Annotated in this window: 123 protein-coding genes, 6 pseudogenes and 1 riboswitch (2 of these 130 only partly in view); of the genes and pseudogenes, 77 read left to right on the forward strand and 52 right to left on the reverse strand. The window is 55.7% G+C overall.

Annotated elements, in window-relative coordinates; all coding sequences use genetic code 11:
* From ACQ86N_RS38325 to ACQ86N_RS38335, 3 genes are all read right to left on the reverse strand, one after another.
* A protein-coding gene (locus ACQ86N_RS38325) for a hypothetical protein (RefSeq protein ID WP_431211621.1) crosses the window boundary here: on the reverse strand, positions 1-101 show its 5' portion. The gene continues 25 nt to the left of window position 1, outside the view; 101 of the gene's 126 nt are visible here — the first part of the coding sequence; its start codon is at positions 99-101; the stop codon falls past the left edge of the window.
* Positions 102-118: 17 nt separating this feature from the next.
* Positions 119-1,120, reverse strand: coding sequence for a Gfo/Idh/MocA family protein (locus ACQ86N_RS38330; protein WP_431217766.1), 1,002 nt, complete (start codon positions 1,118-1,120; stop codon positions 119-121).
* 274 nt (positions 1,121-1,394) lie between these two features.
* Positions 1,395-2,288, reverse strand: a complete 894-nt coding sequence (locus tag ACQ86N_RS38335) for a sugar phosphate isomerase/epimerase family protein (protein WP_431211622.1) — start codon at positions 2,286-2,288, stop codon at positions 1,395-1,397.
* 113 nt (positions 2,289-2,401) lie between these two features.
* Here ACQ86N_RS38335 and ACQ86N_RS38340 point away from each other — a divergent pair, with 113 nt between their 5' ends.
* A complete protein-coding gene (locus ACQ86N_RS38340) occupies positions 2,402-2,986 on the forward strand; it encodes a hypothetical protein (protein WP_431211623.1) in 585 nt (194 codons plus the stop codon).
* 103 nt (positions 2,987-3,089) lie between these two features.
* On the forward strand, positions 3,090-3,692 hold the full coding sequence (locus ACQ86N_RS38345) for a hypothetical protein (protein ID WP_431211624.1): 603 nt from the start codon (positions 3,090-3,092) through the stop codon (positions 3,690-3,692).
* A gap of 43 nt (positions 3,693-3,735) precedes the next feature.
* Here the strand turns inward: ACQ86N_RS38345 and ACQ86N_RS38350 are convergent, their stop codons facing one another.
* Positions 3,736-4,173, reverse strand: coding sequence for a single-stranded DNA-binding protein (locus ACQ86N_RS38350; RefSeq protein ID WP_431211625.1), 438 nt, complete (start codon positions 4,171-4,173; stop codon positions 3,736-3,738).
* Positions 4,174-4,472: 299 nt separating this feature from the next.
* Here ACQ86N_RS38350 and ACQ86N_RS38355 point away from each other — a divergent pair, with 299 nt between their 5' ends.
* Complete coding sequence (locus ACQ86N_RS38355; RefSeq protein ID WP_431211626.1) at positions 4,473-4,790, forward strand: hypothetical protein; 318 nt, start codon at positions 4,473-4,475, stop codon at positions 4,788-4,790.
* Here the strand turns inward: ACQ86N_RS38355 and ACQ86N_RS38360 are convergent.
* On the reverse strand, positions 4,742-5,260 hold the full coding sequence (locus tag ACQ86N_RS38360; RefSeq protein ID WP_431211627.1) for a hypothetical protein: 519 nt from the start codon (positions 5,258-5,260) through the stop codon (positions 4,742-4,744). The two genes, ACQ86N_RS38355 and ACQ86N_RS38360, sit on opposite strands and share 49 nt — an antisense overlap.
* A gap of 61 nt (positions 5,261-5,321) precedes the next feature.
* On the opposite strand from ACQ86N_RS38360, the gene ACQ86N_RS38365 reads away from it, so the two are divergent.
* The 8 genes from ACQ86N_RS38365 to ACQ86N_RS38400 all read left to right on the forward strand — a co-directional run bounded on the left by ACQ86N_RS38365 (position 5,322) and on the right by ACQ86N_RS38400 (position 10,245).
* The gene (locus ACQ86N_RS38365; RefSeq protein ID WP_431217767.1) at positions 5,322-6,275 is read left to right on the forward strand and encodes a histidine kinase; all 954 of its coding nucleotides are present in this window, start codon (positions 5,322-5,324) and stop codon (positions 6,273-6,275) included.
* Positions 6,275-6,592 (forward strand): sensor histidine kinase, encoded by a 318-nt coding sequence (locus ACQ86N_RS38370; RefSeq protein ID WP_431211628.1) that lies wholly within the window; start codon positions 6,275-6,277, stop codon positions 6,590-6,592. Before ACQ86N_RS38365 ends, ACQ86N_RS38370 begins: the two co-directional genes overlap by 1 nt.
* An 11-nt stretch (positions 6,593-6,603) precedes the next feature.
* The gene (locus ACQ86N_RS38375) at positions 6,604-6,984 is read left to right on the forward strand and encodes a LytR/AlgR family response regulator transcription factor (RefSeq protein WP_431211629.1); all 381 of its coding nucleotides are present in this window, start codon (positions 6,604-6,606) and stop codon (positions 6,982-6,984) included.
* A complete protein-coding gene (locus ACQ86N_RS38380) occupies positions 6,945-7,352 on the forward strand; it encodes a LytR/AlgR family response regulator transcription factor (RefSeq protein WP_431211630.1) in 408 nt (135 codons plus the stop codon). The genes ACQ86N_RS38375 and ACQ86N_RS38380 overlap by 40 nt, the downstream gene beginning before the upstream one ends.
* 122 nt (positions 7,353-7,474) lie before the next feature.
* Positions 7,475-7,966 carry a hypothetical protein gene (locus tag ACQ86N_RS38385; protein ID WP_431211631.1) on the forward strand — a complete coding sequence of 164 codons (492 nt, stop codon included), beginning with the start codon at positions 7,475-7,477 and terminating at the stop codon, positions 7,964-7,966.
* 291 nt (positions 7,967-8,257) lie between these two features.
* Positions 8,258-9,187, forward strand: a complete 930-nt coding sequence (gene mnmA, locus ACQ86N_RS38390) for a tRNA 2-thiouridine(34) synthase MnmA (RefSeq protein WP_431211632.1) — start codon at positions 8,258-8,260, stop codon at positions 9,185-9,187.
* The gene (locus tag ACQ86N_RS38395) at positions 9,184-9,366 is read left to right on the forward strand and encodes an aminomethyltransferase beta-barrel domain-containing protein (RefSeq protein WP_431211633.1); all 183 of its coding nucleotides are present in this window, start codon (positions 9,184-9,186) and stop codon (positions 9,364-9,366) included. Before mnmA ends, ACQ86N_RS38395 begins: the two co-directional genes overlap by 4 nt.
* A 93-nt stretch (positions 9,367-9,459) precedes the next feature.
* Positions 9,460-10,245, forward strand: coding sequence for a hypothetical protein (locus ACQ86N_RS38400; protein WP_431211634.1), 786 nt, complete (start codon positions 9,460-9,462; stop codon positions 10,243-10,245).
* 122 nt (positions 10,246-10,367) lie between these two features.
* Here the strand turns inward: ACQ86N_RS38400 and ACQ86N_RS38405 are convergent, their stop codons facing one another.
* Complete coding sequence (locus ACQ86N_RS38405) at positions 10,368-10,580, reverse strand: hypothetical protein (protein WP_431217768.1); 213 nt, start codon at positions 10,578-10,580, stop codon at positions 10,368-10,370.
* On the opposite strand from ACQ86N_RS38405, the gene ACQ86N_RS38410 reads away from it, so the two are divergent.
* Entirely contained in the window at positions 10,527-10,715 is a 189-nt protein-coding gene (locus ACQ86N_RS38410; protein ID WP_431211635.1) for a hypothetical protein, read from the forward strand. The two genes, ACQ86N_RS38405 and ACQ86N_RS38410, sit on opposite strands and share 54 nt — an antisense overlap.
* A gap of 4 nt (positions 10,716-10,719) precedes the next feature.
* Here ACQ86N_RS38410 and ACQ86N_RS38415 read toward each other — a convergent pair whose 3' ends face one another.
* From ACQ86N_RS38415 to ACQ86N_RS38435, 5 genes and pseudogenes are all read right to left on the reverse strand, one after another.
* Positions 10,720-11,523 carry a hypothetical protein gene (locus ACQ86N_RS38415; protein WP_431211636.1) on the reverse strand — a complete coding sequence of 268 codons (804 nt, stop codon included), beginning with the start codon at positions 11,521-11,523 and terminating at the stop codon, positions 10,720-10,722.
* On the reverse strand, positions 11,520-12,011 hold the full coding sequence (locus ACQ86N_RS38420) for a 2-oxo acid dehydrogenase subunit E2 (protein WP_431217769.1): 492 nt from the start codon (positions 12,009-12,011) through the stop codon (positions 11,520-11,522). The genes ACQ86N_RS38415 and ACQ86N_RS38420 overlap by 4 nt, the downstream gene beginning before the upstream one ends.
* On the reverse strand, positions 11,956-12,237 hold the full coding sequence (locus tag ACQ86N_RS38425) for a 2-oxo acid dehydrogenase subunit E2 (RefSeq protein ID WP_431211637.1): 282 nt from the start codon (positions 12,235-12,237) through the stop codon (positions 11,956-11,958). Before ACQ86N_RS38425 ends, ACQ86N_RS38420 begins: the two co-directional genes overlap by 56 nt.
* 121 nt (positions 12,238-12,358) lie before the next feature.
* Positions 12,359-12,799 (reverse strand): annotated as a pseudogene (locus ACQ86N_RS38430) (biotin/lipoyl-containing protein); the annotation flags it as partial.
* A 59-nt stretch (positions 12,800-12,858) separates the two neighbouring features.
* Positions 12,859-15,622: pseudogene (locus tag ACQ86N_RS38435) on the reverse strand (2-oxoglutarate dehydrogenase E1 component).
* A gap of 225 nt (positions 15,623-15,847) precedes the next feature.
* Between ACQ86N_RS38435 and rpsT the strand changes: the two are divergent.
* From rpsT to ACQ86N_RS38450, 3 genes are all read left to right on the forward strand, one after another.
* Positions 15,848-16,198, forward strand: coding sequence for a 30S ribosomal protein S20 (rpsT, locus tag ACQ86N_RS38440; protein WP_431211638.1), 351 nt, complete (start codon positions 15,848-15,850; stop codon positions 16,196-16,198).
* A 132-nt stretch (positions 16,199-16,330) separates the two neighbouring features.
* A complete protein-coding gene (locus ACQ86N_RS38445; protein WP_431211639.1) occupies positions 16,331-16,690 on the forward strand; it encodes a hypothetical protein in 360 nt (119 codons plus the stop codon).
* Positions 16,687-18,054 (forward strand): hypothetical protein, encoded by a 1,368-nt coding sequence (locus tag ACQ86N_RS38450; RefSeq protein ID WP_431211640.1) that lies wholly within the window; start codon positions 16,687-16,689, stop codon positions 18,052-18,054. The genes ACQ86N_RS38445 and ACQ86N_RS38450 overlap by 4 nt, the downstream gene beginning before the upstream one ends.
* A gap of 11 nt (positions 18,055-18,065) precedes the next feature.
* On the opposite strand, the gene ACQ86N_RS38455 is transcribed toward ACQ86N_RS38450, so the two are convergent.
* On the reverse strand, positions 18,066-18,614 hold the full coding sequence (locus tag ACQ86N_RS38455; protein ID WP_431211641.1) for an RNA recognition motif domain-containing protein: 549 nt from the start codon (positions 18,612-18,614) through the stop codon (positions 18,066-18,068).
* 316 nt (positions 18,615-18,930) lie between these two features.
* On the opposite strand from ACQ86N_RS38455, the gene ACQ86N_RS38460 reads away from it, so the two are divergent.
* Positions 18,931-19,176 (forward strand): hypothetical protein, encoded by a 246-nt coding sequence (locus tag ACQ86N_RS38460; RefSeq protein WP_431211642.1) that lies wholly within the window; start codon positions 18,931-18,933, stop codon positions 19,174-19,176.
* Positions 19,177-19,280: 104 nt separating this feature from the next.
* On the opposite strand, the gene ACQ86N_RS38465 is transcribed toward ACQ86N_RS38460, so the two are convergent.
* The 5 genes from ACQ86N_RS38465 to ACQ86N_RS38485 form a co-directional block, all read right to left on the reverse strand.
* Positions 19,281-19,760: a hypothetical protein gene (locus ACQ86N_RS38465; RefSeq protein WP_431211643.1), complete on the reverse strand. Its 480-nt coding sequence runs from the start codon at positions 19,758-19,760 to the stop codon at positions 19,281-19,283.
* 119 nt (positions 19,761-19,879) lie between these two features.
* Positions 19,880-20,368 (reverse strand): hypothetical protein, encoded by a 489-nt coding sequence (locus ACQ86N_RS38470; RefSeq protein ID WP_431211644.1) that lies wholly within the window; start codon positions 20,366-20,368, stop codon positions 19,880-19,882.
* Positions 20,278-21,498 carry a hypothetical protein gene (locus tag ACQ86N_RS38475; protein ID WP_431211645.1) on the reverse strand — a complete coding sequence of 407 codons (1,221 nt, stop codon included), beginning with the start codon at positions 21,496-21,498 and terminating at the stop codon, positions 20,278-20,280. Before ACQ86N_RS38475 ends, ACQ86N_RS38470 begins: the two co-directional genes overlap by 91 nt.
* Positions 21,489-21,914 carry an alpha-2-macroglobulin family protein gene (locus ACQ86N_RS38480; protein ID WP_431211646.1) on the reverse strand — a complete coding sequence of 142 codons (426 nt, stop codon included), beginning with the start codon at positions 21,912-21,914 and terminating at the stop codon, positions 21,489-21,491. The genes ACQ86N_RS38475 and ACQ86N_RS38480 overlap by 10 nt, the downstream gene beginning before the upstream one ends.
* Positions 21,835-25,326 carry an alpha-2-macroglobulin family protein gene (locus tag ACQ86N_RS38485; RefSeq protein ID WP_431211647.1) on the reverse strand — a complete coding sequence of 1,164 codons (3,492 nt, stop codon included), beginning with the start codon at positions 25,324-25,326 and terminating at the stop codon, positions 21,835-21,837. The genes ACQ86N_RS38480 and ACQ86N_RS38485 overlap by 80 nt, the downstream gene beginning before the upstream one ends.
* Positions 25,327-25,529: 203 nt before the next feature.
* Here ACQ86N_RS38485 and pbpC point away from each other — a divergent pair, with 203 nt between their 5' ends.
* Both pbpC and ACQ86N_RS38495 read left to right on the forward strand, forming a co-directional pair.
* A complete protein-coding gene (pbpC, locus tag ACQ86N_RS38490; protein ID WP_431211648.1) occupies positions 25,530-27,317 on the forward strand; it encodes a penicillin-binding protein 1C in 1,788 nt (595 codons plus the stop codon).
* A 30-nt stretch (positions 27,318-27,347) separates the two neighbouring features.
* Complete coding sequence (locus ACQ86N_RS38495; protein ID WP_431211649.1) at positions 27,348-27,695, forward strand: hypothetical protein; 348 nt, start codon at positions 27,348-27,350, stop codon at positions 27,693-27,695.
* Positions 27,696-27,737: 42 nt separating this feature from the next.
* Here ACQ86N_RS38495 and ACQ86N_RS38500 read toward each other — a convergent pair whose 3' ends face one another.
* Together ACQ86N_RS38500 and ACQ86N_RS38505 are read right to left on the reverse strand one after the other, a co-directional pair.
* On the reverse strand, positions 27,738-28,262 hold the full coding sequence (locus tag ACQ86N_RS38500) for a hypothetical protein (protein ID WP_431211650.1): 525 nt from the start codon (positions 28,260-28,262) through the stop codon (positions 27,738-27,740).
* Between the two features lie 54 nt (positions 28,263-28,316).
* The gene (locus ACQ86N_RS38505) at positions 28,317-29,072 is read right to left on the reverse strand and encodes a head GIN domain-containing protein (protein ID WP_431211651.1); all 756 of its coding nucleotides are present in this window, start codon (positions 29,070-29,072) and stop codon (positions 28,317-28,319) included.
* A gap of 54 nt (positions 29,073-29,126) precedes the next feature.
* Here ACQ86N_RS38505 and guaA point away from each other — a divergent pair, with 54 nt between their 5' ends.
* Genes guaA through ACQ86N_RS38545 form a run of 8 tightly spaced genes read left to right on the forward strand, consistent with a single transcriptional unit; the run spans position 29,127 to position 36,078 of the window.
* On the forward strand, positions 29,127-30,662 hold the full coding sequence (guaA, locus tag ACQ86N_RS38510; protein ID WP_431211652.1) for a glutamine-hydrolyzing GMP synthase: 1,536 nt from the start codon (positions 29,127-29,129) through the stop codon (positions 30,660-30,662).
* Between the two features lie 6 nt (positions 30,663-30,668).
* The gene (locus ACQ86N_RS38515; RefSeq protein WP_431211653.1) at positions 30,669-30,968 is read left to right on the forward strand and encodes a hypothetical protein; all 300 of its coding nucleotides are present in this window, start codon (positions 30,669-30,671) and stop codon (positions 30,966-30,968) included.
* A 2-nt stretch (positions 30,969-30,970) separates the two neighbouring features.
* Positions 30,971-31,894, forward strand: coding sequence for a hypothetical protein (locus tag ACQ86N_RS38520; RefSeq protein ID WP_431211654.1), 924 nt, complete (start codon positions 30,971-30,973; stop codon positions 31,892-31,894).
* Between the two features lie 29 nt (positions 31,895-31,923).
* Positions 31,924-32,985, forward strand: a complete 1,062-nt coding sequence (locus tag ACQ86N_RS38525; RefSeq protein WP_431211655.1) for a ligase-associated DNA damage response exonuclease — start codon at positions 31,924-31,926, stop codon at positions 32,983-32,985.
* Positions 32,986-32,988: 3 nt separating this feature from the next.
* Positions 32,989-34,263 carry a hypothetical protein gene (locus tag ACQ86N_RS38530; RefSeq protein WP_431211656.1) on the forward strand — a complete coding sequence of 425 codons (1,275 nt, stop codon included), beginning with the start codon at positions 32,989-32,991 and terminating at the stop codon, positions 34,261-34,263.
* Positions 34,220-34,678, forward strand: a complete 459-nt coding sequence (locus ACQ86N_RS38535; RefSeq protein WP_431211657.1) for a hypothetical protein — start codon at positions 34,220-34,222, stop codon at positions 34,676-34,678. The genes ACQ86N_RS38530 and ACQ86N_RS38535 overlap by 44 nt, the downstream gene beginning before the upstream one ends.
* Before the next feature lie 18 nt (positions 34,679-34,696).
* Positions 34,697-35,572 carry a hypothetical protein gene (locus ACQ86N_RS38540; protein WP_431211658.1) on the forward strand — a complete coding sequence of 292 codons (876 nt, stop codon included), beginning with the start codon at positions 34,697-34,699 and terminating at the stop codon, positions 35,570-35,572.
* Between the two features lie 5 nt (positions 35,573-35,577).
* Positions 35,578-36,078, forward strand: coding sequence for a hypothetical protein (locus ACQ86N_RS38545; protein WP_431211659.1), 501 nt, complete (start codon positions 35,578-35,580; stop codon positions 36,076-36,078).
* A 72-nt stretch (positions 36,079-36,150) separates the two neighbouring features.
* Here the strand turns inward: ACQ86N_RS38545 and ACQ86N_RS38550 are convergent, their stop codons facing one another.
* Positions 36,151-36,876 carry a hypothetical protein gene (locus ACQ86N_RS38550; protein WP_431211660.1) on the reverse strand — a complete coding sequence of 242 codons (726 nt, stop codon included), beginning with the start codon at positions 36,874-36,876 and terminating at the stop codon, positions 36,151-36,153.
* A 129-nt stretch (positions 36,877-37,005) separates the two neighbouring features.
* Between ACQ86N_RS38550 and ACQ86N_RS38555 the strand changes: the two genes are divergently transcribed.
* Genes ACQ86N_RS38555 through ACQ86N_RS38570 form a run of 4 tightly spaced genes read left to right on the forward strand, consistent with a single transcriptional unit; the run spans position 37,006 to position 39,536 of the window.
* Positions 37,006-37,572, forward strand: coding sequence for a DEAD/DEAH box helicase (locus ACQ86N_RS38555; protein ID WP_431211661.1), 567 nt, complete (start codon positions 37,006-37,008; stop codon positions 37,570-37,572).
* Positions 37,573-37,618: 46 nt separating this feature from the next.
* Entirely contained in the window at positions 37,619-38,155 is a 537-nt protein-coding gene (locus tag ACQ86N_RS38560) for a helicase-related protein (RefSeq protein ID WP_431211662.1), read from the forward strand.
* Positions 38,152-38,766: a hypothetical protein gene (locus tag ACQ86N_RS38565; RefSeq protein ID WP_431211663.1), complete on the forward strand. Its 615-nt coding sequence runs from the start codon at positions 38,152-38,154 to the stop codon at positions 38,764-38,766. The genes ACQ86N_RS38560 and ACQ86N_RS38565 overlap by 4 nt, the downstream gene beginning before the upstream one ends.
* The gene (locus ACQ86N_RS38570) at positions 38,739-39,536 is read left to right on the forward strand and encodes a hypothetical protein (RefSeq protein ID WP_431211664.1); all 798 of its coding nucleotides are present in this window, start codon (positions 38,739-38,741) and stop codon (positions 39,534-39,536) included. The genes ACQ86N_RS38565 and ACQ86N_RS38570 overlap by 28 nt, the downstream gene beginning before the upstream one ends.
* Here the strand turns inward: ACQ86N_RS38570 and ACQ86N_RS38575 are convergent.
* On the reverse strand, positions 39,528-40,034 hold the full coding sequence (locus ACQ86N_RS38575; RefSeq protein WP_431211665.1) for a hypothetical protein: 507 nt from the start codon (positions 40,032-40,034) through the stop codon (positions 39,528-39,530). The genes ACQ86N_RS38570 and ACQ86N_RS38575 overlap by 9 nt on opposite strands.
* Before the next feature lie 126 nt (positions 40,035-40,160).
* On the opposite strand from ACQ86N_RS38575, the gene pdeM reads away from it, so the two are divergent.
* Positions 40,161-41,054 (forward strand): ligase-associated DNA damage response endonuclease PdeM, encoded by an 894-nt coding sequence (gene pdeM / locus ACQ86N_RS38580; RefSeq protein ID WP_431211666.1) that lies wholly within the window; start codon positions 40,161-40,163, stop codon positions 41,052-41,054.
* Between the two features lie 37 nt (positions 41,055-41,091).
* Positions 41,092-41,889 (forward strand): histone deacetylase family protein, encoded by a 798-nt coding sequence (locus tag ACQ86N_RS38585; RefSeq protein WP_431211667.1) that lies wholly within the window; start codon positions 41,092-41,094, stop codon positions 41,887-41,889.
* 26 nt (positions 41,890-41,915) lie between these two features.
* On the opposite strand, the gene ACQ86N_RS38590 is transcribed toward ACQ86N_RS38585, so the two are convergent.
* Together ACQ86N_RS38590 and ACQ86N_RS38595 are read right to left on the reverse strand one after the other, a co-directional pair.
* Positions 41,916-42,200 carry a hypothetical protein gene (locus ACQ86N_RS38590; protein WP_431211668.1) on the reverse strand — a complete coding sequence of 95 codons (285 nt, stop codon included), beginning with the start codon at positions 42,198-42,200 and terminating at the stop codon, positions 41,916-41,918.
* Positions 42,154-42,663, reverse strand: coding sequence for a helix-turn-helix domain-containing protein (locus ACQ86N_RS38595; RefSeq protein WP_431211669.1), 510 nt, complete (start codon positions 42,661-42,663; stop codon positions 42,154-42,156). The genes ACQ86N_RS38590 and ACQ86N_RS38595 overlap by 47 nt, the downstream gene beginning before the upstream one ends.
* Before the next feature lie 429 nt (positions 42,664-43,092).
* On the opposite strand from ACQ86N_RS38595, the pseudogene secA reads away from it, so the two are divergent.
* From secA to ACQ86N_RS38615, 4 genes and pseudogenes are all read left to right on the forward strand, one after another.
* A pseudogene (gene secA / locus ACQ86N_RS38600) lies at positions 43,093-44,277 on the forward strand (preprotein translocase subunit SecA); the annotation flags it as partial.
* A 339-nt stretch (positions 44,278-44,616) separates the two neighbouring features.
* Positions 44,617-46,437, forward strand: a pseudogene (locus ACQ86N_RS38605) (hypothetical protein); the annotation flags it as partial.
* A 65-nt stretch (positions 46,438-46,502) separates the two neighbouring features.
* On the forward strand, positions 46,503-47,582 hold the full coding sequence (locus tag ACQ86N_RS38610; RefSeq protein WP_431211670.1) for an alginate lyase family protein: 1,080 nt from the start codon (positions 46,503-46,505) through the stop codon (positions 47,580-47,582).
* Between the two features lie 101 nt (positions 47,583-47,683).
* Positions 47,684-50,233 carry a zinc-dependent metalloprotease gene (locus ACQ86N_RS38615; RefSeq protein WP_431211671.1) on the forward strand — a complete coding sequence of 850 codons (2,550 nt, stop codon included), beginning with the start codon at positions 47,684-47,686 and terminating at the stop codon, positions 50,231-50,233.
* Positions 50,234-50,285: 52 nt separating this feature from the next.
* Here ACQ86N_RS38615 and ACQ86N_RS38620 read toward each other — a convergent pair whose 3' ends face one another.
* The 9 genes from ACQ86N_RS38620 to ACQ86N_RS38660 all read right to left on the reverse strand — a co-directional run bounded on the left by ACQ86N_RS38620 (position 50,286) and on the right by ACQ86N_RS38660 (position 59,402).
* A complete protein-coding gene (locus tag ACQ86N_RS38620; RefSeq protein WP_431211672.1) occupies positions 50,286-51,881 on the reverse strand; it encodes an outer membrane beta-barrel family protein in 1,596 nt (531 codons plus the stop codon).
* A 248-nt stretch (positions 51,882-52,129) separates the two neighbouring features.
* Positions 52,130-52,270 carry a hypothetical protein gene (locus ACQ86N_RS38625; RefSeq protein WP_431211673.1) on the reverse strand — a complete coding sequence of 47 codons (141 nt, stop codon included), beginning with the start codon at positions 52,268-52,270 and terminating at the stop codon, positions 52,130-52,132.
* Between the two features lie 131 nt (positions 52,271-52,401).
* A complete protein-coding gene (locus ACQ86N_RS38630; RefSeq protein WP_431211674.1) occupies positions 52,402-52,770 on the reverse strand; it encodes a carboxypeptidase-like regulatory domain-containing protein in 369 nt (122 codons plus the stop codon).
* A 115-nt stretch (positions 52,771-52,885) separates the two neighbouring features.
* Positions 52,886-53,152: a LytR/AlgR family response regulator transcription factor gene (locus ACQ86N_RS38635; protein ID WP_431211675.1), complete on the reverse strand. Its 267-nt coding sequence runs from the start codon at positions 53,150-53,152 to the stop codon at positions 52,886-52,888.
* 2 nt (positions 53,153-53,154) lie between these two features.
* Entirely contained in the window at positions 53,155-53,598 is a 444-nt protein-coding gene (locus ACQ86N_RS38640; RefSeq protein WP_431211676.1) for a LytR/AlgR family response regulator transcription factor, read from the reverse strand.
* Entirely contained in the window at positions 53,592-54,713 is a 1,122-nt protein-coding gene (locus ACQ86N_RS38645) for a sensor histidine kinase (protein ID WP_431211677.1), read from the reverse strand. The genes ACQ86N_RS38640 and ACQ86N_RS38645 overlap by 7 nt, the downstream gene beginning before the upstream one ends.
* 232 nt (positions 54,714-54,945) lie before the next feature.
* Positions 54,946-56,259: an amidohydrolase family protein gene (locus ACQ86N_RS38650; protein WP_431211678.1), complete on the reverse strand. Its 1,314-nt coding sequence runs from the start codon at positions 56,257-56,259 to the stop codon at positions 54,946-54,948.
* 12 nt (positions 56,260-56,271) lie between these two features.
* The gene (locus tag ACQ86N_RS38655; protein ID WP_431211679.1) at positions 56,272-58,440 is read right to left on the reverse strand and encodes an amidohydrolase family protein; all 2,169 of its coding nucleotides are present in this window, start codon (positions 58,438-58,440) and stop codon (positions 56,272-56,274) included.
* 2 nt (positions 58,441-58,442) lie between these two features.
* Complete coding sequence (locus tag ACQ86N_RS38660) at positions 58,443-59,402, reverse strand: hypothetical protein (RefSeq protein ID WP_431211680.1); 960 nt, start codon at positions 59,400-59,402, stop codon at positions 58,443-58,445.
* Positions 59,403-59,480: 78 nt separating this feature from the next.
* On the opposite strand from ACQ86N_RS38660, the gene deoC reads away from it, so the two are divergent.
* The 4 genes from deoC to ACQ86N_RS38680 are packed head-to-tail and all read left to right on the forward strand — an operon-like array spanning position 59,481 to position 61,943.
* Positions 59,481-60,125: a deoxyribose-phosphate aldolase gene (gene deoC, locus ACQ86N_RS38665; protein ID WP_431211681.1), complete on the forward strand. Its 645-nt coding sequence runs from the start codon at positions 59,481-59,483 to the stop codon at positions 60,123-60,125.
* Positions 60,122-60,265: a hypothetical protein gene (locus ACQ86N_RS38670; protein WP_431211682.1), complete on the forward strand. Its 144-nt coding sequence runs from the start codon at positions 60,122-60,124 to the stop codon at positions 60,263-60,265. The genes deoC and ACQ86N_RS38670 overlap by 4 nt, the downstream gene beginning before the upstream one ends.
* A gap of 11 nt (positions 60,266-60,276) precedes the next feature.
* Positions 60,277-60,711 (forward strand): SPOR domain-containing protein, encoded by a 435-nt coding sequence (locus ACQ86N_RS38675; protein ID WP_431211683.1) that lies wholly within the window; start codon positions 60,277-60,279, stop codon positions 60,709-60,711.
* Between the two features lie 44 nt (positions 60,712-60,755).
* Entirely contained in the window at positions 60,756-61,943 is a 1,188-nt protein-coding gene (locus ACQ86N_RS38680) for a M20 metallopeptidase family protein (RefSeq protein WP_431211684.1), read from the forward strand.
* A 218-nt stretch (positions 61,944-62,161) separates the two neighbouring features.
* Here ACQ86N_RS38680 and ACQ86N_RS38685 read toward each other — a convergent pair whose 3' ends face one another.
* The gene (locus tag ACQ86N_RS38685) at positions 62,162-63,247 is read right to left on the reverse strand and encodes a hypothetical protein (RefSeq protein ID WP_431211685.1); all 1,086 of its coding nucleotides are present in this window, start codon (positions 63,245-63,247) and stop codon (positions 62,162-62,164) included.
* A gap of 313 nt (positions 63,248-63,560) precedes the next feature.
* Between ACQ86N_RS38685 and ACQ86N_RS38690 the strand changes: the two genes are divergently transcribed.
* The 7 genes from ACQ86N_RS38690 (at position 63,561) to sucD (ending at position 70,153) form a co-directional block, all read left to right on the forward strand.
* Positions 63,561-65,963 carry an NADP-dependent malic enzyme gene (locus ACQ86N_RS38690; protein ID WP_431211686.1) on the forward strand — a complete coding sequence of 801 codons (2,403 nt, stop codon included), beginning with the start codon at positions 63,561-63,563 and terminating at the stop codon, positions 65,961-65,963.
* 13 nt (positions 65,964-65,976) lie between these two features.
* Positions 65,977-66,714 carry an MlaE family ABC transporter permease gene (locus ACQ86N_RS38695; RefSeq protein WP_431211687.1) on the forward strand — a complete coding sequence of 246 codons (738 nt, stop codon included), beginning with the start codon at positions 65,977-65,979 and terminating at the stop codon, positions 66,712-66,714.
* 237 nt (positions 66,715-66,951) lie between these two features.
* Entirely contained in the window at positions 66,952-67,614 is a 663-nt protein-coding gene (locus ACQ86N_RS38700; protein ID WP_431217770.1) for an ABC transporter ATP-binding protein, read from the forward strand.
* A gap of 18 nt (positions 67,615-67,632) precedes the next feature.
* Complete coding sequence (locus ACQ86N_RS38705; RefSeq protein ID WP_431211688.1) at positions 67,633-68,403, forward strand: helix-turn-helix transcriptional regulator; 771 nt, start codon at positions 67,633-67,635, stop codon at positions 68,401-68,403.
* Complete coding sequence (locus tag ACQ86N_RS38710) at positions 68,357-68,530, forward strand: helix-turn-helix domain-containing protein (protein ID WP_431211689.1); 174 nt, start codon at positions 68,357-68,359, stop codon at positions 68,528-68,530. Before ACQ86N_RS38705 ends, ACQ86N_RS38710 begins: the two co-directional genes overlap by 47 nt.
* 69 nt (positions 68,531-68,599) lie before the next feature.
* Positions 68,600-69,142 carry a YbhB/YbcL family Raf kinase inhibitor-like protein gene (locus tag ACQ86N_RS38715; protein WP_431211690.1) on the forward strand — a complete coding sequence of 181 codons (543 nt, stop codon included), beginning with the start codon at positions 68,600-68,602 and terminating at the stop codon, positions 69,140-69,142.
* Positions 69,143-69,280: 138 nt separating this feature from the next.
* Positions 69,281-70,153, forward strand: coding sequence for a succinate--CoA ligase subunit alpha (gene sucD / locus ACQ86N_RS38720; protein ID WP_431211691.1), 873 nt, complete (start codon positions 69,281-69,283; stop codon positions 70,151-70,153).
* Positions 70,154-70,238: 85 nt separating this feature from the next.
* Here the strand turns inward: sucD and ACQ86N_RS38725 are convergent, their stop codons facing one another.
* A complete protein-coding gene (locus tag ACQ86N_RS38725; protein WP_431211692.1) occupies positions 70,239-70,541 on the reverse strand; it encodes a hypothetical protein in 303 nt (100 codons plus the stop codon).
* Positions 70,542-70,706: 165 nt separating this feature from the next.
* Here ACQ86N_RS38725 and ACQ86N_RS38730 point away from each other — a divergent pair, with 165 nt between their 5' ends.
* The 4 genes and pseudogenes from ACQ86N_RS38730 to ACQ86N_RS38745 all read left to right on the forward strand — a co-directional run bounded on the left by ACQ86N_RS38730 (position 70,707) and on the right by ACQ86N_RS38745 (position 76,780).
* Entirely contained in the window at positions 70,707-74,165 is a 3,459-nt protein-coding gene (locus ACQ86N_RS38730) for an MG2 domain-containing protein (RefSeq protein ID WP_431211693.1), read from the forward strand.
* Positions 74,166-74,519: 354 nt separating this feature from the next.
* Positions 74,520-75,590, forward strand: a complete 1,071-nt coding sequence (locus tag ACQ86N_RS38735; protein WP_431211694.1) for an alpha-2-macroglobulin family protein — start codon at positions 74,520-74,522, stop codon at positions 75,588-75,590.
* The gene (locus ACQ86N_RS38740; RefSeq protein WP_431211695.1) at positions 75,541-76,215 is read left to right on the forward strand and encodes a hypothetical protein; all 675 of its coding nucleotides are present in this window, start codon (positions 75,541-75,543) and stop codon (positions 76,213-76,215) included. The genes ACQ86N_RS38735 and ACQ86N_RS38740 overlap by 50 nt, the downstream gene beginning before the upstream one ends.
* A 29-nt stretch (positions 76,216-76,244) precedes the next feature.
* A pseudogene (locus tag ACQ86N_RS38745) lies at positions 76,245-76,780 on the forward strand (hypothetical protein).
* Positions 76,781-76,816: 36 nt separating this feature from the next.
* On the opposite strand, the gene ACQ86N_RS38750 reads toward ACQ86N_RS38745, so the two are convergent.
* Positions 76,817-77,206, reverse strand: coding sequence for a hypothetical protein (locus ACQ86N_RS38750; protein ID WP_431211696.1), 390 nt, complete (start codon positions 77,204-77,206; stop codon positions 76,817-76,819).
* A gap of 176 nt (positions 77,207-77,382) precedes the next feature.
* On the opposite strand from ACQ86N_RS38750, the gene ACQ86N_RS38755 reads away from it, so the two are divergent.
* Positions 77,383-78,030, forward strand: coding sequence for a hypothetical protein (locus tag ACQ86N_RS38755; protein WP_431211697.1), 648 nt, complete (start codon positions 77,383-77,385; stop codon positions 78,028-78,030).
* A gap of 73 nt (positions 78,031-78,103) precedes the next feature.
* On the forward strand, positions 78,104-78,550 hold the full coding sequence (locus tag ACQ86N_RS38760; protein WP_431217771.1) for an FAD-dependent oxidoreductase: 447 nt from the start codon (positions 78,104-78,106) through the stop codon (positions 78,548-78,550).
* On the opposite strand, the gene ACQ86N_RS38765 is transcribed toward ACQ86N_RS38760, so the two are convergent.
* The 4 genes from ACQ86N_RS38765 to ACQ86N_RS38780 all read right to left on the reverse strand — a co-directional run bounded on the left by ACQ86N_RS38765 (position 78,528) and on the right by ACQ86N_RS38780 (position 80,574).
* Positions 78,528-78,788 (reverse strand): zinc-dependent peptidase, encoded by a 261-nt coding sequence (locus tag ACQ86N_RS38765; RefSeq protein WP_431211698.1) that lies wholly within the window; start codon positions 78,786-78,788, stop codon positions 78,528-78,530. The genes ACQ86N_RS38760 and ACQ86N_RS38765 overlap by 23 nt on opposite strands.
* Positions 78,778-79,344: a zinc-dependent peptidase gene (locus tag ACQ86N_RS38770; protein WP_431211699.1), complete on the reverse strand. Its 567-nt coding sequence runs from the start codon at positions 79,342-79,344 to the stop codon at positions 78,778-78,780. Before ACQ86N_RS38770 ends, ACQ86N_RS38765 begins: the two co-directional genes overlap by 11 nt.
* Positions 79,345-79,762: 418 nt before the next feature.
* Positions 79,763-79,966 (reverse strand): zinc-dependent peptidase, encoded by a 204-nt coding sequence (locus ACQ86N_RS38775; RefSeq protein ID WP_431211700.1) that lies wholly within the window; start codon positions 79,964-79,966, stop codon positions 79,763-79,765.
* A 23-nt stretch (positions 79,967-79,989) separates the two neighbouring features.
* Complete coding sequence (locus ACQ86N_RS38780; protein WP_431211701.1) at positions 79,990-80,574, reverse strand: zinc-dependent peptidase; 585 nt, start codon at positions 80,572-80,574, stop codon at positions 79,990-79,992.
* A 67-nt stretch (positions 80,575-80,641) separates the two neighbouring features.
* On the opposite strand from ACQ86N_RS38780, the gene aspS reads away from it, so the two are divergent.
* Both aspS and ACQ86N_RS38790 read left to right on the forward strand, forming a co-directional pair.
* Complete coding sequence (gene aspS / locus ACQ86N_RS38785; RefSeq protein ID WP_431211702.1) at positions 80,642-82,480, forward strand: aspartate--tRNA ligase; 1,839 nt, start codon at positions 80,642-80,644, stop codon at positions 82,478-82,480.
* Complete coding sequence (locus ACQ86N_RS38790; protein WP_431211703.1) at positions 82,477-83,019, forward strand: hypothetical protein; 543 nt, start codon at positions 82,477-82,479, stop codon at positions 83,017-83,019. The genes aspS and ACQ86N_RS38790 overlap by 4 nt, the downstream gene beginning before the upstream one ends.
* Before the next feature lie 45 nt (positions 83,020-83,064).
* Here ACQ86N_RS38790 and ACQ86N_RS38795 read toward each other — a convergent pair whose 3' ends face one another.
* Positions 83,065-84,438 (reverse strand): hypothetical protein, encoded by a 1,374-nt coding sequence (locus ACQ86N_RS38795; protein ID WP_431211704.1) that lies wholly within the window; start codon positions 84,436-84,438, stop codon positions 83,065-83,067.
* Positions 84,439-84,579: 141 nt separating this feature from the next.
* Here ACQ86N_RS38795 and ACQ86N_RS38800 point away from each other — a divergent pair, with 141 nt between their 5' ends.
* The 5 genes from ACQ86N_RS38800 to ACQ86N_RS38820 all read left to right on the forward strand — a co-directional run bounded on the left by ACQ86N_RS38800 (position 84,580) and on the right by ACQ86N_RS38820 (position 87,847).
* The gene (locus ACQ86N_RS38800) at positions 84,580-85,845 is read left to right on the forward strand and encodes a replication-associated recombination protein A (RefSeq protein WP_431211705.1); all 1,266 of its coding nucleotides are present in this window, start codon (positions 84,580-84,582) and stop codon (positions 85,843-85,845) included.
* A 150-nt stretch (positions 85,846-85,995) separates the two neighbouring features.
* On the forward strand, positions 85,996-86,202 hold the full coding sequence (locus ACQ86N_RS38805; protein ID WP_431217772.1) for a hypothetical protein: 207 nt from the start codon (positions 85,996-85,998) through the stop codon (positions 86,200-86,202).
* Positions 86,139-86,348, forward strand: coding sequence for a hypothetical protein (locus ACQ86N_RS38810; protein WP_431217773.1), 210 nt, complete (start codon positions 86,139-86,141; stop codon positions 86,346-86,348). The genes ACQ86N_RS38805 and ACQ86N_RS38810 overlap by 64 nt, the downstream gene beginning before the upstream one ends.
* A gap of 103 nt (positions 86,349-86,451) precedes the next feature.
* On the forward strand, positions 86,452-87,426 hold the full coding sequence (locus tag ACQ86N_RS38815; RefSeq protein ID WP_431211706.1) for a hypothetical protein: 975 nt from the start codon (positions 86,452-86,454) through the stop codon (positions 87,424-87,426).
* Between the two features lie 157 nt (positions 87,427-87,583).
* Complete coding sequence (locus ACQ86N_RS38820) at positions 87,584-87,847, forward strand: hypothetical protein (RefSeq protein ID WP_431211707.1); 264 nt, start codon at positions 87,584-87,586, stop codon at positions 87,845-87,847.
* Between the two features lie 282 nt (positions 87,848-88,129).
* Here ACQ86N_RS38820 and ACQ86N_RS38825 read toward each other — a convergent pair whose 3' ends face one another.
* From ACQ86N_RS38825 to ACQ86N_RS38835, 3 genes are all read right to left on the reverse strand, one after another.
* Positions 88,130-88,654: a 5' nucleotidase, NT5C type gene (locus ACQ86N_RS38825; RefSeq protein ID WP_431211708.1), complete on the reverse strand. Its 525-nt coding sequence runs from the start codon at positions 88,652-88,654 to the stop codon at positions 88,130-88,132.
* Between the two features lie 6 nt (positions 88,655-88,660).
* A complete protein-coding gene (gene uvrA, locus ACQ86N_RS38830; RefSeq protein WP_431211709.1) occupies positions 88,661-91,492 on the reverse strand; it encodes an excinuclease ABC subunit UvrA in 2,832 nt (943 codons plus the stop codon).
* Between the two features lie 75 nt (positions 91,493-91,567).
* A complete protein-coding gene (locus ACQ86N_RS38835) occupies positions 91,568-92,326 on the reverse strand; it encodes a DUF4382 domain-containing protein (protein WP_431211710.1) in 759 nt (252 codons plus the stop codon).
* 620 nt (positions 92,327-92,946) lie between these two features.
* A riboswitch (SAM riboswitch) is annotated at positions 92,947-93,063 on the forward strand.
* A gap of 172 nt (positions 93,064-93,235) precedes the next feature.
* Here ACQ86N_RS38835 and ACQ86N_RS38840 point away from each other — a divergent pair.
* Genes ACQ86N_RS38840 through ACQ86N_RS38850 form a run of 3 tightly spaced genes read left to right on the forward strand, consistent with a single transcriptional unit; the run spans position 93,236 to position 95,649 of the window.
* A complete protein-coding gene (locus tag ACQ86N_RS38840; RefSeq protein ID WP_431211711.1) occupies positions 93,236-94,465 on the forward strand; it encodes a trans-sulfuration enzyme family protein in 1,230 nt (409 codons plus the stop codon).
* 19 nt (positions 94,466-94,484) lie between these two features.
* Entirely contained in the window at positions 94,485-95,486 is a 1,002-nt protein-coding gene (locus tag ACQ86N_RS38845; protein WP_431211712.1) for a homoserine dehydrogenase, read from the forward strand.
* Complete coding sequence (locus ACQ86N_RS38850; protein WP_431211713.1) at positions 95,470-95,649, forward strand: hypothetical protein; 180 nt, start codon at positions 95,470-95,472, stop codon at positions 95,647-95,649. The genes ACQ86N_RS38845 and ACQ86N_RS38850 overlap by 17 nt, the downstream gene beginning before the upstream one ends.
* Before the next feature lie 113 nt (positions 95,650-95,762).
* On the opposite strand, the gene ACQ86N_RS38855 is transcribed toward ACQ86N_RS38850, so the two are convergent.
* The 4 genes and pseudogenes from ACQ86N_RS38855 to ACQ86N_RS38870 all read right to left on the reverse strand — a co-directional run bounded on the left by ACQ86N_RS38855 (position 95,763) and on the right by ACQ86N_RS38870 (position 100,074).
* Positions 95,763-97,553 carry an ABC transporter ATP-binding protein gene (locus ACQ86N_RS38855; protein WP_431211714.1) on the reverse strand — a complete coding sequence of 597 codons (1,791 nt, stop codon included), beginning with the start codon at positions 97,551-97,553 and terminating at the stop codon, positions 95,763-95,765.
* A gap of 49 nt (positions 97,554-97,602) precedes the next feature.
* Complete coding sequence (locus tag ACQ86N_RS38860) at positions 97,603-98,490, reverse strand: hypothetical protein (RefSeq protein ID WP_431211715.1); 888 nt, start codon at positions 98,488-98,490, stop codon at positions 97,603-97,605.
* On the reverse strand, positions 98,466-98,699 hold the full coding sequence (locus tag ACQ86N_RS38865) for a hypothetical protein (protein ID WP_431211716.1): 234 nt from the start codon (positions 98,697-98,699) through the stop codon (positions 98,466-98,468). Before ACQ86N_RS38865 ends, ACQ86N_RS38860 begins: the two co-directional genes overlap by 25 nt.
* A gap of 245 nt (positions 98,700-98,944) precedes the next feature.
* A pseudogene (locus tag ACQ86N_RS38870) lies at positions 98,945-100,074 on the reverse strand (sensor histidine kinase).
* A gap of 88 nt (positions 100,075-100,162) precedes the next feature.
* Between ACQ86N_RS38870 and ACQ86N_RS38875 the strand changes: the two are divergent.
* Genes ACQ86N_RS38875 through ACQ86N_RS38895 form a run of 5 tightly spaced genes read left to right on the forward strand, consistent with a single transcriptional unit; the run spans position 100,163 to position 101,990 of the window.
* Entirely contained in the window at positions 100,163-100,504 is a 342-nt protein-coding gene (locus ACQ86N_RS38875) for a PadR family transcriptional regulator (protein ID WP_431211717.1), read from the forward strand.
* Positions 100,504-100,704: a hypothetical protein gene (locus ACQ86N_RS38880; RefSeq protein ID WP_431211718.1), complete on the forward strand. Its 201-nt coding sequence runs from the start codon at positions 100,504-100,506 to the stop codon at positions 100,702-100,704. The genes ACQ86N_RS38875 and ACQ86N_RS38880 overlap by 1 nt, the downstream gene beginning before the upstream one ends.
* The gene (locus tag ACQ86N_RS38885) at positions 100,626-101,018 is read left to right on the forward strand and encodes a hypothetical protein (protein WP_431211719.1); all 393 of its coding nucleotides are present in this window, start codon (positions 100,626-100,628) and stop codon (positions 101,016-101,018) included. The genes ACQ86N_RS38880 and ACQ86N_RS38885 overlap by 79 nt, the downstream gene beginning before the upstream one ends.
* The gene (locus ACQ86N_RS38890; RefSeq protein WP_431211720.1) at positions 101,015-101,587 is read left to right on the forward strand and encodes a GlxA family transcriptional regulator; all 573 of its coding nucleotides are present in this window, start codon (positions 101,015-101,017) and stop codon (positions 101,585-101,587) included. The genes ACQ86N_RS38885 and ACQ86N_RS38890 overlap by 4 nt, the downstream gene beginning before the upstream one ends.
* Positions 101,574-101,990: a GlxA family transcriptional regulator gene (locus tag ACQ86N_RS38895; RefSeq protein ID WP_431211721.1), complete on the forward strand. Its 417-nt coding sequence runs from the start codon at positions 101,574-101,576 to the stop codon at positions 101,988-101,990. The genes ACQ86N_RS38890 and ACQ86N_RS38895 overlap by 14 nt, the downstream gene beginning before the upstream one ends.
* A 4-nt stretch (positions 101,991-101,994) precedes the next feature.
* On the opposite strand, the gene ACQ86N_RS38900 is transcribed toward ACQ86N_RS38895, so the two are convergent.
* Positions 101,995-102,351 carry a hypothetical protein gene (locus ACQ86N_RS38900; RefSeq protein WP_431211722.1) on the reverse strand — a complete coding sequence of 119 codons (357 nt, stop codon included), beginning with the start codon at positions 102,349-102,351 and terminating at the stop codon, positions 101,995-101,997.
* Between ACQ86N_RS38900 and ACQ86N_RS38905 the strand changes: the two genes are divergently transcribed.
* Entirely contained in the window at positions 102,335-102,802 is a 468-nt protein-coding gene (locus ACQ86N_RS38905; protein WP_431211723.1) for a hypothetical protein, read from the forward strand. The two genes, ACQ86N_RS38900 and ACQ86N_RS38905, sit on opposite strands and share 17 nt — an antisense overlap.
* 130 nt (positions 102,803-102,932) lie before the next feature.
* Here the strand turns inward: ACQ86N_RS38905 and ACQ86N_RS38910 are convergent, their stop codons facing one another.
* The gene (locus ACQ86N_RS38910; protein WP_431211724.1) at positions 102,933-103,172 is read right to left on the reverse strand and encodes an RDD family protein; all 240 of its coding nucleotides are present in this window, start codon (positions 103,170-103,172) and stop codon (positions 102,933-102,935) included.
* The gene (locus ACQ86N_RS38915; protein WP_431211725.1) at positions 103,163-103,441 is read right to left on the reverse strand and encodes a hypothetical protein; all 279 of its coding nucleotides are present in this window, start codon (positions 103,439-103,441) and stop codon (positions 103,163-103,165) included. Before ACQ86N_RS38915 ends, ACQ86N_RS38910 begins: the two co-directional genes overlap by 10 nt.
* 94 nt (positions 103,442-103,535) lie before the next feature.
* Between ACQ86N_RS38915 and ACQ86N_RS38920 the strand changes: the two genes are divergently transcribed.
* From ACQ86N_RS38920 to ACQ86N_RS38940, 5 genes are all read left to right on the forward strand, one after another.
* A complete protein-coding gene (locus tag ACQ86N_RS38920; RefSeq protein ID WP_431211726.1) occupies positions 103,536-103,817 on the forward strand; it encodes a DUF427 domain-containing protein in 282 nt (93 codons plus the stop codon).
* Positions 103,818-103,821: 4 nt separating this feature from the next.
* Positions 103,822-104,130 (forward strand): DUF6597 domain-containing transcriptional factor, encoded by a 309-nt coding sequence (locus ACQ86N_RS38925; protein ID WP_431211727.1) that lies wholly within the window; start codon positions 103,822-103,824, stop codon positions 104,128-104,130.
* Positions 104,127-104,636, forward strand: a complete 510-nt coding sequence (locus ACQ86N_RS38930; protein WP_431211728.1) for a helix-turn-helix domain-containing protein — start codon at positions 104,127-104,129, stop codon at positions 104,634-104,636. Before ACQ86N_RS38925 ends, ACQ86N_RS38930 begins: the two co-directional genes overlap by 4 nt.
* Positions 104,637-104,734: 98 nt before the next feature.
* Entirely contained in the window at positions 104,735-105,496 is a 762-nt protein-coding gene (locus ACQ86N_RS38935) for an isocitrate lyase/PEP mutase family protein (RefSeq protein WP_431211729.1), read from the forward strand.
* The gene (locus ACQ86N_RS38940; protein WP_431211730.1) at positions 105,493-105,873 is read left to right on the forward strand and encodes a YybH family protein; all 381 of its coding nucleotides are present in this window, start codon (positions 105,493-105,495) and stop codon (positions 105,871-105,873) included. The genes ACQ86N_RS38935 and ACQ86N_RS38940 overlap by 4 nt, the downstream gene beginning before the upstream one ends.
* 40 nt (positions 105,874-105,913) lie before the next feature.
* Here the strand turns inward: ACQ86N_RS38940 and ACQ86N_RS38945 are convergent, their stop codons facing one another.
* Together ACQ86N_RS38945 and ACQ86N_RS38950 are read right to left on the reverse strand one after the other, a co-directional pair.
* Positions 105,914-106,819, reverse strand: a complete 906-nt coding sequence (locus ACQ86N_RS38945; RefSeq protein WP_431211731.1) for a hypothetical protein — start codon at positions 106,817-106,819, stop codon at positions 105,914-105,916.
* A complete protein-coding gene (locus ACQ86N_RS38950; RefSeq protein WP_431211732.1) occupies positions 106,819-107,376 on the reverse strand; it encodes a hypothetical protein in 558 nt (185 codons plus the stop codon). The genes ACQ86N_RS38945 and ACQ86N_RS38950 overlap by 1 nt, the downstream gene beginning before the upstream one ends.
* A 79-nt stretch (positions 107,377-107,455) precedes the next feature.
* Between ACQ86N_RS38950 and ACQ86N_RS38955 the strand changes: the two genes are divergently transcribed.
* The 3 genes in view from ACQ86N_RS38955 to ACQ86N_RS38965 are tightly spaced (at most 12 nt apart) and all read left to right on the forward strand, a layout consistent with a single transcriptional unit that may run on beyond the window.
* The gene (locus ACQ86N_RS38955) at positions 107,456-107,755 is read left to right on the forward strand and encodes an ArsR/SmtB family transcription factor (protein WP_431211733.1); all 300 of its coding nucleotides are present in this window, start codon (positions 107,456-107,458) and stop codon (positions 107,753-107,755) included.
* Between the two features lie 12 nt (positions 107,756-107,767).
* Complete coding sequence (locus ACQ86N_RS38960) at positions 107,768-107,947, forward strand: hypothetical protein (RefSeq protein ID WP_431211734.1); 180 nt, start codon at positions 107,768-107,770, stop codon at positions 107,945-107,947.
* Positions 107,901-108,250: the 5' portion of an SRPBCC domain-containing protein gene (locus ACQ86N_RS38965; RefSeq protein ID WP_431211735.1), read on the forward strand. The gene runs 274 nt beyond the window's last position; only the first 350 of its 624 coding nucleotides appear in the window; it begins with the start codon at positions 107,901-107,903; the stop codon falls past the right edge of the window. The genes ACQ86N_RS38960 and ACQ86N_RS38965 overlap by 47 nt, the downstream gene beginning before the upstream one ends.

Genomic DNA, 108,250 nt, shown 5'->3' on the forward strand with positions numbered 1-108,250 from the left:
ATCCCGACCGGGTCCCAGTGGATGATCTTCTTTTCAAAATAGCTCTGGTTGGCCAGCAGGCAGGGGGCTGCCGCGCGAAATCCGAAGACGGCGTCCTCCACGACCGGACTGCCCGTCCTTACGCTGTTGAAGAAATTGGTGAGGTGTTCGAGGTGCTCGTCGTAGCCTTCCGGCAGCTTGTAAACGGTTGGCGCCGGAGTAATATAGTTGCGCTTGTCCTGCGGATATTTCTGGTCATGAGGCGCCGGTCAACTGGTCCTGCATGGCCTTCGGATAGGTGGTGAGCGCGTCCCAGCCTCCGATGCCCGGCGCCTCCGGCATTTTGTGATGGCGGATGGTAAATCCCGTTGTAGCCCATCTCCAGAACGCCCTCCGACCCGATGAACCGTACGGTGCTGGTCTCGCCCTGGGCGCTGATAAAATTGACGCGAAGCATCGGTTGAAATGCAGGGTGCTCTTTTGTCTCCGGATAGTGCATGATCGCGGTCAGGACGTCGGGTACGTCCCTCCCGTCCTTCCAGTACGCTATCTGCCCGGAAGACATGATCGTGTCGGGACCCGTGGAACCGGTGATAAAATGGATGCCCGACAGCAGGTGCACGAACAGGTCGCCCGCGACTCCGGTGCCAAAATCGCGGTAGTTGCGCCACCAGAAGAATTTTTTAGGGTCGTAGGGCTGGTGCGGCATGCCGGTGATATAACGGTCCCAGTCAACCGTGGTCGCCGAGCCGTCTGTCGGCTGGGTATATTCCCATGCGCCGAGCGCGCTCTGCCGGTCGAAGGAGGCTTCGATACAGGTGAGCTGGCCGATCTCCCCGGCCCTGTACAGGTCGCGCGCCTTTGCATATGCGATACTGCTGACGCGCTGGCTTCCGATCTGGAGGGGTTTGCGGGATTTTTCCCGGGCTTCGATGAGCGGCAGTCCTTCGCTGGTCTTGTGGACCATCGGCTTCTCGCAGTAGACGGCTTTTCCCGCCTCCAGTGCCGCGGTGACGATCCGTGCGTGCCAGCTGTCGCTGGTGGCGACGATGACGGCGTCGATGTCCTTTCTGCTCAGGATCTCGTGGTAGTCTCTGGTCGTAAAGAGGTCGTTGCCGTAGACTTCCTTTGCCCGCTGCAGGCGGCCGGTGTAGAGGTCGCATGCGGCGACGAAGCTTCACGCCGGGCACTTTGACGGCGGTTTCGGTATCGTTAAAGCCCATGATGCCCATTCCGATGCAGGCTATCTGCACGGTATCGTTGGGGGATATGCGAGGGGGTTATCGAGGATCCGTATGTCCTGGCCTTCTGAAGAAAAAGAAGGGATGCCGGCCCCGGGTAAAAGGAGCGACATCCCTCCAAGCTTCTGGATAAAGTGTCTGCGTGAGCTCATATAGCAATGGTTTGCTATAAATTTACAGCTTACTCACCTGATCGTTGAAAAATTTTACGGTATTAATGACGTCCGGTACGTTGTTCTGCCAGTTGCCTTCGCGCTCGATCGAGAACATGCCTCTGAACTGCTGACGTTTCAGCTCTTCGAAGATGGGAGCGAATTTGATGACGCCGGTTCCGACGACGAGGTCCTTCGCTTTTGTGTTGCCTGCAGAATCCACGTCTTTCAGGTGTACGCCGTAGACGTGCCCTTCCAGCCTTTTCAGGCATTCTACGGGATCGAGGCCGTTGCGGGTCCAGTGGCCGACGTCGGCGCAGGATCCGATATGGGCGTGTCCTTTGATCGCCGCCAGCACAGAATCGGGGTGCCAGTAGGCATTGGGACGGGGGTGGTCGTGTATCGCGACGTTAATGCCGTAGACACCGGCGAGGCTGTCGATGCCGTCCCACTGATTCTTCAGCGGTTCGGCAGTGATATAGCTGAGGCCGAACTCTTTTGCCAGGTCGAAATATTGCTTCCACTCGTCGAGGGTTTTGGGAGTGATGACACCCATGGCGACGATCTGGATGCCCTTCGATTGCAGCAGCTGTTTGATCTTCGCCCTGCTTTCGGGGGACATCCGTATGCCGAAGGTATCTTTCATGTCGCCGCCGAGCGGCTGACCGGGATAGGCTTCGACGAATTTCACGCCCGCGCTGTCTGTCCTGGCGATGCTGGTTACAAATGGTCCGGCCTCGTGGAATGTCCAGAGCTGAACGCCGATCTTCCAGTCCTTAGTAACAGAGGCGGCGGCGCTGTCTTTCGTTGTGGTCGTGGTGTCGCCTTTTACCTCGCCGCTGCCGTTGCCACCGCAACCAGTAAGCGCAGCAGCCGCGAAAAGGGAAAGCAGGCAGCCAAACGTTAATTTTTTCATGTCAGTGAATTTTAAAGCGTTGAAATTAAGGGATTTTCGGGTGTCAATGGGTGCTAAAATGTGGCAAAAACCGGACCCGCCCGGTTAGGAGATTTCCCTTTAATTTAGCGGTCATGAAATATTTGTTGTTTCTGTTGCTGGTGCCTGCGGCGGCCCAGGCGCAGATGAGGCGGGAAGATATCCACACCGACTTTGTGCTATACAACCGGCGGGTGGCGCTTGAAAAGGACCTCCGCGAGCGGATCATCGGCAAGCATTTCTCTCTGCCGCTGGACAGCGATTCCGAAGACGGCTATCTGTCCGGATGCTGGGCTGTGGCGCAATTCCTGTTCGACGGGCCGGAGGTCATGGACGGATTCCGGCGGCTGTTAGCCGGATATGATTCGCTGACCTACGACACGCGGAGGGCGCTGCTGGAGGCGGTGTATGCGGTCGCGCCCGACAAATTTGTGTCCGGTATCGATTCGATTATCGATCGCGAGACGGACGCGAGGCTGTTTGCGCTGTGTGCCGTATATCTTTACAGGCATGATACGAGTACCGACAATGCAAACAGATTGAAAATACGGCTTGTCGAAAAATTTCCTTCTGACACGGTGGCTGTGTTGTCGGAGTTGACGGGGTATCTCGGTGGCCGGGTGAGGGGAGGACGCCTTCGATTCGGGAGCTATTGTCGTGGCGACGGCACGACGGACTAAAAACAATTTATTCCTTTCAGCGCTGGGACAGGGACTATCCGGGACTGGCGATCGTACAGAACGCCGACGGCAGTTATGTTCGTGACGCTCAGGGAGGCTGCAGGTGTTCCAGCAGCTGGCGAGGTCCGGCCCCAGCCTACCTTATTTCCTGACCAACGGGAATACGCCGCAGGGCGTGTTTAGTATACAGGGTACCGATGTGTCGAGGACTAACTTTATCGGTCCAACGCCGAATTTGCAGCTGCTGATGCCGTTCGAAGGCCGCTGGGGGCAGTTCTTTCACGACTCGCTAGCGGAGCGGTCGGCGATAATGGTGCATGCCCCCGAGAGCAGGGATGAAGTGCAGACGGACTCGTTGGAGCTGTATCTGCGGCTGCTGCCGCCGGGATGGAGGAAGTATGCGCCGATGATGGAGGCCTGGGCGGCGGGGCGGGTAGGGCGAACGGAGATCATCGCTCATGGAACGACGATCGACCCGGAGTATTTTAAAGGGAAGCCGTTCTATCCGCTGACGCCGACGATGGGGTGTTTGTGTGCGAAGGAGTTGTGGAATCCGACGAGTGGGCATTTATTGGTCAGTGAACAGAATAATCTCGTCAATGCATTTGGCGGAAAGACGGGGTATTTGATCGTGGTCAATATCGATGATCAGCGCAGGCCGGTGAGCCGGGAGGAGGTGGAGGCGTTGGTTGCCGGAAAATATTAAAAAACCCGCCTCACGGCGGGTTGACTTTGTTGTGTTGCCTTTCCTAGAAGGGGAGGTCGTCGATCGGCTCGTTGATCTCTCCGGCTGAGGGTACTCTGGAGGGGCCGGCCTGAGCTGCATATCCGCCTTCGGATCCGCCGGAATAACCGCCTCCGCCGCCTTCACCTCTGCTGCCCAGGAGCTGTACGCTCTGAACGCGAAGGGTAAGTGAAACGCCGGTAGTGCCGTCGTTCTTGGGGTAGGTCCTGACTTCGGGAGTTCCTTCCGCATATACCTGGGTGCCTTTTTTAAGATAAGGAGCAATACCGGTACGATCGGTCCAGTAAGCGCATTCCACCCATATCGTTTTATCCTTCTGGTTTCCCTGAGCGTCGCGGAATTTCTCGGTGTGAGCCACGTTGAAATTGATCACGTTCTTGCCATTCACCGTATTGGTGACACAGTCCTTCCCCAGGTTGCCGATTACTTGAAGCTTTATCATAATGGTAAAATTTAAGACGAAAAGGGCAATTTACACCATTTTGGTATGGCCCCAGGAAGAAGTTTTCCTAAAGTTTCCCACGGTCGGCGGGGTTTCGCGCGTTGCTCCGGCGGGGGTAAAAGGGTTCACGGGTTGGAGGTACGGGGCCTGCCAGCGGCAGGGGACGGCGGGTTACGCGGCCAGAACCGTCAACTGCCCGTCGATCCCGTCAGCGGCTCAATTTGGGGACCGGCGGGGGCAGGCGACCCGCGACATTGCGTAACTTTAAGGTGCCCGCTACACATGAGGCCTTCTATTACATGCCACTACGTTCAGCCATAATATTGCTTGCCGTTTGTCTGACAGCCCAGGCTGCCCGGGCGGGGAATAGCGACCCTTTCGAGTTCGGGGTGTCCTGTCTGGGGTCGGGCCGGATCGACAGTCTGGAAAAGCTGGCGATCCGCTATCTGTATACCAACCGGGATTCGGCGTTCTTTTACAACGATAAGGCGCTGAAGGAAGCAGAGTCAGCAAATTACGCCCTGGGGATGGCTGTGGGGCTGGCTTTCAAGGCCGATCTCATCCGGAGCTATTCCGGCGATTTTCTGAAGAAGAAAGGCTTGCCCGCGAATCGCTGAAGTGGTTCGAACGGTCCACCGACAAAAGCTGTATCCGCCTGGCCTATAATCAGCTGGGTTTCTCCCTGTATGCGCAGAGCCGGTTCGCGGAATCCATCCGGTACCTTCAGAAGGACTATGACGACGCCATCAAAGCCGGGGTTTGCAAGGAGGCCATTTCCGCCCTCTCGCTGATCGGATACGCCTACCGGGAATGGGGCAACTACGAGCGGTCCTTCGACATATCGCTCAAATGCCTGCAGTACGCCGGTGAAATAAAGGACTCTGGTCTGATCCGGATGGAATATTTCTCGCTGGCCGATCTGTTCATGCTGATAAATGACTATGACGCCGCGCACAAGTACTTCTGGCTGTCCGTCAACGGGAAGAAACTGATCACCTGGGAGAAACTCAGATACGCCGAGTTGTTGATGAGACAGCGCAAGCTGGACTCGGCGGAGTTCTATCTTTCCCTTGTCGATACTTTGCATACGGAGGAAGGTGTGAAAATGGAGGAGGGTCTGAAAAAGCCTACCTGCTCTGCAAAGGAGAATACTTTGTGTTCAGGGGGAATTACGGGAAGCCCTGCCCTATTTCCTGCGGAGTCTGCACTATCAGCGCCAGCTGACGGACCGCAACCAGCTGATGCGCTGTCTGAATGGTCTGTCCCGTACCTATCGTCAGCTGGGTCAGACCGCCGAAGCTCTTCGGTACGCGCGGGAAGAGCTGGCCCTGGCCAAACAGACCGACGCCCGCCTGTACCTTCGAGAGGGCTGTCTGACGCTGTATACGCTGTTCGACAAGGAGGGTCCGACAGACAGCGCCTATTTCTACTACCGCAGGTATATTACCCTAAAGGACAGCCTGCTGAACGACCAGGTAAAAGCCAGGTTCGCCTCGTATGGCCTGGAGCAACAGATAAAATGGCTCAACCAGGAGAAGCAGCTCAACGCGGTCTGTCTCCGCGAAGAGATGATGGTAAAGAATATCCTGATCGGCGCGGTGGTGGTGCTTGCGCTGTTCAGTTTCATCTACGTCTGGATCATCCGGCTGAAAAAGAAGAACGAAGCGCACAGGAGGCAGCGGGCGGAGAACGAGCTCGAGATCCAGCGGCTCGAAGGCGAGCGGGCAAAGGCGTCGCTGCAGCAGCGAGCGAAGGAGCTCGAGATACAGGCGCTGCGGTCGCAGATGAACCCGCATTTTATTTTTAACTGTCTGAATGCGATCAACAGATTCATACTCAGTCATGAGACGGAGGCTGCCTCCGACTATCTGACGAAGTTCTCGCGTCTGATGCGGATGATCATGAACCATTCGCGTCACTCCCTGATAACCCTCGCCGAAGAAGTGGAGATACTGGAGCTCTATCTGGGCATGGAGGTGCTGCGGTTCAGGAACGCGTTCGACTACCGGATATCCATAGAGGAAGGCGTCGATACGGACGACGTACGCATTCCCCGCTGCTGCTGCAGCCTTTTGTCGAGAACGCCATCTGGCACGGCCTGATGCACAGGGAGGAACGGGGGCTCCTTTATATCGGCATGCGCGTTGAAGGAGACAAGTTGGTGTGCGTCATCCGGGACAACGGAATCGGCCGCCAGCGGGCTGCGCTATTGAAGAGCAAGTCCGTGGAGAAGCACAAGTCGATGGGTCTGCAGATCACGGCCGAGCGCATGGCGCTGCTGACGGGCGCCGGTGAAACGGGGCACTTCTTCCGGATAGAGGACCTGTATGACTCCAATGGAAATTCAACCGGAACAGAGGTCATCCTGACGATCAGGATCAACAGTCCGACCGGCGAGCCCGTAGGCGCGCCGGGCTAAAAAATCAACTTATGATCAATGCTATTATCGTAGACGACGAACCGTACTGTACAGAGGCGCTGGCCATCCTGCTGCAGCGGTACTGTCCGCAGGTGGACCTCAAAGGCAGCTATCACTCCGCCGGCGAAGCCCTGGCGGCGATACGTGCACAGCATCCGCAGCTGCTGTTCCTCGACATAGAAATGCCGCGGATGAATGGTTTCGAGCTGCTGGAGAAGATAAAGGACCTCTCCTTTGAACTGATCTTTACGACGAGCTATGACCAGTATGCCATAAAAGCCATCCGATTCAGCGCCCTCGACTATCTGCTGAAACCCATCGACCGCGAAGAGCTCGTGCGGTCGGTGCAAAAGTGGCGCAGCGCCTTCAGTCTCCGCTGCCGCAGCAGATAGACCTGCTCTTTCAAAAGCTGCAAAGCCCCGCGCAGCTGTTCTCCAAAATTGCGATCCCCACGATGGAAGGTCTGCAAATGGTATCGGTAGACAGCATCGTCCATTGCACTTCCGACAGCAACTATACCATTCTCACCCTCAAGGACCGCCAGCGCGTGATCGCGTCCCGAACGCTAAAAGAGATAGAAGAGCTGCTGGAGGATTATTCCTTCGCCCGCGTCCACCATTCCAGCGTCGTCAATCTGAATGAGATCCTCAAGTACATCAAGGGAGAAGGCGGCTATCTCGTGATGTCCGACGGCTCTTCCGTGAACGTATCGAGATCCAGAAAAGAAGGATTGTTAAAGAAATTACAACCCAACAGATGACGGGCTTCCGGGTTCTCCAACTGCTCAACCGGGAAGCACGATCCCAGCCCTGACGCACCAGTTGCTGGTTGTGGCTCGGACAGCGACAGGCGACGAGGTAATTTTAATCAAAAGTTATTACTATGAAAAGAATAATCGTCGTGCTGCTGGTAGTGGTGTTCTGCGCTGGCAGCAACTCCGCGAATGCGCAGACACAAACGCTTGACAAGGCTGTCCTGCTGAACAGCTATGCTATCCATTCAGACAATGCGGCAGTAAGGGCGACGCGGGATCTCTGGAAAAGAGTAGGAGACCAAAAAGAGGAGGCCTGGTATAAGTTGCCGAAGGGCTATCTCGCCGTGTATACGGAAGACGAGGCCCAGAACCGGTATGTCTATGACCAAAAGGGTAACTGGGTCTACGCTCTGCTGACCTACCCGGAAAAGGGGCTCCCGGATGAAGTGAGGAGGCTTGTAAAGAGTACCTACTATGACTATTCGATCGGGTGGGCGAAAGAGATCAGGCAGGCGGGAGAGACTGTATATGTGGTTCATGTCGAGAGTGACAGGGAGTGGAGGGAGGTAGCCGTCCGTGACGGGGAGATGCAGACGTTGAAGACCATTTGTAAGAGATGATCGGGGGTGGAGCCGTGACTTGCATCATGCCCCGATGTTGGGGCCACCGAAGGTGAGCAGACCCTGAAAGTGAGGCGGGGACAGGAGAGGCCGGAGGTCTCTCGTCCGATGGACAGCCATTAGCGATGGGGCCGGACGCCCCTGTCCCGCCTTTGCCTTTTGGGGGTGGATGGGGGTCGGCGGGGCAGGACTTTTTTGGGGGAACGGGGGGGGTGACAGGGATAGGTCGGCGGGCCGACATTTCCTATCTGGACATTTTAGTGTAAATTTGCGGTTCGAAATTTTTTAATTATGAGCCGTAAAGGAAAAGTCCTGGTAGCGATGAGTGGCGGTATTGACAGTACCGTTACGGCTCTCATGCTGCATGATGAAGGCTATGAAGTTGTAGGCATCACCATGAAGACATGGGACTATGCGAGCGCGGGGTCTTCGAAGAAAGAGACGGGATGTTGTAACATTGATAGTTTTAATGACGCCAGGATGGCGGCGGTGCAGCATGGGTTCCCGCATTTTGTACTGGATATCCGGGAGGAGTTCGGGGGATTTGTGATCGACAATTTTGTCGAGGAATATCTGGCCGGCCGCACTCCCAATCCTTGTGTCCTTTGTAATACCCATATCAAATGGCGGGCTCTGCTGAAAAGGGCCGATGCCATGGACTGCGAGTTCATCGCGACGGGTCACTACGGCCAGATCAGACAGCATACCAACGGCCGATACACAATAGCGAAAGGGGTTGATGAGACCAAGGACCAGAGCTATGTGTTGTGGGGTCTGCAGCAGGACCTGCTGAGCCGGACCCTCCTTCCGCTGGGCCCTTACCGCAAGACGCAGATCCGGCAGATGGCCCTCGACTATGGCTATCCCGAGCTGGCAAAAAAGGCCGAGAGCTATGAGATCTGTTTTGTCCCTGACAACGACTATCGCGGATTCCTCAAGCGCCGGGTGGAAGGGCTGGAAGAAAAGGTAATGGGCGGCAATTTTGTCGACAAGGACGGGAACGTCCTCGGACAGCATAAGGGCTACCCTTTCTATACCATCGGCCAGCGCAAGGGACTTGACATTACCTTCGGCAAGCCGGTGTATGTGACGGGGATCCGGCCGGAAACGAATACCGTTGTACTCGGGGACGAATCCGACCTCGACCAGCACGAAATGGTGGTTGGAAAGCTCAACCTGTTGAAATACGACCAAGCTCGACGCCGGGAATGGAAGCCATGACCAAGGTCCGGTACAAGGATGCCGGGACGCTGAGCAATCTGTATCCCGAACAGGATAAGGTGCGGGTGAAGTTCTATGAAAAAGCGAAGAGCATCGCCCCGGGACAGAGTGCCGTGTTCTATGAGGGGGATGAGGTCATCGGCGGGGGGATCATCCAGCGGGCGGTACCGGAGTTGTAGTGCGCGGGACTGGGGGAAGCGGAGCAATAAATAAACACGTAATACGTTTAGATCCGGGGAGTTAAGCGCTTCCCGGATTTTTATTTTAACATCATGAAGAATCGTCTGGGACTGCTGCTTGTGTTGACCCTCGGAATGGCCATAACTGGTTGTAAGAAAACGATTTCGTACAAACAGGATCCGGGTTTTGCGGGGGATCCCACGGACTATTTCCTCACGCTGCAGGCCGGCAAATACGTTACATACCGGCTGGATTCCCTCAATTTTTACTACTACGGACAGCTGGACACCATCACGAGCTATCTGGCCAAGGACTCGGTCGAGAGCTCTTTTACCGACGGCTCGAATCATCAGGCCTGGCTGGTTACCCGATACCTCAGCGATCTTTCGGGATCGTACTGGACTCCCAGCATGACGTATACGGTGTCCCCATCGCAGCAGCAGTTATGGGTGACGGAGAACAATCTCCGATTTCTGAAGCTGGCTTCCCCTATTACTGAAGGACTTACCTGGTCGGGGAACAGCGCGCTGCCCTACGCCCCTTTCGAGGACTTTTTTGACTTTAGCGACGACTCTCATCTGTCCCTCAACGACTGGACCTATACGTACCAGAAGGTGGGGCAGTCCTATACGCTCGGAACCACCAAATTCGACAGTACGGTAACCGTCCTGCAGGCCAACGATTCGATCAATGTCCCGATCACTGACCCAAGGTCATTCGGATCGAAGACGTACTGGATCGAAACCTACGCGAAACATATCGGGCTTGTTTACCGTCATACGGCGATGTGGGAGTACCAGCCGCCGACTCCCAACCAGACGCAGTCCGGGTATAAGATCGGGTTTGAGGTCACGATGACCATGGTGGGTCATAACTGATGACCCGGGACGGGAGGATGGGTGAACCGGGTGAGACGTGTGAACCGGATCGGTGGGCAGCGGGTGAACCGGGTGGATGGTGACGGGTCGCGGAGACCTTAGTGGGGAGCAGAGGCCCGCGACTAGCCTCTCCTGAACCTTGCGGCGAAGAGGGTGTCCCCGCGCAGATCGTAGCCTTTTAAATTTTCTGTTTTCTCCATCTTAAGGCCCCATCCATCGCGGATGTATGCGGCCATCTCCTCATTCTCCTTTTTGAAGACTGAACAGGTGCTGTAGACCAGATGGGCTCCGGGCGCCAGGCGGGGCGCGATGTGGCCTATGATCCGGCGCTGCAGGAGGGCGTATTCGTCGACTTTTGCCGGCTTGAAGAACCACAGGTCTTCCGGCGTTCGTCCCCGGTGCCGCTGCCGGTGCAGGGGACGTCGGCGAGGACGAGGTCGGCATTGGCCGCCGAGTCGGGCGGAAAGTGACGGGTCAGGTCGACCACAAAGGACTGGTATTTTTTATTCCCGCCTCGGCAAAACGGCGGCGCAGGTTTTGAAGAATGGTTTGGCGGATATCGCTGACGGTGATATCGAGACCGGGGTAGAGGTCGTGGGTCAGGATGGCCTTGCCGCCGGAGGCCGCGCAGGCGTCCCAGAAGAACTGCGGCGCGGGGTCCAGTTGCAAATATTCGGCGATACGCTGTGAACTGTAGTCCTGAACTACCACTTCCCGGTCGGGAGTAAATATATCTTCGACTTTTGTGCCGTTGGGCAGACGAAGTGAAAAAGGAGGGATGAAGTCGCCCTGTCCGAACTTTCCGCGGACGAGGCTTTCGTAGCCCGGACGAATACGAAGAAAGAGGTCCGGCTGGCGCAGAAACGAGAGACAAAAGGCCTCGTGGTCGATACCCTCCGACAGCTGGTCGCTCCATGGAAAGATATCGGTCACGCGGAAACCGGCGCCTGATGGCTGGGTCTGAAAGAACGCCACTTTTTCGGTCAGCGCCAGCCCTACCCTCTCATTGTATCCGGGATTGAAATATGCAAGAAGCTCGTTCGGCTGGTCGCTGGTGAAAAAGAGGCCGGCGAGACAGCGCTCGCCCGCGGAGAGATCCCGGACGGCGTGGCCGAGGCGGTAAAAGCCGTAAACGAGGGCGCTCAGTATTTTTCGGTCGCGGGACCCCATCTGCTTGTTGAGCCGAAAATAGTCCCGGAGCCAGACACTCAGGGGCATGTCCCCGCGATAGAGGTCCAGAATAGTGACTGCGTTGCGCAGCTGGTTGTCGAATTTCATGGTGCGCCTACAACTCTAAAAGCGCCTTTACGGGATCTTTTCCGAACAGCAGTTGATCGGGGTTTTCGAGCAGCTCCTTGATACGGACGAGGAAGCTGACGGATTCGCGGCCGTCGATGATCCGGTGGTCGTAGCTGACAGCCAGGGTACATCATGGGGCGAACTACGACCTGACCGCCTACGACGACGGCCCGGTCTTCGATCTTGTGCATGCCGAGAATGGCAGACTGGGGAATATTGATGATCGGCGTCGACATCAGGCTTCCGAATACGCCACCATTGGTGATGGTGAAGGTGCCGCCCTGCATCTCTTCCATGGAGAGCTTGTTGTCGCGGGCCTTCGTGGCCAGTTCGACGACCTTCTTTTCGATATCGGCCATGCTGAGGCTTTCGGCGTTGCGGATGATCGGCACCACGAGGCCTTTGGGAGCGCTAACGGCAATGGATATATCGCAGTAGTCGTGGTAGACGAGTTCGTCGCCGTCGATGTAGGCGTTGACCGCCGGCCATTCCTGGAGCGCGTAGCAGGTGGCCTTTGTGGAAGAAGCTCATAAAGCCCAGGTTGACGCCGTGCTTCTCTTTGAACTTGTCCTTGTATTTTGCGCGGAGTGCCATGACGGCGCTCATGTCCACTTCGTTGAAGGTGGTGAGCATGGCCGTGGTGTTCTTGGCCTCTACGAGGCGGCGGGACACGGTCTTGCGGAGGTTGCTCATCCGTTCGCGGCGGTCGGCGCGGGTGAACAGTTCCTTGCCCGGAGTGCGGCCGGGGTGGGCGAGGGCTTCGCAGGACGTCGTTCTTCAGGATCTTTCCACCGGTGCCGGTCGGAGTGATCGAGCCCGCGTCGATCTTCTTGTCGGATATAATAGCGGCTGCTACGGGAGTAGCCTTGATGTCATTGGGGATTGAAGTTACCGGCGCACTGGGCGGCGGGGCAGCAGTTGTTGCAGCGGCCGCGGCGGTGGTTTTGGCGGGAGCGCCGCTGCCGTTGGAGGCCTGTGCGGCGGGGGCGGCGGCGGGGGCGGCCTTGCCTTCGGGCCGGGCGGCGGTCTCGTCGATCTGCGCGACGACGTCGCCGATCTTAAGGGTGTCGCCTTCTTTGCCTACCGTCTTCAATACGCCTGCCTTTTCTGCGTTGACCTCGAATGTTGCCTTTTCACTTTCCAGCTCTGCAATTACCTCATCGCGTTCAACATACTGTCCTTCCTGTTTAAGCCATTTTACCAGCGTCACTTCGCTGATAGATTCGCCTACTGCCGGAACTTTAATATCGATCATTTAATCCTCCTTCTCCCTCTGGGGAGTTGTGTTTATTAAAAAATATCTTTGGTGATTGCTCAAATGCTGAATGCCGTTTCGATGATCTCTGCCTGCTCCTGCGCGTGTACTTTGGCATAACCGGTAGCAGTAGCCGCGCTGGGCTGACGGCTGATGACGCCATAGTTGATGCTTTTCAGGTTCATCTGCAGGAAGGAGGCAGCGCCCATGTTGAGCGGCTCTTCCTGAACCCAGAACCAGGTCGAGGCCTGACTGTATTTCTTCGCCAGCGCTTCCAGCTGCTGGACGGGCAGCGGATACAGCTGCTCGAGACGCACGATGGCGACGTCCTTCCGGTTGTCCTTCAGCTGGCGGTCAGCCAGGTCGAAATAGACTTTGCCGCTGCAGAAAAGGACTTTTTGACCTGGTTCGGATCGTCAACGAAGTTGTCGTCGATGACTTCCCTGAACCCGCCCGAAATGAACTCGTCCATCTTCGAGTAAGACCCGGGATGGCGCAGGTTGGCTTTCGGCGAGAAATTGATCAGCGGCTTGCGGAAGGGCCAGGCCTGCTGGCGGCGGAAGGCATGGAACAGGTTCGACGTGGTGGTGATATCGGTAACGACGATATTCCATTCGGCGCACATCTGTAAGAATCGTTCCATACGCGCGCTGCTGTGCTCGGGTCCCTGGCCTTCGTAGCCGTGGGGAAGCAGCAGGGTAATACCGTTCATGCGCTGCCATTTCTGTTCGGCGGCGACGATGAACTGGTCGATTACCGTCTGTGCTCCGTTGCTGAAGTCCCCGAACTGGGCCTCCCACAATACCAGGGCATTGGGATTGGCCAGCGCATATCCATATTCGAATCCCAATACTCCGTACTCGCTGAGCAGGGAGTTGTAGATCATAAACTTGCCTTTGGCGTCGGGAAGACGGCTGAGGCGGTTGTACAGTTCGTCGGTGTTCTCGTCACGCAGGACGGCATGACGGTGGGAGAAGGTTCCCCGCTGAACGTCCCGGCCACTCATGCGGACGTCTTTTCCGTCGAGCAGCAGGCTGCCGTATGCCAGCAGTTCGCCGGTGGCCCAGTCTACTTTGCCTTCCTCGTTGAACATTTTGACCTTGTCCTGAAGGAGTTTCTCCACTTTCCTCAGCGGCTTGAAATTCTCCGGCCAGGCCATAATGGCGTCGAAGATCTTTCTGAAGTCGGCCTCGGTAATAGCGGTTACGGGAGAATGGTCGAAGTCGTTGCCGGTGGCCTTGCGGAGGCTTTGCCACCACAGCTCGGGCTTCTGATATTTGTAAGGCAGGGGGTTTTGCTTGACCTCGTCGAGGCGTTCCTGGAGATCGGCCCAGAATTTCTTTTCCATTTCCTTTGCCAGCTCCTGCGCGTCGGCTTCGCCGTTCTGCGCGAGGTACTGCTGGTAGATCTCCCTCGGATTGGCGTGCTGGTCGATGAGTGCGTAGAGGTGAGGCTGGGTAAACTTGGGATCGTCTCCTTCGTTGTGCCCGTGGCGGCGGTAGCAGACCATGTCGATAAACACGTCGGAGTTGAATTCCTGACGGTACCGGGTTGCGATCTCCGCGCATTTTACGACGGCTTCCGCGTCGTCTCCGTTGACGTGCATTACGGGGCCTGGATCGTGGCCGCCAGCGAGGTGCAGTAGTCCGAACTGCGGGCGTCGTCGAAATCGGTGGTAAAGCCGATCTGGTTGTTGATGACGAAGTGCATGGTTCCACCGGTGTAGTATCCCTTCAGTTTGCTCATCTGGAGCACTTCATAGATGATACCCTGACCCGCAACCGAAGCGTCGCCGTGGATGAGGATGGGCAGTATTTTGTCGTAGTCGCTTTCGTACATGACGTCGGCCTTTGCGCGGGCAAAGCCGACCACGACGGGGTTGACGGCTTCGAGGTGGGAGGGATTCGGCATCAGCTTGAGGTGCACGGTCTGGCCTGCGGCGGTCTGGACTTCGCTGCCGTAACCCATATGATATTTTACGTCGCCGCTGCCCATGGTCTGGTCCATTTTGGCGGTGCCTTCAAACTCGCTAAAGATCTGCTCGTAGGTCTTACCCATGATATTGGCGAGTACGTTGAGGCGGCCGCGGTGGGCCATCCCGATGACGACTTCCTGAACGGTATTTTCGGAGGCGGTATTGATGATGGCGTCGAGGGCTGCGATCGTCGCTTCGCCGCCTTCGAGCGAGAATCTCTTCTGGCCGATATATTTGGTATGCAGGAATTTCTCGAACATGACGCCCTGATTGAGTTTTTCCAGGATGCGGCGCTTTTTTTCGAGGGGAAGCGGGTTCAGGAAATTCTTTTCCAGCTCGTTGGTGAGCCAGTCGACCTTTTTCTGGTCGCTGATATATTTGAATTCTATACCGACGTGGTCGGCATAGATCTTCTGCAGATGGGTGAGGATGGCCCGCAGTGTGGTGGTACCGAGTCCGATGAGATTACCTGCGAAGAAGCTCTTGTCCATATCCTCTTCGGTGAAGCCATAGAATGCGAGGTCGAGGTTGGCGCCCCTGTCTTTGCGTGGACGGATGGGGTTGGTTTTGGCGAGCAGGTGGCCCTTGTTGCGGTAGCCGAGGATGAGGCGGTAGGCGCCGAGTTCTTTCTTCCAGTCAACTCCGTCGGTAGTTATAGCCCGTGCGGCGGTGGCGGTGCCGTTGACGCTGCCGTTGGCGGAGGTTTTTCCTTGAGTGACAGCAAAATCGAAACCTTCAAAGAATTTTCTGAACTCGGGGTCCACGGCATCGGGGTTCTTCACAAAATCCTGGTAGAGTCCCTCGATATAGGCTGGATGAGAATTAGTTATAAACGAATAGTCCTTCATAGAAAGTGCTGTTGAACTAGTTTTGGGGGACGCTGAGTCCCTCATTGCCAAAAAATTGGCCTACAAATATCGCTCAAAATTAATCAAGGAACGAGAGGATTTTGATGGATTTTAGCATTTAATTGATATTTAAGGTTCTAATTATCATTTGTGGGGTGTGAGTTGGGTGCGCCCGGTGAGTCGGCGGGCGGGGGGGCGAGGACCGGAAGGTCCAATTTCAGGATTTTGGGCGGTTTTTCTGAATTTGGGCCGTTCAAATTTGGTGATTACAGCAAATGGGTCTACTTTTGCCGTCCTAAAAATGTCGAGTTCATGGCAAACCATAAGGCAACCAAAAAAGATGTAAGGCAGGCTGAAAAGCGCAGGGATCGTAACCGTTACTACGGGAAAACCACCCGTAATGCGATTCGTGACCTGAAGGCGATCAAGGGGTCAAAGGAAGCGGGAGAACAGCTGCCTGAAGTAGCCTCTATGATCGACAAGCTGGCGAAAAAAGGTGTTATTCACAAGAACAAGGCCGCTAACCTGAAGAGCAAGCTGGCTAAGAAAGTGAACGCCCTCGCTGTAGCGAAGTAATCACGCTGGTCGCGGCAACGCGCCGGAACCCCGCATTTGACAACGCGCCGGAACCTCGCCTTTAATGTATTTGTAAAATAGTTTGTTGGAAAAAGACCGTCTACGACGGTCTTTTTTTATTTTGTGGCCCTTATGAGAAAATTGATTCCCGCCATTTTCCTTGTCCTGCCGTTGTTTGGGATGGGACAATCCGTCCAAACGCCTTTCGAGGCTTCACAGGGCCGCCGCAGCGCCACCTATTTCGAGTGTATCGATTTCTATAAAAAACTGGATCTGCAGTCCCCGCAGCTGTCCATCAAGGAAATGGGGATCAGCGACGCGGGATATCCTTACCATGTCCTGCTGTTCTCCAATGACGGTGTCGCGGACCCTGTGACCTGGCACCGCAAGGGAAAGCTGGTCTTCCTCATCAACAACGGCATCCACCCCGGGGAGCCGGATGGCATCGACGCCAGCATGCTGATGCTGCGGGATCTGGTGGAAAAAAGATGAGACTGCCGGATAATATCGCTCTGGCGGTGATTCCTTTATATAATATCGGCGGCGCGCTGAACCGGACCAGTTACTCCCGCGTGAACCAGAATGGTCCGGAAAGCTATGGTTTTCGGGGGAATGCCCAGAACCTCGACCTCAACCGGGATTTCACTAAATGCGATAGCCGCAATGCCCAGTCTTTCGCCCGCATCTTTCACTGGGTGAATCCGGACATACAGATCGACAACCATGTCAGCGACGGCGCCGACTATCAGTATACGATGACGCTGCTGAGCTCGCAGTGGAACAAGCTGGGTGGTGAACTAGGCAGTTTTCTGCACGATGTGTTTCAGCCGGCATTGTTTGCGGGCATGGAGAAAAAGGGCTGGGGGCTGACGCCTTATGTAGATTTTGAGCAGGGTAATCCGGACAAGGGATGGGAGGGATTTTATGACGAGCCGAGGTATTCGAGCGGGTATGCGACGCTTTTCCACACGATCGCGTTTATGCCGGAGACGCATATGCTGAAGCCCTTCAAAGACCGGGTGCTTTCGACCTATGCGCTGATGCAGACGATGATCGAAGCCGCTTCTCTACATAGCGCCGAACTGCTGCAAAAACGGAAGAACGATATCGCCGCCGACCTGCGGAGCAGCCGGCTCGCGCTCGACTGGCAGGTGGATACGACGCGCTGGGATATGCTTTCTTTCAAGGGATACGAAGCCGGCCGCAAGCCGAGTGAGGTCACGGGCGCGCCGCGGTTGTACTACGACCACTCCCGTCCGTTCGAAAGACCGGTGAGATTCTACAATTATTTTACGGCCGGGGTCTGGGCGACCGTCCCGTCCGCCTATATCATCCCGCAGGGCTGGCATGCCGTGACCGACCTGCTCGCGCTGAACGGCGTCACCATGCGGCGGCTGACGAAGGATACTGTGGTAAAAGTGACGGCCTATCATATTGCGGACTACCGGTCGTCTCCCCGTCCTTATGAGAAACATCACAAGAACTCGGGTGTCAGGGTCGTCGGTGATACAGAATCGATCCCTTTTCTGCGCGGGGACTGGGTGATCTCCACCGATCAGCCGGCGAGACGTTTTCTGGTGGAAATGCTGGAGCCTACCGGAGACGACTCTTATTTTGCCTGGAATTTCTTCGATGCCATTCTACAACAAAAAGAGGGATACAGCGCCTATCGCTGGGAGGATGTTGCTGGGCCCTGGCTGGCAGGGCATCCGGAAGTAAAAGCAATGCTGGAGGAGAAGAAAGCGTCGGATAGCGCCTTTGCGCACCGGCCCGCGGCTCAGCTGGACTTTGTCTATAAGCACTCGCCGTGGTATGAGCCGGCACACTTACGTTATCCTGTGTACCGGCTGGATTGAATTATTTCTGACTAGAATCTTCTGTCACGATCGCCACCGCGGTCGCCGCGGTCACCTCTGTCGCTGCCGTCGCGATATCCACCGCGATCACCGCCTCTGTCTCCGCCGCCGCCACGGTCGCCTCTGTCGCCACCACCACGGTAGCCGCCGCCGTCACCGCCTCCGCGATAACCACCGCCGCCGCCGCTGCCTCCGCTGCCACCACGGTATCCGCCACCACCGCCGCCGCCGGGACGGTATCCACCGCCACCGCCGCCACGATAGCCACCGCGATCACCTCTGTCGCCGCCGCCGCCAGGTCCACGACCACCGCCTCTGTTCTGCTCTTCGGCTTCCTTCACGGCCATCTTCTTGCCGCGAATAGAAGCGTTGTCGAGAGTCTCGATAGCCTGGCGGGCCTCAGTCTCGTCCGGCATGTCCACAAAGCCAAACCCCTTGCTCTTCCCCGTCTCCCTGTCCATCACGATCTTTGCGAAATTCACTGTGCCATACAATTCAAACATCTCTTTCAGGTCGACGTCATCGAAATCAGAAGGAAGACCTGCAACAAAAAGCTTCATGCCGATAGATTTAAGAGGTAAAATTACTAAGATAAAAAGGATATATTCTATTATCCGGAATAAAAATATAGCTTTACTTCTACATTCCCTAACAATAAATAGAGTATATAGCTTTTTACCCATAGGAAGGTGGAAAAGAAAGCCCTTACGTCCGGCCCGGCGGCCTGTTCGTGGCTGGACATCGATGGTTGAACACAGGGGATGGTCGTGGGTATGAGACGCGGTCCCTGTTACGACGCAGGGCCCGTGATTTGCGGTGACATCTGGTAGGCAAAAACACGTAAACCATCCGGCGTAGGTTAGCCGGTTTACTCTTATGGCAAAAGAGATCACACGGATCCCCGTAACGAATCAGGAGCAGGCTGTCATCATCATCAACCGGCTGTGCCAGGACTACAATATGAAGCAGGATACGACCCGTCATCAGCTGCATGTTTCCAATGACAAGTACGCGGCTTACTATGACGCGGAAGAAGGTGTGGTACGGTTCGAAGCCATACATCCTTCTATCACGGAAGAAGAGATAAGAGAGTTCTTGATGGAGTTCCCGCCGTTCTTTTGAAGCGGTCTAGATCTTCGCCTTTGCGTTCTCCAGTATTTTCAGAAAAATATCGAAGTCGCCTTTTTTCATGAAGGTGTAGGAGTTGTCGTCGTGAGTCCTGAGTTTCAGGTAGGACTTCCACCCGCCTCTTTCGAAGTAAGAGCCGGCTTCGAAGCCGCACCGGCTCCTGAAAACGGTTTCGGTGTAGTGGGAGGGAGCGGAGTCCAGGACTTTTCTTTTATGATCTTCATTGAAATGGCCAGCGCGCCAATCTCGTCCTCGTCCAGGATGGCCACCTTGCCCATGGCATCGCTGAAGCGGAGGGCGCTGACCTTCGCGCCGTTGATCAGGTCCGTGTAGTGTACGACCTGGATCACGCAGCCTAGTATGTTGCCGACGCGGATATATTCTTTTTGGATCAGTGCTCCCGCGGAATCCGAGAATTTCTCCGCCCTGGTGGTGTAGAGGTCGGCTTCGTCCCCGGGTTGGACGGTTGTCTGGGTGTAGGTGGTGCGCGGAGTCTGAGTGCGGGTGGAATCCGTTGACTGGGCTTGGAGGACACGGAAGGAGAGCAGGACAACGGCAGTCAGAATGATTTTTTTCATGGTCATGAGTTGTATTCCAGAGACCCGCACGTGCAGGCGGGGTTTAATTAAAACGCCATTAAATCCTGCCGCGCGGGCCTTCCGCGCGGCAGGTGGTGTTGCCGACTACTGCGCGACCTTCACCGTACCGGCTCCGTTGTAGGAATGGTACTCGCCGTTGTACATGGCGTCGGCGCTGACCGGGCCCATGTGGTAGACGCCGGGGAAACGGCGCGGACGGCATAGTAGTAGGTCTGGTGCATGGAGGTGGAGTTGACGAAAAGGTTGATGCGGTCGTCGCGGACGTCGAGTGCCGTAGGGCTGCTCTCGTTCTTGATCCAGTCCATGCCCGGCAGGTCCTTGGTCCTCGGATTCTCGATCTCGAAGCCCGCCGGCAGCATATCGGTGATCACGATATTGTCAACGTCGGTGTTGAAGGACTTTTCCAGCGATAGCTGAACGATGATGAGGTCGTTCTGTTTGAAGGTATTCCCGGTGATGGGACGGCCCCATCGGTCGAAGAAGTGTTTGCGGACCTTCAGATAGTTGTCCTCTTCCTTGTAGGCGCCCGTCGCGCTGATGCCTTCGGCCTGCCAGAAATAGTAGAGCCTGCCGCTGCCCTTTGCCACGATCTCGACGCGGCCCGCACCGTTCTGTGGACGCAGCTCGCGGGTGGAAAGGCTGATCGCTCCGCCCCCGTCGTCCATCGCGCCGACGGTGCGGCCGTCGACGCGTACCTCGGCCGTCGCCGTGCCCGCTGCCCTGGCGATCTTGCCGAGGCCCAAAAGCCAAACGCCAGCTCCTGCGTACTATACCAGTAGCGCGCCTTCAGCTTGTCCCTGACGTGCTGGGCCATGACGGGGATCTGCGCATTGCCGGGGTCGACGTCGACCAGTACGTCCAGCGCCAGCGCCTCGTCACGGATATCGGAATAGAAGCTGCCACCCGACTGGGCCACGGACTCTTCGCCCGCAAACTGTGTCGGCAGGAAGTCCCGGAAGCTCTTCTTGTCGCCAGCCTGCGCATAGGCGGCCGCCAGCAGGTATTTACAGTCCAGCGCGAGCATGGACGGATTGGCCTTGTAGTAGTTCATCACGCTGACGTTGGGCTGACCGGCCAGCGCAAGGACATAAAGCCCGTAGATGGTCTCCTTCGGAACGATCTTCCTGTTCTGGTCGCGGTTATAGTAGTAAGTAACGGTCTCCCTGTTCTTCAGCCGGCTGTTGATATAGCCCAGCATGGTCCCGAGCAGCCCCTTGTCTACGTCGAAGCCTGCCTTCTGCGCTTCGATGAGGAAATGCGCGGCATAGATGGTCGCCCACCAGTTCTCGGAGCCCTCGCCGTCCCAGAGAGTGACGGCGCCGTTGTATAATTGACGCATTTTGATCTTCCGGATCGCCTCGAGTATGTTGGAGTTGGCACTGGCTTTTTGCGTATTGGTTCCGCTCTTCCGCAGCAAGTCCGCGAGGTCGCCGAAATACAGCTGGGGGAAGGCGGCAGACACCGTCTGTTCGGTACAGCCATAGGGGTACTGCACCAGCCGGGTGAGGTATTTGCCCAGCTCGGCGGCGGGGCTGCGGCTCACGACCAATTTATAGTCGACGCTCGAAGGGATAAAATCGGAGGTGTTCCAGCCGACCGGCTGGCTGCTGCCGCCCGCGATGGCGCCTCCGCCCGTCAGTTTCTGCAGGGGCGCCGAAGGGCGGATGCCTATTTCGGTCTCGTCGGTAAACCGTTCGCCCGGGGCGCTTACTTCCATGTTGACCTTAGCCATGCCGATCGAAGGGGGGCCACCAGCTGGAATACGGCTCGTCCCTCGCTGTTCGCCGCGACCGAAACGTTCTGCTGGTCGTCGCCGATGGTGCGAAGGCCGTTGGATTTCAGTCTGACCGCGGCGCTGGCCGTGCCGGACGTCGTATTCGATATGGTCACCGGCATGGTCACGGTATCGCCCGGACTCATGAAGCGGGGCAGGGCCGGGCTCAGGACGATGGGGTCCGCCACGGTCATCTCCGATGCCGCGGAACCAAAGCGTTCGTTCTTGTAGGCAACGGCCATCAGGCGCACCTGTCCGGAGAACTGAGGAATGTCGAATTCAAATTCGGCTTCGCCGCCGCCGCCGGCCTGAGCTATGCCGCTCCAGTAGCTGACGATCTTTATCCGTCGGGCAGGCATGGGGTTGACCCTTTTCTTCATATCGCTCCTCGCCGTCGCCGCCCGTACTGCTAAGACCCGGCCGGACCTCCGGCAGCAGGAGTGGATAGAGGTCATAGCCGCTGACCTCGAGGGCTCGTTTGGCGTAGAAATGGCTATAGGGATCAGGGGTCTCGAAATCCGATACCTGGAGTACGCCGTTGTCGACCGCGGCGAGGGTGACCATGCTGCCCGGAGCCGCTTTGACCCTGACCTTTTGGTGGGTGTGGGACCGAACGGATGTCTGCGCTACGATCTCTACGGGGATCTTTCTGTCTTTCTCTTCTACTTTTATAGATTGATAGCCGTGTGCCACTGTCAGCGGAATATCCGACAGCTCGTGGGGTTTGATCAGCGTTGCCGTGATATAGACGTTGGGAATATCGTCTGCCGTCAGGGGCAGGACCAGCGAAGCGGTTCGCTTTTCCACGTTGACGTATTGGTAAGAGACGACCTTGTCGGTCTCCATGGTCACCAGCATCCGTCCGCTGAACGGCGTTTTGAACAGGGCCGTCATGCTTTCGCCGGAATAATAGCCGGACTTTTCGACCGAAATATCGATGTGTCCTTCGTTGTTGACCTCGAAGGAATTGTTGTCGCCGCCCCAGCTGCCATAGCTGTAAAAACTTCTGCTGACATAGCTGTTCGACCCGGGCACGGAGACCCGCAACTCGTAGTCGCCGGGTGACCCGGGAACAAAGGAATAGACGGTCCTGTCCCCGCCGATGGTGACGATGCCGGAGTTGAGCAGTTTGTCTTCCTTCTGCGACTCGTAGCGGAAATAGTTGCCGCTTTTTGTCAGTACGGTCCGGTATTCGTGTTTGATCACCTGCACGCGCGCCTGGACGCCATTCATGACCCTTTCGGTACGGTCCAGCGCAATAAGGGGGAATTGCACGGCCTGGTTGAGGGCATAGTAAGAGTAACCGTCGTCCGCCACCCCGAGGAAGACCTGTTGCGTGAAGATATCGACGGAGGTGCTGCGGCTGACGGGGCGGCCCGTCTCGTCGAACACGGTAGCATAGAAGGTAGCCTGCAGCAGGCCGATATTCTTAAAGATCCCGGGGACCTCGTATTTCTCCGTGGCGTTGCCCTGGTCGTCGGTCTTTCCTTCCCTGTTGTCCTTGTCGAATGAGACGTTGTTGTCGGAGAGGCTGAAGTCGTAGTTGCTGTGTTCCTTCGGATGAAATGCCCGGCGCTTCACCTGGATCTCGCACTCGTAGTTGCGGTTCGCGGCGGGGGGACCGAAGAAATTGACGGCGTGGATGTTCAGGTGGGAGACGTCGCCGGCTTCGAGGGATTTTCTGTCCAGCTGCGCCGTCACCTTGATGCGGTCGGGTACAAATTCTTCGATGCGGAAGGGCTGGGTGGCGAGCAGGACGTCGTTGGATGTATATACTTCGAGGGAATAGGTGCCGGTGATGGCAGACTCCGCCAGATCGATATTGCCGTCCAACGAGCCCTGTGTATTGAGGGTCTTGCGGAAGGTCTTTAGTTCTTTGCCGTTGGGGAGCAGGAATTTTAACTTGACGGGCAGCTCGCCTGGTGTCTTCCACTGGTGGTCGCGGACGATGACGGAGAAATTGATCTTCTCTCCTGGCCGGTAGATGTCCCGTTCGGGATAGACGAAGGCGTCGAGTCCGGAGGCGTTGCTGTGGGTGCCGCCGACTTCGAACCGGGAGGTGTTTACCCTGGTGGTGCCGAAGGGCAGGTAGTTGAAGTCGTCCGCGGATTTGGCGATGATCATCGCGGGGCGGAAGCCGGCGAATTCTTTGCGGGTATAGGTGATCTCTGCCACGCCTTCCGCGCTGGTGGCGCCGGTGCCCAGCAGCTGGTTGTTGGCGCCGTAGGCCATGACGGTGATGCCGGGCAGGGCCGCGGCCGTCTTGATGGAGTTGGCGAAGACGAGGATCTTTTCTTTGCCTTCTTTGGCTATCAGGCCGATGTCGGAAAGAGACAGGTATCGTTTGTCGCTGACCCAGTAGTCCTTCGTGCTCCGGATCATGACGTGGTAGATGCCCTTGAACTCGGGCAGTTTGTCGGCTATGGCAAGAGAGAGGAGACGGCCCGATCCGTTGCCGCTCTTCTGCAGGCTGCGGGTATCGACTTCCTGTTCGTATACTACGTCGCCGAGAACGGGGTCGCCGTCGTCGCTGCCGGAATAGTAGCCCCCGCCCTCGCCTTCTTCGTCGCCGTCCGAACTGCTGCGGGTGGAGGAGGTCGTTCTTTCCTGCGGATAGTAGGTGTATCGCTGGGCCATCAGCAAATTGTTCTCATAGATCTTGGAGATCACGACTTTGACGCGCGGGACGTTGATGATCTTTACTTCGATGTTCTGTGCGCCTTTGCCGGAGAGGTAGACGCCTTTGGTATTGGCAAAGCTGACGGAAGGCGCCAGTTCGCCGAAGGTAATATTGGTGCTGTATTCTTCGTGGAGGATGCCGCCGATGCGGCCGCGAAGTCCTTTTGCCAGGGTAAGCGCGTAGCTTTTGGACTGGTCGAAGTTGTCGCTTTTGATGATGAATCCGTCGTCGGCGGGCTCGACCGTGAATTTTACGGCCGGGGTAAAGGAGATGGCAGCCGCCAGACCGCTGGAGACGACCTGCTGGCTGGTCTGGACGTGGATGGAGCCGGTCTCTCCGTCGTGTTCGGTATTTACTTCGTTGACGGCAAGTACAAACGGGGACGGGATGGTGGAGGTCATGTCTATCTTTTCCTTCAGTCCGTTGGTGCCTCCGTCGGGAAGGAGTCCCTTGTCGATGGAGACTGTGGCGTCGACGGACTTATCTTCCATTTTAAGATTGGTAAGGCGAAGGGAGATGCGGTCGGACACCGAGAGGGTCTGAAATGAATAGTTCGCGGTCTGGCCGGCTATTTTGATGGTCAGTTTGTCCTTGAGTGAATTGGGGTTGACCGGATAGTTGAACTGCAGGTCTATCTGCGGCAGGGCCGTGCTGCTGTTCTCGTCCTGGAGGGCCCAGGTCGTGTTGGTATTGTCCAGGCGAAGGTCGGGGGTATGGAAAACGAGGTCGTCGCCTTTTTTGATCCGGCCGAACTTGCTGAACTGGAGAATATCGTTCTGGAGCGTGGCCTTGAAGGTGGTCGCGGGCGGTAAAGGCTGGGAGGGAGAAAAGACCAGCTTGTCCGGACGTTCCCAGCGAAAGCGGCCGGGGATCTTTGGTTCGAAGGAGACGTATTGTGTCGAGTCCCACTGTTCGAGCAGGGAATCCTTTACCAGCGACTGGTCGAACTGGAAGACCAGATTGCCGAGTGTGGGGACTTCGTCCCTGGCATTTGTATATGCCAGGCTGACCATGCTGCGGTTACAGGAATAGAAAAAGGGGATAGAAAGGACGATCGTCAGGATGGCGGATACGCCAAGGAGTTTACGCATACGGGTGATGATAAGAGTTTAGCGCTGTTAATATACAAAAAGGGTTTAAATTAGGAAGATGATTTCCCTGCGTCTTCTTCGATGGGCAAGGGTCGGCCTGATGGGTATCGCCGGCGTCGTTGTCCTTTTTTCCTGCTGAACTGGCTGTTCCCCCTACCCGACCAGGTAGAATATTCGACGATCGTGACCGATAACAGGGGGAGGTGATCCATGCCTTCCTGACGCGGGATCAGCAGTGGCGGATGAAGACCGAGCTCGGCGAGATCTCGCCGCTGCTGCGGAAGACGATCGTCGAAAAGGAGGACCGGTATTTTTATCGTCATCCGGGGGTCAACCCTTTCGCCATGGCCCGGGCTTTTGTCAAAAATATCCTGCGCGGCCACCGGACTTCCGGCGCCTCTACCATCACGATGCAGGTAGCGCGTTCGCTGGAGCCCAGGCGGCGGACGTACTGGAATAAAACGGTGGAGGTCTTCCGGGCATTTCAGCTGGAATGGAAGTACAGCAAGGACGAGATCCTTCAGATGTACCTCAACAAGGTGCCCTACGGCGGGAATATCCAGGGGGTGAAATCGGCGTCCATTCTCTATTTCAAGAAAAATCCCGACCATTTGTCGCTGGCGGAAATAACGGCGCTGTCGATCATCCCCAACCGTCCGTCTTCGCTGGTCATGGGGAGGAATAACGACCGGATCGTAGAGGAACGCAATAAATGGCTGCGTCGCTGGGCGGCGGAGGGTGTTTTCACGCCGGCGGAGATCACCGACGCGCTGGCCGAACCGCTGACGGCGTCGCGGGGAACTGTACCCGGCTATATCCCGCATCTGGCGTGGAAGCTGAAGAAGAAGGGCGAGCCGATCATTCACACGTATATCGAGATGAACAAGCAGCTGAAGATAGAGAAGCTGGTAAAGGACTATTCGAGGACGCTCGCGCTGAAAAATATCCATAACGCTGCGGTCATCGTGCTGGACAACCAGACCCACCATATCGTGAGCTATGTCGGCAGCGCCGACTTCCACGATTCTTCGGACGGGGGCCAGGTGAACGGGGCGGCCGCGATCCGGCAGCCGGGCAGCACGCTGAAGCCCCTGCTGTACGGTCTCTGTGTCGACGCGGGTCTGCTGACGCCGAAAATGACCATCACCGACGTGCCGGTCAACTATGAGGGGTATGCGCCGGAGAACTACGACCGCAAATTCAACGGCTATGTGACGATGGAGTATGCGCTCGAGCATTCGCTGAATATTCCGGCTGTAAAAAGCCTGAAGATGCTGGGGAAGGACAAGTTGGTCCGCAAGTTGTCGGAGTGCGATTTCCGACAGGTCAGCAGGGACCAGCGCAAGCTGGGGCTTTCGCTGATACTAGGCGGGTGCGGGGCCACGCTGGAAGAGCTGACGGGGCTGTATTCGATCTTCTCCAACGATGGAAAATATGTGAGACCGATGATGACCAAGTCAGCGGACAGCGATACGAAAGCGACGAGGATACTCAGCCCCGCGGCGGCCTTTATCATCGACCAGACGTTGTCGAAGGTCAACCGGCCCGACTTCCCGTTGAACTGGGAGAGTACGGTACATCTGCCGAAGATCGCGTGGAAGACGGGGACCTCGTATGGCCGGCGCGACGGGTGGAGCATCGGATACAATAAAAAATATACGGTGGGGATCTGGGTGGGCAATTTCTCGGGGCTGGGTATTCCGGAGATCAGCGGGGCGAATGTGGCGACGCCTTTGCTATTTACAGTTTTTAATACCATAGATTATGACGATGAGCTCCCGTGGTTCAGCCAGCCGACGGACTGTGACGTGAGAATGGTTTGCACGGCAACGAGGCTGCCGCCGGCGGGGTTCTGCGAGCATCTTGTCACGGACTATTTTATTCCGCTGGTCTCCCCTGTGAAGAAGTGCGATAACAAGGCGGAGGTCTTTGTTTCGGCCGACGAGAAGCTATCTTATTGCCGCAGCTGCTCTGCCGCCGGCGGGTTATAAGAAGAAGCTCTGCCTGATGGTCCCCCTGAAATGAAGGAGTATTATGAAACCAACCATATCGTCTACGAGAAGATACCGCCGCATAATCCGCAGTGTGAAAAAGTGTTCCGGGAGGGCGGGCCGGTGGTGATGTCGCCGTCCAACGGCAGTGAATACCTGATCAACCGGAAGGATCCGGAGCCGTTGCAGCTGCGGTGCCGGGTGAGCAATGACGTGGGGAAGGTCTACTGGTATATCAATGATAAGTTCTATAAGGCGGGTGAGGCGGGGAGCAGGGAGTTCTTTGTTCCGGATGAGGGACCGGTGAAGATATCGTGTACGGATGATAAGGGGAGGAATAAGAATATATGGATCAGGGTGAGGTATGTTAATTTGTAGGGTTTTGGGACACCGGCCCGGGGACGCGGGTGTTGTGGGCGGCTATTGCGGGGAGGACGAATAGTTGATGTGGCGGCCGATGAGGCGCCATCCTGTCTCGCCGTGTCTGAAGATGCAGGTGAGGCTGATGCCGCAGTTGGCGCCGCAGATGGAATTGAGGTCGATGACGGCGTATTTACCGTCGTCGGTGAACTGGGGCAGTGAGAAACTGAAGACCAGCCTTTCAGTCACCGGTGTTTTCTTATCGGGTTTGCCGTAGCGTTCGGGAAAAAGCAGGGTATCCGCTTTTTGAACGGTAATACATATAGCCTTTTCGAGTTTCGGCTGTTTCCAGAAATAGGGGAAGCGGGAGAGATACGCTTTTTCCGAGAGTTCGTTGAGGGTAACGAAGGGAACGGCTTCTTTCAGGTAGTATTTCTGCCATTCGTCGTAGTCGTATTTTACGAAGCGGCAGGTGTCGGCGCCGGCTATCAGATAGTAGTGGTCAAACGTGGAGTCCACGATGGTATGGTAGACCTGGCAGACGAAGTCCTCGGGAGCCGGGGGCTGTGCAGATATGGTCTGCATGGCCCCCAGCGGGAGTATTAAAAATAAAAGCCGGTATATCATTATCAGTCCGCCTTAGTCCGCCTTGTGTACAGAGCCGGCGCCGCTGACGTGCTGGTTTACAGTGGTAGCATTGCCTTTATAGTTGACATTGCCCGCGCCGCTGACGTTGGCATCGAGTTTCACGCTGGCGAAAACTTCGGCGTCGCCTGCGCCGGAAATGTCGACTTTGGTATTCTCTGCGAGCAGATCGTAGCAATGGGCGTGCCCGGCGCCGGTGAGGTCGAGGTCGACGTCTTTTGTCTGGCCTTTAAGATCGACGGAGCCACTGCCGGAGACGTCGGCAGTCAGGCGCGGAGCGTCAACGTCCATCTTGATATCGCCGGCTCCGCTGACGCTGAGTGCGAGGTCTTCGGGATTGGTGATCTTGGACTGGCCGATGATGTCTACGGCGCCGGAGACCTTGATCTGATTGTACACTTTTGTCGACACGTATACTTTTATATCACCGGTCGGCACGAGGTGGAAGCCATGTCTTTCGCGGATGATGACGCGGTCGCCCTGCTGGCTGACCTCCATATATGAGAGCAGATTCTCGTCGGCTTCGATCCTGACGGATGAATGATCGCTCTGGGAAACAAGGACTTTGGCGGCTCCGTCGACTTCGACGTTCTTAAAATCGGTGACGCTGCGGTCTTCGGTCTTAATATTACCGTTGCCCCTGACCCTTTTACCAAGAATATTGTGACAGGCGCCCATCACGACCGGCAGGGCGACCAGAAGCCAGATAGTTTTCGATTTTCCAAGGAAAGAGTTCGCAGTGTATCCCATGATGTTTGGTTTTAGGACGGAAAAGATATACTATTTTTTTACCTTCGCGTCACCATGACGGAAAAGATACTCATTCTGGATTTCGGCTCTCAATATACTCAATTGATCGCCAGGGCTGTACGTGAAGCTAATGTATACTGTGAGATCATCCCCTATCACAAATCCTTCGACATCGACCCTTCGCTGAAGGGCATAATTCTCTCCGGAAGTCCTTCATCGGTCAACGACGTAAATGCTCCGGAAGTCGATATCGCAGCGCTGCATAGCCGGCTGCCGGTAATGGGGGTCTGTTATGGCGCCCAGCTGACGGCCAAACAATATGGCGGCCGGGTTGCTAATAGCAACAAACGTGAGTATGGCCGGGCGCTTTTGCACAAGCAAAAAGAGAACGTGCTTTTCGAGGGTGTGACCGAGTTGTCGCAAGTGTGGATGAGCCATGCCGATACTATTCTGGATTTGCCGGCCGGATTCGAGGTCCTGGGCACTACTGAAAATATTCCTTTTGCCGCCTTTCGCAAGAATGAAAGCGCGGAACAGCCTTTATACTGTCTGCAGTTCCACCCGGAAGTGTACCATTCCATCGAAGGAAAGAAGATCATCCGCAATTTCCTCGTCAATATCTGCGGCTGCTCGCAGGACTGGACGCCCGCCCATTTCGTCAGTGATACGGTAGCCGCGCTGTCGAAGCAGATCGGCGACCGCAAGGTCATCATGGCGCTGAGCGGCGGCGTGGACTCGACGGTGGCGGCGACGCTGATACACCGGGCGATCGGCGACCGGCTCCAGGGGATATTCGTCGACAACGGCGTGCTGCGCAAAGGTGAGTTCGGTCAGGTGCTGGAAAGCTATAATAAGATCGGGCTGAATGTAAAGGGCATCGACGCCAAAAACCTGTTCTATACAGAGCTGGCCGGAAAGGTCGACCCGGAGGCCAAGAGGAAAACGATCGGCCGTCTTTTTATCGACGTCTTTCAGGAAGAAGCCAAAAAGGTTGCAGGTGTAGAGTTGCTGGGACAGGGTACGATCTACCCCGATGTGATAGAAAGCGTGTCGGTCCATGGTCCTTCGCAGACGATCAAGTCGCACCATAATGTCGGAGGTCTGCCGGAGAAGATGCATCTCGAACTGGTAGAACCCCTCCGTTTCCTGTTCAAGGACGAGGTCAGAAGGGTTGGCGCGGAGCTGGGCATTCCGGAAGATCTGCTCCAGCGGCATCCTTTTCCGGGTCCGGGTCTTGCGATCCGGATCCTGGGTGAAGTGACGGAAGAAAAGGTGCGATTATTGCAGGAGGCTGATCATGTCTATATAAAAGGACTAAAGGACCACCATCTTTATTCGGCGGTCTGGCAGGCGGGGGCGATCCTGCTGCCGGTGAAGAGTGTAGGGGTTATGGGCGACGAGCGGACCTATGAGTTCACGGTAGCGCTGCGGGCGGTGACCTCGGTTGACGGGATGACGGCTGACTGGGCGCATTTGCCCTATACCTTCCTGGCAGATATCTCCAACGACATCATCAACAGTGTAAAGGGGATCAATCGGGTCGTGTACGATATCAGCAGCAAGCCGCCGGCGACGATCGAGTGGGAGTAGGAGTATATGAGTATGCATTTCCGATATTTGCTGACATTGACGCTGGTGATGGTTGTGGGGATGGGGACGAAGGCGCAGACCGATAGCTCGCGGCGCAATGGTATGACCGACAGCTCGCGACGGGTCGCTGACACGCCGCGTTACCGGGTGGCGATATTTGCGCCGCTGTACCTCGATTCTGCTTTCGACGCGACGGGCAACTACCGCTACGACAAGAATTTCCCGAAATATTTCAATCCGGGTCTCGAATTTTATGAGGGGGCGCAGCTGGCGCTGGATTCTCTGCAGAAGGAAAAATCCAGCTGAATGTGCAGCTTTATGATACCCGCTCGGGCATTCCTCTGCAGCAGGTACTGCAGGATACTGCGTTTCAGACGACGGCGCTGATCATCGGGGCGGTGTCGGGGGTAGCCGAACTACAGCAGATGGCGGCGGCGGCCAATCGTCTGCATATTCCCTTTATCAATGTCAATTTCCCGAATGACGGCGGGATCACCAACAATCCGAGCCTGGTGATCCTCAACTCCACGCTGAAGACGCACTGCGAAGGCATTTACAGATACATCCAGCGTAACTATCCGACCAGAGAGGTGGTGTTCTTTCGCAGGAAGGGCGCGCAGGAGGACAGGCTGAAAGGATATTTTACGGATATCGACAAGACGACGGCTTCGGTCGCCCTGAAAATAAAATATATCACGCTCGACGACGATTTTACGTCCGCGGCGCTGACGCCCAGTCTGGACAGCAGCAGCGAGACGATCTGTATTGCCGGCAGTCTGGATGACCAGTTCGGTTCCCGACTTTGCCAGCAGCTGGCCTTTCTCAACAAGAGCTATCATACGACGGTCATCGGGATGCCGACCTGGGACAATATCGACTTTACGCAGTCGGGGTATGCGGGCGAGGAGATCATCTACTCCACACCGTTCTATCTCAATCCACTCGACTCGCTGGTGAAAGAGGTCGACCAGAACTTCAGGGCGCGGTATTATTCCCGGCCGAGCGATATGGTTTACAGGGGATATGAGTCGACCTGGAGGTTTGGCAAGCTGCTGCAGCTGCGGGGGAAGGACCTGGCGGGCAGTGTGGGGGAGAAAAAATTCAAGGTCTTCAACGACTTCGAAATCATGCCGGTATTCCTCAACCGGCAGACGATGACGCTGGATTACTTCGAGAACAAGAAGCTCTATTTTATCCGAAAGCTGGATGGGGTGGTTACTAACGTGAACTAAGGCCGGGCCTCACTTGTTGTTCTGGGGAGATGGCGTTACTGGAATTTACCGACAAAGGAATTTATTGTCCCCGGGGGGACTTCTATATCGACGCCTGGCGCCCCGTGCCGAAGGTGGTGATCACCCATGCCCATAGTGACCATGCGCGCCCGGGCAGCGGCGCCTATCTGTGCCACCGTCTGACGGTTCCGCTGCTGCGATTGCGGCTGGGGCCCGAGGGCTCTTATCAGGCGATGGAATGGGGAGAGCCGGTATTTGTCAACGGGGTACGGCTCAGCCTGCATCCGGCGGGGCATATTATCGGCTCTTCGCAGGTGAGGGTCGAATACCAGGGCGAGGTCTGGGTCGTCAGCGGGGACTACAAGACCGAAGACGACGGGCTCAGCGGCGCCTTCGACCTCCAGAAATGCCATGTCTTCATCACCGAATCGACGTTTGGCCTTCCGATCTACAACTGGAAGCCGCAGCCGGATATCTTTACTGCGATCCGCGACTGGGTCAGCCAGAATGCGGCGGATGGAAAGACCTCTGTCCTGATCGCCTATAGCCTGGGCAAGGCGCAGCGATTGCTGTCCTGTCTCGAGCCTGTCAGCGAGAAGATATTTGTTCATGGTGCGATCGACAATGTTCACCAGGCGCTGGTGGATGCGGGGATCGCGTTGCCCGCCGTGGAGCGGGTGATGCCGGATATGCCGAAGGACGTGTTTCGCGGGCGGGTGGTGATTGCCCCGGGGAGTGCGGAGAATTCTTCGTGGATGCGGCGGTTTAGCCCGTATGCCGTGGGGGTTTGCAGCGGGTGGATGCAGGTGAGGGGGAATATGCGGCGGCGCAATGCCGATGCTGGTTTTGCGCTGAGTGACCATGCGGACTGGAAGGGGTTGATTGAGACTGTCGCAGCGACGGGAGCGGAGAAAGTCTTTGTGACGCATGGGTTTCAGGCGACGATGGCGAGGTATCTGAATGAGAAGGGGATCCTGGCGGCGGAGGTGAGGACGGAATATGGGGAGGATGAAGAGGGGGAGTCTCCGAGGAAGGGGTTGCGGCCGCGGAGGGGAGGCGGCCTCGCGTGCGGAGGGGGACGAAAAAGATAAAGTATGAGTGTACCGGATACATATATGCGCAATGGTATGCGGCTTTTTGCGGAGCTGGTCGTGCAACTGGGGACGAGCACGAAGACCAACGACAAGCTGGACGCGCTGACGCGTTATTTTGCCATGTCAGACGGTGCGGATAAGGTGTGGGTGATCGCGTTGTTCAGCGGGCGCCGTCCGAAGAGGACGGTCAATGCCACACAGTTGCAGGAATGGTGTATTGCGGCGACGGGCCTGCCGGCCTGGCTTTTTGAAGAGAGCTATCACACAGTGGGGGATCTGGCGGAGACTATTGCGCTGTTGCTGCCGGAGCCGGGGCTTGTGGATGATGCCGGTGAGGGCCTTGCGTGGTATCTGGAGCGGCTGATCGCGCTGGGGAAGGCGGAAGAGGGGGCGAAGAAAGATTTTATTCAGGACTGTTGGCGGCGGATGAATAAAGAAGAGCGGTTTGTTTTTAACAAGCTGATCACGGGTGGGTTTCGGGTCGGAGTTTCGCAGAAAATGATCGTCAATGCGCTGGCGAAGACGGCGGGTGTCGATGCGGCGGTCGTAGCGCATCGAATCAGCGGCGACTGGGATCCTGTTACGACGGATTTTGATGCGCTGCTCAAGGGAGCCGGCGGTGGGCTGTCGCGTCCCTACCCTTTCTATCTGGCGTATGCGCTGGAAGACTCGCTGGCGGCTCTTGGCGATCCAGCCGACTGGCAGGCGGAATGGAAATGGGACGGGATACGGGGGGAGATCATCAAACGGGAGGGGCAGTTTTTTGTCTGGAGCCGGGGAGAGGAGTTGATGACGGACCGGTTGCCGGAATATCAGGAGTTCAGGGATAGGCTTCCCGATGGGACGGTACTGGACGGGGAGATTATTGGACTGACGCGAGATGGGGGATTTGGGGACGGGGTCCGGGGCGGAGGGGCCGCGGCCGGGGATGGTGACCAGCCTTTTTTGCCGATGCCTTTCGCGGCGCTACAGACGAGGATCGGACGGAAGAACGTGACCAGGAAACACCTGAGTGAAGTGCCCGTGGGATTTATTGCCTATGACCTGCTGGAGTATGAGGGGGTGGACTGGCGAGACAGGCCGTTGTCGGAAAGGCGGGCTCAGTTGCAGCAGGTCGTAGCGGCGGTGGGGCATCCGCTGTTGCCGTTGTCGCCCGTACTTTCGTTCGGCATGCTGGGACGAGCTGGCGGCGGCCCGGGGCCAGTCGAGGGATCGGGGAAGCGAGGGGATCATGCTCAAGAGAAAGTCGTCTGCGTATCAGGTGGGGCGTCGTAGGGGCGACTGGTGGAAATGGAAGATCGACCCGCTGGTCATCGATGCTGTGATGGTCTATGCGCAGAAGGGGCATGGGAGGAGAAGTAATCTCTATACAGATTATACGTTCGCTGTGAGGCAGGGAGAGCAGCTGGTGACCTTTACGAAGGCTTATTCGGGGTTGACCGATAAAGAGCTGGCGGAGGTCGACGCCTTTGTGCGCAAGAACTCGCTGGAGAAGTTTGGGCCGGTGCGAACGGTTAAGCCGGAATTGGTGTTTGAGATCGCTTTCGAGGGCATTGCGGCGTCGGCAAGGCATAAGTCGGGGGTGGCGTTGCGGTTTCCGCGAATCGCGCGGTGGCGGAAGGACAAAGGGCCGGATGAGATCGACACGATCGAGGACCTGAAAAAGATGCTCGAGCTTTATGGGAAATAACACTATTTAATTTAGGATATGAAAAAGATATTGGTGCTCGTCATTTTGGCCGCGGCTGGCATTGGATTTACCTCTGTGCTGCGAGATCCGCATGGTGACGAGCCGGTGGTTGTTCCGGCCAGTCCGCAGCGCAGCGGGGATGCAGCTGCGGGTTACCGCTATCTCACGACGGGAGACTATCTTAAGAGCGGCATCCCCTACGGCTATTTTTTGCTGGGGGCCGGGAAGTCGACTACGAACTATCTGCAGCGGGACAGCCTGAATGCTTTATTGAGTCATGAGTATACGGCGGTGAAGGCGCCCAACGGCGAGGTAGTCGTTGCGCCGAATTGTTTGCAGTGCCATGCACAGGTGTTCGACGGCAAACTGGTTATAGGTCTGGGAAATTCCGCCATCGACTTTAGCGATACTAAAAAGTTAAATCCCCGACTGGCAGCATTTGCGCAGGCGATGATACAAAAGGGGGACCCAAAAAAATATGAGGCCGCGCGGCCTTTCCTGACGGCGATGAAGGCCATCAGCGGGGAGCTCTATACGCAGGTGCGGGGAGTCAATTCCGCCGACCGGCTTGCGGGGCTGCTGGTGGCGCACCGCGATCCGCAGACGCTTCGCTGGAGCGAGGCGCCGGTCATCGAGTTGGGAGGGGATGTGATCCCTACGGATACGCCGCCGTGGTGGCTGTTGAAGAAGAAGCACGCGATGTTTTACAACGGATTTGGGCGGGGTGATTTCGGCAGGTTTCTGATGGCGTCGAATCTGCTGACGGTCAGTGATAGCAGCGAAGCGCGGGAAGTGGACAGTCATTTCAACGATGTGCTTGCCTATATCTGTTCGATCCAGCCGCCGAAGTACCCGAGGCCGGTGAATGCCGCGCTGGTCAGACAGGGGGTGTAGTGTTTGTGCAAAACTGTTCAAAGTGTCATGGCAACTACGGTGAAGGAGGGGACTACCCCAACCTGCTGATCCCCGAGTCGACCATCGGGACCGACTCGCTGCTCTACAAAAGCAATTACCAGACTCCCCAGTTCATCGACTGGTTCAATAATAGTTGGTTTGCGCAGGGGGACCACCCGGCGAGGCTGGAGCCCTTTAACGGATATATCGCGCCGCCGCTGGATGGGATCTGGGTCACGGCGCCTTATCTGCATAACGGATCGGTGCCGACGCTGGAGGCATTATTGGACAGCCGGCTGAGGCCTGTGTATTGGTCGAGGGATTTCAATTATCCGCAGTATGACTATGATCAGGTGGGTTGGAAGTATGTTAAGGAAGAGGGGCCGAGGGGGACGGCCGTGTACAATACAGAGTTGCCTGGTTATGGGAATTATGGGCATCTGTTTGGGGATAAACTAAACGATCACGACCGGAAGGCCGTGATCGAATATTTGAAAACGTTGTAGGGAGGATCGGGTAGACGCCTTCTGGGGGCCCGGTTCGGGGGCCGGGGTTCGGTTACTGCTGGATGTGATATTTTACAAAGAATTTGTCTCCGCGCTGCTGGTAGAGGGGGAATTCCTCGGGGGATTCTTTGTGTCCAGTGCTTCTTCAACAAAGAATTCGTTGGTCTGGGAGAATTCAATCGGGCTGTTGGCGCCGATCGCGAAGGTGAGGTAGCTTTTGAACCGAACCGGGGAAGTCTCCGGGCTATATGAGTCTTTGCGGTATTTAACGACGAACTGGTCGTATCCGACCCTTGCCTGCTGCTCTTTGACGCTGTCGGGAATTTCCGCCACCAGGGGACCGGACTGGGTCAACATTGCCAGTCCTTTGGATACGCTGCTACCCGGCGGGATAAAGGCCATGCCATCGGGCAGGGCAACCGTACCGGAAAAGTTGGAGGCCGTGCTGGTGAAGCTGCCGGTCCCGCCGCGGGAATTCCCGAAATTGAAGGCATAGCCGTTGCTGGAGCCCCAGAAATGGGCGTCCTTGTCGTAGTAGCTGAGCGCGTACTCGTTGCGGATGAGTGCCGATTTTTTCCAGTTGACGTAGAGCGGCTGGCTGGTCTTGTTGTAGACGTTGACGCTGATGGGTCCGTCGGCTCCGTTGAAGTCGTAGGTGAGGCGGACGGTGTCGTTCTCGAAGACGAGCTGGTGCAGGTCGTTCTTGCTTAGCTGAGTCGAATTAAGGGTCATGTACTGGTATCTCGAGCAGGAAGCCAGGCCAGCGACGAGGGTGACCAGAAGAATCGAATATCGCATAGGATTTTTTTGTTAAATTATAAAAGGTTTCCTGCATATTCTGTTAAAAGGATTTTAACTGCGTGAAAATTAATATTACAATGAAATCGGCATTAAATTGTGGGTCTTATGCAACGTTTTGGAGGATGAATGGATAATCTGCACTTACACACAAGTCCCGGCTATAAGGTAATCGGGGCGTGGATGGCCGGAGAAGGACGCGTTCCCTTTGCCTTTCAGGAAGAGACCTGGCAGCATATACTCGAAGGCCGGTCAGGACTGGTCAATGCGCCTACGGGATGTGGCAAGACTTTTTCCGTCTTTTTGGGGGCGCTGATCGACTTTATCAACCGTCACCCGACCGACTACCGGACCCGCGGCGCGAATGGCCTTCAGCTGCTGTGGGTGTCGCCGCTGCGTGCGCTGGCCAAAGATATTGGCCGGGCCATGGAAGAGGTGATCCGCGGTCTGGGTATGAAATGGCAGGTGGGGATCCGCAATGGTGACACTGAAGTGAGCGAGCGGCAGAAGCAGCGGCGGCGGATGCCGGAGGTTCTGATCATTACGCCGGAGAGTCTGCATTTGCTGCTGGCGCTGAAGGGGTATCCGGAGATCTTTAAGTTTTTACGGATCGTTGCGGTGGATGAGTGGCATGAGTTGCTGGGGAGCAAGCGGGGGTGCAGGTGGAACTTGCGCTGTCCCGCATTGCGGGGGTGAAAGAGGGGGGTGTTCGATCATTGGGATCAGTGCGACTATTGGGAATTTGGAGCAGGCGAAGGAAGTTCTACTCGCGTCGCTGGGGAGGTTTGCTGGGAGTGGTGCTGGTTCGGGTGAAGGTGGGGAGACGGCCGGCGGCGGGTTTATTGTTCGCGCGCTGATCGACAAGCCGATCAATGTGGAATCTATCTTCCCCGACGAAATAGAGAAATATCCATGGTCGGGACATCTTGGACTGAGGCTGATCCACAAGGTGATCCCCATCATCGAACAGAGCAGGACGACGCTGATCTTTATCAATACGCGGGGGATGAGTGAGACCTGGTACCAGTCCCTGCTGACGGCCTGTCCCGACCTGGCGGGCGCCATCGCGCTGCACCACGGATCGATCGATATGGAACTCCGTACCTGGGTCGAAGAGGCGCTGCATGAGGGGAAGCTCAAGGCGGTGGTATGTACGGCCAGTCTCGACCTGGGCGTAGACTTTCGGCCGGTGGAGACCGTGATACAGGTGGGAAGCCCCAAGGGGGTTGCCAGGTTTTACAGCGAGCGGGGCGCAGCGGGCACCAGCCCGGTCAGGTGAGCAAGATATTTTTTCTGCCGACGCATTCGCTCGAGCTGATGGAGGCCGCCGCGCTGAAGTCGGCGATGGTGGCGGGACTGATCGAGAACAGGGAACCGATGCTACTGTGCTTTGACGTGCTGATCCAGTACCTGAGCACGCTGGCGATCTCGGAGGGATTTTATCCCGAGCTGCTTTTCGAAGAGTTGAAGTCGACCTATTGTTATAGCGAGATGACGGAGGACGAATGGGGCGAGATCCTGCATTTTATCACCGAAGGCGGGGTTGCGCTGCAGCAATACGACGAATACAAAAAGGTAGAGGTCATGCCGGATGGTCTGTTCAAGATCAACTCGAGGCGCGTGGCGCACCGGCATCGGCTGCATATCGGCACGATCGTGAGCGACTCCATGCTGAAGGTCCGGTTTGTCTCCGGTGGGTATGTGGGTGTGATCGAGGAATATTTTATATCGCGGTTGTCGCCGGGTGATGTTTTTACGCTGGCGGGCCGCAATCTGGAGTTTGTAGCGATCAAGGATATGACGGCGTTGGTGAGGAAGTCGAATGCCAAGAAGTCCAGGGTTCCCAGCTGGAATGGGGGAGGATGCCGCTGTCCGCGAATTTGGGGATGATGTTGCGGAGGAAATTGGATGAGGCGTCGGAGATGCTCCGGGGTAATGGTGGGGGGGACAAGGATATCGAACTGCGGGTGCTCCGGCCGTTGTTTCAGCTGCAGGCTGATCTTTCTTATATGCCGCACGAGAATGAGCTGCTGATCGAGCAGATCGAGACGAAGGACGGGTTTCACCTTTTTGTATATCCATTCGAGGGCCGGCTGGTGCATGAGGCGATGGCGGCGCTGCTGGCGTACCGGATCAGCCGGACTACGCCGATCAGCTTCTCGTTCGCGATGAACGACTATGGATTTGAGCTCCTGAGCGACCAGCCGATACCCCTGGACGATAGCAATGCGCATGAGCTGTTTAGTCCCAATGACCTGACGGCCGACATTCAGCGGAGCGTCAACAGTGCGGAGATGGCCCGCCGGAAATTCAGGGATATCTCGGTGATCGGGGGACTTATCTTCCAGGGTTACCCGGGGGAGTATGCGAAGGCGCGGCACCTGCAGTCTTCGGCCTCGCTGTTATTCAATGTTTTCAGTGAATATGACCCGCATAACCTGCTGCTTCGTCAGGCGTACAATGAGGTGATGGACCAGCAGATGGAGGAACGGCGGCTCCGCAATATGTTGCAGCGGATAGCCCAGGGAAGTATTGTGCTGCGGTGGCCGAATAAGCTGACGCCCTTCTGCTTCCCGCTGAAGGTGGACAGTATGCGGGAGGACCTGTCCTCGGAAAAACTGGAGGACAGGGTTAGGAAGATGCAGGCGCAGTTAAGATAGATACTTCAGCTGGGTGCCGTACATGATGATAAAAACGATCGGGATAAAGATGGCGAAGAAGGCTCCGACGCCGCCGAGCAGGCCGAGGCCGGCGAACAGGTAGGCGGTGACGATGGGGAGGAGTTCTCCGATGACGTAGACATAAAAGCCCAGTTTTTTGAGGCGGCGCATCATGACGGCGCCATAGACGCACAGGCCGATGCCGACGAGGGTGAGCAGGAGGATCGGCACGCGGTTCTCCATGGTCAGGCGGGCCACTTCAACCATATCGGGGCCCATGAATTTTTTCATGAACTCAGGCATATTGTCGAGTTTGTCCTGGGCGGCGACCATCTTCTCGTAACTTTTCTGGGCCATGAAAAAGGAATAGATCTGCGAACAGCCGATATAGACGCAGCCGATAAAGGTGAGGATGCTGACCACGTTGAGTGTGCCGGGTAGCTTGCGGGGTTCTTCCAGCCAGTTGGGTTGGTTTTGTGTTTCACGAATATCTCCCATAGAAAATTAGTTTAGTCTAAGTAAATACAATTTTCCAATTTCTCAATGGGATCAGTCAAATATAATTAACACGGGGGCCATTGGTATATGGATATAGTAGATACATTTGCATAGGGAGTTCCATCTATGCATCCTGCGTTTCCACATCGTATTAACGGCCAGCAGCTGTGGCTTTCTCCGGACCGTTGCATCTTCTGGGAGGACCAGCGGTCCCTGATCGTCAGCGATCTTCATTTTGGCAAGACGGGTCATTTTCGCAAGGCGGGTATCGCGGTGCCGCAGTCGGTATACCGGGAAGACCTGCTGCGACTGCTTTGCCAGATACAGTATTTCCAGCCGCGGCAGCTGCTGGTGGTGGGTGACCTTTTTCACAGCAGGGAGAACAAAGAGCTCGCCCTTTTTCAAAAATGGAGGGAGGACTTCCCCGACCTGGGGATCCGGCTGATCGAGGGGAATCACGATATCCTGCACGAGGACTGGTATAAGAAGGCGGGCATCGACGTCACCCGCGGGGTTCTGACGATGGGGCCCTTTGCGTTCGTCCACGATATCACAGACGGTGTGGAATTTCCCGACAAGGCTCCGTACTATTTTTCGGGGCATCTGCATCCGGGTATACGGATACGGGGACTGGGAAGGCAGAGCCTGCAGTTCCCTTGTTATTATTTCGGGGCGGACTATGCTGTCCTACCCGCTTTTGGCAAGTTTACGGGGACGGTGTCTATAGATCCGATGCCGGAGTCCAATGTTTTTGCCATTTTGCCGAGGTCGGCTCCCGCGGGGAGCATGCGCCGACTGCGTTCACCGGGGCGGACAGGAGAAGGCCTGCTACCTGGTCCGCGGGACCGAGGGGAATGGGGACGATCCTCCAGATACAATAAGAAAAGGGAACCAACCTTCCCACGATCGAATGAACAAAAGGGCGGGTTATATCCCGCAGTTCCAATGAAGAAATTGATGATCGCTTACGATCCGTTGTATGCCCATCCCTGCCGGAGGGGCATCGTTTTCCTATGTTGAAATATGAGCTGATACCTGGTCAGCTACTGTATGAGGGGTGATCAGGCCGGAGGAGATGTTCAGGCCGGGGGTCTGTGCGGAGGAGGTGGTGATGCTGACGCATACGCGCGGGTATCTGGACAAGCTGGTACACCAGGGGCTGTCGGCGCGCGAGCAGCGGGTGATCGGCTTTCCGCAGTCGGAGGCGCTGACGCGGCGGGAACTGGTGATCACGCAGGGGACCATCGATTGCTGCCGGTATGCAATGACCAATGGGGTATCGCTGAATGTCGCCGGCGGGACGCATCATGCTTTTGCCGACCGGGGAGAGGGGTTTTGTTTGCTGAATGATTTTGCCGTGGCGGCGAACTATCTTCTGCATGAGGGTGAGGCCTCGCGAATCCTGATCGTGGACCTGGACGTACACCAGGGCAACGGTACGGCGAGCATCTTTGCCAATGAGCCGCGGGTCTTTACCTTCAGCATGCACGGCCGGCATAACTACCCGTTTCACAAGGAGCGTTCCGGGCTCGATGTTGCGTTGGAGGACGGACTGGAAGACGAAGGGTATCTGGCCCTGCTGCGTGAACATTTGCCCGGCCTGCTCGACCGGGTGAAGCCTGAAGTGGTGTTCTTTCTTTCCGGAGTGGATATTTTAGCAACGGACCAGTTTGGCAAGCTGCGGGTGACGCCCGAGGGGTGCCGAAGGAGGGACGAGTTTGTCTTCTCGCAACTGCACGCCAGAGGAATACCCTGCGTGGTGGCCATGGGTGGGGGGTATTCGAAGGATATTCGGATCATCGTCGAAGCGCACTGCGCGACTTTTAGAGTCGCCAGAGAGATTTTTATTGACTAGCCCGTTGTTCGGCGGGTTGGGTTAGTTCATTTTTTCTTCAGCGAGCTCACCTGGTCCTGAAGGTTATTAACCAGGTTGGCCAGTTGATTGACGTCCCATCTGTGCTGGGTATTGGCCTTGCTGATAACCATCTGGGCTTTCCAGACCTCCAAAACGTCATCCGTGTTGACATTATAGGGTTGATACGCCGTATTGTCACTGATCAGGGTGAGCTTTGTTTTGGACTTGTTATTTTTCATGACTCTTTTATACACGATCCCCTCGTTACGGGAGACCACGATATAGGTCTGGTTGCTCTTGACCTCTTCCATATCGTCCAGCTTTTTCGCCGACGATGACCGATCCGCTGGGTGTCGGCAGCATGGAGTCCCCGACGATCTCGAAGGCGCGGTAGTTGCCGGGAGCCAGCATCGGGAGTGTAAATGTATTCAGCTCGTCGAGGAACTCGGGATCGGCATAGCCTGCCAGATAGCCGGCCGCGGCCTTGACGGGCACCAGCTGGATGTCGTTGGAGGCGGCGACGAGTTTTTGCGCCCTGCGCTTCGAGAGATAGTTGCCGCTCTTCGCTTCGCTGAGCTCTTTTCGGAGCAGCTCGTCGAGGGTCAGCTTGAACATATCGCTGATCGTCTCCAGAACTTCGAGCCGGGGTTCGGCCCTCTCCTCTTCATAGGCGCCGAGCAGACTGCGTTTGATACCCAGACGGGCTGCGAACTCTTCCTGTGTCCAGCCCCGCAGCTTGCGGAGATATTTGAGATTTTGACCTGCTATTGACATGGGCTAATATATTTAGCACTAAGATACTAACTTCTTTATCAGAACAAAAAAATATTTGCATAATATCTGATCCGGGTAGGAAAAAGGGCAACGGCGGGCCGCGGATAACCGATGGCGGACCGCGGATAACCGATGGCGGACCGCGGAAAGGGGGATCAGAGGTCCGGGGACGGCCTATCGCGGCGGGACCGACCGCCGCGAGGCCCCAGCCGCAGCATCGGAGCGGTTTGACCGATAATATCGAATTTCAAGGGCTTAGCGCCGGGAAATGCCTTGCCGGAAAGGGGTGGTTGGGTGCTTTTTTTGTACATTTGCTTCCCTGTCAATTTGACCTTCCTATCAGGGTAGCACCAAATTTGACTGGTATTAGCGGAATCGTGTTCAACGCACGGACCCAAAACCAATAAAACTATTAATACTTAAGGAATTATGTTAGGTATTCTATCCAAAATATTCGGTGGGAACAAGTCGGAAAAGGATATAAAGCACATCCAACCCCTTGTAGAACAAGTCAATCAGCATTTCGCTGCCTACCAGTCCCTTTCGAATGACCAGCTGCGCGGTAAAACGCTGGAGTTCCGGGGACGTATCAAAGAACATCTGAATGAGATCGACACCCGGATCGCCGAACTGAACAAACAGGCAGAAGAACTGCCCTTCAGCGATATCACCGGAAAAGATGTCATTTACCAGGAGGTGGACCAGTTAAGAAAGGATCGGGACGAGCAGATCGAGGAAGTGCTTGAGACGCTGCTTCCCGAAGCGTTCGCCGTGGTGAAGGAGACTTCCCGCCGGTTCAAGGATAACGCTGAAGTAGAGGCGACGGCAACTGAGCTGGACCGGAACCTGAGCGTCAAAAAGGAACATATCCGCATCGAAGGCGACAAGGCCATATATAAGAACTCGTGGATGGCCGCCGGCAGCCCCATCACCTGGAACATGGTACACTACAATGTCCAGCTGATCGGTGGTACGGTTCTCCATCAGGGCAAGATCTCGGAAATGGCCACGGGTGAGGGTAAGACGCTCGTATCGACCCTCCCGGCCTATCTGAACGCGCTGGCCGGCGAAGGGGTACATATCGTGACGGTCAACGACTATCTCGCACGTCGTGACTCTGAATGGAACGGCCCCATCTTCGAATGGCTCGGCCTAACGGTCGACTGTATCGACAAACACGAGCCCAACAGCGAGAGCCGCCGCAAGGCCTATCAGGCCGATATCACCTACGGTACGAATAATGAATTCGGTTTCGACTATCTCCGTGACAATATGGTGCATTCCCCCGACGAAATGGTTCAGCGCAAGCACCATTTCGCCATGGTGGATGAGGTGGACAGTGTCCTGATCGACGACGCCCGTACGCCCCTGATCATCTCCGGTCCCGTACCGAAAGGCGACGACCAGCAATACCATATTTTAAAGGGACGTGTCCTGAATCTCTTCGAAGCGCAGAAGAGGGTAACCAACCAGTTCCTCATCGAGGCAAAGAAGAAGTTCTCGGAAGGCAATGACGACTCCAGGGACGGCGGGCTGGCCCTGATGCGCGCCTACCGTGGTCTTCCGAAGTCCGGCCCCCTGATCAAGTTCCTCAGCGAACCCGGTATCAAGGTGAAACTCCAGAAGACGGAGAACTATTACCTGGCCGACCAGCAAAAGGAAATGCCGAAGGTAGACGCAGAACTGTTCTTCCATATCGACGAAAAGAATAACTCTGTAGACCTGACGGATAAAGGGATCCAGATGATCACCAGGGAAGGTGAAGACCCAGAGTTCTTTATCCTCCCCGATATCGGCATCAAGCTGGCCGAGATAGAAAAAGAGCCGCTGGAAACCGAAGAAAAGCTGCAGCGCAAAGAAGTCCTGCTGAACGAATACTCCGTCAAAGCGGACCGGATTCATACGGTACAGCAGCTTGCTGAAGGCCTATACCCTGTTCGACAAGGACGTGGAATACGTCGTCATGGACGGGCAGGTAAAGATAGTGGACGAACAGACCGGCCGTATCCTGGACGGCAGACGATACAGCGACGGCCTCCATCAGGCCATCGAAGCGAAAGAGAACGTGAAGATCGAAGCCGCTACCCAGACTTATGCGACTGTAACGCTCCAGAACTATTTCCGTATGTACCACAAGCTGGCCGGTATGACCGGTACGGCCGAAACGGAAGCCGCGGAGCTCTGGGATATCTACAAACTGGACGTGGTGACGATCCCGACCAATGTACCGGCGATCCGTAAGGACTCGCAGGACCTGGTGTTCAAGACGAAACGGGAAAAGTACACGGCAGTCATCGACGAAATAGAAAGACTCCGCGCAGCAGGACGTCCCTCTCTGGTAGGTACGACCGACGTTGCGGTGAGCGAGCTGCTGAGCAGGATGCTGCAGGCCAAAAGATCCCCCACAACGTACTCAACGCCAAACAGCACTCGCGGGAAGCGCAGATCGTGGCCGAAGCCGGTATGGCCGGAGCCGTCACGATCGCCACCAATATGGCCGGTCGTGGTACGGACATCAAGCTCGGGCCTGGCGTCAAGGAAGCCGGTGGTCTGGCGATCATCGGTACGGAAAGACACGAAAGCCGCCGCGTCGACCGCCAGCTGCGGGGCCGTTCTGCCCGTCAGGGCGACCCGGGTACCTCCCAGTTCTATGTCTCGCTGGAAGACGATCTGATGCGTATGTTCGGCAGCGACCGTATCGCCTCGCTGATGGACAAGATGGGTTATAAGGAAGGTGAGGTAATCCAGCACAGCATGGTGACCAAGAGTATCGAAAGGGCGCAGAAGAAGGTGGAAGAAAACAACTTCGGCATCCGTAAGCGACTGCTCGAATACGACGACGTCATGAACAAGCAGCGTAATGTGGTCTATAAGAAGCGTAACCACGCCCTTTTCGGCGACAGGCTCGCGCTCGACCTCGACAACGCATTTTATATCGTCGCCGAAGGAGTGATCAACTCGTTCCGCGAACAGGACGACTACGAAGGTTTCAAGCTGTCCACGATCGTGAACTTCGGCATCGACACTTCCATCCAACAGGAGGAGTTCCTGAAGGCCGACGCCGCCCAGCTTGCGGAAAGGCTGTACCAGGAAGCGACTTCCAACTACGAACACAAGACGGATGAGATCCGCAAACAGGCGGTTCCCGTCTTTCAGAATATCCGCGCCACTCAGGGCAGCCATGTCGAGAACGTCGTAGTACCCTTCACGGACGGTAAGAAACGCACCAACGTCGTAGCCAATCTGCAGAAGACGCTCGACACCCAGGGACGCGAGTTGACCAGCTCGGTCGAAAAACAGATAACGCTCGCCATCATCGACGATGCGTGGAAAGAGCATCTGCGGGCGATGGACGACCTGAAGCAGAGCGTTCAGACGGCCTATCTCGAACAGAAGGATCCGCTGGTCATCTATAAAGTGGAAGCCTTCGAACTGTTCAGGAATATGGATAGCGACGTCAACCGTGACATCATCAGCTTCCTGTGTCACAGCGGGATCCAGTCCGGTAATAATCAGTCGGATACTATCCGCGAAGGCCGGGAGCAGAAGACCGATATGAGCAAGCTCAAGGTGAGGAAGGACGAAATGGCCGCGGCAGGCATCGCCGGGCCTCAGAGCAGTGCGCCTCAGGAGGGCGGCAATGACTACTACGAACCGTCAGAGCCTGTCCGGCAGGAGCCGATCAAGGTCGGACCCAAGATCGGTCGTAATGATCCTTGTCCCTGCGGAAGTGGAAAGAAGTTCAAGAACTGTCATGGAAAGGACGTGGTAGGTTAGTCCCCGAAATCGTTTGCGAAGTATACGCTTTGTCCTCAAAAGGCAAGGCGTATATTAGCATTATGACACGCCTACTCGTCCTCCTTTTCGTCTTTGGCGCCAGCTCGGCGTCCGCCCAATATGTTGGGTTCAATAAGAAAGAGATCAGCCAGCTGAAGAAGCAGCAAAACGATCCCGCGTATCAGGCGCAGGCGGCGGCCGCCAGTCAGGCGATCGGTGAGGAGCCCAACCCCATCGACACGATCCGGACGGAGGGTCTGCTCGCCGGAAACCCGAAAAAGACGGCTACGCAGGCGGCGCTGAAGGACATGAATAAGGTGTACGCACTGGCTCTCGCCTGGCGCGTACAGGGCGACAGTAAATACCTGAAAAAGGCAACCCAATTCCTCCTCGCCTGGGCAACCTCCAACCACCCCAACGGAGACCCCATCGACGATACCAATCTGGACCGCTGTATCGAGGCGTATGATATGGTAAAGGACAAACTATCCAAAGCCGACAACCAGACCATCGCCGCCTGGCTGCTGCTCACCGCGCAGACGGAGCTGAGGGGCCGCCACTACCGCCCGGAAAGACCCAGCTTTTATAACAACTGGCACTCGCACCGGCTAAAGATCGTAGGCGAGATCGCTTTTGCCATCGGAGATACGGCGCTGCAGGGGTATACCGTCCGCGAGCTAAAGACCCAGCTCGAAAAGAACCTTACCTCCGAAGGCCCGAGCGTCGACTTTGCGCTGAGGGATGCTTTGCACTATCACGTATATGATCTCGAACCGCTGCTGAAACTCATCATCGTCCTGCAGCGGGCCACCGGCGTTAACTATTACGAATGGGCCACGCCTTCGGGCGCCTCGATCAAAAAATCGGTGGACTGGCTGCTGCCGTATCTTAACGGCGAAAAGACCCATCCTGAGTTCGTCAACAGCACGGTGGATTTCGACCGTAGGCGGGCGCAGAACGGGGAAGCCTCTTATAAGGCCGGGACGTTGTTCGAGCCTAAAAACGGGATACAGACCCTTTATCTCGCCAGTTATTTTGACCCGGGTGTGCTGGCGCTGGCGCGGGATCTCAGCGGCAAGGAGGGTCAAAGCGGCTCCTGGCTTGCCCTGGCGGTTGATCTTATGCATAAGGGGCAGCACTAAGTTTTTGCCGGAAGAACTCCTCATCTTCCCACTCGTCATTTTTTCCGGGCAGGCTACCGGCAGTTGCTTATTTTCATCCCTTAACTCACACATGACTAATTATGAGAAGATTATTACTACCGCTGACGCTGGTATCCAGCCTCTCAGTGGCGGTTGCCCAACAACATCCCGGCAACGCCCAGACACCCCCAACCGCAGCGACGACCGCGCGTCCTCCGTCGGCGAATACGACCCAGCCCAAGCCTTACAAGGACGTCATCACTGACAAAGCTGTATCCCGCAAGGGTCTTTTCACCGTACACAAAATCGAGGACAAATGGTATTTCGAGATCCCCGACTCGATACTCGGAAGGGATATCCTGGTCAGTACCCGTTATGGCAAGACGGCCTCCGGGGGCAACTATGGCGGCGAGCAGGTGAACCTGCAGACGATCAACTGGGTCAAGGGTCCCTCGCATACGCTGTTCCTTAAAGTGCTGACGATCGTCAGCGTAGCGACGGATAGCAGCCAGCCGATCGCACAGGCGGTCACCAACTCCAATATGAACCCGATAGCGGCGGCCTTCGAGATCAAGGCCTATGGCAAGGGTTCGGACTCTTCGGCCACGACGGTGATCGACGTGACGGAGTTTTTCAAGGGTGACAATCAGGTGGTGAGCCTGACGCCTGGTATCAAGAGAAGATTTAATCTGGCTGGTATCGCGGGTGACCGCAGCTATATCGAGAGCATCCACACCTACCCCATCAATACGGAGATCCGGACGGTGAAGACGTTCACGGCCTCGCCCGCGCCTGCCGCGCCCGTAGCTGGTGGCCGCGCGCCTGCCGGCAGCCTGCCCGCGGCAGATGTCACCGGAGCGGTGACGGTCGAGCTGAACAGCTCGTTCCTGCTGTTGCCCAAGACGCCGATGCGCAAACGACTTTTTGACCCGCGCGTCGGATTCTTTGCCAGCGAATTTACCTTATATGGCGACGATCAGCAGCGTGTAGAAGAGAACAGGTTCATCCACCACTGGCGGCTCGAACCCAAAGACGAAGACGTCGGGAAATGGAAACGCGGCGAGCTGGTAGAACCCAAAAAGCAGATCGTATATTATATCGATCCCGCCACTCCCAAAAAATGGCGGCCTTACCTGATCGCGGGTATCAACGACTGGCAGGTAGCCTTTGAAAAAGCCGGTTTCAGGAATGCCATCGTCGGAAAAGAGTGGCCGGAGAACGACTCGACCATGAGCCTTGAAGACGCCCGGTTCTCGGTGATCCGCTATTTCGCCAGCGACATAGAAAATGCCTATGGACCCAACGTAGCCGACCCCCGAAGCGGAGAGATACTCGAAAGCCATATCGGCTGGTACCATAACGTTATGAAACTGGTACACGACTGGTATATGATCCAGACCGCGGCGGTAGACGCGAGGGCGCGCAAAATGAAATATGACGACGCACTGATGGGAGATCTCATTCGCTTTGTTTCCTCCCACGAGGTCGGTCATACGCTGGGTCTTCGCCATAATATGGGCAGCAGCAGCAAGACGCCTGTCGAAAAACTGCGGGATAAGGCCTGGGTGGAAGCCAACGGGCATACGGCCTCGATCATGGATTACGCCCGTTTCAACTACGTCGCCCAGCCGGAAGACAATATCACGTCGAAGGGACTGTATCCCCGGATCGGCGACTATGACAAATGGGCCATACTCTGGGGTTATAAGGGCATCCCTGATACCAGGAGCGAAGAGGAGGACAAGAAGATCCTCAACAAATGGGTTATCGACAGCCTCCGGTCCAACCCCCGGCTTTGGTTCGGAGGAGAGGGACAGAATTTCGACCCGCGCGCGCAGACCGAGGACCTCAGCGATAACGCCGTAAAGGCGAGTGAATACGGTATCAGGAATCTGAAACGCATCCTGCCTAACCTCCCCGAATGGACGAAGGAAGAGGCCGATCAGTACGACAACCTCGGAGAGATGTACACGCAGGCGGTAGGACAGTTCGGCCGTTATATGGGGCATGTCATCAAGAATGTCGGCGGTATCCAGGAGACGTTCAAGAGTATCGAGCAGCCGGGAGATATCTATGAACCGACGCTGAAGGCCACGCAGAAAGAAGCGGTCGATTTTTTGAATAAGCAGCTATTCGCTACTCCTTTTTGGCTGCTGAATAAGGACATCCTGAATAAGTTTGCCAATCCGGGTACTACGGACCAGGTGTCTACGGTGCAAGCCAATGTCCTGAAGGGACTTCTGTCTTCGACCAGGCTGTTTCGCATGTCCACCTGCGTCAGCCGGTATGGCAGCGCTGCGTATGGCGTGGACGAGCTGATGAGCGATGCGAAGAAGGGCGTCTGGGGCGAACTTGCTGCGGCGGGCGCGATCGATGTCTATCGCCGCAATCTGCAGAAGGTCTATGTGGATGCTGTGATCAGTCTGGTCAACGCGACGCCGGCGCCTGTGCCTGCCGGGTTGCCTCCGGGGTTGTTAGCGCTGGTTGGCGGGGATATCAGGAATACGGATGTGCCTTCGGTTGCGAGGGCTCAGCTGGTGGAGCTGCGGGCGGAGATTCTCGCGGCGGTGCCCAGGGAGACGGATAAGCTGAGTAAATATCATCTGCAGGATTTGGCGGAGAGGATTAAGGAGGCGCTTAATCCAAAGTAATAAAAGAGTAAGGGGAGCGAATCGCTCCCCTTTTTTGTGTCTTTGATCCATCCTAATTGGCAAAGCCTCCCGATGAATTTGCCCGCTTGTTCTCGTCTTCCAGTCCGGACTTTCGCTGGCGTGCGGTCTTTACCTGCGTGTTGCCGAACTTATAGGTGAAGAATAGCTTGAGCTGGCGGGACTCCCGGCCGCCGCTGGCGCGGAGGTATTGTCCCGCGAAATCGCTGGTGGCGGTGAAATGCAGGGTATGAAAGACGTCGCTCACGGAAACTTTTATTGTTCCCTTCTTCTGCATGATCTGCTTCTGTATGCCCAAATCCACATTGCCTATCGCGTGGGTCTTGAAGGTGCCCTCCCAGATGGCCGGGCTGCTATAGAATCCCGACACTTCCGCGGACCAGCCGCCGCCCAGACGCGCGCTCTGCTGAGAAAACACGTTGGCGGAGAAGACGTCGAGGTCTACGTTCCTGCCGGTGCCCAGGCTGGCCTTGTATTTGGAATAGAACGTATTCACGTTGACGAAAGCGCTATACCATTTGTACTGGAAGGGATAGCTGATATTGAGGCTCGCTATGTTTTGGGTAGCCAGATTTTTTTTCGTGAGGAAGGCCTTGGACCGGTCGGCGGTGTCCACGAGCTGGGTAAATACGTCCTTTACGTGGCTGTAGTTCAGGGTAGTCGTCAGCCGGTACATGAATACGTATGTCAGCCCAAAACTGTTGGTGTACTGGGGTCTTAGCTCCGTGTTGCCCTTCTGATAGGTGTATTCGTCTATCTTGAACTCAAAGGGGTTGAGGTCCTGGTAGGCCGGCCGGTCGATGCGGCGGCTATAGGTGAGGGTCCACTGCCGCAACGGGTCCTTATTAATGGTGACCGCGCCGCTGGGGAAGAACCCGGTATAGTGACGGGTGAAGCTGGAATCGTAGGTCGCGAATCCGGCGCCGGCTTCCCTGAAGCCATTGGAGACTCCTTTTGCATTGGTGTTCTCAACCCTGAGCCCGGCCTGGATCACGAATCCTTTAAAACTCCTGTTGTAGTTGGCGTACACGGCGTTGATATTCTCCTTGTAGTTGAAGCCGTTGCTGTGCAGGGTGTCCTTTACTTTCGCGGTGGGGTATACGTTGTATTGCTGGAAATCGTTGTCGCTGGTCGTATACTCTGTCTTGAAGCCGAGGCCGAGCCTACCCTTTTTGAAATTTTGCTCGTAGTCGGTCTTGAAGCTGTAAAGGTTGATGTCGGTGGGGGCCAGCAGGTCGTAGATATCGCTGTAGAGAAGGCCGCCTCCGGTGGGATCGAAATAGAGATTTGGCTGGAGCTGGTCGCTGCGGAGACGGTAGATGCCGTAGTCCGCGTCCATATTCAGCTCGTGGCCCGAGGAATCGGTGTGGTGGTAGTTGAGGTTCAGGTTGCCGTTGTTCTTTTTCCCGCTGCGGCTGTTATTCGCCTCGAGGATCTTCACGACGGAGCCGTCGGGGATATAGGAAATGGGGGTGGCGCTCCGGGTCATTACGGAATAGTTGGAAAGGGAACCGTCTACCATCATTCCGAGGGTGTTGTTCTTGTCGAGGAAGTAGTCAAGCCCGGTCTTGAAGGTGTGGGTCTTTGCTTCATTCTTTAGCGCGGAGTGCTGGTCGAAGAGGGTATCCAACTGTTTGCGGTAGAGGGAAAGCCAGGTGGTGTTGGTGGTATTGCTGCAGTTATAATTGCCGAACCAGTTGATATGGCCGTCGCGGTGATTGAGTGAGATCCCGCCGTTGTAGTTGGAGTGGGTACCGATGGCGTAGCCGCCGGTGACGGAGCCGTTGTTGCCCAGGGACCTGTTCTTTTTGAGCCGGATATTGATGATGCCGGCGTTGCCCGAGGCTTCGTAGCGGGCCGAGGGGTTGGAGATGATCTCTATGGCCTCGATCTGTGAGGACTGGATGGTCTTGAGATAGTCGGCGAGGTCGCCGCCGTTGAGGGGACCTGGCGGCCGTCTATGTATACCTTTAGCCCGTTCTTGCCGCTGAGGCTGATGTTATTGTCTTTGTCGACCATGACGCCGGGTGATTTCCTTAAGAGCTCGAGGGCGTCCCGGCCGACGGCGTTGATGCTGCCTTCGACGTTGAGGACGGTCTTGTCGGCTTTTACTTCGATGGCGGGTTTGTGGGTGGAGACGACGACTTCTTTCAGGCTTCCTGCCTTTTGGCCCAGTTGGAGGGAGGGGACTGTTGTGTTTCCGTTGACTGGAATGGCGCCGACCTGCGGTCGGCGTAGCCGATGTGGGAGAGTTGGATGGTGTAGGTGCCGGCGGGGATACTCTGGAAGGAGTATTTGCCGGTGGGGTCGGTGGTGGTATATTTTAGAATGGAGGTGTCGGCGGATTTGCCCGAGGATTGGGCGGCGGCTTTGCCCGAAGGGTCGGCGGCTTTTCGGATGCCGACGGTTGCGCCGGAGACCGGTTTTTGGGATTCGTCAAGAACGGTGCCTGAGACCTCCTGAGCAATGGCTGCCGTGCTCAGGCAAACGGTCAGGATGATTAGCATTAATTTTCGCATTAGAATCAGTTTTACAAGCCGTAAAACTAGTTCGGTGCAAAAAGACGGGAGAGCGTTTTTAGCCGAATGAAGCAATATTCGCTGAATGGTAGGATTTGCGCGACGAATGACAGTGTTATTTGTATATTTTTTCCATGACCTCCTGGCGGTGTTCGCGGGAAATCGGGATAAGCCTGCCGTCGACCTCGACGCAGTTGCCGTCGATCATGCTTACTTTGTCGATGGCGATGGTATACGAGCGGTGTACGCGGACGAATCTTTCCACCGGCAGCTTGTCGGTGATGTCGGTGAGCGACTGATAGGAGATGAGCGCCTGGGTAGGGGTTTTCACGCGGATATAGTCCTTGAGGCTCTCGATATAGAGGATGTCGTTGATCAGCACCTTTACGAATTTCCGGTCGACTTTGAGGAAGAGATAGTCGGTGGTTTTGGGGGTCTCGCCCTTTTTTGCAGGGGCTGGCTGACGCTGAGTTTGAGTTTGACGAGTTTTTCCATCGCCTTCATCCAACGGGGGAAGGAGACGGGTTTGACGAGGTAGTCAATGACTTCCAGCTCGAAGCCTTCGACGGCGTAGTCGCGGTAGGCGGTGGTGATGATGATGAGGGGTGGTTCTTTGACGCTCTTTAGAAACTCGATCCCGGAAAGCAGGGGCATTTCGATATCGAGGAAGACGACGTCGAAGGGTTTGTTCTGTAGTGCCTGAAAGGCCTCGACGGCGTTCTCGCAGCGGGTGATGTTGTGGGCGTCGAGACGGCCGAGGTAGTTCTCGATCACGTCGATGGCGAGGGGTTCGTCGTCCACGATCATATAGTTGAGGGTTTTCAGCATAGGGGCATTTTTAGGAGTACGCTGAAGATGCCTTTTTCCGTCCGGATATCGAGGTGGTAGCGGGTGCCGTAGAGGAGGTCGAGGCGGCGGCGGACGTTGGCGAGGCCGATGCCTTTGCCATTGGCCGGGGGTTGCGGGGACCAGGCAGAGGGGGCGTAGGCTGGCGCGTCCTGTGTTAGCGGGTTCTCCACTTTGAAATAGAGGAACTCGTCGTCCAGCCAGAGGGAGATATCGATATGGATCCGGCTGATATTGTTCTTGACGCCGTGTTTGAAGCTGTTCTCGAGAAAGAGGATGAGGATCATCGGCGGGATGGCGATATCGCCCGCGAAGCCCGACCAGGTAAAGTTGATGGTAAGGCGCTGGCCAAACCGGAGTTTCTCCACGTCCAGATAGTTCTGCAGATAGTCGATCTCTTTGACCAGCGGCACCATCGGAACGTTGGACTCGTACAGCATATAGCTCATCAGGTCGGACAGTTTGAGAATGACGCCGGGGGCGTCGTCGGACTTCTTCAGCGTGAGCGAATAGATATTATTCAGGGTATTGAAGAAAAAATGCGGGTGGATCTGCGAGCGGAGGAATTTCAGCTCGGTCTCGAGGTATTGCTTTTCCTTTTCCTTCATCCACTGCTGGTTGAGAAAAGAGTCCTTGAGAAATTTGATCCCCGTCACCATGCCCATCAGGTAGACCTCCTGGACGGCAGCGACGCTGACGGTCCGAAGCCCGATCTGCATTTTCCCAAAATGAACGGGATCTATCTGTGCATGTACCTTTTCGACGAGCATAACGACAACGGCGCAGGCAAGGATGTCCAGCAGCAACGCCAGACCATAGTATAAATATTTCCGCGCGAAAAGAAGATGCGGTATTAGCAGATAGATATTGACATAGGCAAATAACGCCTGGAAAACGAGCAGCACCAGGTACATGAGGCAATTCCCGGGCGTGACAGCGTCTCTCAGACTGGCGTATAATACCAGCAGCAACCCAAAATAGGCCAGCCAAAAAAGCAGGTGGTAAAGCCAGCGCCTTCTCAGGAGACGCGAACCCTGTATATCCTTCGCAAAGGAAGCGCCGGCAAGAGCATTCGTATTGATATAGCTGTCGGACATGTAGTTGGATAAAATTAAGAATTTTGGTATTGGGGGAGGGAGTTGTTCTCTGGACGGTAAGATTTGCGCGATAGAATGCAGTGGATGCACGATGGGGGGACTGCCGTGGGGGGCATTTTCGACGGGGGGATGGCGAATCCGGCGAAGAGTATAAAAGCAGAGTAAATGGCAATACACGTGCAAAAAAAGAAGGCCCCTGTTTGGTGGCCTTCACATTTTTTGGAAGAGCTGGTTATAGCCCGTATTTGGTCATGTAGCGGTGGTACAGCTGGGTTTGTTTGTTCTCGAGGCTGACTTCGCGGCCCTGGATGAAGGCGTGTTCGATGATGCTGGAGCGCATGTCGAGGATGTCGCCGTTGCTGATGACGACGTTGGCGTCTTTGCCGGCCTCGAGGGAGCCGGTGCGGTCGTCGACGCCGAGGATCTTTGCGCTGTTGAGGGTGATCGCCTGGAGGGCCTGCTCTTTGGTGAGGCCGTGGGCTGCGGCGACGCCGGCGTTGAACATGAGGTTGCGGTAGCGCGTTTCTTCGTGGCCATCATTGATGCAGAAGAGGACGCCGGCCTTTTGGAGGATCGCGGGCACCCTGAATGGCTGGTCGTAGTCGTCGTCCTCGGTGGTCGGAAGACTGTTGGTCTGCTGCAGGACGACGGAAATATTGTTTTGTTTCAGCAGGTCGGCAATCAGCCAGCACTCGCTGCCGCCGACGATGGTGACGTCAAAACCAAACTCCTTCGCCATATCGACGGCGATGAGCATCTGTTTGAGCTGGTCACCGTGGACGAAGAGTCGCTGTTGTTTCGTGAACAGGCCTTTGACGGCTTCGAACTTCAGGTTGGTTTCCTTGTGTGCCGACTCGGCCTGATACGCCCTTGCCTCGCGGAAGAAGGTCCTGATCTCGTCGACCTTGGCCGGGGCCTCTTTCACCGGATCGGATGGGGCCCGGGCGCCGAAGCGGCCGCCGCCACCGCCGAAGCGCCGGGGACGAGTGATAAAGCTCGGAAGGGTGATGTGGATCGCGTTGTCCATCTTATAGGCTGCGTCCTCCCAGTTCCACGCGTCGAGCTGGACGACGGTAGACGAACCGCTGATCGTCCCGCCTTCCGGCGTTACTCCTGCCAGCAACACGCCGTTGGCCTTGAGTGTATTGATGATCTTAGAATCGGTGTTGTATGCCACTATCGACCGGATGCTTGGGTCGATGTCGCTGATCTCCTGGAAGTCGTTGGAGCCGCGGACGCCGCTGCCAATCTCCTTCAGGCCCAGGTCGGTGACGGGGAGGATAAGACCGGGATAGACCTGCTTCCCTTTTGCGTCGACGACCTTTGCGTCACCGGCCGGTGTGAGGCCCGTGCCGACGCGAATGATCTTGCCGTTGTCGACTTCGACGGAACCGCCTTCGATGACCTGTCCGTTGCCGACGTGAACGGTACCGCCGGTGATAAAGAGTTTGCCTTTATAAGGCTTTGCCGGATAGACGTCGTCCTGCGCCTTCAGCGTCGCCGCAGCCAGGAAGGAGATCGCCAGTATATATATGGATCTTTTCATTGTTGTAGTATTTTATTTGTTTGCGTCAAGGGCGGCGCTTTCGTCGCCGTCCTGTTCGTCGATGGTCAGCAGGCCTTCGTGGTGGCCGTGGTCGCCGCAGCTGAGCTCTACGTGGAAGCTCGGGGTCGCGGGCGCCATCGTGGCACCTGATCGCTTCTCACCGATGAGTTTCTGGATGAGCCGGTTGCGCTCGGCGGCGATATTCCTGCGCAGCCGGGCGTCCCGGTCGATGTCGAAATAGACGATGCCGTCGACGATGGTCTTCTGCGGAACGGCGTAGATGCTCAGGGGATTGTCGTTCCACAAGACGAGGTCGGCGTCTTTCCCTTCTTTTATGCTGCCGACGCGGTCGGCTACGTGGAGCGCTTTGGCCGGATTGAGCGTTACCATCCTGAATGCGTCGTCTTCGGACATGCCGCCGTATTTTACAGATTTGGCCGCTTCCTGATTGAGGTGGCGAGCCTGCTCGGCGTCGTCGGAGTTGATGCAGACGTTCAGCCCCACTTTTTGCATGATGGTGGCGTTGTAGGCGATAGCGTCCTGTACCTCCATCTTATACGCCCACCAGTCGGAGAAGGTCGATACGCTGGCGCCGTGTTCCTTCATCTTGTCCGCCACCTTATAACCTTCCAGTATATGCGTAAAGGTATTGACGCGGAACCCAAATTTCTCGGCGACCCGCATGAGTGCCGTGATCTCGCTCTGGACATAGGAATGACAGGTGATAAACCGCTTGTGTTCCATGATCTCGACGAGTGCGTCCAGTTCGAGGTCGCGGCGAGTGACGTTCGGCGCCGTTTTCCGTTGCTGCTGGTAGTCCTTCGCGCGGGTAAAGGCGTCCATCAGGACTTCTTCGACTCCCATTCGGGTGTCGGGGAAGCGATTGTTGTTGGAGGAGGTGGTCCGTTTGACGTTCTCGCCGAGCGCAAATTTTATAAAAGGGTCCCAGTTCCTGAACTTCAGGCCTTCGTCGTCGACGCCCCAGCGAAGTTTGATCAGCTGGGTCTGGCCGCCGATGGTGTTGGCGGAGCCGTGGAGGATATGCGAGCTCGTGACGCCCCCTGCGAGCTGGCGGTAGATGTTGATGTCTTCGGGGTTCAGGTTGTCTGCGATGCGCACCTCGGAAGTCACTGACTGCGCGCCTTCGTTGATGGAGAAGGCCGCAATATGGGAGTGCTCGTCGATGATACCCGGCGTCAGCCATTTGCCGGTGCCGTCGATAGTGGCGGCGCCTGCGGCGGAGAGGTTCTTTCCGATCTTAGCGATCTTGCCGGCTTTGACCAGTACGTCGGTATTTTCCAGCCGCCCTTCTTTTTCGTTGGTCCAGACGAGGGCATTTTTGATCAGGAGGTCTTCCTGTTTGGGAAGGCTGTCCCAGCCGTAGCCGTCGAAGGGATAGAGGACTTTGCCTATTTTGGCTATTCTCTTATGGGTCGTGTCGGGGGTGGGCGGCGTTGCTTTTGTGAAGGTAGCCGTCCAGACGACGAGGTTGCCGGCGGAATCGGTACCGTTGCCGTTCCAGCTGCTGCCGTTGACTACGCCGCTGAGGTGGGTTGCGGCGGGGACGCGGCCGCCTGCGCGGCGGCCCGGGGTTTCTGCCCCGCGGCCTGGGACATCGCCTCCGCGGCCGGCTGCGGGCACTGGGAAACTAAGAGAGATGAGGACTCCGTCGTAGCTGAATTTCGCGTTGAGGGTGTCTTTGCCGATGATGCTGGCGGATGTCGGGGACTTGACGTCGAGAACATAGTTGCCGGTAGTTCCGCCGGCGACGGTCACGGCCAGAGCGTACTGGCCTTTAATGTCTTTCCAGGCTTCTTTCTTTACGTCGTATTTTTTGCCCTGTACCCAGTTCTCCACGATGCTGGTCTTTTCGTTGAAGACCGGACCGTTGGTGATCAGAAAATTGGCCAGTTTGCCGGCGTCCAGGCTGCCGACCTTGTCATAGATGCCGATGAGGGTCGCGGGGGTCTTTGTCAGCGCTTCGAGCGCTTTATTTTCTGAAAGGCCATAGTCGAAGGCTTTGCGGAGGTTGGTAAAGAACTGTTTCGTATCGTGCATATCCGAGGCGGTGAGACAGAAGGTGATGCCGGCCTTCTCGAATGCTCCAGGATTGGTAGGCGCCATTTCCCAGTGTTTCATATCCGCGAGGGAGACATAGCGGGCGTCGCCCGGGTCTTCCACGTCTACGGCCTGGGGAAATTGAGGGGAATGATGTAGGCTGCTTTGGTTGCGATGATCGGCTGCATCCGCTGGTATCCGTTGCCGCCGGCCTTGATGATATACTGAACTCCGAACTCGTCGCCGATGCGGTCGCCGTGGAGGTCGCCCCATTTGTCCCCGCCGTCGAAGAGCTGGGGGAGCGTTTGTTGTTCGTTCCATGCCTGCAAAGACAGATTGGTTCCTTCGTGCGCGGGCAGGCTCTTGTACCACTGTGCGTCGAGATAGGTCTGGCGAAGCAGGGCGATGGAGCCCATCAGCGAGCCGGGGTAGCTCTGTGTGGAGGATCCTTTATTCAGCGAATAGTTGGCGGACGCCCTTTGTTTGACTACGACGAGGTTGTCCTTGTCGTTGGCGAGGGTGACGACTACGCCGGTGCCGCGGGCGATGCCGTCTTTCAGGTGCGAAAGGACGGTGCCGAAGCCTATTTCGCGGAGCGGCTTTGCCTTTGCGTCGTCCACTGTGAAAAGACGGGAGGCGTCGGTCTCGGGGTGGATGGCCTGGTTCCAGTTGTAGGCGCCTTTTGTATTGGAGGTTATCTGCGCCGGCGCCCGGAAATCGAAGGCGGGACGGGCTGTACCCCTCTCAGCGGCTGGGATGCCGTAGTCGCTGTAGATATCGATAAATGAGGGATAGATATATTTACCGCTGCAGTCGACGACGACGGCGTCTTTGGGCACGGAGGCCGAGGGCCCGGCGCTGACGATGAGGCCGTCGCGGATGACGAGTGTCGCATCCGACATCGTTGTCTGGCCGTCCTTTATGATCGTTGCGTGGGTGAAGGCATAGCATCCTACCCTGGGATTGGCTACGCCGTTCACGGGGAAAGTTGTCTGGGCCTTGCTAAAAATGGAAATCAGTGAGATCGATGCGGTGAAGGCGAGGGTGAGAATCTTTCCCCTCGGATGATGTTGCGAGCTTCTCATGTTGTGTTAGTTGAAAAATGGTCCCTAATTTAGGTAAATGGAGTAATTTTACTGTTTGAATATTATATCAACGGTAAAATGTCGGTGATTAACATCGCTTCGTATATAGATCATACGTTATTAAAGCCAACGGCTACACATATTGATATAAACAAAATATGTAACGAGGCCCTGGTATATGGGTTCGCCGCGGTGTGTGTGCCGCCGCCATTAGTGAGGACGGCTGCGGCTACGGCTCATCCGGCGATAAAAGTCGCGACTGTGATCGGCTTTCCTTTTGGTTATTCTGCGACGGCGGCCAAGCTGGCGGAAGTCGAACAGGCTATTGCCGACGGAGCGGACGAGTTGGATATTGTCATCAATCTGGTAGCTTTGAAGGAAGGTTACTGGGACCGGCTCGAAGAAGAGATGAGTATACTGACCCGGCGGATCCATGCATCGGGGAAGATTGTGAAGGTGATCATCGAGAGCGGGATCCTGACCGACGAAGAGATCGTGAAGTGTTGTGGGATCTATAGCCGGGTGGGTGTGGATTTTCTGAAGACGTCGACGGGATATGCGGAGAAGGGGGCGTCGCTTGCCGCGGTGCGGTTGATGAGGGGGCATTTGCCGGCGCGGATAAAGATCAAGGCTTCGGGGGGATACGGGATTATGGATTTGCGGCTTCGCTGGTGGAGGCCGGGGCAGAGAGGTTGGGGTGTAGTGCGAGTGTGGAGATTGTGAAGGGGGAACATACGGAGCCGGGACACCCGGCGGGACCCGGCGGCTCGGGGGTAGCGGCGGGGCTGGCGGCGGCGCGGGGGTTGGAGGCGGCTACTGAGGCTGGTCCGCAGGGATTTGGCCGGACATTTGCAGGAGTGTGAAAAAAATTACTATGTATAAACTTCTCTTAATCGTCACTTTGTTCATGGCCCAGCGAAGCCTGGCCCAGACCGACTCAACGGCGACCATGGGCTCGGCGGCGGTTGTGAAAGACCCGCGTGTGGACAAGCTGATCCTTAAACAGATAGAGATCAATGCGGAGACGACGAGGGAAACCCGCAAGAATATGCCGGGGTTTCGGATACAGGTGATCAACACGACCGACCGCAGTAAGGTCTTTGCGGCAAAGGCAAAGGTTTACCAGGAATTCCCCGATCTGAAGCCCTATCTGTTGTATCAGGCGCCGAACTATAAATTAAAAGTAGGTAACTTCAAGACGCAGGAAGAGGCGGAAGAGATGCAGAAACAGCTGGAACGACTGTTCCCTTCGGGTACGTATGTTATCCGGGACGTGATCGAGGTGAAGATCGCGGACGACCCCAGGTGAAGATCGCGGACGATAACCACTAATAAAATTTTGATCCCATATCCATGTTAAAGGAAAAGATTCAGCAGCTCGCAAAAGAATACGCCCCGGACTTTATATCGATAAGGCATCATCTGCACGCGCACCCCGAACTCTCTTATCAGGAGTATAAAACGTCGCAGTTCGTTCAGGAGAAGCTCTCGGAGCTGAAGATCCCGTTCCAGGTAATGGCCGGCACCGGTGTAGTGGGGTTGCTGCAGGGAAAGAACCCGGGCAAGAGAGTGGTTGCGCTGCGCGCGGATATGGACGCCCTGCCCATCAGGGAAGAGAATGATATTCCTTATAAATCGACCAACGAGGGAGTGATGCATGCATGCGGGCACGATGTTCACACGACCGTGTTGCTTGGAGCATCGCGCATACTGAACCAGCTGAAGGACGAATGGGAAGGGACGGTCAAGCTGATCTTCCAGCCCGGAGAAGAGAAGAATCCCGGCGGCGCGAGTCTGATGATAAAAGAAGGGGTATTGAAGAACCCGGAGCCGCAGGCGATCTTCGGATTGCATGTGCATCCGGGACTGGAAACTGGCAAGTTGAGTTTCCGGGGCGGTATGGTGATGGCCAGCGCCGACGAGATCTATATTACCATCAAAGGAAAGGGCGGACACGCGGCTGCTCCGCACCTGACGGTGGATACGATCCTTGTTGCCTCCCACCTGGTGGTGGCTCTGCAGCAGATAATCAGCCGCAACCGTAATCCTTTGTCCCCGTCTGTTCTTTCGATCACCTCCGTGCAGGGCGGTTATACGACCAATGTCATCCCCAGCGAGGTCAGGCTGATGGGTACCTTCCGGGCTATGGACGAGGAATGGAGGTTCCGCGCCCACGAGCTGATCCGTAAGCAGGCCACCGAGCTGGTCCATAGCATGGGAGCGGAGATCGACCTGCATATCGACGTCGGATATCCGATGGTCTACAACAATGAAGCGCTGGATACGGTCGCCCGGGCTGAGGCGAGGGAGTTCATGGGGCGGGACCGGGTGCTGGAGACGGAGATACGGATGGGCGCTGAAGATTTTGGGTATTATACGAGGCAGATACCGGGTTGTTTTTACCGGCTCGGGGTGATGAATGAAGAGAAGGGGATCACGTCGGGAGTGCATACGCCTACTTTTAATATCGATGAGTCTGCGATCGAGATCGGGGCCGGGATGATGGCGTGGCTGGGGGCTCATACGAATTTTGGGCAGTAGGGAGCAAACACCTTTTCTATGATATACTCCTTTGTCAGGAGCTTCTTCATCCTGCTGTTCGCAGCTGTGTCATGCAGCGGTTATGGAGGAGATCCCGAAAATTGATTCGTTGTTTCCTTTCCCCGAGAAGGACACCTGTGACAGGTATCTGCGGCTGGGGCCGCTGTCCAATGTGAACAGCAAATATCTCCTGAACAGGCTGCCCTCGTGGAATAATTTTACTCTTCATCCCAACTACGACGAATACTGGAAAAAGCAGGCGATGTCTTCGATCCTCGACTCGCCGCGTGTCCCGACGCTGACCGTGGGCGGATTCCGGGACCGAGGAAGATATGTACGGTCCCCCAAAAAAATTCGGGATCCGGAACCGGACTGGGTCGTGAAGCTGATAGACGTTTATCCGGAGAGCGATCCGGCGGAGCAGAGGATCTACCGATCCGGGGGAGGCCGTCGTGTATTTTGTTGCCGGTGGTGGAGTAGTTATTGGAGCCCACGCGGAAGATGAAATGGGTTGCGTCTTTTAGGGGGAAGCGGAAGTCGCCCCAGGACGTTATTGCCGGGTAGGCGGCCCGGAGTGCGACGGTGTCGGAATCGACGGTGACAGTTGTCAGTCCGATGGTGTTGTATTTTCCGGTGATCTTTGGGGAGTACAGAGGGACGCTGTCGCGGTCCTTCAGGCTTCGGAGCCAGGCGCTGTCTATGGCGGCGAAATCGTGGATGCCGGATACGGATGAGGTATCGTAGGCGAATTGGTTCCTGTAGGCTTCGAGTTCGTCGCCGATATCGTCTCCTATGCTCAGTCCCGATGACTTATTAAACACCAGCTGGCCCTGGGCGAATTGAAGACCGTGGGTGACTTCGTGGACGAAACTATAGGTGTTGTTGTCGCCGTCCTGTATTCCAAATACAATATACCTGCTGGCGGTATCGTAGACGGTTGCGCCGGCGCTTTGTGTGGACGGAACGGTTTTGACGATGTAATAATAGGGAGAGTCGTCGTGGCGGAGGAAATCGAGGGTGGCGACGATCTTTTTTAGCCTTGTGACGCGTTGGTTGAGGAGGGTATCGCTTTTGCCTTGGGCGGCGAGGCGTTGCTGCTGACGGGTGAGCTGGCGATAGCGGGTGTTGACCTCGTTTTCGTGGTGGCGCCATTCGCGGAGTTCCTTTTTGTAGTTGATGTCTTTTTTGCGGCCGATGGTGTCGGAGGGTGTGGGGGATGCGTGGAGGGGGGTGAAGCTGAGGAAGAGCAGGGAGCAAAGGATGGTCTGTTTGCCTTTGAGGCAAAGGTTTAGGACGGGTGGCATAAGGATCGATTTAGGGAAATTTAGAATATGTTCGTGCTTTTTGAGTGCAGTGGGGGTTTTTGCTCTTTTTTTGGGGGTGATGTGAACCGCGCAGGGGGTGTGAACCGCGCAGGGGGCGTGAACCGCGCAGGGGGTGTGATCCGCGCAGGGGGTGTGAACCGCGCAAGACGGGAATGTCGAGGGTGGCCTGAACCGCGCAGGGTATGCAGGGGAGGGAGTTCGGGGTGGGAGTTTGTTGGGTAAAAAACGGGGGACGAGGGGTAAAATCGGTCAAAACCGGGTTTGGCAGCATTTTCGTATTTTGCAGCGGTTTATGGACCCCTGGTCCCCTATGGAGGACCTGCCCGGACGGCGGGGTAGCCACGCCGCCGGAACGATAAATTTCCCGTATGCAAAAAAACAGCTCCGAAAAGAGCAGGCGCTTGAATATCATTCGAAAGGACGGCCAGGTAAGATAGAGGTCGTTCCCACAAAGGAGGCGAAAACTCAACGAGACCTTTCCCTGGCTTACTCTCCCGGCGTAGCGGAACCCTGCAAAGAGATCCACAGGAACGTCGAAGACGTCTACAAGTACACCGCCAAAGGCAATCTGGTTGCGGTGATCAGCAACGGTACCGCGGTACTGGGTCTGGGCGATATCGGCCCCGAGGCGTCGAAGCCGGTAATGGAAGGAAAGGGTGTACTTTTCAAGATTTTCGCAGACATCGACGTTTTTGACATCGAGATCAACGAAAAAGACCCGGAAAAATTCGTCCAGATCGTCAAGGCCCTCGAGCCCACGTTTGGCGGGATCAATCTGGAGGACATCAAGGCCCCGGAGTGTTTCTATATCGAACGCGAGCTCAGGGACCAGTTGAAGATACCCGTCATGCACGACGACCAGCATGGCACGGCCATCATCAGCAGCGCCGCCCTCCTGAACGCCCTCGAGTTACAGAAAAAGAAGATCGATAAGGTCCGGTTCGTGATCAACGGCGCCGGCGCCGCGGCGATGGCCTGCGTCAAACTCTACGTCGCGCTGGGCGCCAGGCCGGAGCATTTCACCCTGTTCGACAAGGACGGCGTGATCCACGAAGGCAGGACCGATCTGGATGAAGAGAGAATGAAATTCGCCGTCAGGAAGAATGACTGGACGCTCGAAACGGCGATGAAAGACGCCGATGTCTTCGTCGGTCTGAGCGTCGGCAATGTGGTCACTCCCGAGATGGTCAAATCCATGGCGCGCAAGCCGATCGTCTTCGCGATGGCCAACCCCGACCCGGAGATCAGCTATGAGCAGGCGACCGCCGCCCGGGAAGACATCATCATGGCTACGGGCCGCAGCGACTATCCCAATCAGGTGAACAATGTCCTCGGATTCCCCTTTATCTTCAGGGGCGCGCTCGACGTAAGGGCGAGGCAGATCAATGAAGCCATGAAGCTGGCTGCGGTAAAGGCCCCGGCCGAACTCGCCAAGACGCCCGTTCCGGATATCGTGAACATGGCCTACAACGAGAAGAATATGGTCTTCGGCCCGACCTATATCATACCTAAACCTCTGGATCCCAGACTGATATCGACTGTTAGTCCCGCAGTTGCCAAGGCTGCGATAGAAAGCGGCGTGGCCGGGCAGCCCATCGACAACTGGGAAGCCTATTCCATCGAACTAAACAGGAGACTGGGTCTGGACAACCAGCTGATGCGCGTGCTCAGCACGAAGGCCCGTCTGAACCCGAAAAGACTGGTGTTCGCGGAAGCCGACAACCTCAAAATATTAAAGGTCGCACAGCTGCTGTATGACGAAGGCGTGGCCTATCCCATGCTGCTGGGCGACGAGAGAAAGATCCGCCATATCGCCGCGGCCAACTCGATCGATCTGGACGGAATGCCGGTGATCAACCCCTACAACGACGAATACGAAGAGCAGCGCAAGAAATTCGGAGAGTTGTTCTTCGAGAAGCGCCAGCGCCGCGGATTCAATAAATACGAGGCGGCCAAGATCATGCGCGACCGCAACTATTTCGGCTGCATGATGGTGGAGACCGGCCTTGCCGACGCCATGATCTCGGGGCTGACCAAGAACTACCCCGATACCATCCGGCCCGCCCTTCAGGCCATCGGCACAGAAGACGGGGTGAAGAAGATCGCGGGTATGTATCTGTTGCTGACCAAGAGAGGACCGCTGTTTCTCGCCGACACGACCGTCAACTTCAATCCCACCGCCGAAGAGCTGGCGGATATCACGCTGCTGGTCGCCCGCGAGGTACAGCATTTCAACCTCACCCCGAGGGTCGCCATGCTCAGCTACTCCAACTTCGGGACGAGCAATTCCCCCGAGGCCAGACTGGTGGCGGAAGCCAGGGAGATCGTGAAACAAAGGGAACCAGGCCTGATCGTAGACGGTGAGATGCAGGCCAGCGTGGCGCTCAACAACGAACTGATCCGGGAAAACTACCCCTTCAGCGAGCTGGTGGACCAGGAAGTGAATACGCTGGTATTCCCGAATCTCGCAGCCGGCAATATCGCTTACAACCTGCTGAAAGAAGTGGGCGGCGCCGACGCGATCGGGCCGATCCTGCTGGGACTGAAAAAACCGGTGCACGTTTTACAGCTGGGCAGCACCGTGCGCAATATATATAACGTAGCTTTGGTGGCAATAGTCGATGCACAGATCAAATGCAAGACCTCCGATGAGGAGTCCAGAAAGGCGCCCTGGTGGAAAAGGGTAAAACATTAACCAAATAAGTAAGATGAATTTTTTCTCGGAGTTCGGGCTATATCTGCTGACGCTAAAGGGAATGTTCTCAAAGCCGGAAAACGGCAAGATGTACTGGAAGGAATTCATGCACCAGTGCTCGGATATCGGCATCGGCTCGCTGGGCATCGTTGCGATCATCTCCGTGTTCATGGGTGCGGTATCGACGCTGCAGACGGCCTACCAGCTGGTGAGCCCGCTGATCCCCTCTCTACCATCGCGCAGATCGTCCGGGATACGGTCATCCTCGGAGTTTTCGCCTACCCTGGTCTGTATCGTATTGGCGGGTGTGGTCGGCAGCAAGATCGCGAGTGAACTGGGGAATATGCGGGTCAGCGAACAGATAGACGCGCTCGAGATAATGGGCATCAATACCAAGGCCTATCTGATCATGCCCAAGCTGCTGGCGGCGATCTTCGTGATCCCCATGCTGATCGTCATATCCATGGTGCTGAGTATCTGGGGCGGCCGGGTGGCCGGTACCGCGACGGGGATCCTGTCCTCGGCGGCTTTTGATAAAGGGCTTCATCAGTACTTTAAGCCGTATAACGTATTTTTCGCTCTCGCCAAGTCCTATACATTCGCCTTTATCATTTCGAGCATTCCCGCCTATTTCGGGTATAATGTACAGGGCGGCGCGCTGGAGATCGGAAGGGCAAGCACCAAGGCGGTGGTTGTGAGCTGCGTGCTGGTGCTTTTTGCGGACTATGTACTTTCGGCGATCCTATTGTGACTTGCCCTGGAAGCAACCGCCGAAAGTTCATCAAATCATTGGCTCCGGTTAGGCCGCGATAGCGGCGCAGCGGAGCAGAGACTGAAACATATGATCGAGATCAAAAACATAAAAAAGGTTTTGGCCCGAAGACGGTCATCAACGACGTGAGCGCGGTATTCCGGACGGGGAAATGCAACCTGATCATCGGCACCAGCGGCAGCGGCAAGACCGTAATGATGAAATGCCTGGTCGGATCTGTTCGAGCCCGACAGCGGGGAGATCATCTATGACGGCCAGAACTTTTCGGAAATGAATGAGGAACGCCGCAAGGACCTGCGCCAGAATATCGGCATGCTCTTTCAGGGCTCGGCGCTGTTCGACAGTCAGACGGTCGAACAGAACGTGATGTTTCCGCTGGATATGTTTACGAAGAAGACCTATGCGGAAAAACTGAAAAGGGTCAACGAGGTACTGGACCGCGTCAATCTCAAGGACGCCAATAAAAAATATCCCGCCGAAATATCGGGGGGGATGAAGAAAAGGGTTGGCATCGCCCGGGCGATCGTACTCAACCCCAAGTATCTTTTCTGTGACGAGCCCAACTCCGGTCTCGACCCGCAAACCTCCCTGCTGATCGACAAGCTCATCAAAGAAATTACCGAGGAATACAATATCACCACGGTGGTGAATACGCACGATATGAACAGCGTGATGGAAATCGGCGATCATATCATGTATATGTACCAGGGCGTCAAAGAATGGGAGGGTAGCAACAAGGAGATCATCTTCAGCAAGAACAAGCTGCTGAACGATTTTATCTTCGCCTCCGAGTTCCTCCAGGACGCGAAGGATATGCGGATGCTGGAAGCCAAGGGCAAGATCGACAACAACCGGAATATGGACGAACTGTTGAAATAGAACGGCCAGCCTTTTAATTTGGGAAATCTGTTTACGATACCAACCGATCTTTTTGCCGGCGAAATATGCCCTGTATCGCCGGAGAAGATCGGCATCCGTATGTACGAGAGTTCACTCGCCTCCAGTAAGTCCAGGGTAACGATTACGAACAATCTCTTCAGCTTTCTGCTGGAAGGAGAAAAACTGGTACACCGTCCGGGTGCTCCGCTTCGCATCTTTCCCGGCCAGTTCCTGATGATCGCGGGCGGGAACTGTCTGATGACGGAAAAACTTTCTTCCGGCAACTGTTACCGTAGCCTGTTGTTCTTCTTTAACGATGAAGTGCTGAGGTCGACCTTTACAAAATATCCATTTTTGCTGGAGCGGACGGAGAAGATCATTGGATGCGGTGAGGAGGCGATCGTAAATTTCGTGGCCGACGCCTTTATTCAGAACTATCTCCACTCGCTGCAGCTGCTGGTGCAGGCCGGTCCATTACAGGAGGAGCTGTTGCAGCTGAAGTTCGAGGAGCTGCTGCTTTATCTGGCGGACAAATGTCCCGAGGCGCTGTTCTCGTTCCGGATCTTCGACCGTGTCGACGCGACCGACAGGCAGCTGCAGGCCGCGGTAGAGAGCAATCTCCCCCACTCCGTCACTGTGGAAGAGCTGGCGTTTTTGTGTAATTTGAGCCTGTCTACTTTCAAGAGAAGATTTGCCCGGTTGTATGGGACCTCGCCGAATAAAATGGCTGCTGCAGCGGAGGATGGAGCAGGCGGTGGTACTGCTGCGACAGCAGGCCAGGCCGAGTGAAATTTATTTTCAGCTGGGGTATGAAAATCACTCCAGTTTTAGCCAGTCGTTCAAGCAGGTGTATGGCGTTACGCCGAAGGAATTTCAAAAGAATTTTGGGGCCGATACGGTGAACGTCTGCCGATAGTAATTGGACCAATGGCCCTAGCGGGCATCCCGATCCTGGAATAAATTTGCGTATTAAATCTTCATTAATATGCACAGACTAATCTTGGTTCTTGTTTTGGCTATGATGGCCGGGACTGTATCGGCACAGACGTTTACGCTGAAAAGCAATGATATTGGCGGACAGGCGACCAATAAGCAATGGGCGAATAGTTTTGGCGCCCACGGAGACAATATCTCCCCCGAACTGCACTGGGAGAATGCGCCCGCGGGTACGCAGGCTTTTGCCGTGACCATGTACGACAAGGACGCTCCGACGGGCAGCGGATTCTGGCACTGGCAGGCGTTCAATATCCCCGCCAGCGTGACGGAACTCAGGGCCGATGCGGGGAATGTCAGCAAGAACCTGGCTCCGGCAGGCACGATCCAGACCAACAATGACGCCGGTATGCCGGGTTATCTCGGGCCTGCGCCTCCTCCCGGACCGATCCACGAATATATCATTACGGTGTATGCCCTGAAGACGAAGATCGCGCTGGATAAGACTGCCGGGCCGGCGCTGGTGGGATTTTATCTCAACGCAAACGTTATCGAAAAGGCTTCGATCGTGATGTATGCCCAGAATAAGAATTGATTCGCCCGAGGGGTGAGGACCGCGCTGACGGGTAATGGAAGAATTGGGTGCAAGGCCGCGGAAAAGCCCGACAAAATTGATTGGACGGGAAACGTTTTTCCCCTAACTTCGTCCCCCGAACGGTTAAAAACGTCTCTCATGTCAATCTTAGTTAACAAGAACTCCAGAATCATCGTACAGGGCTTTACAGGAACAGAAGGGACTTTCCATGCTACGCAAATGATCGACTATGGCACCCAGGTAGTGGGTGGGGTTACCCCGGGAAAGGGTGGCTCTACGCATATCGAGCGTCCGGTCTTCAATACGGTAGCTGACGCGGTAAAAAATACGCAGGCCAATGTATCCATCATCTTCGTTCCGCCGGCATTTGCGGCTGACGCGATCATGGAAGCGGCCGAGGCCGGTATCGAGCTGGTCATCTGTATCACTGAAGGTATTCCCGTACAGGACATGGTAAGGGCGAAGAACTACCTGTTGGGCAGGAATACGAGGCTGATCGGCCCCAACTGCCCCGGTGTGATCACTGCGGGTGAGTGCAAGGTCGGAATCATGCCAGGATTTGTCTTTAAGCCGGGTAAGATTGGCATCGTATCGAAGTCGGGTACGCTGACCTATGAAGCAGCGGACCAGGTGGCGAAGGCCGGTCTCGGAATTTCAACCGCCGTAGGTATCGGAGGCGACCCCATCATCGGAACGCCGACAAAAGAAGCGGTCGAACTGCTGATGAACGATCCCGGAACGGAAGGTATCGTTATGATCGGAGAGATCGGCGGAAGCATGGAAGCCGAGGCGGCCCGCTGGATAAAAGAAAATAACCGCAAGCCGGTAGTTGGATTTATCGCGGGCCAGACGGCGCCTCCCGGAAGAAGGATGGGCCATGCCGGTGCGATCATCGGCGGCGCCGACGATACGGCCGCGGCGAAGATGAAGATCATGGCGGAATGTGGGATCACTGTTGTACAGACGCCGGCTGAGATCGGTAGTACGATGGCGAAAATTTTGAAGAAATAGGCTTCAAGACATTTATAAAGCAAAGCCGGCCCCTTCTCAGGGACCGGCTTTTGTATTGATGGCCTTATGTATAGAGACTTAGTTTTTAGAAACAGTTCCTGCGGTCGCGGGCCCGGTCGTAACGGTCGCGGTAGAGGTCATGACGGTCAAAGCGGAGGTCGCGGCGGTCATGGGCATAGTCCCTGCGGTCGTGACGGAGATCATGGAAGTCGCCGTCCCTTCTGTCGCGGCTCATTTCGCGGCGATCATAGCGAAGGTCGCTGCGATCGTGGCGGACGTCTACGCGGTCGTGACTAAGGTCGCGGCGGTCGTCAAAACGGCCCTGAGCCTGGGTAGCGACACCGGCGAACAAACCAGCAGCAAGGAGTATAAATAATTTCGTTTTCATAAATTCAATTTTAAGTTAAGTAAATCAGTTTTCCTATATAAGATCGCGGGGGTGCGGCATGTTTAAGGCCGGGCAGTTATAGCTATGTTAAAAGGGTATTACCATATGTAATTGGCTCAGACGGTGCATCCTGGAAAAAAAGTATCTTTAAAAAAGTTTTGACCTATGCGCCTGAAAAACCTCAGTATCCTGGTAACTCTCTGTCTTTCGGTAAGTGGGCTGGTAGCCCAGCCGAAGACGGACTATGATCGTAAGTGGAAGATCATCGATTCGTTGTATAATAAAAAAGGCCTTACCGAATCGGCGCTGACCGAAGTCAATAAATTGCTGCTGCTGTCCAGACAGGAGCACAATCAACCCCAGAGCATCAAAGCCCTGATCTACCGCGAGGTGCTGAACAGCAAAAATGAAAATGCAGAAGAAGCGACCGTAAAGGAACTGGACTCTGCGATTGTGGTCGCTCCGCAGCCGGCGAGGGCCGTCCTTGAGAATTTGCTGGCGGGTGTTTATGAACGATATTTTCTGGGGCACCAATGGCAGCTGAGGAACCGGTCGAAGACGGTGAATTTTGTAAAAGCTGATATGGGCACGTGGGGCGCCGATGATTTTGACAGCCGGATCGGAGGGTTGTATTTGGCTTCGCTGCAGCAGCAGTCTCTGCTGGCGTCGGTCAAACCGGCTGATTTCAATCCCATACTTCTGAAGGGAAATGTTCCTTCGCTGAGGCCAACGTTGTTCGACCTGCTGGCGCACCGGGCGCTGGATTATTTCACTTATAATATTGCCGGGACCGGGGCGGCTGCCGACGCATTCGCGATCGAGGATACCGTTGCCTTCGGCGATGCTGCAGCCTTCGCCCGTCATCGCTGGATCACCACGGATACGGGTTCGCGCCAGTACAGGGCGCTGACGCTGTTCCAGCGGCTGATCGTCTTTCATCTGGGAGACTCCAGGCCCGCAGCACTGATCGATGTCGATCTCGAACGTCTTCAATTTGTGAATAACAACGGGGCGATGGACGACAAGGACGGGATGTTTACGCATGCGCTGATCCGAATAACCGACAAATACGGCGACGAACCGGCTGCGGCGGAAGCCTGGTATCTGCAGGCGAAGCAATATGACAACGTAAAAGCAAAGGCCATCTGCGACAGGGTCATCGCACAAAAAGATAGCAGTCAGGGAAAAGAAGACTGTCTCCGGCTTCGCGACGAGCTGTTGCAAAAATATCTGACGGTCCAAACAGAAAAGATCAACCCGCCGGGAATGCCGATGCGCGCGTTGGTCACCTGGAGCAATATCGACCACCTCTATCTCCGGCTGATCAATATGGATAGTTATACGAAGTTACCCAATATCAATATCGGTGATCCCGGGTTTTGGAAAGAGATAGCGGGAAGGCCCGCCTACCGCCGGTTCGACCTGGCTCTGCCGGACGACCATGACTACCGGCGCCATAGCGCGGAGATCGCGATCGGCGCATTGCCTTCCGGCAGCTACGCATTATTGGGTACTGCCGATCCCGACTCTGGCCCGGGAAAGGCCGTATGCGTCCAATACCTTTATGTATCGGGCATCGCTGACTTTCAAAAGGGAAGCGACTATTTTGTCGTCGACCGAAACAGCGGCCGGCCGCTAGGCGGTGCGACGGTGCAGGTATGGAGTCCCGACCAAAGCACGCGGCAGCAGCTGAAAAAGGCGGAGCTGTATCATACCGACGATAAGGGCCATTTCATCCTTCGGAATGACGCGGGCAAAAATGCCTACAGGGAAATTGCACTGGAGATAAGCACGGGCGGCGATCATCTCTTTGTCCGCGATATGTACGCGTCCAATGGCCCGATGTATTACGACCAGGCGCAATCGGAACCGGAGAAATACGAAGAGGAACATCAGGAGACCTATTTCTTCCTTGACCGGAAGATCTACAGACCGGGACAGACCGTGTATTTCAAAGGGGTCGTAGTGACGAGGGACAAGACGTCACACGAACCTAAAATGATGGCAGGCCGCAAGACTAAGGTTTTCCTCTACGACGCCAATTCAACGGTCGTCGATTCGCTGGAACTGACCGCCAACGACTATGGCTCATACCACGGAAGTTTTCGGCTTCCGACGGGGCGGCTCAACGGAAGTTGGCGGCTCAGCGATGCTAAGAACGGTGAAGCATCTTTTTCCGTGGAAGAATACAAGCGTCCGACCTTCTATGTGGAATATGAGAAGCAAAAAGGCGGATACCGGTTGGGAGACAGTATCCGTGTCACAGGAAATGTCAAAGCATATGCCGGCAATGGACTGGATGGGGCTTCGGTAACCTACAGAGTCATAAGAAGGTCGATGGTCCGTCCGCTGTACTCTTGGGGCAGGATCGTTCCGCGCGGTGAGACAAAGGAGATCAAACACGGCGTTGTAAAAACTGATTCGAAAGGTAATTTCAGCATTGTCTTTGTCGCCTCCCCGGACCGTATGATCGACCGCAAGACAGATCCCCGATGGGAGTTCGAAGTATCGGCCGACGTAACCGACATCAACGGTGAAACGCGCAGCGGCAGGACCTCTGTCACGACAGGATACACTGCGTTAAATCTGGACCTTCGGGTCGCGGGAGGTGAACACCTGCCTTCGGATAGCCTCAGGCAACTGACGGTGGGCAGCGCCAATCTTTCCGGAGAGCCAGTCAATAGCAGGGTGAAAGTCAGTATTTATCCGCTGCGGTCGCCTGAGCGGCTCATCCGGCAACGGCTGTGGGCGCGACCTGACCGCTGGCTGATGACGGAGAAGGCGTTTTTGGATAGCTTTCCCCACGATGAATACAAGAATGAACTGGAGAAGGAATCGTGGGCAAAGGGTTCGGCGGTTTGGGAAGAAAGCGGGGCTACGGGGGCTGCTTCCGGCGCCCGTTTCAGTATACCCGCGGGACGTCTGACACCTGGTTGGTATTTCGTAGAAGCTACCACCACCGACGCATATGGGCAGGAAGTAAAGGACGGGAGTTATATAGAGCTATACGATGGCAGGACGGGGAAGCCGGCCAATCCCCAGTATAGCTGGTTGTCTGTGCCTGAACAAACGGTGGAGCCCGGCAGGAAGGCCAGGGTAGAAGTAGGCAGCTCTGCGAAAGAAGTCGTTGTCTTCCGCCATGTCGAGCATATCCAACAAAAAGATTCCGCTATCGGCCTCTTTACACTCGGCGGGGAAAGGAAGACGACCGAATTCGATATATCGGAAACAGATCGCGGCGGAATCAGCGTATCGGACGTTTTTGTCAAAGACAACCGGATCTATTCCGTTACGCATCGGATCAATGTGCCCTGGACCAACAAAGAGCTGGCCGTACGATATGCAAGCTATCGGGATAAGACGGAGCCTGGCAGTAAAGAAAAATGGTCGGTTACTATCAGCGGGCAGCATGGAGACAAAGTATCGGCGGAGGTGCTGGCAGCGATGTATGACGCTTCTCTGGACCAGTTCGAATCCCATCAGTGGGCGAAACCGGACCTTTATCCGGAGTTGTCCGGCGACCGGTGGCCCTGGATGAGCAGCAATTTTGTGTCCGGGTATAGCTTTATGAAATGGGAGGACAGGGGGTGCGTCCGCCGTATATCAAAGTTTATGACCGGCTGATGTCGGGCGACGACAATCCGCTGGGGAATTATTATTCTCCTTCCATGAGAAGGGGCAATGCGCCGGTGATGTACAATCTCGCTTCGTCGCAGGGTATCGCTGCCGGAAGGGTGATGCCAGAGCCAGAAGGCTATTTACCGGGGGTAATGATAAAGAAGGCAGACGAAGTATCGGCGGATGCGCCGTCTGCCGCGCCGGTGCCGGCGCCTGTGAATGGGCCGGGGAATGGCCCGGTGCAGGTTCGCAGGAACTTCAATGAAACGGCGTTCTTTTTTCCGGATCTGAGGACGGATAGTGGGGGGAACACGAGTTTTTCGTTTACGATGCCGGAGGCGCTGACGTCGTGGAAGCTGGATGGTTCTGGCGCATACGAAGGAGCTGGCGTTCGGGTATTCGGAGAAGACGGTGGTGACGCAGAAGCAGCTGATGGTGCAGCCGAATGTCCCGCGGTTTTTGCGGGAGGGGGATCATCTGGACTTGCCGGTGAAGGTGGTGAATCTGACGGACTCGGAGATGACGGGACAGGTGGCCCTTCAATTGACGGACCCGACGACGGGGGAGACGGCCGACGGATGGTTTACCAACCGGCAGCCCAACCAATATTTTACGGTGGGGCCGGGGCAGAGTGCGGTGGTGAGTTTCCCGCTGGTGGTACCGTTCCAGTACAACCGTCCGCTGACCTATCGGGTGACGGCGCAGTCGAAAAGTTATAGTGATGGGGAGGAGGCGGTTCTGCCAGTGGTGAGCAATCGTATGCTGGTGACCGAAACGTTGCCCCTGGATATGAAGGGTGACGGAACGCGACAATTTACTTTCGGCAAGCTGTTGCATAGCGGCGGCAGCGAGACGCTCAATCACCATGCGCTGACGGTGGAGTTCACGGCAAATCCAGTCTGGTATGCCGTACAGTCGCTGCCCTATCTGAGCGAATACCCGTATGAATGTGCGGAGCAGACTTTCAACCGGTGGTATGCCAATGCGCTGGCGGCCAGGATCGTGGGGTCCTCTCCCCGACTGAAGGAGATCTTCCGGCGCTGGGAGACACAGGACACGGCGGCGCTGCTGAGCAATCTGCAGAAGAATCAGGAGTTGAAATCCGTGCTTCTCGAAGAAACGCCATGGGTGCTGCAGGGGAAGACGGAAGAGCAGCAGAAGAAAAATGTCGCGAGGCTTTTCGACATGAACCGGATGAGTACGGAGCTTGCGACGACTTTCGACCGGCTGAAGGCTATGCAGTCGGAGGACGGGGGATTCGCGTGGTTCAAGGGCGGGATGAATGACTTATATATCACGCAGTATATCCTCACGGGGATCGGGCATATGCAGGCGGCTGAATGCGATACCCGAATCGCTGGTGCAGCAGGTGGCGGGGATCGTGAAGCCGGCGCTGGCGTATGTGGATCTGCAAATGAAGAAGAGGTATGAGGAGCAGGTCAAGGCGCGGCCGGTGGCGGCAGCGAAGACCGTGATGCCGTGGATCGGAGAGCTGCCCGTACAGTATCTCTATATGCGGAGTTTCTTCAACGACTATGGGATTCCGGGTAATATACTGCCGGCGGTCAGCTATTTCCGCAAACAGGTGCAGGGTTCGTGGGTCAGCCGCAGTAAATATGTGCAGGGCATGATCGCGCTGGCCCTGTTCCGGACGGGGGATGTGCAGACGGCGAAGGACATTGTCAAGTCGCTGAAGCAGACTGCTATCGTCGACGCGGAAAGAGGCATGTACTGGAAGGGTATGGAAGGCGGGTACTATTGGTATGAAGCGCCGATCGAGATACAGTCGCTGCTGATAGAAGCTTTTGGCGAGATTGGAGCGGACAAGGCCGTCGACCGGGACCTGAAGACCTGGCTGCTGAAACAAAAGCAGACGCATAGCTGGAGGACGACGAAAGCCACTGCGGACGCGTGTTATGCGTTGCTCGTGGGTGGGGTTAGCTGGGTCAGTGAGGAAAGAAATGTTACGATCAGGCTCGGTGACAAGCTGGTGCAGCAGGAGCAGGGGGAAGCCGGGACGGGGTATTTTAAAAAGTTTTTGATGCGCCGTTCGTGAATCCGTCGATGGGGAATATTACGGTGACTATGGGGTCTGCCGGTGCTGGGTCGGGTTCGGGATCCGGTTCGCCGGCGTGGGGTTCGGTCTACTGGCAGTATTTCGACATATTAGACAAGATCACGCCGCCCGGCAGCAGTACGGCGCCGCTGGCGCTGACAAAGCAATTATTTATCGAGCGGCTGACGGGGGCTGGCAGGGTGTTGGAGCCTGTGGCTGACAACGGTGTGCTTAGGCCTGGAGATAAGGTCGTGGTGAGGATACAGTTGAAGGCGGACAGGAGTTTGGAGTATGTCCATATGAAGGATATGCGGGCGGCTTGTATGGAGCCTGTGAATGTGATCAGCCAGTACAAGTGGCAGGATGGGTTGGGGTACTATGAGAGTACGAAGGATGCGAGCACGGATTTTTCTTTTCGTTGTTGCCGAGGGGGACTTACGTGTTTGAGTATCCGCTGACGGTGGGACAGGCTGGTAGTTTCAGTAATGGCATTACGAGTGTGGAGTGTATGTATGCTCCGGAGTTTTCGTATCATAGTGAGGGGATACGGGTGAGTGTGGAGTGACGGGGTGCGCTGGGGGCTCCTAGAGGGGGAGTCTTTTTACGGAGCGACCGATGCCTTTGATGAAGAAATAGTTGGTGGTGCCTCCGACGACGGCGCCGACGAGGGGATGAGGCGGCCGCCGGCCCTTGCGCCCATGCGGACGAAGAGGCGTTCGGCGATGTGTTCGAGTACGCCGCGGGTCATGATAAGGCCGGCTTCGACGCCGACGCTGATGGCGACGATGGACATGAACTCGTCGAATGCGATATTATAGGTGCCGCGGCGGTGGTAGATGACGCCGAGGGTGACGCGGAATTGCTGGGTAAGACAGTTGATCATATCGGCGGGGATGCCGATGAGAAAAGTGACGGGACCGCCGAGGCCGGTAACGGCGCCGGTGCCTGCGGCGAGCCGCGCACAGTGTTCGATAAAGGCGTCGATGCCCATTTCGTCGACGCCTTTTTTTATGCCGTACTGATTGATACTATCGTATACGCGCCTGAAGCCTATCTGTGCAAGGCGGTTGGTTAGGCGGCCGCGGCCGCCGCGGCGCTGAAAAACGTAAACCCAGCATTTTATTTACTTTTACGCTTTTACTATAGCAAACTTCGAACCACGACAACATGTCACAGCAGGTCAATACACTGATCATCGGACAAGGGATTTGCGGGAGTTTTTTGAGCCTTGAGCTGGAGGCGGCGGGTGTCAGCCATCTGGTGATCGACGAGGCCCGGCCTTTTGCCGCCTCCGGGATTGCCGCGGGGCTAATCAATCCCGTGACCGGGCGGCGGCTGGTGACGACCTGGATGATCGACGAGCTGCTGGCTTCGGCGCGGGAGGCATATGGCCGGTTGAGCGGGGTTCTGGGGCGCCCTTTTCTGACTGAAACCAGTGTGACTGATTTTTTCCCCAGTGCGCAGATGCGGCTGGCCTTTCTCGACCGGCTGGCGGAGGATGCGAGCTGGCTGCAGCTGCCGGCTGACGAGGCCCGGTGGAAGGATTGTTTTTATTACGAGTTGGGATATGGGGTGATCAGCCCCTGTTATCTGGTCGATATGCAAGGTTTGCTGGCCGCGGCACGTCAACGGATGGTGGGGATGGGGATTTTGCTGGAGCAGCGGTTTGAGCGGGGGATTTGGAGGTTTTTCCTGACTATGTGCGGTATGGGGATATCAGGGCGGAAAGGGTGGTTTTTTGTGATGGGATCGGGAGTTGTGATAGCCCCTGGTTTTCCAGGCTGCCGTTCGCGCCGAATAAGGGGGAGGTGCTGATTGTCGAGATCCCGGAACTGGGGGGTATAGTGGGGGCCTCATTGGGGGTGACGGGCGCAAGGGGGAGGACCCTATTGGGGGTGGCGGACGCAGAGGGGAGTATCCCGTTGGGGGTGGCGGACGCAGAGGGGATCGGCCGGTCTTTAAGAAGGGGATCAGTCTCGCGCCGTGGCAGGATGGGTTCTATTGGGTTGGATCCTCGTATGAGTGGTCGTTTGAGACGGATGGGCCGACGGCGGCTTTTCGGGAGAGGACTGATTTGTTGTTGAAGAACTGGATAAAGCTGCCGTTCAGGATTGTGGATCATTTTGCCTCGGTGAGACCGGCGACGGTGGAGCGAAGACCGTTTGTCGGGTTTCATCCGGTGTATTCCCGGGTGGGGATCCTGAACGGGATGGGGACAAAGGGGTGTAGCCTCGCGCCTTATTTTGCAAGGCAGTTGGCACAGCATATCGTTGGGGGTAGTCCCATAAGACCTGACGCGGATGTGAGGCGGTTTACGAAGCTGCTTTCGCGGTAGTTGCCGGGGTCCCGTTGATTTTTGGGGTTGCGGTAATTTTTGCTTTTGAGGCTTCGGGGCGGCGGATGATCGTCGTGTTGCCGGAGATGAAATTGAGGGGGTCCTGGTTGAGGACGCAGGCCATGGCCTCGTACAGATCGGGCATCTCGTGGCGGAAGGCGACGGGACTTTCGAAGAATACTTCGACGGCGACGGCCCAGAACTCGTGGTAGTTGGTCGCGGCGTAGTCACCCAGCAAATTCTTGGCGCGAACCTCTCCCTGCTGCATGGAGGTGAAGATCGGGCGGGCCAGCTTTGGAGAAGTTGGGGAACTCTTTCTTGAAGTGTTTGTCTTCTTCGGTTTGGGTCACGAAGTTGACGTAGGCGAGGGCGTGAGCCATCTCGTGGAGACCGACGTTGCAGTTGGCGGTCTGGCCGGAGATACCCTTGATAAAATTATCCCAGGAAAGATAGATGCCTGTCTGGTCGACGTGGCCCATGAAGGGACGGGAATAGTACCCGTAGTGGTAGTCATCGCGGAGGATGAAGATGTCGTCGAAATAGTTCAGCTTGAACTTTTCGAGGCCGAAGGTCAGCTGCACGGCGGCGGCGCTGACGAGGATCGGCATTTCGGCGGAAGGCTCTACCTCTATATAGTGGAAGTTCTTGGCGTGCTGAAAGAGATAGGTGCGGAAAAGGAATTTCCGCTGTTCTTCGAGACCAAGGCGGTTGTAGTACCTGAAATGTCGGGAAATAACGGAGTGGTAGAATGTCTCCCGGGCAATAAAACGTTTGAACTGATGCCTGGTATACAAACGCTGACATAGAACTGTGACCGGGCGATTCAGAAGAAGAATACCAATTACCAATGAAATAATGACAACGATTTCCATAAGGTTCATTTTTCTAACTTTTCAAATGGACGATCGGCGAACACGTCAATCGGGTCTTAACATTGGCTGTTGGATACGGAACTCGGCTTTCAGATTAGAGTGGAAACCTAGTAGCGGGTTTAATCAAGAGGAATGAATCGTACGGATAGGCAAACAAAATAAAAAGAATTTTTGAAAATGAGAAGTGTTGTGGAAATGTTTTATTTTATCTATATAATTTGCTGATGGATAATTATTTAAATATAAAGAGCCGCAGCGAGGGGCGGTGTGATGGTTCACGCGGTGGTTCACGGCGGCGGACGCCGCGGGGGTGGCGCGGGGGGAGGCCCGGGAAAGTGGTTCAGGACTGGTGTTGGGCGACGAGGATCTTGCCCGCTGTCAGGGGGTCCTGGTTGAGTAGGGAGCAGAGGGCGAAGTAGAGCTCGGGCAGCTGGCGGCGGAAGGAGCAGCTGCGTTCGAAAAAGGTTTCGATACAGACGGCCCAGAACTCCTGGTAGTTGGTGGCTGCGTATGAATTGAGGAGGTTGGACTCGCCGGCCTGCATCCGTTCGAAGATGGGGCGGGCGATCAGGAGAAGTCGTTAAAGTGTTGGTAAAATGTATTGTCGCGGCCGTCCTGGACGGTAAAGTTGACATAGGTGAGCGCGTGGGCCATCTCGTGGAGGCCGACGTTCTGGCCATCGGAATAGTCGTCGAACTCCCTTATAAAATGGGCCCAGGAGAGGTAGATGCCGTCCTCGCTGACGTGCCCTTCGAAAGGCATATTATAGAGGCCATAGCGGTATTTGTCCTTTATTATATAAATGGTGTGAAAATGGTCCAGCAGGAAGTGTTCGAGGCCGAAGGTCAGCTGGACCGCGGCGGCGCTGACCAGCAGCGGCATGGTTTCCTGTGGCTCGAGGTCGATGTATTCGAACTTCTTCATCTCCATAAACAGCAGTACCCGGCGCAGGAACCTTTCCCTGCCCGGGCGGTCCAGGCTTTTAAAATAGGGATTGTAGCGGCACAGCAGGCTTTCGAAGTCGTTGTGTCTTTCTTCATAGACCCGTACGATCTTCTGTTTCTTCACCCATACCCAGAAATGGGGGAACAGGCGGGTAAGGCCAACCCCAAGCAGGATAAAGCCGATCATATTGACAGCACCGCTGGACATCGACGCGAAAAATACTGAATTTTCCCGCATCATCCATACCTTTGCTCCTCTTACAAAAAATAAAGGCATGTATCGAACTCATACCTGTGGGGAATTAAGAGCCGCAAATATTGGACAGTCCGTAACATTGGCCGGCTGGGTGCAGACGGTGCGTAAATTTGGCAGCATAACGTTCGTGGACCTTCGCGACCGTTATGGTCTTACGCAGCTGCTGTTTGGTGAAGAACTGAACAAGGAACTCGCGGACAATCCCCTGGGTCGGGAGTTTGTATTGCAGGTAAAAGGAGAGGTGAGCGAGCGCACGGCAAAAAATCCGCAGCTTGCCACCGGGGATATCGAACTGAAGGTCGTGTCTTTTAAGATCCTCAATAAATCCGCTACCCCACCCTTCACGATACAGGACGACACCGACGGAGGCGATGACCTGCGAATGAAGTACCGCTATCTCGACCTTCGCCGGCAGGCCGTGAAAAAGAATCTCGAGTTGCGCTATGCCGTCAACCGCGCCGCGCGCAACTATCTCCACGAGAACAATTTCATGGACCTGGAAACGCCGTTTCTCATCAAGTCGACGCCGGAAGGCGCGCGTGACTTCGTGGTCCCTTCCAGGATGAATCCAGGCCAGTTCTATGCCCTGCCGCAGTCTCCGCAGACCTTTAAGCAGCTGCTGATGGTCAGCGGCTATGACCGGTATTACCAGATCGTCAAATGTTTTCGCGACGAAGACCTTCGCGCCGACAGGCAGCCGGAGTTCACGCAGATCGACTGCGAAATGAGTTTTGTAGAGCAGGAAGATATCCTCACGATGTTCGAAGGCATGGTCAGGCATATCTTCAAAGCGGTAAAAAATATCGACTATACGGAGAAGATCCAGCGGATGACCTGGGAAGAGGCGATGTGGCAGTATGGAAATGACAAGCCCGATATCCGGTTCGGGATGAAGATCCTGAATCTCAAGTCGGCCTTTACCATCGGCGGCGAAAAGCCCGCAAACGGCGGGCTGATCAACGGCGCCGGTTTTGGCGTGTTCGACGACGCAGAAACGGTACTTGCCATCTGCGCGCCGGGCTGCAGCGAATACACGCGCAAGCAGACGGATGAACTCACCGAGTGGGTCAAGCGCCCGCAGATCGGCATGAAGGGTCTTGTATACATCAAGTACAATACCGACGGCAGCCTGAAGAGCAGCGTCGACAAATTCTATAGCGAAGAGAAGTTAAAAGCTATCGCGGAAGCTGCGGGCGCCCGGAAGGGCGATCTTATTCTGCTGCTGGCCGGCAAGGAAGAAAGGACGCGCAAGGCGACCAGCGAGCTGCGTCTCGAGATGGGCAAGCGCCTGGGATTCCGCAAGGACAACGAGTTCAAATTGCTGTGGGTACTGGATTTCCCCCTCTTCGAGTATGCCGAAGAAGAGAATCGCTGGGTAGCGCGTCACCATCCCTTCACGTCCCCCAAGCCTTCGGACATCGAAGTCATGATCAGGAATAACCCGGTCATCGAAGACGCCGACAAATATCTCGAGCACCCTTATAACCATATCAAGGCGAATGCCTATGACATGGTGCTGAACGGGAACGAGATCGGAGGCGGATCGATCCGGATCTTCCAGCGCGAGCTGCAGGAGAAGATGTTCGCGGCGCTCGGGATGAGCCAAGAGGAGTCTCTGCATAAGTTTGGGTTCCTGCTCGGGGCCTTTGAGTATGGGGCGCCACCTCATGGCGGTATAGCGTTTGGCTTTGACCGTCTCTGTTCTATTCTGGGCGGCAGCGAGAGTATCCGTGACTTTATCGCTTTCCCGAAGAACAACAGCGGCCGCGACGTCATGCTCGACGCGCCGAGCACCATCGATGATAAACAGCTGACGGAACTTTCGATCCAACTGAACGTGAAAGGAGAGAACGCATGAAGACTGCCCTGAAAATAGCGACCATTCTGACCTGGTTCAACCTCCTGTTCTGGAGCGGATTTCTTTTGCTGCTGGCGCTGTCCGCCGTGGCTTCGCAGCAAATGCCCTTACTGATCGGTGTCGTATTGCTTAGCTGTATCCCGCTGAACTGCTATGCGGCGGTGCTCCTGCAGAGGAGTATCCGGAGGCCGGGGAGCAAGCTGAGCAGCCAGACTCCCACGGGGATCCGCTTTGTCGGATTTGTGGCGATGTTCTTTGCGATCATGTTTGTCGTCAACGGTCTTACGTTTGCGGGGAAGGCCACGGAAGCGGTGAAGATGTTCAAGGACGGGATCGCACAGTTGAAGGACGCCGACCCGAGGTATCTGCAGTTTGCTACGCCTTCTGTTTTTCGCAATATCGGTTATATCATCGCGTTTCTGGGGATCTGTGTTGGGATCAATGTAATGCTGAATTTCCGGCTGCTGCGGTGGTATTTTCTCGTCAATCGGAGTGATGTGAGGCCAAATGATGATGTCAGGCCGGGCGACGAGCCCTGATAACGAAGACCAGAGCGGTCAGCGACAGGAGTAGGGTACTGACAATCAAGATCCGCGTAACGGGCTCGAGCGAGCCTCTTCCTTTCCGGATATTTTCCTGACAATCGGCGATATAGGTGTACAGCCCGGGATAGTGGCTGTTGTATTTCTCTGTTTCCTCGAATTTACAAAGGGCGGCGCGGTAGTGCTGTTGCTGCCAGGCCGAGAGTCCCCTGGGAGAAGAGGCGGGTCGACCGGCTGATCCCGGGATTGATGGTATCGAGAAATTCGTAGAGGATGTTGACCGGAACGGCGAAATTGAGGCCTGCCGCCAGGCCGCCGGTATTCTCGAGGCTGCCGAAGGTGGTCAGCCCGATGACTTCCCCCTTTCATTACAAACAGGACCGCCGCTGCTGCCGTGGTTGATGTTGGCGTCCATCTGGACCAGTGGCCAGCCGCCGACGGATTTTTGATCGCGCTGACGATGCCGGTGGTCATGGTGGGTTCGATCGCCGACGCGGATGAGACGAAGTCGTTGTTGGTCACGGGACCGGGATACCCATATACAAAGAGCTGTTCGCCGACCTGCGGCAGACCCGTCTGGGTAAGCCGGAGTACGGGCATGTCCTCGTCGGCTGCTATCTTGAGGATGGCGATGTCTTTTCCCGGCATGGGTTCGCCTTTGGCGATGACGGCCGCGGGTTTTTTGACCGTGTCGGTGTGGAGGCTGCTTTTATCGCTGCGGTAAACCACGTAGATATTCTTCTTCAGGTCGTAGAGGATCATGGAGAAGAGGCGGGAGTATACTGAAGCGTAGGTATTGTAGAGGAGGCTGCGCTGTTGTTCGGTAAAATGGGTGGCCCAGGAAGTTTCGAGCGCGGCGATGCTGGCGTCGGTGATCTGGTGAAAGGCGGAGAGAATGAACTGTCTGCGGATGAAGGACTCTTCGCGTTCGATCAGGTGACAATTGGTGGCCACGTAGCCGTTGCCGGTGAGGAAAAAGCCGGTACCGGTGGCCGTGATCTGCTCGGGCTGTTTGATGTAGTCGAAGGTAGTCACGAAAAAACGGTTTGGGCGGCCGTTCATTTCCTTGAGTACAATATCGAGTTTTTGTTCGGCGGTGACGCCGCCGCCGTGGTCCAGCTTTTGAATGGAGTCGAGGAGGGCGTTGAAGGCCCTTGAATCCATCTTCATGCTGTTGACGTAGACGTTGGCGGAATATTCCGTTCGGATCATCACGATACCTGGGCGGTTGAGTGCATAGTTCCCGACGCCGGAGAGTTTGCCGGGCTGGGAGGAGGAAAGGCTGGGGCTGCTGTAGGCGTCGGTGCCTGCCGCTTTGGCGCCTTTACCGGGTTTGTGGGGTGTAATGGGATTTTCGGAGGAGGCGGGTTCGTCGGAGACGATGGCCTGAGCCGTCGCCCCAAGAAATACGAACAATGTTAAAATAAGTAGCCCTCCCCTCATGGTGAACCGATTTATGCCTGACCCGGCGGCGACGTGATCGGGCCGGTGATTTGTCTCTCAATTTAAACATGAAAACGGGTAACTTGTTGTACTATTGTCACTTAAAATTTTGTTATGGCATCGACGCGAGCCCCTCTGGCAGAGCGGCTAAGGCCGCAGACCCTTGATCAGCTGGTCGGTCAGCAGCACCTGACCGGCAGGGGGAGCGTGCTCCGGACGGCCATAGAACACGGTAAGCCGCCCTCCATGATCCTCTGGGGGCCTCCCGGAACGGGTAAAACGACGATCGCCGGGATCATCGCCAATTCGCTGCAGGTACCTTTTTATACGCTCAGCGCCATCTCCGCGGGGGTAAAAGAAGTCCGGGAGGTAATCGCCGAGGCGAGGGACCAGGAAAAGGCCATTCTGTTTATCGACGAGATCCACCGGTTCAATAAGGGACAGCAGGACGCCCTGCTGGGGGCCGTAGAAAAAGGGATCGTGACCCTGATAGGCGCGACTACGGAAAACCCTTCGTTCGAGGTCAACAGCGCCTTGCTGAGCCGGTGTCAGGTGTATGTGTTGAAGCCGCTTACGGAAGATGACCTGACCCTTCTGTTACATAATGCTTTCAGGGACGACGAGGAGCTCCGCGACTCCGGCATTCAGCTGAAGGAAACGGCTGCGCTGATCAATATCTCGGGCGGGGATGCGCGCAAGCTGCTGAACCTGCTGGAAGTCGTGTGCGACGCCGCGGGAAAAGGCGCGGAGATCACTGATGAAAAAGTGATGGAGATCGCGCAGCAGCGCATCGCGCTGTACGACAAGAAAGGCGAACAGCACTACGATATCATTTCCGCGTTCATCAAATGCATCCGCGGGAGTGATCCCAATGCGGCGGTATACTGGCTGGCGAGAATGATCGAAGGCGGGGAGGACGTAAAATTCATCGCGCGCCGTCTATTGATACTCGCTAGTGAAGATATCGGCAATGCCAATCCCAATGCGCTGTTGCTGGCCAATGCGTGTTTCGAGGCGGTGAATAAGATCGGGTACCCCGAATCGAACCTGATCCTTTCGCAGTGTGCGATCTATCTGGCCACTTCGCCGAAGAGCAATTCCGCTACGACTGCGATCGGCGCGGCGCAGGCGGCGGTGAGAAATTTTGGGGACCTGCCGGTGCCGCTGCATGTCCGCAACGCGCCGACTAAGCTGATGAAGAATATGGACTATGGCAAGGGCTATCAATATAGCCACAGTTATGAAGGCAATTTCTCGGCGCAGGAGTATCTGCCGAAGGAGATTGCGGGGACGAAGTTCTATGACCCCGGAAAAAATTCGCGTGAAGAAGAGCTCCGCAAGTTCTTAAAAGGATTGTGGGGAGAAAAATATGGATACTAAACTATGACGACCTGGACCTGTAAGAAATTCGAAGAGTTAACGACAAGAGAATTGTACGCGATACTGCGATTGCGTAGTGAAGTGTTTGTGGTTGAGCAGAATTGTGTGTTTCTGGATATGGATAACAAAGATCTTGATTGCTATCACCTCATGGGTTGGGAAGGCGGCGAACTCCTGGGATATTCACGAGTCTTACCTGCGGGATTTTCCTATGAGGAATCTTCGATAGGGCGTATCGTAAGTTCCCCTGCCGCGAGGGGCGAGGGATTGGGCGCGAGCTGCTGGTCCAGAGTATCGATACCTTATATAGGCTATTTGGAAAACAGGATATACGGATCGGCGCGCAGTACTATCTGAAAAAATTCTACGAAACTTTTGGGTTTGTCCAAAAGGAGACGTCTATCTCGAAGATGGAATCGAGCATATTGAAATGCTATTACCTATTGAGTCTTAAGGTAAATGCCTTAGGTTGTCTTCCTGTGGATAAAATTGTTGGCGTTTGATACACAATTAAACGCCCTTTTTTCGTTTCTTACACAGAGTCCCCTTTTTCAATTTGGTTGAAAAACGGAATCCAAACCATCGGAAAACTAAATCTAATATCAAATGAAACAGAGTCTACACTCCTTATCATGGAAGTGTTTGTTCGTGTTAGCCGCTACCCTATGTCTGAGTTCTACGTCATACAGCCAGGAAGAGGCCGGGAATAACACCGAAGTGGGCCTAACCCTCGGACCCATGGTGTTTCTGGGTGACCTTGGAGGTCATGCAGGCAAGGGAACAACCTTTATCAAAGACTATAACATGTCCACCACCAAGATCGCGGTAGGTGCTTATGCCACAGCTTATCCCATGCAATGGTTGGGTTTCCGTTTATCATTGAACTACGGTACTCTCGAAGGCGCCGACAATGAGATCAAGCCGAAAGGTGGCGATGAGGTGTCGCGTCTCCAGCGTAATCTGGATTTCCGCAGCAAAATAATCGAAGGTACGCTGATGGCGGAATTTTATCCGACTGTCTTTCTTGAAGAAGACCCTGAAGATGTAACCGCCCGGCTGCGTCCATATGGCGTGATCGGTCTTGGTATGTTCCATTTCAATCCGCAGGGCAGCTATAAATCCCCTAACGGTGATACCTACTGGGTAGACCTGCAGCCTCTCCACACGGAAGGTGAAGGGTTCCCCGAGTATCCCGACAGGAAGAACTACAAGCTGACGCAGCTGAACATTCCGATCGGTGTCGGTATCAAATATTTTATCAGTGAGAATGTGAACGTATCTTTCGAGATCATCCATCGCAAGACGTTCACTGACTATGTCGATGACGTGAGTACGAAGTATGTAGATCCCAGCCTGTTCTATAAGTATCTGTCTCCTTCGCTGGCTCCGATAGCCGCTGCGATGGCTAATAAGACTCCTGCCGCGGTGCAGCCTCAGGGCTACCGTCCGGGTAATAAGAGGGGTGATCCCTCGCAGAATGACGCCTATTTCTCGGCGCAGTTCAAGCTGGGTATCCGCCTTGGTGGAAACAGCGCTTCGCGCTGGAGAAACTCGACGCACTGTCCGCTGTTAAGGTTCTAGTTTGTTTTAGTTGTTGATCGTACCATATTTTGATCGTTGTTTTGATGTTGTTTTAAGTTGTTGTTGATCCGTACCCTATCTTTTTTATTGATTGAATGAAATCAATGGAGCTATGATGAAAACTGTACCCCTTACGAAAACATTTCTTTCTCCGAAAATGCTGAACGGACTGGCCGCGCTTGGCCTGATCCTTTGCATTCAGACGTCGGCCAATGCCGCCGGAACCTCTCCGGCAGACGGACACCATCCTTCGGGATACGATACTATCCACAGTATCGAGGTAAATAAGTCCCTGAGTAGCAAAAAACACAAGATTAAGTTGTATCCGGACGCCAGACAGCAGGTGCTGTTCTTCTCGGCTAATGGCGAGAATGGAAAAGTCTACCGAGCTTCTTCCTGTTCGATATGGACGGCAGGCTAGTATCCCAAACGCAAATCCGTAACCGTGAAACGACGGTTCTGACCAATATTTCAGAAGGTAATTTCCTCTTCGAGGTGTTTACCGATGATGAACGTATCGAGAATGGACAGCTGAAAGTGAGGTGATCGCTGGACGTTCAAACGACCAACCAATAAGCAAGCAGGGAAATTAGTAAAATCCGAATATCCGAAGGTTAAGTAAAACCTGATCCGTTCCCTATTCTAGGTACCCTTTACAAACAAAAGATTTTATTGATCACTCCCTGCTACCGCTTATTGGATTTTACTTTAGAAAGATATTGGCGGCTTCCTTCCAGTTGTTAATTCTGTCATAGCCGGTCACGTCGAGATTGTGAGCGGCTGTATACATGTAGGGCTTCCCTTTGAAGCCCTTTAGGTTTTTTACGTGATCGTCGATCATGAAGTCTCCGAATACGAGGTCCTTGCTGCCGGTGAGGGCGATCTGTTTCCAGGTGAGGAAGGGAAAATGATCGGTGAGCCATTCGAGCTTGTCCTTTAGTGAATTGGGGAACTCCATTGCCGCAGAGACGATGAATACTTCGTAGGCCTTATTGAGTTCGCGGAGCACGTCGACGCTGTCTTCCATTACGGGAAGATGGCGGAAGAAGCCCGGGGACTTCAGCCGCTCGAGGATCATTGGCTGGTCTTTTTCGGGAAAGCCGAGCAGCCAGCTGCCTTCCATTTTGTCGTAGTCGACGTCGCCGCCGTGTTCTTTGCGATACCATTCGATCATCTCTCCCATCGGGTCGGCGATCACTTCGTCCATGTCTATTATAATACGTTTCATCGTTGGTTAGCCTTTTAGTTCGTCTTTTAGGAATTTCGCCGTGTGGCTTTCTTTGTTCTTTATGAGGTCTTCGGGGGTGCCTTCAAAGAGGATGCGGCCGCCGCCGTCGCCGCCTTCGGGGCCGAGGTCGATGATGTGGTCCGCGACCTTGATCACGTCCAGATTGTGTTCAATGACGAGCACGGTGTTGCCTCTGTCGACGAGTTTGTTGAGGACGTCGAGCAGGTGACGGATGTCCTCGAAGTGCAGGCCCGTGGTGGGCTCGTCGAGGATATAGAAGGTCTTACCGGTGTCTTTCTTGCCGAGTTCGGTACCCAGCTTGACCCGCTGGGCTTCGCCGCCGCTGAGGGTTACGGCCGACTGGCCCAGGGTGATGTACCCTAGTCCGACTTCCTGGAGGACCTTGATCTTGCGGTAGAGGTAGGGCACGTTCTGGAAGAACTCCACGGCCTCGTCGACGGTCATGTCGAGCACGTCGCTGATCGACTTGCCCTTGTAGCGGATCTCCAGCGTCTCGCGATTGTAACGCTTGCCGTTGCATTTCTCGCAGTGTACGTATACGTCGGGCAGGAAGTTCATTTCTATCACGCGCATCCCGCCGCCTTCACAGACGTCGCAGCGTCCGCTCTTTACGTTGAAGGAGAAGCGACCCGCGTTGTAGCCACGAATCTTGGCCTCGGGGACGGAGGCGAACAGTGTGCGTATATCGGTGAAGAACCCGCAGTAGGTGGCCGGGTTGCTTCTGGGCGTGCGGCCGATGGGTGACTGATCGATCTCGATGACCTTGTCGATGTTCTCGAGGCCCTTGACGCTCTTGTACCCGAGGGGAGTGACCCGCGACCCATAGGCGTGTTTGCTGAGGATGGGATAGAGCGTCTCGTTGATGAGCGTGCTCTTGCCGCTGCCGCTGACGCCGGAAATGACGATCAGCTCGCCCAGCGGGAATTTTGTATCGACGTTCTTCAGGTTGTTGCCTTTGGCGCCTTTCAGCTCGAGGAATTTACCGTTGCCTTTTCTTCTCTCTTTTGGTACTTCGATCTTTCGGTGCCCATTGAGGTAGGAAGAGGTCAGTGTGTCCAGTTTGAGCAGGGCCGGCGGGCGACCCTGGGCGACGACGCGGCCGCCGTGAAAACCGGCTTTTGGTCCGATGTCCACGAGATAGTCCGCCGCGAGCATGATGTCTTTGTCGTGTTCGACGACGAGGACGCTGTTGCCGATGTCGCGGAGGTTCTTCAGCGCCTCTATCAACCGGTGGTTGTCGCGCTGGTGGAGGCCGATGCTGGGCTCGTCGAGGATATAGGTGATGCCCTGCAGCTGTGAGCCTATCTGCGTCGCCAGGCGGATGCGCTGTGACTCGCCGCCGCTGAGGGTCCGGGACGCTCTGTTAAGTGTAAGATAGGTGAGTCCTACGTCGGAGAGGAACTGCAGGCGTTCCCTGATCTCTTTCAGGATATCTTTTGCGATGGTGTTTTGCTTGTTGCTCAGTTGCTTGTTTACGCCGGCGAACCATTCCATCAGGTGGTTGAGGTTCATGGCGCTGAGTTCGGCGATATTCTTGTCCCCTACTCTGAACCAGAGGCTCTCTCTGCGTAGGCGGGTGCCGTTGCAGGTCTCGCAGGTGCGGAGTTCCATAAACTTCTCGACCCACTCGCGGAGTGCGTCGGTGGTACCACCAGAGAACCAGCGTTTCAGCGCGCTGATGATGCCTTCGTATTCGGCTGCGTACATCTGGCCCGGCGCCGCGTTTTCGTCGTAGTCGAGGTCGAGCGAGGTCTCACCGGCTTCGGTGCCGTACAGCACGAGGTTGAGGGCTTTTTTGGGCATGTCCCTGATCGGGGTGTCGAGGCTGAATTTGTTCTTCCCGGCCAGCTGCTGTACCTGCCGGAACATATAGGCTTCCCTCTCCTCTCCAAGCGGTTCGATTCCGCCCTCGTTGATGCTCTTCGAGGGGTCGGGGATGATCGCGTCCAGGCTGATCTGATAGACGGCCCCTAAGCCTTTACAGGTGGGGCAGGCGCCGTATGGCGAGTTGAAGGAAAAACTGTTGGGTGAAGGTTCTTCGTAACTGATGCCGGAGTCTTCGCACATCAGCTGCTTGCTGTACTGCAGTACTTTGTTGTCGTCGTTCAGCAGGAGGAAGAGGAGGTCCTTGCCCATCTGCAGGGCTTTCTGGACGCTCTGGCCGAGTCTCACCTTCATATCCTCCGTGACGGCCAGCCGGTCGATCACGACTTCGATGTCGTGGATCTTGTAGCGGTCTACCTGCATCTTGGCGACGAGGTCTTTCACCTCTCCGTCGACGCGGACCTTCAGGTATCCTTTTTTGCGGATGTCCTCGAAGAGCTCGCGATAGTGGCCCTTGCGGCCTCTTACGAGCGGAGCGAGTATGGAGATCTTTTTGTTTTTGAATTTTTTGAAGACGTTGTCGACGATCTCCTCTTCGCTGAATTTTACCATCTTCTTTCCGGTGTTGTAGGAGTGCGCCTCGCCGATGCGGGCGTAAAGAAGACGGAGAAAATCATAGATCTCGGTGACGGTTCCGACGGTGCTTCGGGGATTCTTGTTGGTTGTCTTTTGCTCAATGGAAATGACCGGGCTGAGACCGGTGATCTTGTCCACGTCGGGGCGTTCCATATCGCCGATGAACTGACGGGCGTATGCGCCGAAGCTCTCCATATATCGCCGCTGACCTTCAGCGTAGATCGTATCGAATGCGAGTGATGACTTGCCGCTGCCGCTGATGCCTGTAATGACTACCAGCTGGTTTTTCGGGATGCGGATGTCGATGTTTTTCAGATTGTGTACCCGGGCCCCGGATACCTCGATGCTCTCTTCCATATCTTCGCAAGTTACTAAAAAAATAGCTAAGACGTGCGTCTTAGCTATCTGGAAGGTTAAATGATTATGGATGAACTATTTATGCAGTCGTACCGTCGGGACGGTGACCGTCTTCACCGAGTCTACCTTAATATTTGTGATCGTGGTGTCCTGGTATCCGTTGCGGCCCTTGAAATTGATCGAATACGTACCGGCGGGGACGTTGCGGAACTGGTAGTTGCCTTCGTCGAAGGGTATCGCGTACAGCGTATCGGTACCGGTGATGGCGGTGACCAGAGCGGATGCGTGTTCGGGCAGCACTTGTCCTTTGATCTTTGACATGATCTGGTCGTTGAACACGACGAGGTATGGTTTCAGGAGAAACCCGCCGTTCCAGAAGAATACAGACCTTGACAGATTGAAGTCGAGCCATAATTTGAAGTCGTTGCTGGCGGCGGAAGCGACGTTGACGCGGCTCACATTGACCGTGAAATAGGGATTGGGTCCGAATACTTCCAACGGATAAGATGTAGCGCTATCCGTAAAGATGGTGTTGTCGGAGCCTAAGGTGATCTTCACTTTCAGGATTTTGCCGCTGGGGAAGTTGCCGGCCGCGAGCAGCGTGTCGGCGCCGTTGCGCAGCTGGAGCAGGTCGTATACTCCCGGCTTAATGCCGAGTGTATCCCAGATGACGGATTTGTGGCTCTGGTCGCGGTGGAAGCCGCAGTAGTTGTCGTCCCACTGGTCGTCGTTGTCGTCGCTGGACTGTTTGGTAGCGGTATCTATTTCTACTGCTACCTGACGGATGTCGATGAGGACTTTTGTGAACTGTACCGGACCGTCCATCATGTACACCGAGAGTCTTGATTGTCCTTGTGGAATGCTGGGATTGGAGCCGGAAGTGTTGCTTTTGTTGCAGGCAAAAAATACGAGTACGGCTGCGACGCTGGAGACAGCCTGTCAGCCACTTGGTTACCGTTTTCATGTTTGTGCTATTTTAAGCGTAGAGATGGAGCATCGTGTACGGGATGGTGGACAAGAACCGTTCCAAAAATCTTTTGCGTGGCCGGCGGCGTTGGCGGGTTCCGTTATTGACCGGTTAAAAACTGCGTTGTCTAAGTGCAGAAATACGTCAGCCGTATCCGGGGTGTGTGAATGGGGGCGCCGAGTTCGTGGCGAGATGGTGGACAGGAGCCGGCGCCAATAACGGTAATGGGCACCCGCACTAATCGACGACAAATGTTCTGCTGAAACGTTGGAATTCGTAGCAAGTGGACTGCGGCGGCGGGGTCAGTTGTTGGCGCGGGTGGTCGGCTGAGGCCCTGGAGATTGGTTATCTGATTGTTATGAGGGTTTTTCAGGGGAATGAGGAGGGTTTTTCGGGACGGATTGCCGGGTGGGATGGACAAAAATCCGGGGGTGGATTTGGAAATATGGAAGAATGCGTCCTATATTTGCGGCAGTTCTTACAACATCTCTTATCAAGAAAGGCTGAGGGAAATGGCCCGAAGAAGCCTTGACAACCTGCACCCACCCAATGGTGGCTGTAAGGTGCCAACTCCATCCCGATGGACTATCGGGACAGATAAGTCAGACTCCAGCTGAACAATATCGTATAACTATATTCAAAGCTCTTCTGACGAATCAGAAGAGTTTTTTTTTGCCTGCCGGGGAGAGTCGACGCCTCCGGTAAGCGGACTCCTCTGATGGCCTTGGTAAGTGGTGTCGCTGAACAGATTTTTAAACATTTAAAATTTGTTTCTCATGCAAGCGACAACACAACTCATTCACAGCATTCCTGTCGACCCTTTAACCGGCGCGGTTTCCGTACCTATTTATCAGACCTCCACGTTTGTGCAGGACGCGCCTGGTGTCAATAAGGGTTATGACTATGCCCGCACGGGCAATCCCACCCGCGCCACATTGGAAAATCTGGTTGCCCAGTTAGAGGGCGGCAGTGTCGCGGCGGCATTTGCCAGCGGACTGGCGGCCATCGACGCGGTGCTCAAGCTGCTGCAGTCCGGGGACGAGATCATTGCGGTAGACGATATCTACGGCGGCGCTTTCCGGCTCTTTGAACAGGTGTACAAGAAGTTCGGTATCACCGTGAACTATGTGGATACGACGGATCCCGCTGTCGTCTTTAATGCGCTGACGCCGAAGACGAAGCTGATCTGGATCGAGACGCCGACGAATCCGACGCTGAAGATCACGGATATCCGGGCTATTTCGAAGATCGCGAAGGCGCATCAATGCTGGCTGGCGGTCGACAATACGTTCGCCTCCCCTGCCCTGCAGCAGCCGCTGCTGCTCGGCGCAGATATCGTCGTTCATTCGGGTACAAAATACCTTGGCGGACATAGCGACCTGATCGCGGGTTTGGTGGTAACGGCCGACCCCGGGCTGGGGCAGAAGGTGAAATTCCTGCAGAATGCGAGCGGCGCGATCCTCGGGCCGTTCGACAGCTGGCTGCTTATCAGGGGTATCGAGACGCTGCATTTGCGCGTTCGTCAGCATAGCGCGAGTGCCAGGGCTGTTGCGGCATTTTTGGAGCAGCACCCGGCGGTGAACAAAGTTTATTATCCGGGGCTGGCTACGCATCCGGGGCATTCGATCGCCGCGTCCCAGTCGAAGGGGTTCGGGGGTATTGTGTCGTTCTCGCTGAAGCTGGATACGATAGAGGCGGCGAATGATTTTGTCACTTCGACTTCGTTGTTCAAGCTGGCCGAGAGTCTGGGTGGGATCAAGAGTCTTGTGTCGCATCCGGCGCAAATGACGCATAAGACGATCCCCGCGGAGCGGCGGAAGACGGCGGGGATCACGGATAGTCTGATCAGGCTGTCCGTAGGATTGGAGGATGCGGAGGATCTGATCGAGGACCTGCGGGCCACGCTGGACAAGCTGGAGGCGAAGCGGAGTCTGGGTTTGCTGGGTCCGGGGTTGAATGGGAAGGTGGGTGAACCAACGCGGCCGGCGGCTGTTATAGAGAAATAAAAACAATATATAATAAACAATGGAAACACATAAGCAGCTTACCATCGGGCTCTTTGGGTTTGGGGTAGTGGGGGAAGGTCTTTACAAGATATTGAAGCAGAAGCCTTCTTTCAATGCCACGATCAAGAAAGTATGTATCAAGAATCCCGGCAAACGGCGGGAGGCTCCGGAAGAGCTGTTCACGACGGACAGGGATGCCATCCTGAACGACCCCTCCATCAATGTGGTGGTAGAGGTGATCAACGAGTCCGGGCCGGCATACGAGATCGTGAGCACGGCGCTGAAGAATGGCAAGTCCGTGGTCAGCGCAAGCAAGAAAATGATCGCCGAACACCTGCCCGAGCTGCTCGAGCTGCAGCAGCGTACGGGAGAATCCTTTCTCTACGAGTCCGCTGCGTGTGCTTCCATTCCTGTTATTCGCAACCTGGAAGAATACTATGACAACGACCTGCTGCATTCCATTAAGGCGATCGTCAACGGCAGCACCAATTTTATTCTGACGAAGATGTTCGAAGAGAAGCTGGGCTTCCGGGAGGCGCTGGACCTAGCCCAGAAGCTGGGTTTTGCGGAAAGCGATCCCAAGCTGGACGTCGAAGGATTTGACGCCGTGAATAAGTGGAGTTTTCTGTTGACGCACGCGTATGGCATCGTCGAGAAGACGGAGAACCTGGTGTTTAGCGGAATACAGTTCGTACAGGGCAGGGATGCGGATGTCGCCAGGGAGAAGCATTTCGATATCAAGCTGGTGGCGCAGGCGAAGAAGCTGGAGAGTGGAAAGGTGGCGGCCTTTGTTCTACCGCAGTTCATCAAACAAGACGACCATCTGGCGTTTGTGAAGAACGAATACAATGGGGTGGTGATCGAGAGCGGTTTTGCGGACAAGCAATTCTTTTATGGCAAGGGGGCGGGGTCTTTCCCTACCGCGTCGGCGGTGTTGAGTGATCTTTCTGCTCTCCGCTACCAATATAAATACGAATACAAGAAACTCTATCACCACACTCCGCATGAGCTCGACGGATGATTTTTTTGTTAGGGCCTATTTGAGCTTCGATGCGTGGAAGTATATTCCGAGGGAGCGGTTCGAGTGGATCGAAGAATGGCACGCCGACTCCGACCGGAAGTATCTGGTAGGTGTGATCCATTTCCGCGAGATAAAGGAGGGCGAGCTGGTGGAAGGAGAATAATGTCTCGCTAGTGCTGCTGCCTGAGCCGATACTTGAGGAAGCAGAGGTTCAGAAACAGAAAAGAAAAAGTCTGGAATTGGCGGAGCTTCTCCTAGCGGCCGTGCCGGCCGAGGTTAGGCGTCCATGCGGCTTTCTTCTTTCTGGTGTCGCCACATTTCCTGGAAAGCGGGGCTGTTTTCGCGTAGCCGGTCGAAGCTGCCTTCGTCGATGATACGGCCCTGGTGGAGGATGTAGACGTAGTCGAAGCGGGAGAGCAGGTGGAGGCGGTGGATCGAGGAGATGACGGCTTTGTTGGAGAAAGTCCTGAAGAGGCCCTCGTAGATGAGGGCTTCTGTGCGTGGGTCTACGCTGCTGGTGGGTTCGTCGAGCAGGACGAGGTCGCTGTCGCGGGCGGCGAGGATGCCGCGGGCGAGGGCGAGTCGCTGTTTCTGACCGCCGGAGAGGTTGACTCCTTTTTCTCTGATATCCGATTCGAGGCCCTGCGGGAGTTGGCGGATGACCTCGGTGAAGTGGGCGCTCTCGCAGACCTGCATGATCTCTTCTTCCGAAAAGGGAAGTCCCAGTGTTATATTATAGGCGAGGGTGTTCTCGAAGATCTCGGGTTCCTGGGGGAAGAGGGTAACGGTTTCGTTTAGTTGGTCGAGGGTGGCGGCGTCGCCGGCGGGGTTGGGGTGGCTGCCGGGGTTGGGGCTGCCGGGGTTGGGGCTGCCGTCGATGGCGAGCTGCCAGCCGGGTTCGGGGATGTAGAGTCCGCGCAGGAGGGACAGCAGGGTACTTTTTCCGCTGCCGCTCTCTCCGATGAGGGCTATTTTTTTGCCACGTTGGATGGATAGTTTGAGATCGTGGAGGCTCTGGGCGCGGCGGGTGGTGTCGTAGGATTCGTGGTAGGAGAAGTTGAGCCCGCTGATATCGATGGTCTTCCAGTTCTCGGGGAGGGCGTCGGCGCGGTCGGCGCGGTGCTGCTGCGCGTAGGACTCGCTGATGACCGCTGCGGTCTGGACGTTGGTGTTGTATTGGACGATCTCGGTATACTGCCAGGCGACGTCCTGGAAGACGCTGGTGAACTGGTTGATATATGCCACGAGGGCGACGAGGCTGCCGAGCGAGAATTCCTTTCCGGGGACCCAGTTCTGGAAGATATAGCCCAGGACTACGGTCACGTAGATACAGACGATCAGCATTTCCGCGCAGAACCATTTCCATTCATTTATCACGGCGCTTTTTCGAAAGGGGTTGTAGATCTGGCGGACCTTGTTGAGGAGGCCGGTCTCCATGCTTTTTTCGAGGCGGAGGGTAATGACAGTCATGATATTCGAGAGGCTGTCGAAGAGGGTGGCGGAGACGGTGTGTTCTTTTTCGTTGACTTCGTCGAGGGCGCGGATGAAGGGTTTGTCGAAGGTGCGGATGATAAAGATGGTAAAGATGCCCATGGCGACGGCGATGCTGCCGAAGAGCGGCGAAAAGATGAGGATGGCGACGACGGAGACGACGAATTTTCCCAGTGCATATACATACATGAAGCCGTGGTCGAAGAATTCCCGGAGGGATTCGTAGGCCTTGCGGACGCGGTTGATGGTGGCTCCGCTGTGGTTCTCCTGCTGCCATTTTACGGGCAGGTGGAGGACCTGGTGAAATTTTTCCTGCAGAAAATTGCGGCTGAGGTCGAAGGCGAGGGAGCGTTCCATGATGCGGGCGGGGCCGTGAAAACACCACTGGATCAGTTTGATTGCAGCATAGCCGGCCGCGTATAGCAGCAGGTTGTGCGGGATTTGTGATGGGTTATGTTGGATGGTGCCCACGAACCAGCCGAAGAGCAGGGGGTGAGGGAGATCGTCAGGTGGGCGGCGACGAACATGCAGTAGACCAGGACGTATTTCTTCCTTTCCTTCCGGGCATAGCGCCATGCGGTGCGAAGCAGTGAAACATAAGGATTTGCCATCGCCGTAAAATTACCTAAAAGGTCTCGTTCAGATTGAGGAAAAATCCTTTGCGGCCGAAGCGGCCGTATGCGTAGTCGAGTGCCAGATTGGTCCGGGTGCGCTTGTTGAACAGAACGCGCAGGCCCGCGCCGTAGCCGGGTTGAAAAACCTGAAAGACCTTTGTGCCGTGTTCGTCGTTGCCTGTCTGGAGGTTCCCAAATGCGACGCCGCTGAGGAATTTGTTGGCAAGAATGGGGAAACGGAGTTCGAGTTCGGTGTCGTTGAACTGGGTGCCCTTGAAGTACTGAGAGGTATATCCTCTGCCGCTTCTGTATGTTCCGTCCCGGCCGGTACCCGGCAGTTCGAGGTAGGGGATATCGCCGCTGACCAGATAGGAGCCCCAGTTCCAGAACGCGAGGACCATCTCGGGATTGGAGGGCGAGAGGCTGAAGTATTTTCGGAAGTCGGTGGTGACCTGTACCGAATTTTTTGTGCTTCCGATCCATTTCTGGTTGATGCGGACGCCGGCGTCGAAGAAGATGCCCTTGTAGGCGCGGTTGGGGTTGTCGCGGGTGATGTATTCCACATTGAAGAGAAAGCCGTTGGCCGAATAGCGGTCTTTGGGGAAGCCGTGTCGGTTGTCGTATACGCTGGAGGGGGTGGCGTTGTTGGTGGTATCGCCGAGGTTGATCTTTCTTCGGATCTCGAAGGACAGGCCGGCGCCGACGAACAGGTTTTTAGCGACGTTCTTGTATACTTTTTCGCGGGCGTTGTAGTAATAGGAGCGGATCAGGTAGCCTTTGTGGTTAGGGTCGCCGAGGATAGAGTCTTCTCTGGTGCCGCCGCTGAGGGCTTTGCCGATGCCGTAGCCGAAGTCGGGTGTGACGGTTTTAGCGACTACCGGTTGCCCTGGAAGTTCCATTTGTTGCCCGGGGTGAAGATGTTGTGGTTGATATAGAAGTAGATGATGCCTTTGGTGGTGATGCTGGCCGAGGTGGCGCCGACGGAGAAGAGGGTGTTGGAGTCGGTGCCCAGTCTACGCCCCGCGACGGCCTTGATGCCGAGCTGGCCGCCGATGGTGGGGTTGGCGGCGATATTGGGGACTACGGTGATGCCTGAGCGGTTGTGCATGGGGTTGGGTGGCCGGTGGGGATGGAGGATTGTCCGGGTCAGGTCGGAGAAGTCGAACTGTTTGGAGAGGTCTTCGGCGGGGCGGGGGGCTTTTTTTTGCCGGCGTTCAAAGAATCGGTTTTGAGGGAGTCAGTCGGGTGCCCGACCCGGCCGTAGGCGGCGGCATGGATAATCACGGCTAATAGTATCAAAGGCCATTTGGTGCTCATGAGTTGTAGACAATGCAAACCGCGGGCCTAAATGTTTCACTGGGGAAATACCGGGAGTGTAAAATAAAAGGAGGAGCCTTTTTGTTCGTTCCTTTCGGCCCGGATGGAGCCTTTGTGACCGCGGATGATGTCGGCGGCGATGAAGAGGCCGATGCCGAAGCCGCTGTATTTATCTGCTACGGCCTCTTCGCGGAAATATTTTTCGAAGAGGTGGGGGCGTTCTCGCTGGAAATGCCGATGCCTTCGTCGCGGACGCAGACGGTGAGGCCGCTGCTGTCCGAACTGCAGCCGACATCGATGCGGGTGCCGGGGTCGGAATACTTCGCGGCGTTGCCGACGAGGTTGGTGAGTACCTGTTCGATGCGGAGTCCGTCCATTCTGATCACTGTGGCCGTGGGGCAGGGCGTCCAGGACAGGTGGTGTGAGGGCACGAGCAGTCCGAGGGTGGGGATCAGGTCGGTCATGTAGTCGTTCCATTCCTTGTCCTGCATGTCGTAGTCCTGGCGGCCGAGTTCGATGCGGGAAATGTCGAGGAGCTGCTCGATGAGCAGGTGAAGGCGGTGAGCCTGTATGTCGATCTTTTCGAGGTATTGCCCAATTATGCCTTGCGGCTCATTTGTGCCGAGGGCGAGTCTGGTGAAGGCCATGATCGAAGTAAGTGGGGTCTTGAGCTCGTGGCTTGCGACGGAAAGAAACTCGCTTTTCTTTTGGTCGAGCAGGAGGCCGGCCTTCCGTTCGTCTTCTGTTGCGAGGTCGCGAAAGAGCCGTACGGCTTCGGCGATACGGGTGCCGGTGACCCGGACTGAGCGGGGGATCTCCACGCTCATGTGGATGGCCGTTGTGTCTTTTCCTTTTTCGATATGGAGCTGGGGTACGAGGAGGCGGTTGTGGTTAAGTTGTTCTTCGCTGAGGCGGAGGTCGATGCCGGCGGGGCAGTGGACGGAGCCGGTCAGAACGAATCCCTTGTGTGCTTTTTCCACGGCAATGGTCAGCCACCCGAGGTCCGTTTTGCCGACTACGGCCCGGCTGATGTCGGCGACGGCGGTAGTGATGACGGACTGGGAGGAAAGGGTAAGGTAAAACAGCTGAGCCACAGTGCTCATGCGCTTGTGCGCTGCTGCAACTCCCATTTCATTCTCCAGCATTACGCGGGTGATTTCTGTCATGGTAAAAAGGCAGGAGCAATAATCATTCCACCAGATTTCGTACTTTCAGGACAAAATCGGCAATTTGCAATTATAAAAGTGATCGACTATGATGTACTCCACAGAACTATTAAAAGGGACGCTGAAGACCATTATACTGAAGTTGTTGGCCGACAACAAGAAGATGTACGGATATGAGATCACGCAGCGGGTGAAGGAACTGACGACGGACCGGATACAGATCACCGAGGGGGCGCTGTATCCTACGCTGCATGCGCTGGAGGCCGACGGGTTTGTGACGACGGAGACGGAATTTATCGGGAAGCGGATCCGGAAATACTATAGCCTGAGCCCGACCGGAAAGGCGAAGGCGAAGGAAAAGGTGAAAGAGCTGGCGAGCTTTATCGAGACGATGGTATCATTATTGGATATTAAACCGAAACTGGCCTGATGTATTCGATCACCGAACAGCAGGTGGATTTTATTCTTCGCGATCTCGAGGCCGGCGGGATCGAGACGGAGGCTCTTCGTTACGATCTGCTCGACCATATTTGTGTCATCATCGAGGGGGGTTGGAAGCCGACGGGGATTTCGAAGCATTCTACCGGAGGGCCGTCAGGGGTTTTTACCGGCAGGAGCTCTGCGAGATAGAAAAGGAGACGGCGCTGCTGTTGTCGCTGAAGCGCCGGCTGGTGCTGAGCCGGGGTATGTTCTTTTTGCTGTTGTTTTTGTTGATCGGGGGGCCGTTTGTTGCCTGGCCGCTGGCTGGAATGATCGGTGCGGGGCCTGCCGCGGGATGGAATATTCCTTATCATGTCTGGGCGCCTTCGCTGGTGTTCTCGCTATTTCCCGTGCTGGTGCTGCTGGTCCTTTATCTGACGCCGGACCGGCTGGACCCGGTGATACCGTGGAAGTCAAAAATTATTCTTGGGTTTCGTCCATTTATACAGATAGTAGCCATATGAAACATGTATCTATTCTGGTGCCGGATGGCGAGTGCAGTATCACGACTATCGAGGGTACCTATCAAATACTTTTGCGGGTGAATGACTGGCTGGAAGAGGCCGGGCGTCCTCCCCTATTCAATGTGCAGCTGGTGGGGCTTCACCGCGAGACGCGGACGAAGGGCGGGTTGTTTTGTATCAACCCCGATGTGGTGGTACAGGAGGTGCACCGTACCGATCTGATCCTGATCCCTAGTGTTCATGGGGACAAGGCGAAGATCCTGGCGGAGAATGCGCCGATGCTGGAGTGGATCGCCGCGCAGTACCGGGGTGGCGCAGCTGTAGCGTCGATGTGTATCGGGGCGTTCGTACTGGCGGGTACGGGATTGCTGGACGGGAAAACTTGTACGCTGCACTGGGAATTCACGGGTGAGTTTCAGCGGATGTTCCCGACTGTTAGGTTGGTAGAGGACAAGATCATCACCGACGAGAACAATATCTATACCAGCGGGGGCCTATTCGTGGCTGAACCTTATCCTCTATCTGGTGGAAAAATATGCGGGGCGGGAGATCGCTGTGCTGTGCTCTAAAGGTTTTCAGATCGACTATCAGCGGGACAGTCAGTCGCCTTTTATTATTTTCAGCGGGCAGAAGGAGCATGAGGATGTGGCTATCCGGACGGCGCAGGATTTTATCGAGCAAAATGTGCATTCCAGGATCACGGTGGACGAATTGGCGTCGATGCTGGCGCTGGGGAGGCGGAATCTGGAGCGCCGGTTCAAGAAGGCGACGGGTAATTCGATCATGGAATATATACAGCGGGTCAAGATGGAGGCCGTGAAGAAGAGTCTCGAGACGTCGAGGCTTGGCGTGAATGAGGCGATGGATCGGGTAGGATATTCCGACCCGAAGGCGTTTAGGGTGATATTTAAGAAAGTGACGGGGCTCTCGCCCCTGCAATACAGGAACCGGTATAACCGGGAGTTTGTCTAGTGTTTTATGAGACGGCCATGGGACTGGGGAAGCTGCGGGTGAGGGTATAGCCGTAGGCCATTACGAAGGCGGCGCCGCTGAAACCGAGCGCCTGGAACACGCTGGTGAGTTCGTTGCCGTTGTCGGTGGCGGGTGCGACGGCGGCGCGGGGGATGTGCAGCAGGATGAGCCATAGGAAGATCATCACTCCCAATAAGATGCCTACCTGCTTCAGCCTGAAGCGGAACATGATGGCCAGTCCGGCGCCGATGAGCGCTATTCCAGCAAAATATGTCCAGAAGATGTGTCCCGGGATCCAGGAGGGGACGAGGGTTGCGACGAAGTCGGTGTAGAGGAAATGGTCTATGCCGAAGACGATCATTGTGATAGAAAAGAAGAACTGGCCGAGGGGGATAAGGAGTTCGAGGACCCGGACCGTCGCGGGTTTTTTACGGATGGCGAGGGGGTTGTCGGGGAAGGAGCCTGCGATGGCGAAGGCGCAGCCGGCGAAGGCCAGGTCTTTTAGTGCGTTGGTCCAGACGCCGATGTGGGCGCTGTTGGGGTCGACGATCGAGCTGGTAGGGGGTGTGGCCGAACAGCAGCAGGAGCAGGAAAAGGCCGCCGAGCAGGAGCATGGCGGAGCGGGCCTGGCGTTCGAGGAGGAGGGCGATGGCGCAGCCGGCGATCGTGAGATTGAAGAGCCAGACGAGGATGATCGTGCCGTGGAAGTGGCCCCGAGGAGGGGACGAATACGGGGCGGAATTCCGAATAGTAGAATTGCTGGCCGGCGAGACCGAGGAGGCAGATGGCGAAGAACCAGCGTCCGGCTTTAACGAGGAAGGGCATGTGGTCGATTTTGGTGTGGGGTTAAAGCTCGTCAACTAATCCCGAACAAGTGTTGCCGGGATGGGACAAGTTGGTACAAGTTGGTACACAGGGGATTCAGTCGCTGAATCGGGGGTGTTAGGCTTCGGGCAGGCTGGAGACGCGTTCGTCGACGACGATGGTGCGGGTCCAGCGGTCGTGCCGGGGGTAGGCGGCGCTGCCGAGAGCGGAGAAGACCTCGAAGGGGACGGCGCGGGTGAGGCCCCGGAGGATGGCGGTTTTAAAACTGATGCGGGTGCCGTCCCCGTTGACGGTGCGGGTGCCGGTCAGGAGGTGGCCGAGGGATTTGCCGCGGGTGAGGCCTTCGATCAGCCCCATGAAGAGGCCCTGCGCCAGCCGTGGACGGCGCTGCCGAGAATGGAGCCGAAACCGATGAGGCCTACGGCGTAGTAGTTGATGAAGGTGTTGGCGTCGTCCGCGTCGACAATCAGGAAAAAGAGGGCGGAGAGGAAGATGATGATCAGGAAGGCGAGCCTGTCTATCACGTAGTTGGCGAAGCGCTTTGCGCTGCCGGCCTGTTCGAGGGTATAGGGGGTGTCGGAAAGAAGGTCTTTCGGGTGGCCGGCCAGGCTCAGAGAATTTTTCATAGCGATACGGAAGATTTTAGCCTGAGTAAAGTAGGGATTTTTTTAGTCCGTGCAATGTGAGAAATACCATTGCATTAATTCCTATTTTTATAGTATGAAAGCAATTTGGAATAACGTAGTTATCGCGGAAAGTCCCGCGACGATCGTGGTGGAAAACAACCATTACTTCCCTGCGGAGTCTGTCAATGCGGAATATCTGCGGAGTTCGGCCAAAACGTCGGTCTGTCCGTGGAAGGGATTGGCCTCCTATCACAGCATCGAGGTCGGCGGAAAGGTGAATAAGGACGCTGCATGGTTCTATCCCGAGCCCAAGGACGCGGCGCAGAATATCAAGGGCTATATCGCCTTCTGGAGGGGTGTAGAGGTCGTGGACTAGCCTTATGAAGTACCAGGAGATCATACCGGGAGAACGGCTGAGGCCTTATGTCCGATGCTATTATTTCTTTGAATCGGAGTCCGATGTCGAGTTGGACGATACCGTATTCCCCGGCGGGCATATGGAGATCGTGTTCAATCTCGGCGAAGGCATCTGGCGGTCGGCTTCCCAGGATGGGTGGCAGACGGCGCCGTCCGTGGAGCTGTGGGGCAAGATCACGCAGCCGATGGGTATCAAGTCGGTTGGTATCAACCGGATGCTGGGGGTGAAGTTCTATGCGCATTCGGCGGCGTTCTTTTTAGTGAGGAGTTGAGTGCGTTTAATGACCAGATAGCGGATCTGCGGGATCTGCTGGGGAGGCCTGTGCGGGTGCTGCATGAACGGTTGAGAGAAGAGTCGGCGCTTGGGCGACGGGTGGAGTTGCTCGAGGGTTTTCTGGTGGCCAGGCTGGCGGAGAAAGAAAAACGCGCGGCCAATATCACGATGGTGGGGAGCATTATCCGGGAGATGCAGCAGAATCCCGACCCGAATTCGATCCGAAATATTGCGAACCGGTATAAGATCTCTACCCGATATCTTTCGCGGCTGTTCCTGCAGTATACCGGCGTTACGCCGAAATTATATGACAAGATCCATCGTTTTCAGCAGAGTCTCCGGCTTATAACGGAGAATAGGTATTCTCTCACTTCGATAGCCTATGACTGCGGCTATTTCGACCAGTCCCATTTTATCCGGGATTTCAAGCATTTTGCCGGTATTACCCCTTCTTCTTATGCGCCGGAAGCCTATCCGGTGGGGATGGCGTTGGTCAATGGGTGATCTGTGGCGCAGCCATTCGTGAATATTTCCTCCAGTTCCGTTTTGTACAATTTGGAGCGTTTCTGTCCTTCTATTTTTGGGTCAGAAACAAAAATACTATGTCTTCAAATTATCAAACGTTCAAGCAGCTGCACCATTCGGATGGGCTGTTGGTGCTGCCCAATGCGTGGGACGCGTATAGTGCGTCGCTTCTCGAGAAACATCCATTCCCTGCTGTTGCGACTTCGAGCGCGGCGGTCGCACAGGCCCTTGGCTATTCGGATGGGGAGAATATGCCTTTTGCCGACTATTTATTCGTGGTGGGGCGGATTGCCGACTCCATTCGGGTTCCGTTGTCGGTGGATATCGAGATGGGGTATGGTTCTTCGGCCGCGGCGATCGCGGAGAATATCCGCCGGCTGACCGATCTGGGGGTGGCGGGTATCAATATCGAGGATTCGATGTTTGTCGGGTCGCGGAGGGTGCTAAAGGATGCTTCTTCTTTCGCCCGGATGCTCGACGAGGTGAGGAGTCTGCTGTGGTCGAAGGAGTTGTTTATCAATGTCCGGTGCGACACGTATATTTTGAATGTCGATGGCCGGCGGGAAGAGACGAGGCGGCGACTGCCGCTATATGAGAGTGCAGGGGCGGATGGGATCTTTTTGCCTTGTATTGCGGAGGAGGAGGATATACTGGATGCGGTCGGGCATACGCGGTTGCCTGTCAACGTGATGTATATCCCGGGTTTAGCGGGTGTCGATGAGCTGCAGCGGCTGGGGGTCCGGCGGCTGAGTCTGGGGCCGGCGATCTTTAGCGAGGCTTACCGGCAGGTGGACGTTTTTACAAAACATTTATTTACCAATAAAAAAACAACAGCATGAATTTACCACAGCGTGCGGAAGACGCACACGCAGCGTTAGCGGCAGCATTTAATACCGGTGATCTTTCGACGGTGATGCGGATGTACGATAGTAGCGGCATTATCGTGCCGGAGCCGGGGAAGCCGGTGACGGGGCCGGGCAAATTCGAGGAAGCGGTGAAGGCCATTTTATCGGTCAAGGGGCAGATGGAGATCAAGACGGTGTATTGTCTGCAGACGGGGAATATTGCCGTGGGCCGGTCGGAGTGGAGTATTACCGACGGAGGTGAGGTGAAGGTGGCTGCGAAGGGCATCGAGGTGATGCGGCGGCAGGACGATGGGTCGTGGAAGATCGTGATCGATCACGCTTTTGGGGCGGAGACGGGGCTGGTCGCTTAGTTAAGGCTATTTGACTGTGGGGGTGGGCTTGTGCCCGCCCCTATTCTTTTTCTTTGGGGGCAATTTCTTTTGGGGCTATATCGCAGGCGTAGCCGAAGAGGCAGCGTTCTTTGATGATGGCGGCGACTTCGGCGGGGACGTGTTCTTCCCAGCCTTCGGATCCGTGTTTGATGAGCTGGAGGACTTTGTCGGTGTCGATCTGGAGGTTGGATTCCTTGTAGTGGCGGATGTCCTCGATCTTGTCGTTGGCGATGAGGTAGCGGTAGAGGTCGACTAGGTGGGCCGGTGGATTGAAGCGGAGGCAGTTATAGATGACGCCGTTGCGGAGTGTGGGGTAGATGAAGAGTTTGACCTTGCGGCTGAAGAGGGTGGCGAAGGATTCGAGGATGCCGCCGGGGAGGTCGGAATAGTGTTCTTCGGAGAAGATATATTCGAGGTTGGGGTAGCCGAGGACGACGCCCATTTTCAGTTTGGTAATCTTTGACAGAAATGCGACAAGTTTATAGTACTCGTGAAAATTAGAGATGAGAACGGTCTGGCCGAGGGCGCAGAGGATGTCGACGCGGTCGAGGAAGTCTTTTTCGTCTATTTCGGCGGACTGGGCGGCGTCTCTTTCCTTTAGTCCCTGCAGGGTGAGTTCGGTGAGTACGCGGACATTGTCCTGGTCGACGTCGGGCTCCTGCAGGAATTGTTTGAGGCCGCGGTTGAGCATGTCCATGTGGACGTTGATGACGGGTCGGAAGCGGCCGCGGATGACGACGATGTGTTTTTTATAGAGGACTTCGGAGGGCTGGAGGTTTTGGCCGTCGGGTCCGAAGAGGGCGGCGTTGGAGAAGCCGTATTTGACGAGGTGGAGGCTCATCAGGCGGTTGTCGACCTTTGTGAAGTCGGGGCCTTCGAAGCGGATCATGTCGATCTGGATGCCTTCCCTGGACAGGTTGTCCATCAGCGATAGCAGGAAGACGGGGGGTGGGTATGGTAGTAGAAGCAGGCGTAGATGAGGTTGACGCCGAGAATGCCGACGGCCTGTTGCTGGAGGACGTTCTCGTTGTCGAGGAGTTTGAAGTGGAGGACGACGTCGTTGAAGCCTCCGCCGGGTGTCAGTTGGAAGCGGACGCCCATCCAGCCGTGTCCTTCGTTGGTCTTGTGGTAGTTGAGGGCGGCGACGGTGTCGGAGAAGGCGAAGAAGGTGGTGGTATTGCCGCGTTTTTCCTTCAGTCGTTCGATGAGGAGGCCGTATTCGTGGTCGAGCATGGAGATGAGGCGGGATTCGCTGACGTAGCGGCGGCTTTCCTGGACGCCGTAGATGGCGTCGGAGAAGGTCATGTCGTAGGCGGACATCGTCTTGGCGATGGTACCGGAGGAGGCGCCTGCCTTGAAGAAATTCGCTGCTACGTCCTGTCCTGCGCCGACTTCGGCGAATGAGCCGTAGATCTGGGGGTCGAGGTTGATCGCCAGTGCTTTCTGCTTCGTTCCCAGGTCTTTATTGTGAATTACTTCCATGTTGGTGCAAAATTACGACTTTGATTTTGCCGGTTGGGTTCTTTACAATAAATTTACTTAACCAAATGGTTATATATTAATGAAAGCACGCAGAGACGTATTTCAAGCTATAGCGGATCCAACCCGGCGGGCTATTATCGGGTTGCTGGCGGGGCAGACACTGACGGCGAATGCGATATCGGAGAATTTCAAGATCAGTCAGCCGGCGGTGTCGAAGCAGCTGCGGATATTGACGGAGTGTGGGTTGGTGGTGGTGGTGAAGAGGGGGCGGGAGCGGCATTGTACGGCGAGGCTGGGGGCGTTGGAGGAGGTGACGAGGTGGGCGGAGCAGTACAGGCGTTTTTGGGATGGGCGGCTCGATATTTTAGAAAACCTTTAAATCAATGATCATATGGAAAAAAATGGGCAGATAATTGAACCGGGTGTGCTGCGATTTCAGCGGCTGTTGAATGGTTCGTTGGAGACGGTGTGGGCGTATCTCGTGGAGTCGGAGAAGCGGGGGAAGCTGGCTGGCGACGGGGGAGATGGAGTTGCGGGAGGGGGGAATGGTCCGGCTGGATTTTTTGCATAGGGACCTGAGTCCGGTGGCGGGGCCGCCGCCGGAGAAGTATAAAGAGATGGAGGCGGGGAAGGGGTTTACGGGGAGGGTGTTAAGGGTGGAGGCGCCGCGGTTGTTGTCTTTTACGTGGGAGGGGGATTCGGAGGTGACCTTTGAATTGGAGGGTCAGGGGGACAAGGTGTTGCTGACGCTGACGCATAGGAAGCTGGCGATGGATATCGGTACGCTGACGGGGGTTAGTGCGGGTTGGCATACGCATCTGGAGAACCTGATGGATCGGCTGAAGGGGGTGGCGCCGGCGAATTTCTGGAAGCG

Source organism: Puia sp. P3 (genome assembly GCF_050632245.1).
Lineage (GTDB): Bacteria > Bacteroidota > Bacteroidia > Chitinophagales > Chitinophagaceae > Puia.

Excerpts from the sequence above, each read along its gene's own strand:
- ACQ86N_RS38925 (WP_431211727.1), top strand. The coding sequence starts at position 103,822 with ATGAAGTACCAGGAGATCATACCGGGAGAACGGCTGAGGCCTTATGTC.
- ACQ86N_RS38425 (WP_431211637.1), bottom strand. The coding sequence starts at position 12,237 with ATGAGCAACCTCCGCAAGACCGTGTCCCGCCGCCTCGTAGAGGCCAAG.
- ACQ86N_RS38875 (WP_431211717.1), top strand. The coding sequence starts at position 100,163 with ATGATGTACTCCACAGAACTATTAAAAGGGACGCTGAAGACCATTATA.
- ACQ86N_RS38825 (WP_431211708.1), bottom strand. The coding sequence starts at position 88,654 with ATGAAACGTATTATAATAGACATGGACGAAGTGATCGCCGACCCGATG.
- ACQ86N_RS38570 (WP_431211664.1), top strand. The coding sequence starts at position 38,739 with ATGCCGCTGTCCGCGAATTTGGGGATGATGTTGCGGAGGAAATTGGAT.
- ACQ86N_RS38900 (WP_431211722.1), bottom strand. The coding sequence starts at position 102,351 with ATGATCGTCTTCGGCATAGACCATTTCCTCTACACCGACTTCGTCGCA.
- ACQ86N_RS38690 (WP_431211686.1), top strand. The coding sequence starts at position 63,561 with ATGGACCCCTGGTCCCCTATGGAGGACCTGCCCGGACGGCGGGGTAGC.
- ACQ86N_RS38355 (WP_431211626.1), top strand. The coding sequence starts at position 4,473 with ATGCCACTACGTTCAGCCATAATATTGCTTGCCGTTTGTCTGACAGCC.
- ACQ86N_RS38615 (WP_431211671.1), top strand. The coding sequence starts at position 47,684 with ATGAGAAGATTATTACTACCGCTGACGCTGGTATCCAGCCTCTCAGTG.
- ACQ86N_RS38955 (WP_431211733.1), top strand. The coding sequence starts at position 107,456 with ATGAAAGCACGCAGAGACGTATTTCAAGCTATAGCGGATCCAACCCGG.
- ACQ86N_RS38610 (WP_431211670.1), top strand. The coding sequence starts at position 46,503 with ATGACACGCCTACTCGTCCTCCTTTTCGTCTTTGGCGCCAGCTCGGCG.
- ACQ86N_RS38850 (WP_431211713.1), top strand. The coding sequence starts at position 95,470 with ATGAGCTCGACGGATGATTTTTTTGTTAGGGCCTATTTGAGCTTCGAT.
- ACQ86N_RS38755 (WP_431211697.1), top strand. The coding sequence starts at position 77,383 with ATGTCACAGCAGGTCAATACACTGATCATCGGACAAGGGATTTGCGGG.
- ACQ86N_RS38800 (WP_431211705.1), top strand. The coding sequence starts at position 84,580 with ATGGCATCGACGCGAGCCCCTCTGGCAGAGCGGCTAAGGCCGCAGACC.
- ACQ86N_RS38370 (WP_431211628.1), top strand. The coding sequence starts at position 6,275 with ATGCACAGGGAGGAACGGGGGCTCCTTTATATCGGCATGCGCGTTGAA.
- ACQ86N_RS38695 (WP_431211687.1), top strand. The coding sequence starts at position 65,977 with ATGAATTTTTTCTCGGAGTTCGGGCTATATCTGCTGACGCTAAAGGGA.
- ACQ86N_RS38815 (WP_431211706.1), top strand. The coding sequence starts at position 86,452 with ATGAAACAGAGTCTACACTCCTTATCATGGAAGTGTTTGTTCGTGTTA.
- ACQ86N_RS38645 (WP_431211677.1), bottom strand. The coding sequence starts at position 54,713 with ATGTCCGACAGCTATATCAATACGAATGCTCTTGCCGGCGCTTCCTTT.
- ACQ86N_RS38920 (WP_431211726.1), top strand. The coding sequence starts at position 103,536 with ATGAAAGCAATTTGGAATAACGTAGTTATCGCGGAAAGTCCCGCGACG.
- ACQ86N_RS38780 (WP_431211701.1), bottom strand. The coding sequence starts at position 80,574 with ATGTCCAGCGGTGCTGTCAATATGATCGGCTTTATCCTGCTTGGGGTT.
- ACQ86N_RS38445 (WP_431211639.1), top strand. The coding sequence starts at position 16,331 with ATGAGAAAATTGATTCCCGCCATTTTCCTTGTCCTGCCGTTGTTTGGG.
- ACQ86N_RS38530 (WP_431211656.1), top strand. The coding sequence starts at position 32,989 with ATGAGTGTACCGGATACATATATGCGCAATGGTATGCGGCTTTTTGCG.
- ACQ86N_RS38935 (WP_431211729.1), top strand. The coding sequence starts at position 104,735 with ATGTCTTCAAATTATCAAACGTTCAAGCAGCTGCACCATTCGGATGGG.
- ACQ86N_RS38725 (WP_431211692.1), bottom strand. The coding sequence starts at position 70,541 with ATGAAAACGAAATTATTTATACTCCTTGCTGCTGGTTTGTTCGCCGGT.
- mnmA (WP_431211632.1), top strand. The coding sequence starts at position 8,258 with ATGAGCCGTAAAGGAAAAGTCCTGGTAGCGATGAGTGGCGGTATTGAC.
- guaA (WP_431211652.1), top strand. The coding sequence starts at position 29,127 with ATGACGGAAAAGATACTCATTCTGGATTTCGGCTCTCAATATACTCAA.
- ACQ86N_RS38550 (WP_431211660.1), bottom strand. The coding sequence starts at position 36,876 with ATGCGATATTCGATTCTTCTGGTCACCCTCGTCGCTGGCCTGGCTTCC.
- aspS (WP_431211702.1), top strand. The coding sequence starts at position 80,642 with ATGTATCGAACTCATACCTGTGGGGAATTAAGAGCCGCAAATATTGGA.
- ACQ86N_RS38945 (WP_431211731.1), bottom strand. The coding sequence starts at position 106,819 with ATGGACAACCTGTCCAGGGAAGGCATCCAGATCGACATGATCCGCTTC.
- sucD (WP_431211691.1), top strand. The coding sequence starts at position 69,281 with ATGTCAATCTTAGTTAACAAGAACTCCAGAATCATCGTACAGGGCTTT.
- ACQ86N_RS38460 (WP_431211642.1), top strand. The coding sequence starts at position 18,931 with ATGGCAAAAGAGATCACACGGATCCCCGTAACGAATCAGGAGCAGGCT.
- ACQ86N_RS38415 (WP_431211636.1), bottom strand. The coding sequence starts at position 11,523 with ATGAAATTCGACAACCAGCTGCGCAACGCAGTCACTATTCTGGACCTC.
- ACQ86N_RS38840 (WP_431211711.1), top strand. The coding sequence starts at position 93,236 with ATGCAAGCGACAACACAACTCATTCACAGCATTCCTGTCGACCCTTTA.
- ACQ86N_RS38790 (WP_431211703.1), top strand. The coding sequence starts at position 82,477 with ATGAAGACTGCCCTGAAAATAGCGACCATTCTGACCTGGTTCAACCTC.
- ACQ86N_RS38630 (WP_431211674.1), bottom strand. The coding sequence starts at position 52,770 with ATGCGAAAATTAATGCTAATCATCCTGACCGTTTGCCTGAGCACGGCA.
- ACQ86N_RS38675 (WP_431211683.1), top strand. The coding sequence starts at position 60,277 with ATGTATAAACTTCTCTTAATCGTCACTTTGTTCATGGCCCAGCGAAGC.
- ACQ86N_RS38350 (WP_431211625.1), bottom strand. The coding sequence starts at position 4,173 with ATGATAAAGCTTCAAGTAATCGGCAACCTGGGGAAGGACTGTGTCACC.
- ACQ86N_RS38555 (WP_431211661.1), top strand. The coding sequence starts at position 37,006 with ATGGATAATCTGCACTTACACACAAGTCCCGGCTATAAGGTAATCGGG.
- ACQ86N_RS38625 (WP_431211673.1), bottom strand. The coding sequence starts at position 52,270 with ATGGTCGACAAAGACAATAACATCAGCCTCAGCGGCAAGAACGGGCTA.
- ACQ86N_RS38515 (WP_431211653.1), top strand. The coding sequence starts at position 30,669 with ATGAGTATGCATTTCCGATATTTGCTGACATTGACGCTGGTGATGGTT.
- ACQ86N_RS38750 (WP_431211696.1), bottom strand. The coding sequence starts at position 77,206 with ATGGGCATCGACGCCTTTATCGAACACTGTGCGCGGCTCGCCGCAGGC.
- ACQ86N_RS38340 (WP_431211623.1), top strand. The coding sequence starts at position 2,402 with ATGAAATATTTGTTGTTTCTGTTGCTGGTGCCTGCGGCGGCCCAGGCG.
- ACQ86N_RS38480 (WP_431211646.1), bottom strand. The coding sequence starts at position 21,914 with ATGCCTGCCCGACGGATAAAGATCGTCAGCTACTGGAGCGGCATAGCT.
- ACQ86N_RS38860 (WP_431211715.1), bottom strand. The coding sequence starts at position 98,490 with ATGGAACTTCCAGGGCAACCGGTAGTCGCTAAAACCGTCACACCCGAC.
- ACQ86N_RS38845 (WP_431211712.1), top strand. The coding sequence starts at position 94,485 with ATGGAAACACATAAGCAGCTTACCATCGGGCTCTTTGGGTTTGGGGTA.
- ACQ86N_RS38375 (WP_431211629.1), top strand. The coding sequence starts at position 6,604 with ATGATCAATGCTATTATCGTAGACGACGAACCGTACTGTACAGAGGCG.
- ACQ86N_RS38535 (WP_431211657.1), top strand. The coding sequence starts at position 34,220 with ATGCTCAAGAGAAAGTCGTCTGCGTATCAGGTGGGGCGTCGTAGGGGC.
- ACQ86N_RS38385 (WP_431211631.1), top strand. The coding sequence starts at position 7,475 with ATGAAAAGAATAATCGTCGTGCTGCTGGTAGTGGTGTTCTGCGCTGGC.
- ACQ86N_RS38410 (WP_431211635.1), top strand. The coding sequence starts at position 10,527 with ATGGGCTCCGGGCGCCAGGCGGGGCGCGATGTGGCCTATGATCCGGCG.
- ACQ86N_RS38505 (WP_431211651.1), bottom strand. The coding sequence starts at position 29,072 with ATGGGATACACTGCGAACTCTTTCCTTGGAAAATCGAAAACTATCTGG.
- ACQ86N_RS38730 (WP_431211693.1), top strand. The coding sequence starts at position 70,707 with ATGCGCCTGAAAAACCTCAGTATCCTGGTAACTCTCTGTCTTTCGGTA.
- ACQ86N_RS38910 (WP_431211724.1), bottom strand. The coding sequence starts at position 103,172 with ATGGGGCTGATCGAAGGCCTCACCCGCGGCAAATCCCTCGGCCACCTC.
- ACQ86N_RS38485 (WP_431211647.1), bottom strand. The coding sequence starts at position 25,326 with ATGCGTAAACTCCTTGGCGTATCCGCCATCCTGACGATCGTCCTTTCT.
- ACQ86N_RS38715 (WP_431211690.1), top strand. The coding sequence starts at position 68,600 with ATGCACAGACTAATCTTGGTTCTTGTTTTGGCTATGATGGCCGGGACT.
- ACQ86N_RS38820 (WP_431211707.1), top strand. The coding sequence starts at position 87,584 with ATGCTGAACGGACTGGCCGCGCTTGGCCTGATCCTTTGCATTCAGACG.
- ACQ86N_RS38525 (WP_431211655.1), top strand. The coding sequence starts at position 31,924 with ATGGCGTTACTGGAATTTACCGACAAAGGAATTTATTGTCCCCGGGGG.
- ACQ86N_RS38650 (WP_431211678.1), bottom strand. The coding sequence starts at position 56,259 with ATGAAAAGATCCATATATATACTGGCGATCTCCTTCCTGGCTGCGGCG.
- ACQ86N_RS38640 (WP_431211676.1), bottom strand. The coding sequence starts at position 53,598 with ATGCTGAAAACCCTCAACTATATGATCGTGGACGACGAACCCCTCGCC.
- ACQ86N_RS38940 (WP_431211730.1), top strand. The coding sequence starts at position 105,493 with ATGAATTTACCACAGCGTGCGGAAGACGCACACGCAGCGTTAGCGGCA.
- pdeM (WP_431211666.1), top strand. The coding sequence starts at position 40,161 with ATGCATCCTGCGTTTCCACATCGTATTAACGGCCAGCAGCTGTGGCTT.
- ACQ86N_RS38400 (WP_431211634.1), top strand. The coding sequence starts at position 9,460 with ATGAAGAATCGTCTGGGACTGCTGCTTGTGTTGACCCTCGGAATGGCC.
- ACQ86N_RS38855 (WP_431211714.1), bottom strand. The coding sequence starts at position 97,553 with ATGGCGCTATGCCCGGAAGGAAAGGAAGAAATACGTCCTGGTCTACTG.
- ACQ86N_RS38450 (WP_431211640.1), top strand. The coding sequence starts at position 16,687 with ATGAGACTGCCGGATAATATCGCTCTGGCGGTGATTCCTTTATATAAT.
- ACQ86N_RS38915 (WP_431211725.1), bottom strand. The coding sequence starts at position 103,441 with ATGAAAAATTCTCTGAGCCTGGCCGGCCACCCGAAAGACCTTCTTTCC.
- ACQ86N_RS38680 (WP_431211684.1), top strand. The coding sequence starts at position 60,756 with ATGTTAAAGGAAAAGATTCAGCAGCTCGCAAAAGAATACGCCCCGGAC.
- ACQ86N_RS38395 (WP_431211633.1), top strand. The coding sequence starts at position 9,184 with ATGACCAAGGTCCGGTACAAGGATGCCGGGACGCTGAGCAATCTGTAT.
- ACQ86N_RS38735 (WP_431211694.1), top strand. The coding sequence starts at position 74,520 with ATGGTTCTGGCGCATACGAAGGAGCTGGCGTTCGGGTATTCGGAGAAG.
- ACQ86N_RS38880 (WP_431211718.1), top strand. The coding sequence starts at position 100,504 with ATGTATTCGATCACCGAACAGCAGGTGGATTTTATTCTTCGCGATCTC.
- ACQ86N_RS38360 (WP_431211627.1), bottom strand. The coding sequence starts at position 5,260 with ATGCAAAGTATCGACAAGGGAAAGATAGAACTCCGCCGAGTCCAGCTT.
- ACQ86N_RS38685 (WP_431211685.1), bottom strand. The coding sequence starts at position 63,247 with ATGCCACCCGTCCTAAACCTTTGCCTCAAAGGCAAACAGACCATCCTT.
- uvrA (WP_431211709.1), bottom strand. The coding sequence starts at position 91,492 with ATGGAAGAGAGCATCGAGGTATCCGGGGCCCGGGTACACAATCTGAAA.
- ACQ86N_RS38500 (WP_431211650.1), bottom strand. The coding sequence starts at position 28,262 with ATGCAGACCATATCTGCACAGCCCCCGGCTCCCGAGGACTTCGTCTGC.
- ACQ86N_RS38865 (WP_431211716.1), bottom strand. The coding sequence starts at position 98,699 with ATGCACAACCGCTCAGGCATCACCGTAGTCCCCAATATCGCCGCCAAC.
- ACQ86N_RS38475 (WP_431211645.1), bottom strand. The coding sequence starts at position 21,498 with ATGGAAGTAAGCGCCCCGGGCGAACGGTTTACCGACGAGACCGAAATA.
- ACQ86N_RS38775 (WP_431211700.1), bottom strand. The coding sequence starts at position 79,966 with ATGCAGGCCGGCGAGTCCAACCTCCTCAATTCATACGCAGCCACCAAC.
- ACQ86N_RS38890 (WP_431211720.1), top strand. The coding sequence starts at position 101,015 with ATGAAACATGTATCTATTCTGGTGCCGGATGGCGAGTGCAGTATCACG.
- ACQ86N_RS38335 (WP_431211622.1), bottom strand. The coding sequence starts at position 2,288 with ATGAAAAAATTAACGTTTGGCTGCCTGCTTTCCCTTTTCGCGGCTGCT.
- ACQ86N_RS38465 (WP_431211643.1), bottom strand. The coding sequence starts at position 19,760 with ATGAAAAAAATCATTCTGACTGCCGTTGTCCTGCTCTCCTTCCGTGTC.
- ACQ86N_RS38710 (WP_431211689.1), top strand. The coding sequence starts at position 68,357 with ATGGAGCAGGCGGTGGTACTGCTGCGACAGCAGGCCAGGCCGAGTGAA.
- deoC (WP_431211681.1), top strand. The coding sequence starts at position 59,481 with ATGTCGGTGATTAACATCGCTTCGTATATAGATCATACGTTATTAAAG.
- ACQ86N_RS38455 (WP_431211641.1), bottom strand. The coding sequence starts at position 18,614 with ATGAAGCTTTTTGTTGCAGGTCTTCCTTCTGATTTCGATGACGTCGAC.
- ACQ86N_RS38905 (WP_431211723.1), top strand. The coding sequence starts at position 102,335 with ATGCCGAAGACGATCATTGTGATAGAAAAGAAGAACTGGCCGAGGGGG.
- ACQ86N_RS38495 (WP_431211649.1), top strand. The coding sequence starts at position 27,348 with ATGAAGGAGTATTATGAAACCAACCATATCGTCTACGAGAAGATACCG.
- ACQ86N_RS38590 (WP_431211668.1), bottom strand. The coding sequence starts at position 42,200 with ATGGAAGAGGTCAAGAGCAACCAGACCTATATCGTGGTCTCCCGTAAC.
- ACQ86N_RS38950 (WP_431211732.1), bottom strand. The coding sequence starts at position 107,376 with ATGGAAGTAATTCACAATAAAGACCTGGGAACGAAGCAGAAAGCACTG.
- ACQ86N_RS38540 (WP_431211658.1), top strand. The coding sequence starts at position 34,697 with ATGAAAAAGATATTGGTGCTCGTCATTTTGGCCGCGGCTGGCATTGGA.
- ACQ86N_RS38805 (WP_431217772.1), top strand. The coding sequence starts at position 85,996 with ATGGGTTGGGAAGGCGGCGAACTCCTGGGATATTCACGAGTCTTACCT.
- ACQ86N_RS38660 (WP_431211680.1), bottom strand. The coding sequence starts at position 59,402 with ATGAGAAGCTCGCAACATCATCCGAGGGGAAAGATTCTCACCCTCGCC.
- ACQ86N_RS38960 (WP_431211734.1), top strand. The coding sequence starts at position 107,768 with ATGGAAAAAAATGGGCAGATAATTGAACCGGGTGTGCTGCGATTTCAG.
- ACQ86N_RS38575 (WP_431211665.1), bottom strand. The coding sequence starts at position 40,034 with ATGGGAGATATTCGTGAAACACAAAACCAACCCAACTGGCTGGAAGAA.
- ACQ86N_RS38595 (WP_431211669.1), bottom strand. The coding sequence starts at position 42,663 with ATGTCAATAGCAGGTCAAAATCTCAAATATCTCCGCAAGCTGCGGGGC.